The following is a 114,039-nucleotide window of genomic DNA, read 5'->3' as shown; positions in this document are numbered from 1 at the left end:
GCAGGCCGGTGAAGGTGTCGAAACCGTGCACCCGGCCGTCGCCGCGGTGCTCGGCGATGGTGCGCAGGGTGCCGCCGCGGTACACGCCGAACTCCAGCGCCGTCCCGCCGGTCGGGGCGGCCCGGAGCGCGTGCTCCAGGGTGGCCTGCGGGTTCGGCAGCGGCACCGCGTCGGCGAGGTGCTCCCGGGCGAACCGGGCGCTGCTCGCGACGGCCTCCCGCTCCCCCGCCGCGATCGTGTCCCGGCGGTCCCGGATCTCGACCGCGCGCAGCTCGGCGACGACCCGGTCGACCTCGGTGCGGACCCGGCCGTCCAGCTCCTCGCGCAGCAACGCCAGCTCGGACCGCAGGGTCGCCGTCTGGTTCGCGGTGTGCCGGGCCAGCGCGTCGTCGAGCACCCGCCCGGCGCGCCGGCGGGCCCGCCGGACGAGCGCGCGCGGCCCGGGGAGCCCGATCAGAGCTCCCGGGACGCCCGCAGCCGACCGAGGGCCTCCTCGAGGATGGCCTCACCGTCGGCGTCGCTGCGCCGTTCCTTCACGTACGCGAGGTGCGTCTTGTACGGCTCGGTGCGCGGGGCGGCCGGCGGGTTCGCCGAGTCCCGGCCGCCGGGCAGCCCGCAGCGGGGGCAGTCCCAGGTCTCGGGGACCTCGGCCTCCGCGGCGAACCAGGTGTTGTTGACGTGGCCGTTCACACAGTAGAAGGGGATCCGCTCGCGGGCGGCACTCTCGCCCCGCTCGGACTCGCCCATCGGACCGGCCCCCACCCGGGTGCCGCGGATCGCGTTGCCGCCAGCCATCTCCCTCGTCCCCTCTCCCTCGCCGCGACGGTCAGACGTTCGCCAGCATCAGGCCGTTGCCGACGACGGCGATCGCCCAGATCATTCCGACGAAGATGGTGTAACGAGCCATGTTGCGGTCGGCGGCCGCGGAGCCGGACAGGCTCGACTGCACGCCGCCGCCGAAGAGGCTGGTCAGACCCCCACCCTTGCTGCGCTGCAGCAGGATCAGCGCGATCAGCAGAAGGCTGGTCACGATGAGGATGATCTGCAGTGTCAGGATCACGCGCTTCCCAATCCTGGTCGCTCGCCGGAGTGGCCGAGGATACTCCGCCCGCTGCGGGGGCCCGCCGGCCGGGGTGGCCGGGAACGCGTGGAGCCGTGGCCCCGCACCCGGCGGCCACGGCTCCACGGCTGTGCGGGCGGACCTGCCTAGGGCAGCGGGCCGCCGGCCGCGATCGCGGACAGCTTCGCGAACTCCTCGGCGTCCAGGCTGGCGCCGCCGACGAGGGCGCCGTCCACGTCGGCCTGGCCGACGATCTCCGCCACGTTCGACGACTTCACCGAGCCGCCGTAGAGGATCCGCACGGCGCGGGAGACCTCCGGCCCGTACAGCTCGGTCAGTGTCTCGCGCAGCGCCGCGCAGACCTCCTGGGCGTCCGACGCGCCGGCCACCCGGCCGGTGCCGATCGCCCAGACCGGCTCGTAGGCGAGCACCAGGGTGGCCGCCTGCTCGGCGGTGACCCCCTTGAGCGCGCCGCGCAGCTGGTCGGTGCAGTGCTGCACGTGCTCGCCGGCCTCGCGGACGTCCAGGCCCTCGCCGACGCACAGGATCGGGGTGATCCCGTGCCGCAGCGCGGCCAGCACCTTCGAGTTGACGACGGCGTCGTCCTCGCCGTGGACCTCCCGGCGCTCGGAGTGCCCGACCACCACGTAGCGGCAGCCCAGCTTCGCCAGCATCGCGCCGGACACGTCGCCGGTGTAGGCGCCCGAGTCGTGTGGGGACAGGTCCTGCGCCCCGTGCACCACGCTCAGCTTGTCGCCGTCGATCAGCGTCTGCACGCTGCGGATGTCGGTGAACGGCGGCAGCACCGCCACCTCGACCCGGTCGAAGTACTTCTCGGGCAGCGCGAAGGCGAGCTTCTGGACCACCGCGATCGCCTCGAGGTGGTTGAGGTTCATCTTCCAGTTGCCGGCGATGAACGGGCGCCGTGCAGCGCCAGCGGAACGGCCATCGATACTGCGAGTCATGCGTCCCCCTCCAGTACCGCGACGCCGGGGAGGGTGACGCCCTCGAGGAACTCGAGCGAGGCACCCCCTCCGGTGGAGATGTGCGAGAAGCGGTCCTCGGGGATGCCCAGCGCGCGCACCGCGGCCGCGGAGTCACCGCCGCCGACGACGCTGAACGCGCCGCCCGCCGTGGCGTCCGCGATCGCCTGCGCCACACCGCGGGTGCCGTCGGCGAACGGGGCCAGCTCGAAGACGCCCATCGGTCCGTTCCAGAAGATCGTCCGCGCCGCGCCGATCCGGTCGGCGAACGCGGCGACCGACTCCGGGCCGATGTCCAGGCCCAGCCAGCCGTCCTCGATGCCGGTGACCGGCACCGTGCGGGTGGTGGCGTCGGCGGAGAACGCGTCGGCGACCACCACGTCGGACGGCAGGACGATCTTGCCGGACTCCAGCAGCGTCCGGCAGGTCCCGACCTGGTCGGCCTCCAGCAGCGACGACCCGACGCCGTGCCCCTGGGCGGCCAGGAAGGTGAAGCACATCCCGCCGCCGACCAGCAGGGTGTCCACACCGGGCAGCAGCGCCTCGATCACGGCCAGCTTGTCGGAGACCTTCGAGCCGCCGAGCACTACCGCGTACGGCCGCTCCGGATCCCCGGTCAGGGTCCGCAGGACCTCGACCTCGGACAGCACCAGGCCGCCCGCGTAGGGATCGAGCCGCTGCGCGACGTCGTACACCGAGGCCTGCTTGCGGTGCACCACGCCGAAGCCGTCCGAGACGAACGCGGCGTCGTCGCCCACCAGGGCGACCAGCTCGTCGGCGAACGCGGCGCGCTCGGCGTCGTCCTTGGCGGTCTCCCGGGCGTCGAACCGGATGTTCTCCAGCAGCACGACGTCGCCCGCGGCCATGCTCGGCAGCGGCTTCCCCAGCTCCACCAGCCGGACCGGCGCACCCAGCAGCTCACCGAGCCGGTCGGCGACCGGGGCCAGCGAGAGCTTCTCGTCCGGGCCGTTCTTCGGCCGGCCCAGGTGCGCGGTCACCACGACCAGCGCCCCGGCCCCGGACAGCGCCGAGATCGTCGGCACCGAGGCGCGGATGCGGCCGTCGTCGGTGATGGTCCGGTCGTCGTCGAGGGGAACGTTGAGATCGGACCGCACCAGCACGGTCCGGCCCTGCACGCCCTCCCCCTCGTTCAGGAGGTCGTCGAGGGTCCTCACAGCTTCGACGCCACCAGCCCGGCGATGTCGACGAGGCGGTTCGAGTAGCCCCACTCGTTGTCGTACCAGCCGACCACCTTGACCTGGTTCCCGATGACCTTGGTCAGGCCCGAGTCGAAGATCGTCGAGTGCGGGTCGGTGACGATGTCGGAGGAGACGATCGGGTCCTCGGTGTACTTCAGGATGCCCTTCAGCGGGCCCTCGGCGGCCGCCTTGAACGCCGCGTTGATCTCCTCGGCGCTCGCCTCCTTGCGGACCTCGACGGTCAGGTCGGTGGCCGAGCCGGTGGGGATCGGCACCCGCAGCGCGTAGCCGTCCAGCTTGCCCTTGAGGTGCGGCAGGACCAGCGAGATCGCCTTCGCCGCACCGGTCGAGGTGGGGACGATGTTCAGCGCGGCGGCGCGGGCCCGGCGCAGGTCCTTGTGCGGGCCGTCCTGCAGGTTCTGGTCCGCGGTGTAGGCGTGGATCGTGGTCATCAGACCCTTCTCGATCCCGAGCAGGTCGTCGAGGACCTTCGCCAGCGGCGCCAGGCAGTTCGTGGTGCAGGACGCGTTCGAGACGATGTTCTGCGAGCCGTCGTAGTCGCCGTCGTTGACGCCCTTGACGATGGTGAGGTCCTCACCGGTCGCCGGGGCCGAGATGACGACCTTCTTCGCGCCGGCGTCGAGGTGCTTGGCCGCGGCGTCGCGCTTGGTGAACAGACCGGTCGACTCGACGACGACGTCGACGCCCAGGTCCTTCCAGGGCAGCTCGCCGGGGTCGCGCACGGCGAGCCCCTTGAAACCCTTGCCGTCGACGACGATCTCGTCGCCCGAGGTGCCGACCTCGTAGGGCAGTCTGCCGAGGATCGAGTCGTACTTCAGCAGGTGCGCGAGCGTCGCATTGTCGGTGATGTCGTTCACCGCGACGATCTCGATGTCCGTGGTGCCGGCGGCGCGCTGGGCGTCCACCGCCCGCCAGAAGTTCCGGCCGATGCGGCCGAAGCCGTTGACTCCTACGCGGACCGTCACAGTGCCTCCATGGGCTCGTCGTGCGCTGTCGTCTGGGTGTCCCAGTCCCCGGCGCGCCGGGTCCCGGCGGCGGGGCGGCAGGTCGGTCACGGCGCTCTCCCCCGTCGGGGAGCACCGCCTCCCGTGCTCGGCGACCACCCTATCGGCGGACCGCCCGCCCCGAACCCCGCGTACCCGGTGACCTGCGCCGCGATCCGTACCCGGACCCGATCGGGTACGGATCGCGGACGAGGTCAGGCGATGCGCAGGAACTTCTTCCAGCCGGGACGGGTGTCGGGCGCATCGGCGGCGGCGCGCTCGTCGTCGGTGAAGCCCTCGACGGGCTCGCGCGGGGCGGCGGCCCTGGCCCGGGTCACGAACGAGGCCGCGGCGGTCAGCGCGGCGGTGATCCCCTCCCGGCCGGGGCCCGCGGTGATCGTCGCGGTCGCCGGGATCCCGAACCGGGCGGCCGCGGCGGGCCCACCGGCGCGCTGCTTGACGGCGACGGCGGAGCCCTCCCCCGCGGCGGCGTCCGGCTCCTCCGTCGGGCCGGCCGGCACGCCGGCCGCGGTGACGTCCACCAGCACGAACTCCCAGGCGTAGGCGGCCTGCTGGTGGGCGATGCGCTCGCGGACCGCGGCGGTGTCGCCGACCGCGGCCTCCCCGACGAGCAGGACGACGACCCGCCCGGGCCGGTCGCCCTCGGGGCGGGCGGCGAGCTCGTCGCCGACGGCGTCGAGCAGCCGGTGGGCACCGGTGCGCAGGTCGGGCCCGTCGAGCGCGCGCAGCTTCGCGGGCAGCGCCGCGAGCGCCTCCTGCGCGGGCACCGGGACGGCCGGCGGGTGCGAGCCGTCGGCGAGGGAACGGGTCAGGTCGTTCCCGGTCGACAGCACGACCTCCGGCTCGTCCGGCCCGGCCTGGGCACGGATCAGGTCGGCGAGTCCGGCGCGGAGTGCGGGGAGCAGCGGCCGCAGCATGCTGGATCGATCGAGATGAACGGCGAGGAGAGTGGAACCCGGGTTCGTCACGGCGGCATCATGCCCGACCCCCCGCAGCCCTCCCGTGACGGGGTGTGATCACCGTGGTGGTGCGCGGGACCGCGATCCGCGTGGCCGGACGCACCGGGACAGTGATCATGCACGCCGATCATGCACGAGGATCATGAGCCCCGATCGCGAACCTCTCCCACGCGTTCCCCCGTCCCCGGGCCGCGGACGACCGATCCTCCCGCCGTGGACCTCGACGATCTCCTCCGCCGGCAGTCCGGGCTCGTGTCGCGGGCGCAGGCCCGGGCGTGCGGGCTGTCCACCGACGCGCTCTGGCGCCGGGTCCGGGAGCACGGCTGGTCGCGGGTCCATCCCTCGGTCTTCCTCGCCGCCGGGCACCCGCTGACCCCGGCCGGACGGGTCCGTGCGGCGGCACTGCACGCGGGGCCGGCCGCCGTCGTCAGCGGAGCGGCCGCCGCCTGGTGGCACGGCGACGTCGATCGCCCCACCCCGGTCGTGGAGGTCACCGTCCCCCGCAGCTCCGGGGTACGCCCACGGACCGGGGTTCGGGTACGGCGCCGCGACGTCGCGGCGCAGGACCGGGAGATCGTGCGCGGGGTGGCGGTGACCTCCCGCGCGTCGACCATGCTGGAGCTCGCGGCCCGGCGGGCCGACCCTGCACGACCGGGCGCTGCAGCGTTCCCTCTCCCCCGAGGCGCTGTACGCCGCCTACTGCCGGATGGTCGGGCGGCCCGGGGTGCGGCGGGCGACGGCGCTGCTCACCGCTGCCTCGGACGGCGCGGCCTCGGCGGCCGAGCGGTTGCTGGTCGCGGCCCTGCGGGACGCACGGATCGGCGGATGGATCCTCGGGGTGCCGTGCGGGCCGTGGACGATCGATCTCGGCTTCCCCGCGGCGCGGCTCGCGGTCGAGGTCGACGGCTGGGCCTTCCACTCCGGCGCCGAACGGTTCAGGCGGGACCGGCACAAGCAGAACGCGCTCGTCGCGGCCGGCTGGACGGTGCTGCGCTTCACCTGGCACGACCTCGACCGCACCCCGGACCGCGTGGTCCGGGAGATCAGAGCGGTGCTCGGACCATGATCGCCGTCGTGGTGCGTCCGGCCACGCAGATCGCGGCCCTGCGCACCGGCACGGCGATCAGCCGTTCTCCTCCTCCAGCATCTCCGCGGTGACCGCCGACTCGGTGTCCGGGATCCCCAGCTCCGCGGCCTTCTTGTCGGCGGTCTGCAGCAGCCGCCGGATCCGGCCGGCCACCGCGTCCTTGGTCATCGGCGGGTCCGCGAGCTGGCCCAGCTCCTCCAACGACGCCTGGGTGTGCTCGGCGCGCAACCGCCCGGCCGCCCGCAGGTGGTCGGGCACCTCGTCGCCGAGGATCTCCAGGGCGCGCGACACCCGGGCCGCGGCGGCGACCGCCGCCCGCGCGGACCGGCGCAGGTTGGCGTCGTCGAAGTTCGCGAGCCGGTTCGCGGTCGCCCGGACCTCGCGGCGCATCCGCCGCTCCTCCCAGGAGAGCACGCTCTGGTGGGCACCCATCCTGGTCAGCAGCGCACCGATCGCGTCCCCGTCGCGGACCACGACCCGGTCCGCGCCGCGCACCTCGCGGGCCTTCGCCGCGACCCCCAGCCGCCGCGCCGCGCCGACCAGCGCCAGCGCCGCCTCCGGCCCCGGGCAGGTCACCTCCAGCGCGGAGCTGCGGCCCGGCTCGGTCAGCGAGCCGTGCGCCAGGAAGGCGCCCCGCCAGGCCGCCTCGGCGTCGGACAGGTCCCCGGAGACGACCGGCGGCGGGAGCCCGCGCACCGGGCGGCCGCGGTTGTCCAGCAGCCCGGTCTGGCGGGCCAGGCCCTCGCCGTCGCGGATCACCCGGATCACGTACCGCGCGCCGCGGCGCAGGCCGCCCGCGGTGATCACGTGCGCGTCCGCGGTGTGCCCGTAGAGCTCGTGGATCTCGCGCCGCAGCCGCCGGGCGACCGAGCCGGTGTCGACCTCGGCCTCGATCACCACGCGGCCGCCCACGATGTGCAGCCCGCCGGCGAACCGCAGCAACGAAGCCACCTCGGCACGCCGTGACGACTGCTTGGTGACGGTGAGCCGGCTCAGCTCGTCCTTCACCGTGGCGGTCATGGCCATTGCGGGCTCCTTCCGCGCTGCGGGCTGTGCTGTTGTGTCCCGTCCCCGCCGCCGGTCCCGGCCGCCGGTACGGCGGCGCGGAACACGTCGAGCAGGGCGCCCGCGAGGGCGTCCGGATCGTGCCGCGGGGTGGCCGCGCGGACGTCGGCGACGTCCGCGAGCCAGACCCGCCCGCCCGGGACCAGCAGGTCGGATGCGGCCGCGTGCAGCCGCTCCGGAAGGCTCACCGACCCGATGTCCGCCAGGACGGCGTGCGCCCGCAACTCGGGCGCGTGACCGGACAGTACTTCAAGGTGCTGCTCCGGCGAGAAACCGGCGGTCTCCCCCGGTTCGGGACTGAGGTTGAGCAGCACGATCCGGGCCGCGGCGGTCCGCAGCAGCGCGTCGCGCAGGCCGGGGACCAGCAGGTGCGGCAGCACGCTGGTGAACCACGATCCGGGGCCGAGCAGCACGGCGTCGGCGGCGAGCACCGCGCGGACGGCCTCGTCGCAGGCCGGCGGGTCCTCCGGCAGCAACCAGACCCGGCGCACCCGGCCGGGCGTCGACGCGACCGCGACCTGGCCGCGGATCAGGTGCGGGCCGTCGACGCCGTCCAGCTCGACCTCGGCCTCGATGTCCAGCGGCACCCGGGCCATCGGCAGCACCCGCCCGGCGCAGCCGAGCAGCCCGCCGAGCGCGTCCAGCGCGCGCACCGGATCGCCGTCGCGTTCCAGCAGCGCCGCCAGCAGCAGGTTACCGACGGCGTGCCCGGCCAGCGCACCGGTCCCGCCGAAACGGTGCTGGACCAGCCCGGACCAGAACCGGCCGTCGGCGTCGTCGGCGGCCAGCGCGGCGAGCGCCATCCGCAGGTCGCCCGGCGGCAGCAGACCGAGCTCGCGGCGCAGCCTGCCGGACGACCCGCCGTCGTCGGCGACGGTGACCACCGCCGTGACGTCGGCGACGTCGGGGCACCGGCGCAGCGCGCTGAGCGTGGCGTGCAGGCCGTGCCCGCCGCCGAGCGCGACGACCCGCAGACCCTCCTGCGCTCCGCTCACTCGCGCCCCATGTCGCGGTGCTCGACATTGACCTGGACGCCGTCCCGGCCGGCCAGCCGGCGGCCGATCTCCTCCGAGATCGCCACCGAGCGGTGCTTGCCGCCGGTGCAGCCGACGGCGACCGTCAGGTAGCGCTTGCCCTCCCGCCGGTACCCGGCGCCGACCAGGTCCAGCAGGTCCAGGTAGCGCTCGACGAACTCCTCGGCGCCCTCCTGGGACAGCACGTAGTCGCTGACCTCGCGGTGCCTGCCGGTGTGCTCGCGCAGCTCCGGGATCCAGTGCGGGTTGGGTAGGAACCGCACGTCGACGACGAGATCGGAGTCCAGCGGCAGGCCGTACTTGTAGCCGAACGACAGCACGGTGATCCGGGTCGCGGAGTGCGTGCCCTCGGCGGCGAACGAGCCCTCGATCCGGGCCCGCAGGTCGTGCACCGACAGGGTGGAGGTGTCGACGACGAGATCGGCGTCCTCCCGCAGCGGGCGCAGCACCTCGCGCTCGGCGTTCAGGCCGTCGGTGATCCGGCCGGCGCCCTGCAGCGGGTGCGAGCGGCGGTTCTGCTCGAACCGGCGGACCAGCACCGCGTCGGACGCCTCCAGGAACAGCAGCTTCGGGCGGTAGCCCCGGCTGTCCAGATCCTTGATCACCGCACCGAGGTCGTCGGTGAAGGCGCGCGAGCGCACGTCCATCACGACCGCGATCCGGGTCACGTCGCCGCGGGCCCGCGAGCCCAGGTCGACCATCGTCGCGATGAGCTCCGGCGGCAGGTTGTCCACGACGAACCAGCCGAGATCCTCCAGCACCTTCGCCGCGGTGCTGCGGCCGGCGCCGGACAGTCCGCTGACCACCGCCACCTCGATGCCCGGACCACCGTCCGGTGCCTGATCCACCACGTCGGCCGCCCCCGTCATCGCTGTTCCTCCCCCTCGGCCGTCGGGCCGGGCCCGTTACCGCCGTGCAGCGCCGACACCACGGTCTCCGCGGTACGCCGCCCGAAACCGGGCAGCCCGGCGATCTCCTCGATCCCGGCCGCGCGCAGTTTGCGCACCGACCCGAAGTGCTTCATCAGCGCCTGCTTGCGGGCCGGCCCGAGGCCGGGCACCCCGTCCAGCTCGGACGCGGTCATGCCCTGGGAACGACGCTGCCGGTGATAGGTGATGGCAAATCGGTGCGCCTCGTCACGGACCCGCTGGAGGAGGTACAGACCTTCACTCGTCCGGGACAGGATGACCGGGTCGTCCTCGTCCGGCAGCCAGACCTCCTCGAGCCGCTTGGCCAGCCCGCAGACCGCGACGTCGGTGACGCCCAGCGCGGTGAGCTCGGCGGCGGCCGCGTCGACCTGCGGCTTCCCGCCGTCGACGACGAGCAGGTTCGGCGGGTAGGCGAACTTCCGCGGCCGCCCGGTCTCCGGGTCGATCCCGGTCCGGACGGTGTCCTCCGGCGGCACCTCGCCGGACCCGGCGGGGGCGGTGTCCCCCGCGGTCTCGGCCAGGTAGCGGCGGAACCGGCGGCGCACCACCTCGGCGATCGCCGCGACGTCGCTGTGCCCGGCGGCGGCCCCGTCCCGGATCTCGAAGCGGCGGTACTCGGACTTGCGGGCCAGGCCGTCCTCGAAGACGACCAGCGAGGCGACGACGTTCGTGCCCTGCACGTGGCTCACGTCCACGCACTCGATCCGCAGCGGCGCCTGGTCGAGGCCGAGGTTCTCCTGGAGTTCCTGCAGCGCCGCCGAGCGGGCGGTCAGGTCCCCGGCCCGGCGCAGCCGGTGCTGGGTGAACGCCTCCTTCGCGTTCCGGGCGACGGTCTCGGCGAGCGCCTTCTTGTCGCCCCGCTGCGGCACCCGCAGCTGCACCCGGGAGCCGCGCAGGCCGGTCAGCCACCGCTCCAGCGCGCCGGCCTCGGCCGGCAGCACCGGCACCAGGATCTCCCGCGGGACCGGCTGGGCGGCGTCGTCGGCGGCCCCGGCGAGCGCGTGCTGCTCGCCGTAGAACTGCGAGACGAACCGCTCGACGAGCTGCTCGGTGTCGGTCGGCTCGACCTTGTCGATCACCCAGCCGCGCTGGCCGCGGACCCGGCCACCGCGCACGTGGAAGACCTGGACGGCGGCCTCCAGCTCGTCCTCGGCGAAGGCGACGACATCGGCGTCGGTGCCGTCGCCGAGCACCACGGCCTGCTTCTCCAGGGCGCGGCGCAGCGCGCCGAGATCGTCGCGCAGCCGGGCGGCGCGCTCGAACTCCAGATTCTCCGAGGCCTCGGCCATCTCGCGTTCGAGCCGGCGCACCATCCGGTCGGTCCGGCCGGAGAGGAAGTCGGAGAAGCCCTCGACGATCTCGCGGTGCTCGTCCGCGCTGACCTTCCCGACGCACGGGGCGGAGCACTTGTCGATGTAGCCGAGCAGGCAGGGCCTGCCGATCTGGCCGTGCCGCTTGAACACCCCGGCCGAGCAGGTCCGGGCCGGGAAGACCCGCAGCAGCAGGTCGAGCGTCTCCCGGATCGCCCAGGCGTGCGCGTACGGGCCGAAGTAGCGCACGCCGCGGCGGCGCGGGCCGCGGTAGACGTGCAGCCGCGGGTACTCCTCGTTCATCGTGACGGCGAGCACCGGGTAGGTCTTGTCGTCGCGGTAGCGGACGTTGAACCGCGGGTCGTACTCCTTGATCCAGTTGTACTCGAGCTGGAGCGCCTCGACCTCGGTGCCGACGACCGTCCACTCCACCTTCGCGGCGGTCGTCACCATCTGCCGGGTGCGCGGGTGCAGCCCGGCCAGATCGGCGAAGTAGGAGTTCAGCCGCTGCCGCAGGCTCTTGGCCTTGCCGACGTAGATCACCCGGCCACGCGGGTCCGAGAAGCGGTAGACCCCCGGCGACTCCGGGATCGTCCCGGACGCCGGACGGTAGCTGCTCGGGTCGGCCATGGTGCCGTCCAGGATAGTTGCGACCCCCGACACCGCGGGCCGCACCCGGCCCCCGCGGACCCCCCGGACGGGGTGTAGTGACGTGTCGGTGGCCGGAAACCGTCGGTCCCCTGCGGTAGACCTCGTGTCGAACACGAGTTCGACGTCCTGCCCCGAGGAGGAGCACCGTGAGCACCACGCACGACACCCCCGGCGGTCCCGCGCTGCAGGAGGCCCGGCTGGACCGGATCCGCAAGCTGCTGGCGAAGGCGGAGCGGGCCGGCACGGCGGCCGAGGCGCAGATCTACACCGACAAGGCCGTCGAGCTGATGGCCCGGCACGGGGTCGACGAAGCGGTCCTGGCCGCCACTGGGCCACCGGGCCACGATCCGATCGGCGGCGTCCGGATCGCGGTCGACGACCCGTACAGCGCGGCGAAGGCCCGGCTGCTGGGGTGGACGGCGGCGGCGCTGCGCTGCCGCTGGGTGCTGCACGACTCCCGCGGCGGCAAGGTCGCCGCGGTCACCGTGTTCGGCTTCGCGTCCGACCGGGAGCGGGTGGAGCTGCTCTACACCTCGCTGCTGCTGCAGGCGTCCACCCAGGTGAACCGGATCCGGCCGCCCGATCCGGGCGAGTCGGTCGCCGCCTACCGGCGCTCCTGGATCTACGGCTTCGCCGCCCGGGTGCACGAGCGCCTGTGCGAGGCGGAGCGGGCCGCCGTCGGCGAGAGCGACGCCGCGGGCGAGAGTGCCATCTCGGCCGCGCTGGTGCTGGCCGACCGGGGCGACCGGGTGGCGCGCGCCTACTCCGAGGAGTACTCCGGCCTGCGCCGCGCCCGGCCCCCGCAGGTGTCCGGATCGGGCTACCGCAGCGGCGCCGAGGCCGCGGACCGGGCCGACCTGGGCGGCACCCGGCTCGGCCGGCGGGGCCGGGCCCGGGCGATCGGCGGCTGAGCCGGCCGGGCGCCGGAGCCGGTCCGGTCCCGGTCAGCCCCGGCGGACCGCGTCTCGGTGCAGGTCGCGCAGCGTGCGGACGTTGCGCACGGCGAGCCCGCGATCGACGGCCTGGACGGCGAGGACCGGGTGGTACTCGTCGTCGGGCAGCTCCAGCCGGGCCGAGGAGGCGCCGTCCGGGAACGAGATGCCGTGCACCTCCGGCCACGGGAACCAGCGGGTCAGCACCACGTTGCGGATCTCGATGCCGTGCCCGTCGGCGCGCACCCGGGGCCGCGCCATCAGCAGCAGACCGCCCGCGACGAACGCGCCGATCACCATCATCGACGCCTGGTCCACCGGGCGGAAGATCACGCCGGTGTCCTCGGACGGCATCAGGTACGCGACCACGGCGAAGAAAGCCATCACCGCGACCGCGCAGACCCACGCGGTGATCAGGATCGCCCGCGGGCGGAGGGTGACGGCGTCCGGGCCGGGTCCGGCCGGCGCCGGGGCCGCGGCCCGCGGCTGCTCGGGGTTCTCGCCGGTCCCGCTGTCCGGGGGCGGCTGCTCGGTCACGGAAGGTCCTTCCCGCCCGGCCCGGTCGGGGCCGGCGCTCATGTCTGCACCCCGGCGCCGGCCCGCAGCTCGCGCAGCACCAGCGCCGATTCCAGGGCCGCGGTGCAGGCCTCGGCCCCCTTGTCCTCCGGCGCGCCGGGCGCACCGGACCGGTCCACCGCCTGCTCGACCGTGTCGGTGGTGAGCACGCCGTTCCCGACCGGGGTGGACTCGTCCAGCGCGACCCGGGTGAGCCCCGCGGTGACCGCGTCGCACACGTACTCGAAGTGCGGGGTGCCGCCACGGACCACGACGCCCAGCGCCACCACCACGTCGTGCGAGCGAGCCAGCTGTTGGGCGACCACCGGGAGCTCGATGGTGCCCGGCACCCGCACCACGGTCGGCTCGGCGCCGGCGTCCCTGGCCGTGGCGACCGCGCGCTCCAGCAGGGTGTCGACGATCTCGGCGTGCCACCGGGCGGCGACCACACCCACCCGCAGTCCGGTCGCGTCCAGCTGTGCGGCCCCGGCGGGCCTGCCCTCACCGCTCATGGGTCGATTCTCGCCTCCCGGTCCGATCGACGCCGGACCGGGTCCTCCGCCGGGACGGCCGCCGTTCAGCCGGACACCAGCGGCGCGATCAGCCGGGTCGGCTGCCGGGACGGCACGACCCCCAGCTCCCGCTGCACGAGGCTGCGGAAGCGCTGGTAGTGGCGGACCGCGCAGGCCGGGTTGCCCTCGTCGATCAGCACCTGGACGACCAGCCGGTGCGCGCTCCTCCCGCATCGGCTCGACGGCCACCGCGGTCATCGTGGCCTCCAGCGCGGCCAGGTGCCGGGTCCGGTCGGCGGACGCGCAGCGGGTCCGCACGTTCGGCGAGACGGTGCTGGCCGAGGTGTCGGCGGCAGGTGACGGACGCCCGGGGCGCGGGCCGGTCTCGCGCCCCGGGCCGCCACATCGGCGGATCAGCGGATCAGCGCCCGGGATCGGCCAGGCCGCCCAGGTCGGGCAGGTCGTGCCCCATCCGGTCGCGCTTGGTCCGCAGGTAGCGCAGGTTCTGCGGAGTCGGGCGGACCGGCATCGCCTCGCGGCCGACGACGCGCAGGCCGTAGCCCTCCAGCCCGGCCCGCTTGTCCGGGTTGTTGGTGAGCAGCCGCATCGACACGACGCCCAGGTCGGCCAGGATCTGGGCGCCGATGCCGTAGTCGCGGGCGTCGGCGGGCAGCCCCATCGCCAGGTTCGCGTCGACCGTGTCGGCGCCGGCCTCCTGCAGCTGGTAGGCCTGCAGCTTGTGCAACAGGCCGATCCCGCGGCCCTCGTGCCCGCGCATGTAGAGCACGACACCGCGGCCCTCCCGGGCCACCGCCTCCAGCGCGGCGTCGAGCTGCGGGCCGCAGTCGCAGCGCAGCGAGCCGAGCACGTCCCCGGTCAGGCACTCGGAGTGCACCCGGACGAGCACGTCCTCGCCGTCGTCGGCGGGGGTGCCGACGTCGCCCATCACCATCGCGATGTGCTCGACGCCGTCGAGCAGCGAGTCGTAGCCGTAGGCCAGGAAGTCGCCGTGCCCGGTCGGGATCCGGGCGGTCGCGACCCGCTCGATGTGCTTCTCGAAGCGGCGCCGGTAGGCGATCAGGTCGGCGATCGTGATCAGCGTGAGGTCGTGGTCGGCGGCGAAGACGCCGAGCTCCTCGCCGCGGGCCATGTCGCCCTCGTTCTTCTCCGAGACGATCTCGCAGAGCGCACCGGCCGGGGGCAGCCCGGCCATCCGGGCCAGGTCGACCGCGGCCTCGGTGTGACCGGGCCTGCGCAGCACGCCGCCCTCGCGGGCCTGCAGCGGCAGCACGTGCCCGGGCCGCACCAGCTCGGCGGCCTCGGTCGCCGGGTCGGCCAGCAGCCGGATGGTGTGCGCCCGGTCCTGCGCCGAGATGCCGGTGGTCACGCCCTCCTTGGCGTCCACGGTGACCGTGTACGCGGTGCGGAAGGAATCCCGGTTGGTGTGGTGCATCGGCGGCAGGTCGAGCCGGTCACAGGTCTCCTCGGTGATCGCCACGCAGACGTAGCCCGAGGTGTAGCGGACGGTGAAGGCCAGCAGCTCGGGGGTGGCCCGGGCCGCGGCGAAGATCAGGTCGCCCTCGTTCTCGCGGTCCTCGTCGTCCATCACGACGACGGCCTTGCCCTCCGCGATGTCGGCGATCGCCTTCTCGATCAGCGCGAACCGCTCGGCCCGCTCGGCCGGCGTCATCGCGGTGTGCGGGTTCTCCGGCAGCTTGCCCGAGAGGTTCCCGCCCGGGGTGTTCGACGGCTCGCTCACCGGGCGGCCCCTTCCGTTCCGGACCCGGGGCCCTGCAGGTACCCCGCGGTCATCCGTTCCACGTACTTCGCGATCACGTCGACCTCCAGGTTGACCGGGTCGCCCGGGGTGCGCGCGCCGAGGGTGGTGTCGGCCAGCGTCGTCGGGATCAGCGCCACACCGAAACCGTCCGGGTACACCGCGGCGACGGTCAGCGACACGCCGTCGACGGCGATCGAGCCCTTCTCCACGACGTAGCGGGACAGCTCGGCGGGCAGCGAGAAGCGCAGCGCGTCGCTGCGCTCCCCCGGGTCGCGGGAGACCAGCGTCCCGACGCCGTCGACGTGCCCCTGCACGATGTGCCCGTCCAGCCGGCCGCCGGCCGGGACGGCCCGCTCCAGGTTGACCCCGGATCCGGGGGCGACCGCGCCGAGCGAGGTGCGCTTGAGCGTCTCGGGGACCAGCTCCAGGGTGAGCGTCGGCCCCGGGCCGGTCCCCTCCGGTACGACGGCCGTGAGGCAGCAGCCGTTCACCGCGACCGACTCGCCGTGCCCGACCTCGGCAGCCAGTGCGGCACGCACGGTCAGCACGACGACGTCGTCGTCCGTCCGGACGTCGACGACCTCGCCGACCTCCTCCACGATGCCGGTGAACATCCTCGTTGCCTCCTGCTACCCGACCTGCCCGGAGGCCGGTCGTGCGTCGATGACCACGTCGCCGCCGGCGCGGCGGACCTCGTCCACCTGCAACCGCACGATGTCCGCGATCGTTCCCACACCCGCGGCGCCGAGCGCCTGGGGTCCCTCGCCGAGCAGTGCCGGGGCCAGGTGCACCAGCACCCGGTCCACGACGCCTGCGGCGACGAAGGCACCCGCCAGTATCGGCCCACCCTCCAGCAGGACGTCGACGACGTCCCGCATCGCGGGATCGGCCAGCACCTCGGCCGGGTCGCGGGTCCGCAGGTGCAGGGTCGGGGCCGCACCGTCGGTGCGGAGCCGCGCCCCGGGTGGGATGTCCCGGTGCCCGACGACCACCCGCAGCGGCTGGTCGGCGAACAGGGTGCCGTCCGGGTGGCGGGCGGTCAGTGCCGGGTCGTCGGCGAGGACGGTACCGGTACCGGCGACGATGGCGTCCATCCTGCGCCGCAGGTCGTGCACCTCGCCGCGGGCCTGCGGGCCGGTGATCCAGCGGCTGGTCCCGTCGGCGGCGGCGACCCGGCCGTCCAGGGTGGTGGCGACCTTCCAGGTCACGTGCGGTCGCCCGGTCCGCTGCCGGTGCAGCCAGCCGCGCAGCGGACCGCGGGCGACCTCGTCGGCGAGTGTGCCGAGCGTCACGTCCACGCCGGCGGCGCGGAGCCGGTCCAGGCCGCCGGCGGCGATCGGGTTCGGGTCGGTGAGCGCGGCGTGCACCCGGACGATCCCGGCGTCGAGCAGCGCGTCGACGCACGGCGGGGTGCGGCCGTGGTGGTTGCACGGTTCGAGGGTGACGACGGCGGTGCCGCCGGCGGCGCGGTCGCCCGCCTCGGCGAGCGCGGTGCGCTCGGCGTGCGGGCCGCCGGGCGGGGCGGTGGCGCCGGTGCCGGCCACGGCGCCGGTCCGGTCCAGCACCACGCAGCCGACCGCCGGGTTCGGGCTGGTGCGGCCGTGCACCAGGTCGGACGCGGCCAGCGCGCGGCGCATGGCGTCCGTGACGGCGACGGACGTCTGGTGCGGCGCGGTGCTCACCGGATCGGTCCGGTTCAGCCGGCCCAGCGGTGCGGGTTGGCCGTGCGCACGCGCTCGCGCAGGGCCGCGACGGCGCGCCCCGGGTCGTCCGCGCCGTAGACCGCGGAGCCCGCGACGAAGCAGTCGACGCCCGCCGCGGCGGCCTGCTCGATCGTGTCGGCGTTGATCCCGCCGTCGATCTCGACGAGCAGCCGCAGGTGCCCGGTGTCGACGAGCCGGCGGGCGACCCGGACCTTCTCCAGCACCTCGGGGATGAAGCTCTGCCCGCCGAAGCCGGGCTCGACGCTCATCACCAGCAGCGTGTCGTAGTGCCGCAGCACGTCGACCCAGGGCTCCAGCGGGGTGTCCGGCTTGATCGACAGCCCGGCCAGCGACCCGGCCGCGCGCAGGTTCTTCGCCAGCATCACCGGATCCCGGGCGGCCTCGACGTGCACCGTCACGTTCCGGGCTCCCGCCTCGGCGTAGCCGGGGGCCCAGCGGTCCGGGTCCTCGATCATGAGGTGGCAGTCCAGCGGGATGCCGGTGGCCGACTCCAGGCTCTGCACCACCGGCAGGCCGAGCGTCAGGTTCGGCACGAAGTGCGCGTCCATCACGTCGACGTGCAGCCAGTCGGCCCCCGGTTCGTCCCCGCGGGGACCGACGGCGGCGGCCTCGTCGGCGAGCCGCGCGAAGTCCGCAGACAGGATGCTGGGTGCGATCATCGGGTGCACGCCCGCAGGCTATCCCTGCCCGGCACGGCCTCCGGCACCCCCGTGCGAGGGAGGGATCACATCCGGCACGGGGGAACCGGGCCCGCGGCGCCGACCCGGCCCGGTGCTGCTCCGGTGCCGCTCAGCCGGCGGGGCGGCGCAGCAGCGCGAGGAACATCGCGTCCGTCCCGTGCCGGTGCGGCCACAGCTGCACCGACGGCCCGTCGCCCAGTCCCGGCATGCCGTCCGGCAGGACGGCCCGGGCGTCCAGCTGCTCGACCGGACCGGCCGGGCCGGGGCGCCCCTCCCGGCCGACGATCCGCCCGACCACACCCACGGTCTCCGACACGTGCGGCGAGCAGGTCACGTAGCCGACGACGCCACCGGGCCGGACCAGGCGCAGCGCCGCGACGAGCAGCTCGCGCTGCAGCCGGGTGAGTGCGGCGGTGTCCTCGGGGCGGCGCCGCCAGCGCGCCTCCGGGCGGCGGCGCAGGGCGCCGAGCCCGGTGCACGGGGCGTCGACCAGCACCCGGTCGAAGGTGCCGTCGGGCAGGCCGGACTCCCGGCCGTCGGCCACGTGCACGGTGACCGGCAGCTCGGCGGTCGCCTTCCGGACCAGGTCGGCGCGACGCTCGGCGGACTCGACCGCGTCGAGGGTGCCGCCGAGCGCGGCGACCAGGCCGCCGAGCAGCGCGGCCTTGCCGCCGGGGCCGGCGCACAGGTCGAGCCAGCGGCCGGTGTCCTCGCCGACCAGCTCGGCCCTGGCGAGCGCGGCCGCGACGAGCTGGCTGCCCTCGTCCTGCACCACGGCCAGTCCCTCGGCGACGGCGTCGAGCTCACCGATCTCGCCGCTGCCCGGCTCCAGGTGCACCCCGTAGGGCGACCACGGCGCCTCCTCCCCGCCGGTCGCCAGCGCCAGCTCCTCCGCGGAGATCTCACCCGGCCGGGCCAGCAGGTGCACCCGGGGCCGGGCGTCGTCGGCGGCCAGCGCGGCGGTCAGCTCGTCGCCGGTGTCGCCGAGCGCGTCGGCGAACGCCTGCGCGATCCAGCGCGGATGGGCGTGCCGCAGCGCGGCGGCGCCGACCGGGTCCTGCGCCGGGTCCGGGGCGAGCCGGTCCAGCCAGGTCGGCTCGTCGTGCTCGCCGATCCGGCGCAGCACCGCGTTGACGAACCCGGCCGACTGCGCGCCGTGCTCACCGCGCACCAGGTCGACGCAGGTGGACACGGCGGCGTGCGACGGCACCCGGGTCCGCAGCAGCTGGTAGGCGCCGAGGCGCAGCACGTCGAGCAGCGCGTGCTCGATCTTGGCGAGCGGCCGGTCGGTGCACTCGTCGATGATCGCGTCGAGCAGGCCCTGGGCGCGCAGGGTGCCGTAGCCCAGCTCGGTGGCGAGCGCGGCGTCACGGTCCCGCAGCCCGTGCCGGCGCAGGATGCCGGGCAGCGCCAGGTTGGCGTAGGCGTCGCGCTCGCGCACCGCGGTGAGCAGGTCGTAGGCGGCCTGGCGGGCCGGGTCGCCCGCCGGGGGGCGGCCGGAGCCGGTGCGGCCACGCGGCGGGCCTGCGTTGCGCGGGCCCGCGGTGCGCTCGCGGCGGCCGCCCGCGGTGCGGTCCCGGCGCGGGTCGCGGCGCGGGGCGGAACCGGAGTCCCGGTCCCGGCGCGGACCGGCTCCCGGGCCACCGTCCCGGTCCCGGCGCGGACCGCCACCCCGGCCGCCGCCGGTCCCCCGGCCGCCGTCCCGGGCGGCGCGGTCCGGGCGCTGCCCGCCGCCGGACCAGCCCGAGCCGGACCGGTCGTCCCGGCGGGGCCGGTCACCCCGGTCGGCACGGTCACCCCGGTCGGCACGGTCACCCCGGTCGGCACGGTTGCCCCGGTCGGCAGGGCCGCCCCGATCGGCACGGCCGCCCCGGTCACGACGCTCACCGCGGTCGCGCGGGCCGTCACGGTCGGGCCGGGCGGGCCTGTCGGGCCGGTCGTCGCCCGGTCGGGTTCCGGGGTCCTGCTCGCTCACGTCGTCTCCTCGGCGGTCGTCCCGCCTCGGCCGGATGGTTCCGGCCGTCCTCGCTCGTCGTCGGTGCCCGCCGCCGGGATCGTCCGGCGTCGCGGCGGGTCAGCTCAGGTGTTCGCCCGGCTCGATCCGGGCGCCCCGGGCCCAGTCCGGCGCCGCCATCAGGCGCTTGCCCTTCGGCTTCACCTCGCCCAGCTCGACCGGGACGGTGGCGGTGCCGGCCAGCACCCGGCGGCGCTCCACCCGCAGCTCGCCGGGGGCGAGCTCCAGCTCGCCGGTGCGCAGCGGGCGGACCGGGCCGACGCCGAGCCGCTCGCCGCGGAACTCGTACCAGGCGCCCGGCTCCGGGGTCACCGACCGGATCAGCCGGTCGACCGCGGTGGCGGGTGCCCCGACCGGCACCCGGGCGTCGGCGGTGGTGACCTTCGGGGCGAACGTCACCCCGTCCGCCGGCTGCGGCACAGCGGTCACGGTGCCGTCCTCGATGCCGTCGAGGGTGGCGGCGAGCAGCTTGGCGCCGGACTCGGCGAGCCTGCCCAGCAGCGTACCCGCGGTGTCGGTGGGGCCGACGGTCTCGGTGACGACGCCGAACGTCGGCCCGGTGTCCATGCCCTCCTCGAGCCGGAAGGTCGTGGCGCCGGTCACGTCGTCGCCGTGCCGGATCGCCGCCTGCACCGGGGCCGCGCCGCGCCAGGCGGGCAGCAGCGAGAAGTGCAGGTTCACCCAGCCGTGGGCGGGCACGTCGAGCACGGGCCGCGGAAGCAGCGCCCCGTAGGCGACGACCGGTGCGCAGTCCGGTGCCAGCTCGCGGAGCGCGGCGAGGAACTCCGGCTCGGACGGCCGGGCCGGGGTGAGCACCGGCAGGCCCGCGGCGTCGGCGAGCTCCCCCACCGGTGACCGGGTCAGCCTGCGGCCGCGGCCGGACGGCGCGTCCGGCCGGGTCAGCACGGCGACCACCTCGTGCCGCGGCGAGTCCAGCAGCGCCCGCAGCGCCGGGACGGCCGGTGCCGGCGTGCCGGCGAAGAGCAGCCTCATCGAGCCTTGCCGAACAGCGGGTGCGGGCTGACCTGCACCGTCGGTGCCGGTTGGCCGAACCACTCGGCCTCCCGGATCGCCCGCATGGCCTCCTTGCGGGTCTCGGCGTCGAGCCGGTCGATGAACAGCACGCCGTCGAGATGGTCGGTCTCGTGCTGGATGCACCGGGCCAGCAGCTCCGACCCCTCGACGACCAGCGGCTCGCCGTGCATGTCCCAGCCGCGGGCGACCACGGTCAGCTTGCGCCGGCAGTCCCAGCCGAAGCCGGGGATGGACAGGCAGCCCTCCATGCCGATCTGGTCCTCGTCGCCGACCGCCTCCCAGGTGGGGTTCACCAGGTGCCCGGTGAAGCCGTCGCAGTCGTAGACGAACACCCGCTTGCCGACGCCGATCTGCGGCGCGGCCAGGCCGGCGCCGCCCTCGTCGTGCATCGTGTCGGTGAGATCGGTGACCAGCTTGCGCAGCTCCGCGTCGAAGTCCGTGACCTCGGTGGCACGGGTGCGGAGCACGGGGTCTCCGAACAGCCGGACGGGCTGGATGGGCACGGTTCTCCTCGCGGACGGTGGGTGGTGGGTGGGGTACCAATTGTGCCATTGGGGCCGGGCGGGGTTACTCGATCTCCCCCGGATCCATCCGCACCCGCACCGCGTCGGCCGCCTTGCGGGCCGTGCGCAGCGCCTGGGCGTCGTGCAGGGCGGCCGCCAGCCGCCGCCCGGCGTCGCGTGGCACCCGCAGCAGCGCGCGCTCCCGGATCTCGTCGCGGCCGGCGCCGCGCCCCGGACGCTCCGGCGGCTCGATCTCCACCGGCCCCAGCAGCTCGACCCCGCGCGGCGGGTCCCGGTCCGGATCGAGCACCGCGTCGCAGATCTCGGCGACGGCGGCCGGCGGGCCCTCGACCGCGGCCATCCGGACGGCGGGCGGGAACCCGACGTCGGCGCGCTCGGCCAGCTCGGCCTCGGCGTGCCCGGCCGGGTCCCAGCGGACCAGTGCCTGGACGGTGGGGATACCGGAGTCGGCGACGACCACCACCCGGCCGCCGTCGGTGTGCGGGACCACCCCGGCGGCCGCGGCGAACCAGCGGCGCAGCGTCTCCTCGGCGACCCGCAGGTCCGGCCGGGCCAGCATCGCCCAGCCGTCCAGCAGCAGCGCCGCGCCGTAGCCGCCCTCGGCGACCGGCTCCGCCCCCGGGGTCGCGACCACCAGCGACGGCCCGGCCGGGACGTCGTCGACGATCGGGGCGCCGCCGCCGGAGGTGCGCACGGTGGTCCCGGGGAACGCCCGGCCCAGCTCCTCCGCGGTGCGGCCGGCGCCGACCACCCCGGCCCGCAGCCGGCGCGACGCGCAGTTGCCGCAGCGGAAGCCGGGCTCGATCCGGCCGCACCACCGGCAGGCCGGCAGCCCGGCGGCCGCGTCGGTCCCGCCGGAACCGGGTCGGGGCAGCCCGAGCGGCCCGGCGCAGTGCCGGCAGCGGGCGGCCTCCCGGCAGGAGGCGCACGCCAGGAACGGCAGGTAGCCCGAGCGCGGCACCTGCACCAGCACCGGGCGCCCGGCGGCCAGCGCCGCGCGGGCCGCCTCGAACGCGACCCCCGGGACCCGGGCGGCCCGGGCCGCCGGATCGCGCACCAGCTGAGTGTCGGTCTCGCCGATCGCGGTGACCCGCGGTGCGCGGGCCCGCACCGTCGCCCGGTCGGCGAGCACCGCCAGCGCCCAGCCGGACTGCACCAGCAGCTGGGCCTCCGCGGTGCGGGCGAAGCCGGCCACCAGCACGGCGGCGCCCTCCCGGTGCGCGCGCAGCACCAGCACGTCGCGGACCCGCGGGTACGGGGCACGCGGCTCGGAGTGCGAGTCGTCGCCGTCGTCCCACACAGCGAGCAGGCCCAGCTCACCGAGCGGGGCGAACGCGGCGGAGCGGGTCCCGACGACCACCCGGACGCTCCCCCGCCGCACCGCCAGCCACCGCCGGTAGCGCTCGGCCGGGCCGAGCTCGGCGGTGAGCGCGACGACCGCGTCCTCGCCGAGCAGCGCGGCGCAGGCCGCGCGCAGCCGGTCGACATCGCGCTGGTCGGGCACGACGAGCAGCGCGGACCGGCCTGCGGTGCGGGTCGCGGCCGCGGCCTCGGCGAGCCGAACCGCCCAGTCCTCGCCGGGCAGCGGTTGCCAGACGGCGTGCGCGGCGCGGCCCCCGGCGAGCGCGTCGAGCAGCGCGCCGCCGCGCGGGTAGGCCGACCAGCCCGCCGGGTCGGGCGGCTCCGGATCGGCGGTGGCCCGGGTCCGCGGGGTCTCCGACTCGACGCGGGCGTGCCGGGCGGGCACGGCGAGCCGGAGCACGTCGGCGAGCACCCCGGCACACCGGTCGGCGACGGCGCGGGCGAGCCCGGCGACCTCGGGGGTCAGGACCGGCTCGGCGGAGACCACCTTGTCCACCCAGGCGAGCCTGCCGTCGTGCCCGGAGGACCCGGCGCGCTCCAGCAGGTAGCCGTCGACCATCCGGCCGGCGAACCGGACCCGGACCCGGACACCGGGGACGGCGACGTCGTCGAGGTGGGTCGGCACCCGGTAGTCGAAGGGCCGGTCCAGGTGCGGCAGCGGGACGTCGACGACGATCCGGGCCACCGGCAGCGCCGCCGCCTCCTGCCACTCGCCGCGGTTGCGCGCGGGACGCCGGGGGCGCGCCGCCCCGGCGGGACGTGCGGTCGCGGGAGAGCTCACGGCCAGGGTCTACCAGACGCCTCCGACGCACCGGTCGGACGGACACCCGGCCGGGCGGCGGGGCCCGGGCGGCCGGTGACGTGCGCGTGGCCGGGTCCGCGCGGTGCGGACCCGGCCACGGGCGTGGTGCGGGCGGTCAGGCCCCGACGGCCGACTTGAGCGCGTCGGCGCGGGAGGTGTCCTCCCACGGGAGCTCGACGTCGGTGCGGCCGAAGTGGCCGTACGCGGCGGTCGGGGTGTAGATCGGGCGCAGCAGCTTCAGGTCGCGGATGATCGCGGCCGGGCGCAGGTCGAAGACCTCCTCGATGGCGGCCTGGATCTTCGCCGGGTCGACGTTCTCGGTGCCGAAGGTCTCCACGAACAGGCCGACCGGGGCCGCCTTGCCGATCGCGTACGCGACCTGCACCTCGATCCGCCCGGCGAGCCCGGCGGCGACGGCGTTCTTGGCGACCCAGCGCATCGCGTAGGCGGCGGAGCGGTCTACCTTCGACGGGTCCTTGCCGGAGAAGGCACCGCCGCCGTGGCGGGCCATGCCGCCGTAGGTATCGACGATGATCTTGCGGCCGGTCAGGCCCGCGTCGCCCATCGGCCCGCCCAGCACGAAGCGGCCGGTCGGGTTGATCAGCAGCCGCGGCTCGGACGGGTCCCAGCCGAGCGCCTCGACCTCGGGGGTCACGACGTGCTTGAGGATGTCGGGGGCGAGCATGCCGTCGAGGTCGACGTCCGCGGCGTGCTGGGAGGACAGCACGACGGTGTCCAGCCGGGCCGGCTTGTCGCCCTCGTAGTCGATGGTGACCTGGGTCTTGCCGTCGGCACGCAGGTAGGGCAGCGTGCCGTTCTTCCGGACCTCGGTCAGCCTGCGGGCGAGCCGGTGGGCCAGCGCGATCGGGAGCGGCATGAGCTCCGGGGTGTCCTCGCAGGCGTAGCCGAACATCAGGCCCTGGTCGCCCGCGCCCTGCTTGGCGATCTCGTCCTCGGCGGACTCGACGCGCCTCTCGTAGGCGGTGTCGACACCCTGCGCGATGTCCGGCGACTGCGCGCCGATCGCGATGTTCACGCCGCAGGAGGTGCCGTCGAAGCCCTTCGCGGACGAGTCGTACCCGATCTCCAGGATGCGGTCCCGGACCAGCTGCGGGATCTCGACGTAGGCGTTGGTCGTGACCTCACCGGCGACGTGCACCTGCCCGGTGGTCACCATGGTCTCGACGGCCACCCGGCTGCTCGGGTCTTGCGCGAGCATCGCGTCGAGGATCGTGTCGCTGATCGCGTCACAGATCTTGTCGGGGTGGCCCTCGGTGACCGATTCGCTCGTGAACAGACGGCGGCTCGTGTTCGACACGCGCAGTTTCTCCATCCCGTTGTGGTGCTGTTGTGGTGCTGTCGTGGTGCTGCCTTCACTCCGGCGCGACGCGCCTCGGGCGGCCGCGCTCGTCCGGACGCTTCCGCGATCGGGGCGTCCGCCGGGGACCGACCCTAGTCCAGATCGGGCGACGGTACGGAGATCACCGGACGCAACTGTGCACGCACCGTGAAGTATCGCTGAAAATCAGCTACACAGGGTCGCCGGATGGGGTGATTGACGCTCCGCTCGCGAATCGCGAGCCGCCCCACTCGTTGGTCGGAACAGTACCGCCGCGAACCGCGCGGACGGGCCCACCGATCAGACGAAACGCGACTCCACGGCGGTGCTCCACCGTCGTCGCCACGGAGGATGTCCCACGATGAAGCCGAACTCCCGACGGATCGCCGCCGCCGTCGCCGCGCTGGCAGTGGCAGGCGTCACCGCCACCGGTGTGATCGCAGGCACTGCGGCCGCTGCCGGCACCGGAACCTGCACCTCGAGCGTGAACGTGCGCTCGGAGCCCGCCACCGACGCGCCGATCGTCGGGGTGTGCGAGCGCGGCGACACCACGTCGGTGGGTGACACCCGCAACGGCTTCGTCGAGCTTCCGGAGTACGGCGGCTGGGCGGCCGCCGAGTACGTGTCCACGACCAGCAGCTCGTCGCCGCGGACCGGCTCGCCGACCACCCCGGCCGACTCCGAGGACGCCACCCCGCGCACCTCCGAGCGGTCCACCGCGCCGCGCGCCGAGGACCGCTCGCCGTCGTCCGGCAGCCCGGCCACCAGCAGCCCCTCGTCGAGCACGCCCCGGTCGCCGTCCGGCAGCCCGGACGGCGCCACCGAGCGCCGTGCCGACAGCACGTCCACCGAGCCGTCGACGACCGGCAGCACCGACCCGTCCGGCACCGGCAGCAGCGACGACAGCACCGGCAGCGACGAGGGCACCGGCAGCACCGACCCGTCGGGCACCGCCACCGCGGACCCGTTCTTCGCCGACGACTGATCCCGCAGCCCACGGCGGGGCCCGCACCCCATCCCGGGTGCGGGCCCCGCCGTACACCCGGTAGCCGTACCGCACACCCGTTGCAGCGGGTGTGCGGCGCGGCTGCCGGGTGTGCGGCTCAGCTCAGGCGCGGGGTGACGGCGTCCCAGATCCGGGAGGCCAGCAGGGCCTTGGAGCCCATCGGCAGCTCCTCCTCGCCGCCGTCGCGGGCGAGCAGCCAGCCGGCGTTGTCGAGGGTCTCGAACGCCTTGCCGTCGCCGACGGCGTTGACGACGAGCAGGTCGCAGCCCTTGCGGGCGAGCTTGGCGCGGCCGTGGTGCAGCACGTCGCCCTCGGCGTCGCCGGTCTCCGCGGCGAACCCGACGACGACCTGGCCGGGCCGCGGGCTGTCGTGCACCAGCCCGGCGAGGATGTCCGCGTTCTGCGCCATCCGCAGCGGGGCGGGCTCGTCGCTGCCCCGCTTGATCTTGTCGGTGGCGGTGGACAGCGGCCGGAAGTCGGCGACCGCGGCGGCCATCACGACGGCGTCGGCATCCGCGGCGGCGGTCCGGACGGCGGTCTCCATCGCGGCCGCGGTGCCGGCGTGCACCACGTCGACCGCGGCCGGGACGGCGAGATCGGCGGTGTGCCCGGCGACCAGGGTGACCCGGGCGCCGCGCTGGGCGGCGACCCTGGCGAGCGCCCAGCCCTGCCGGCCGGACGAGCGATTGCCCAGGTAGCGGACCGGATCGAGGGCCTCCCGGGTGCCGCCGGCGCTCACCACGACGTGCCGGCCCTCCAGGTCGCGGGGCAGCGCTTCCGGGCGATCCAGGAGCAGCGTGGCCAGGTCGGCGATCTCGGCAGGATCGGGCAGCCTGCCCTTGCCGGTGTCCGCGCCGGTGAGCCGGCCCGCGGCGGGCTCCAGCACGACGGTGCCGCGGGACCGCAGCAGTGCGACGTTGTCCCGGGTGGCCGGGTGCTCCCACATCTCGGTGTGCATCGCGGGGGCGAGCACCACCGGACATCGCGCGGTGAGCAGCGCGGCGGTGAGCAGGTCGTCGGCGCGGCCGTGCGCGACGCGGGCCATCAGGTCGGCGGTGGCCGGTGCGACGACGACGAGATCGGCCCGCTGCCCGAGGGCGACGTGCGGGACCTCGTGGACGTCGCTGAACACGTCGGTCGCGACCGGCCGCCCGGACAGCGCCTCGAAGGTGGCGGCGCCGACGAACCGCAGTGCGGCGGCGGTGGGGATCACCCGCACCGCGTGACCGGACTCGGTCAGCCGGCGCAGCAGCTCGGCGCTCTTGTAGGCGGCGATCCCGCCCGAGACGCCGAGCAGGACCTCAGGTGCCGTGCCGGGCATCGGTGCGTGCTACTCGCCCTCGGTGTGCTCGAGCATGCCGGACTGGATCTCGCGCATGGCGATCGACAGCGGCTTCTCGCGCGGGCCCGGCTCGACCAGCGGGCCGACGTACTCCAGCAGGCCCTCGCCGAGCTGCGAGTAGTAGTCGTTGATCTGCCGGGCGCGCTTGGCCGCGTAGATGACCAGCGCGTACTTCGAGCTGACCTGGCCGAGCAGGTCGTCGATCGGCGGGTAGGTGATGCCCTCGGGGGCGGTGGTGCCGGTAGGCGTGCTCACGTACTCACTCCTGAAGCGAAAGGGGGACCGGGGGCCTCAGACGGCGTCCCGGCCGACCGCCAATGCTACCAACCGGCCGATCACGGTCTGCAGGTCGTCGTTGACGACGACCTCGTCGAACTCGTCGCGGGCCGCCATCTCCTCGATCGCGGTCCGCAATCGGCGCTCACGCTGCTCCGGGGTGTCGGTGCCGCGGTCGGTCAGCCTGCGGGCCAGCTCCTCCATCGAGGGCGGCGCGACGAACACCGTGAGCGCCTCCGGGACCAGTGCCTTCACCGCCCGGGCGCCCTGCAGGTCGACCTCGACGAGGACCGGCCGGCCGGCGCCCAACGCCTGCTCGACGGGCTCCCGCGGCGTGCCGGAGCGCTGCAGCCCGCCGTGCACCTCGGCCCACTCGAGCAGGTCGCCGCGCTCGATCAGCGCGTCGAACCGCTCGCGGGTGACGAAGTGGTAGTCACGGCCGTCCACCTCGCCCGGCCGCGGGGGCCGGGTGGTGGCGGACACACTGAACAGCAGCTCCGGCAGCGCCTCGCGCAGTCCCGCGACCACGTGGCTCTTCCCCACGCCGGACGGACCGGCCAGCACGAGCAGCCGCCCGCGGGCCGGTCGCCCGGGCTGCTCGGAGCGCACGGCGGAGGAGGTTCCGGTCACGGGATGCGCCGATCAGCTCGGGTAGCGGTCGAGCAGGGCCTTGCGCTGGCGGTCGCCGAGGCCTCGCAGCCGGCGGCTGGTCGCGATCTCCAGCTCCTCCATGATCTGCTGCGCACGGACCTTGCCGACGTTCGGCAGGGCCTCGAGCAGCGCCGAGACCTTCATCTTGCCGAGCACCTCGTCGGTCTCGGCCTGCTTCAGCACCTCCTCGAGGGTGGTGCCGCCGCGCTTGAGACGGTCCTTCAGCTCCGCTCGGGCCCGGCGCGCGGCCGCAGCCTTCTCCAGCGCGGCGGCGCGCTGTTCCTCGGTCAGCTGGGGAAGGGCCACGGTGTTGCCTCCGTACTCTCCGTGTCGAACACGTCGTTCTCGTCACCGCCGCAGCGGCGGCCGGGTGGTGGGTCGCACCGACCCGTCCGGGGGACGTCCCCGGAGCCGCGATCGAACGTACCCACGACGTCCAGTAGGGCGTCAATGGGGGTCCCACCACCGGTTTCGCCGTCCTCATGGTGATCAACGGCACGCCGTCCGGCGGTCCGACGTCCGCCGCCGGGCTCGCCCGGACGGCGGGTCGGCGCACCGGTCACCCCCGGCGTGCGGTCCGGCGCGGACACGGACGCGCCCAGTCGCCGCCCGGTTGCGCCGACGGTCACCGGGCGTGCCGGACGAGCCGGTCGGCGTACGCCGACCGGCCGTCCACCGACCGGGGCGGCACATCCGGCCCGGTCCCGCTGTGCGACGGGTCAGGGTGTCGCGCAGCAGGTCCGGCCGGCGGTGTGCCGGGGCGGAACGGGCCCGCCCCGGGGGTCTCAGTGCGATCCGGCGCGGGCCGAGGCGAGCTCCTCCCCCAGCGCCAGCGCGGCGCTGCGCAGGGCGGCCGGGGCGGGCCCCGCGGCGAGCACCGACCGGGCCGCGGCGGGCAACACCGGACCGGCCGTCCCGGCGAACCGGGAGACGACGTCGGCCGGGCCGGCCCCCTGCGCGCCGAGCCCGGGCACCAGCACCGGCCCGTTCAGCGCGGCCAGGTCGAGGCCGTGCTCACGGGTCCCCCCGACGACGACCCCGACGTCCCCGGCGCCGGCCGACGCACCGGCGTTGCGGGCCGCTGCGGCGTCGACGACCGCCTGGGCGACGCTGCGCCCGTCCAGCGCGGCCAGCTGCACCGTCGCGCCCTCCGGGTTCGACGTCCTGGCCAGCACGAACAGCCCGCGCCCGGCCTCGGCGGCGGCCACCAGAGCCGGTTCCAGCGAGTCGAAGCCCAGGTAGGGCGACACGGTGAGCGCGTCGGCGCCGAGCGGGGCTCCGATCCGCAGGTAGGCGTCGGCGTAGCCGTCCATCGTGGACCCGATGTCGCCGCGCTTGGCGTCCAGCAGGGTCAGCGTGGGGGTCTGCGCGAACCCGGCCAGCAGCCGCTCCAGGACGGCGACGCCCGCCGCGCCGTGCCGCTCGAAGAACGCCGACTGCGGCTTCACGACGGCGACCGCACCGGCGAACCCGTCCAGGCAGGCGTCGGCGAACCGGGCCAACCCGTCGGCGTCGTCGGTGAGGCCCCACTGCGCGAGCAGCGCCGGATGCGGGTCGATCCCGGCGCACAGCGGGCCGTGCGCGGCGACCGCGCCGGCCAGCCGCGCACCGAACCCGGTCACGAGCCGGACCGCAGCGCCGCGTGCGCCTGCTGCAGCGACCGGACGCCCAGCCCGCCGGAGGCGAGCGCCTCGATGCCCTGCACGGCGGCCGCCGCCCCCTGCACCGTGGTGATGCACGGGACGCCGCGGGACACCGCGGCGGCCCGGATCTCGTAGCCGTCCACCCGGGGGCCCGGGTTCCCGACCGGCGTGTTGACGATCAGGTCGACCTCTCCGGCCAGGATCGTGTCCACGATGGTCGGGTTCTCCGGCGACGAACCGGACGAGTGCTTGCGCACCACGGTGACGGTGATCCCGTTGCGGCGCAGCATCTCCGCCGTCCCCTCGGTGGCCAGCAGCTGGAACCCGATGTCGGCCAGGCGGCGCACCGGGAACACCATCGCCCGCTTGTCCCGGTCGGCGATGGACACGAACACGGTGCCCGACACGGGCAGCGAGCCGTAGGCCGCGGCCTGCGACTTCGCGAACGCCGGGCCGAACGCGGAGTCGAAACCCATGACCTCACCGGTGGACTTCATCTCCGGGCCGAGCAGCGGATCGACGCCCTGGCCCGCGGTGTTGCGGAACCGGTTGAACGGCAGCACCGCCTCCTTCACCGCGACCGGCGAGTCGGCGGGCAGCGCGCCGCCGTCGCCCTCGGCCGGGAGCAGGCCCTCCGCCCGCAGCTCGGCGATGGTGGCGCCGAGCATGATCCGGGCGGCCGCCTTGGCCAGCGGGACCGAGGTGGCCTTGGAGACGAACGGCACCGTCCGGGACGCCCGCGGGTTGGCCTCCAGCACGTAGAGCACGTCGCCGTGCAGCGCGTACTGCACGTTGAGCAGGCCGCGGACGCCGACGCCGTGCGCGATCCCGGCGGTCGCCTCGCGCACCTTGGCCAGCACCGAGCTGCCCAGGGTGATCGGCGGCAGCGTGCACGACGAGTCCCCGGAGTGCACCCCGGCCTCCTCGATGTGCTCCATCACGCCGCCGAGGTAGACCTCGTCGCCGTCGCAGAGGGCGTCGACGTCGATCTCGATGGCGTCGTCGAGGAAGCGGTCGACGAGCACCGGGCGGTCCGGCGAGATAGTGGTGGCGCGGGCGATGTAGCCGGCCAGCGTCGCCTCGTCGTAGACGATCTCCATGCCGCGCCCGCCGAGCACGTACGACGGCCGCACCAGCACCGGGTAGCCGATCCGGGCGGCGATCTCCCGGGCCCCCTCGAAGCTGGTCGCCATGCCGAACTCGGGGGCCGGCAGGCCCGCCTTGCGCAGCACCTCGCCGAACGCGCCGCGGTCCTCCGCGAGGTCGATCGCCGCCGCGGAGGTCCCGACGACCGGCACCCCGGCCTCGGTGAGCCGCTGCGCCAGGCCCAGCGGCGTCTGCCCGCCGAGCTGCACGATGACGCCCGCGACGGTGCCGGAGGCCTGCTCGGCGTGCACGACCTCCAGCACGTCCTCGAAGGTGAGCGGCTCGAAGTACAGGCGGTCGGCGGTGTCGTAGTCGGTGGACACCGTCTCCGGGTTGCAGTTGACCATGACGGTCTCGTAGCCGGCGGCCCGCAGCGCCATCACGGCGTGCACGCAGGAGTAGTCGAACTCGATGCCCTGCCCGATCCGGTTCGGCCCGGAGCCGAGGATCAGGACCTTCGCCTTCGACGTCTGCGGGGCGATCTCGGACTCGGCGGACGGGTCGGTCTCGTAGGCCGAGTAGTGGTACGGCGTCCTCGCGGCGAACTCGGCGGCGCAGGTGTCGACGGTCTTGTAGACCGGCCGGATCCCGAGCCGGTGCCGCAGCGAGCGGACGCCGTCCTCGCCGGCGAACTCCGGCCGCACGGCGGCGAGCTGGCGGTCGGACAGGCCGTGCCGCTTGGCCCGGCGCAGCAGCGCGGCGTCGAGCACCGGGGCGGCCTCGATCTCCGCGCGCAGCTCGCCGAGCAGCGCGATCTGGTCGACGAACCACGGATCGACGCCGGAGTTCTTGGCGACGTCGGTCACACTCTGGCCGGTCCGCAGCGCCCGCTCCAGCTCGTAGATGCGGCCGTCCACCGGGACGGTGTACTCGGGCTCGCCGTCCGGGTCCGGCGCGGTCCAGAAACCGGCCCGGGCGCGCTCCATCGAGCGCATCGCCTTGCCCAGCGCCTCCGCGAACGACCGGCCCAGCGCCATCGCTTCGCCGACCGACTTCATGGTCGTGGTCAGCTCCGGATCGGCGCCCGGGAACTTCTCGAACGCGAACCGCGGGATCTTGACCGCGACGTAGTCGAGCGTCGGCTCGAACGCGGCGATCGTCTCGCCGGTGATGTCGTTGCGGATCTCGTCGAGGGTGTAGCCGACCGCGAGCCGGGCGGCGATCTTGGCGATCGGGAAGCCGGTGGCCTTGGAGGCGAGCGCGCTGGACCGGGAGACCCGCGGGTTCATCTCGATCACGACGAGCCGGCCGGTCTCGGGGTGCACCGCGAACTGGATGTTGCAGCCGCCGGTGTCGACGCCGACCGCGCGCAGCACGGCGATCCCGACGTCGCGCATGTGCTGGTACTCGCGGTCGGTCAGGGTCATTGCCGGCGCGACGGTGATCGAGTCGCCGGTGTGCACGCCCATCGGGTCGAGGTTCTCGATCGAGCAGACGACGACCACGTTGTCGCGGTGGTCGCGCATCAGCTCGAGCTCGTACTCCTTCCAGCCGAGCACGGACTCCTCGATCAGCACCTCGGTGACCGGGGACGCGGCGAGCCCGGCGCCGGCCAGCCGCTCCAGCTCCTCGGCCGAGTGCGCCAGGCCGGAGCCGAGCCCGCCCATCGTGAACGACGGCCGGATGACCACCGGCAGGCCGAGCTCGGCGGCGGCCTCGCGGACCTCCTCCATCGAGTGGCAGACCCGCGAGCGCGGGACGTCGCCGCCGATCGAGGTGACGATGTCCTTGAACTTGAGCCGGTCCTCGCCGCGCTGGATCGCCTCGACGTCGGCGCCGATCAGCTCGACGCCGTAGCGCTCCAGCACGCCGTTCTCGTGCAGCGCGATCGCGGTGTTCAGCGCGGTCTGCCCGCCGAGGGTGGCGAGGATCGCGTCCGGCCGCTCCGTGGCGATCACCTTCTCGACGAACTCCGGGGTGATCGGCTCGACGTAGGTGGCGTCGGCGAACTCCGGGTCGGTCATGATCGTCGCCGGATTGGAGTTGACCAGCGAGACGCGGATGCCCTCGGCCTGCAGCACCCGGCACGCCTGGGTCCCGGAGTAGTCGAACTCGCAGGCCTGGCCGATGACGATCGGCCCGGAGCCGATCACCATCACGTGGTCGATGTCGTCGCGGCGGGGCATCAGTTCTCCTCCTGCCGGGCCTGCTCGGCGTCGGCGCTTCCGGCCGGGGGTGGTGGCCAGGGTCGGTCGTCGACCGGGCCGGACCGTCCGGTCACCGGATCGGCGTCGCGCTCGGGGGTGTGCGGCGCGGCCGGGCCGTCGGGTGCACCGCCCTCGCGGCGCAGCGCGTTCTCGATGTCGGAGAACGGCGCGGTCAGCGGGTCCGGCGTGCCGGGGCCCGGCACGGTGGGCAGCCTGCTGGTCGGCGGCTCGTCGGCCGGGCCGGGCACGGGGGCGCCACCGGCCCGGCCGGCCGCCGGGGCGCCGCCGGGCGGGGTGACCGGCAGCCGGGTGGTCGGTGCGGGATCACCGGCCGGGCCGGCCTGACCGACACCGGCCGGGCCGGCCTGATCGACACCGGCCGGGCCGGCCGGGCCGGCGGCGCGGTCCGGGTTCAGGTCGACCGAGGGGCCCGCCGTCGCCGACGGCGGCGCCACCGGGGACGGTTGCGCGGTCTGCGCCGGTGCCTGCCGGACGGGCCGGGGGACGGCGCCGCCGGCCGCACCGGGATCGCCGGTGGCGGGACCGGACACGGCGCCGGTGGCCGGATCGGGATCCGGCGCGGGGCCGCCGGCCGCCGGGTCCGGCAGGGCGTCCCGGTCCGCAAGGTCGTGCTGATCCGGGCGGTCGTGCTGATCCGGGCGGTCGTCCGGGGCCGGGTACGGCACCGGCCCGGCGCCGTCCGGGCGGCGCGCGGCGACACCGGCGTAGCCGACCGGGTTGTCGGTCATGAGCTGGGCGAACCGGTCGAACAGGTCGGTCGCGTCGTGCGGGCCGGCCGCCGCCTCCGGGTGGTACTGCACCGAGAACGCCGGGAAGTCGATCCCGGCCATGCCCTCCACGCAGCCGTCGTTCGGGCAGGTGTGGGTGATCGCGGCGCGGCCGTAGGGGGTGTCGAACTCCTCGCCCGCCTCGCCGGCGACGGCGAAGCCGTGGTTCTGCGAGGTGATTGCGACCCTGCCGGTGGCGTGCTCGATCACCGGGATGTTGATGCCGCGGTGCCCATAGCGCAGCTTGTAGGTGTCCCGGCCGAGCGCGCGGCCCAGGATCTGGTTGCCGAAGCAGATGCCGAACAGCGGGATCCGCCGCTGGAGCACCTGCCGGGTGAGCGCGACCGGCCCGTCGGCGGTCGCCGGGTCCCCGGGGCCGTTCGCGACGAAGAACCCGTCCGGGCGCAGCGACTCGATCTCCTCGATCGTGCTGGACGCGGGCAGCACGTGCACCTCGATGCCGCGGGCGGCCATCATCCGCGGGGTGTTGTACTTGATCCCGACGTCCAGCGCGGCGACGACGAACCGGCGCTCCCCCACCGCGGGCACCACGTAGGGCTCGGCGGTGGTGACGGCGCCGTAGAGGTCGGCGCCCTCCATCTGCGGGCTCTGCCGGACCCGGTCGACGAGCTCGTCGTCGTCGGCCAGCGCGTCGCCGGAGAAGACCCCGGCGCGCATCGCGCCCCGCTCGCGCAGGTGCCGAACCGCGGCCCGGGTGTCGATCCCGGCGATCCCGACGACGCCCTGGGCGCGCAGCGCGTCCTCCAGCGACCCGGTCGCCCGCCAGTTCGACGGCCGCCGGGACGGGTCGCGGACCACGTAGCCCGCGACCTGGATGCGGGCCGACTCGTCGTCCTCGTCGTTCCAGCCGGTGTTGCCGATCTGCGGTGCGGTCTGCAGCACGATCTGCCGGTGGTACGACGGGTCGGTCAGGGTCTCCTGGTAGCCGGTCATCCCGGTGGTGAACACGGCCTCGCCGAGGCTCTGGCCGGTCGCACCGTAGGACTCGCCGCGGAAGATCCGGCCGTCCTCGAGGACCAGCAGGGCGCTACCGTCCCCGCCGCCACCGTCCCGCGTGCTCCGTGCGCTGCCCGTGCTCGTCATGCCTGAACCTTCCCGTCCCGCGCGGTGATCCGGCCACGCAGGACCGTCGCGACCACCGCACCGGGCAGCCGCATTCCCTCGTACGGCGTGTTCGCCGCCTTGCTCGCCAGGTTCGCGCCGCGCACCGTCCAGACCGCGTCCGGGTCGACGAGCGCGAACGTCGCCGGCTCGCCCTCGGCGATCGGCCTGCCCTGGTCGGCCAGCCTGGCGATCTCGGCCGGGCGCTCGGAGAGCACCCGCGCCACGCCGTGCCAGTCCAGCAGGCCCGGCTCGACCATCGTCTCGATCAGCACCGACAGCGCCGTCTGCAGGCCCAGCATGCCCGGTTTGGCGGCCTGCCATTCGGTGTCCTTGTACTGCGCGGCGTGCGGCGCGTGGTCGGTGGCGACGACGTCGATCACGCCCTCGGCCAGCGCCTCGCGCATCGCGCGGGTGTCCTCCGCGGTGCGCAGCGGCGGGTTCACCTTGTTCACCGGGTCGTAGCCGGTCAGCCGGCCGTCGGTGAGCAGCAGGTGGTGCGGGGTCACCTCGGCCGACACCTGCACGCCCTGCGCCTTCGCCGCGCGCAGCACGTCGATCGTGCGGGCGGTCGAGATGTGGCAGACGTGCAGCCGGGCGCGGGCCTCGCGGGCCAGCGCGCAGTCCCGGGCGACGATGGTCTCCTCGGCCGTCGCGGGCCAGCCCGTCAGGCCGAGCCGGGCCGCGACCGCGCCCTCGTGCGCCTGCGCGCCGACGGTGAGCCGGTGGTCCTCGGCGTGCTGGGCGACGACCGCGTCCAGCGCCGAGGCGTACTCCAGCGCGCGGCGCATGATCAGCGGGTCGTTCACGCAGCGGCCGTCGTCGGAGAACATCCGGACGGCGGCCCGGGAGTTCGCCATCGTGCCCAGCTCGGCGAGGCGCTCGCCGCCGAGCCCGACGGTGACCGCGCCGACCGGGTGCACGTCGACCAGGCCGATCTCGGCGCCGCGCCGCCACACGTGCTCGACGACGACGTCGGAGTCGGCGACCGGGTCGGTGTTCGGCATCGCGAACACGGCGGTGAACCCGCCCAGCGCCGCGGCGTGGCTGCCGGTCTCGATCGTCTCCGACTCCTCCCCGCCGGGCTCGCGCAGGTGCACGTGCAGGTCGACGAAGCCGGGCAGCAGGACCGCGCCGCCGGCATCGAGCACCTCGACGCCCTCGGGGGCGTCCAGGCCGGTGCCGATGGCGGTGACGACGCCGTCGGTGACCAGCAGGTCGGTCGGGTCGCCGCCGTAGGGCCGGGCGTCGGTGATCAGGAGGTCGGTCATGCTGTTCACTCCGGTGCTCCGGCGAGAAGGTGGTAGAGGACGGCCATCCGCACGTGCACACCGGTGCGCACCTGCTGCAGGACGGCGGAGTTCGGCGCGTCGGCGACCGCGGGGGCGATCTCCATGCCGCGCACCATCGGGCCCGGGTGCAGCACCACGGCGTGCCCGGCGAGCAGCGCGGCCCGGTCCGCGGAGAGGCCGTAGCCGATCGCGTACTCGCGGGCGGACGGGAAGAAACCGCCGTGCATCCGCTCGGCCTGCACCCGCAGCATCATCACCGCGTCGGCCGCCGGCAGCTCGGCGTCCAGGCCGTGCGCGATCCGGCACGGCCACTGCTCGACCCCGGCGGGCAGCAGCGTCGGCGGCGCCACCAGCACCACCTCGGCGCCCAGCGTGGCCAGCAGCAGCACGTTGGACCGGGCCACCCGCGAGTGCAGGACGTCGCCGACGATCACGATCCGCCGCCCGGCGATCCCGCCGAGCCGGTCCCGCAGCGTCGCCGCGTCGAGCAGCGCCTGGGTGGGGTGCTCGTGCGTGCCGTCCCCGGCGTTCACGATCGCGGTCGGGGTGCCGGTCGCCTCCCGGGACGCGTCCACCCACTGCGCCAGCCGGTGCGCCGCACCGGAGGCCGGGTGCCGGACGACCACGCAGTCGGCGCCCATCGAGGACAGCGTCAGCGCGGTGTCGCGCAGCGACTCGCCCTTCGACACCGACGAGCCGGACGCGGCGACGTTCACCGTGTCCGCGCTCATCCACTTGCCGGCGATCTCGAACGACACCCGGGTGCGGGTGGAGTTCTCGTAGAACATCGTGATGACCGTCCGGCCGCGCAGCGTCGGCAGCTTGCGGACCTCGCGGCCGAGCAGCGCCTGGCGCAGCCGGTCGGCGGTGTCCAGCAGCGCCGTCGCCTCGCTGGCGTCGAGATCGGCGACCGAGAGCAGATGCCTCACGAGGGCACCTCCTGGGTGATCCAGACGCCGTCCCGGGCGTCGATCTCGGTGAGCGAGAGCAGGATCTGCTCCGAGCGCGAGGTCGGCACGTTCTTGCCGACGTAGTCGGCGCGGATCGGCAGCTCACGGTGCCCGCGGTCGACCAGGACGGCGAGCTGGACGATCCGCGGGCGGCCCTCGTCGCGCAGCGCGTCCAGTGCGGCGCGGGTGGTGCGCCCGGACATCAGCACGTCGTCGACGAGCACGACGAGCTTGTCGTCCACCCCGCCATCGGGGACGGCGGTGGACTCCAGCGCGCGGGCCGGGCCGCGGCGCAGGTCGTCGCGGTAGAGGGTGGCGTCCACCGACCCGACCGCGGGGGCGACGCCGGTGAACTCGGCGATCGCCGCGGCCAGCCGGTGCGCCAGGTGGACACCCCGGGTCGGGACGCCGAGCAGGACGAGATCGTCCGGGCTGTCCGGGCCGAAGGCGGTCTTCTCGATGATCTGGTGCGCGATGCGCGCGATGGTGCGGGTGACGTCGGCGGCGCTGAGCAGTTCCCGGCCGGGATCCTGCGCACCGACGTCCCCGCGGCGGTTCTGCGCCACGAGGTGTGCTCCTTCCCCGCCTCACCGGACGGGTCTTAAAGGACGGTGTTGCCGCACCAACCTAGCAACCGGCGCTGGGGCACCGCGGCCCGGCCGCAGCGCGTCACAGGGCGAGCCGGGCCACACCCCCACCACCCGATCGAGGTCACGGTCCGGTGACGATCCGCAGTGGCCGTGGTCGTCCGCGGCGGTCGTCATGCGATACCCGATTCTGCCCATGCGGGGGCCCCGGGAGGTGTGGTCCACCCCGTGCCCCGGCACCCACCGCTACCGCTGACGAGGGACACGGACTGCCCCGTTCGTGTGGGAAACCGCTCGTCAACCCCCCGAGCAGGGGGTCGAACTTGACCGCGCCGGACCCGACCCGGAAGATTACTCTCCGTATCAAACAGGGAACGTGCAGCAGTGTCGCAGGGCGCGCGACGGACACCGGATCCGGACGCGCCACGCGGCACCGGGCTCACCGCCGGAGACCGGGGACCACCCACAGGGGCTACGGCGGGGCGGGGTCCGGCGCACCGCCGGTGACCGACCCGTCCGCCGCCGGCACGCCACCGTCAGGAACGAGGGGATCGATGGGCGACTACGCCAAGGCGCTCGGGGGGAAGCTCCGGGCGATCAGGCAGCAGCAGGGGCTGTCGCTGCACGGCGTCGAGCAGAAGTCCGGCGGACGCTGGAAGGCGGTCGTCGTGGGCTCCTACGAGCGCGGCGACCGTGCGGTCACCGTGCAGAAGCTGGCCGAGCTGGCCGACTTCTACGGGGTGCCGGTGGCCGAACTGCTCCCCGAGGGACGCATCCCGTCCGGCAGCGAGCCGGCCACCAAGATCGTGATCAACCTGGAGCGGCTGCAGCAGCTGCCCGCGGACAAGGTGGGCCCGCTGGCCCGCTACGCGGCGGCCATCCAGAGCCAGCGCGGCGACTACAACGGCAAGGTCCTCTCGATCCGCGCCGAGGACCTCCGCTCGCTGGCGATCATCTACGACATGTCCCCGGGTGAGCTGACCGACCAGCTCATCGAGTGGGGTGTGCTACCTCCCGAGGCACGCCCGGGCGGCCAGGTGGGATGATCGGGTCCGCACCGGTCGCGCCCCAGGGGAAGGGCGGCGCGTCCGGTGTACGGCCCGGCGGTGGCGGCCGGGGGTCTCAGCACAGTCCCCCCGGCCGCCACCGACCGGTACCTCGGATGACGACGGCCCGCACCCCCTCGCGGAGAGGGGATGCGGGCCGTCGTCGTGCGCGGGCCCTACAGCGTGGCGCGCAGGTGCTCGGCGATGTCGGAGATCTGGCCGAGCACGCCGTTGACGTAGCGCGGCGAGTCGTCGGTGGACAGCGTGCGGGCCAGCTCGACGGCCTCGGTGATCGCCACCGGGTCGTCGACGTCGTCCACCCACAGCAGCTCGTAGACGCCGATCCGGAGCAGCCCGCGGTCGACGGCGGGCATCCGGTCGACGCTCCAGCCCTCGGCGTGCTCGGCGATCAGCTGGTCGATCCGCTCCAGGTGGGTGGCGACGCCCTCCACCAGCTTCCCGGCGTACTCCTGCACCGGGGGCGCGTCGTCGGACTCCCGGCGGGCGGCGAGCACCTCCAGCGGCGCCTCGGCGCGCGCCTCGGCCTCGAACAGGATGTCCAGGGCCCGTTTGCGGGCCTTGGTGCGTGCGCGCACCTCAGCTCACGCGGCCGAGGTAGCGGCCGTCCCGGGTGTCGACCTTGACCCGGGTGCCGCTCTCCAGGAACAGCGGCACCTGGATCTCGGCGCCGGTCTCCAGGGTCGCCGGCTTGGTGCCGCCGGTCGAGCGGTCGCCCTGCAGGCCCGGGTCGGTGTGCGAGATGACGAGTTCCACCGAGGTGGGCAGCTCGACGAACAGCGGCTCGCCCTCGTGCAGCGACACCTGGGCGGAGGCGTTCTCCAGCAGGTACCGCGCGGCGTCGCCGACGGCCTTCTCCGAGATCGGGATCTGGTCGAAGGTGTCGCTGTCCATGAACACGAAGTCGGCGCCGTCGCGGTACAGGTAGGTCATGTCGCGGCGGTCCACGGTCGCGGTGTCGACCTTGGTGCCTGCGTTGAACGTCTTGTCGACGACCTTGCCGGACATCACGTTCTTCAGCGTGGTGCGCACGAACGCACCGCCCTTGCCGGGCTTGACGTGCTGGAACGCCGTCACGGTCCACAGCTGGCCCTCGAGGTTCAGCACCAGGCCGTTCTTCAGGTCGTTCGTGGTCGCCACGTGCGCGCTCTCCTGATCGGGTGTCGGGGTCTGGCTGTCGGCACCGGGCGGCGAGTCACGCCGGACGAGCGGTGCGCCGGGCGCACCCACCCACGCGGGCGGTGCGCACCTGACGGACGAGGATACCGGCCGGGGCCACCTGCGAGGATGCCGGGTGGAGCTCGCGGGTGCGCGGGCGGTGCGCGGACGGACGGGGGTGCGGATGACGGTCCGGGTGGTGGTGGCCGACGACCAGGCGGTGGTCCGGGCCGGGCTGCGGACGGTGCTGGCGGCGGCGCCGGACATCGACGTCGTCGGGGAGGCGACCGACGGCGCCGCGGCGGCCGAGCTGGCCGAGTCGCTGCGCCCGGACGTCGTGCTGATGGACGTCCGGATGCCGGGGACCGACGGGATCGAGGGCACCCGGCGGATCCGGGCGCTGCGCGACCCGGCGATCCGGGTGCTGGTGGTCACCACATTCGACCTGGACCGGCACGTCTACGACGCGCTGCGGGCCGGCGCGTCCGGGTTCGTGCTGAAGGACGTCGAGCCGGAGGACCTGCAGGTCGCGGTGCGCACCGTGCACGCAGGCCACGAGCTGTTCGCCCCGTCGGTGACGCGCCGGCTGGTCGGCTCGTTCGTACCGGCCCCGGCGGAGCCGGACACCGGACCCGCCGGGACGCTCACCGAGCGGGAGCGCGAGGTGCTCGCCCTGGTCGCGGCCGGCCTGTCCAACGCCGAGATCGCCGACCGGCTGGTGCTCGGCGGGACGACGGTGAAGACGCACGTGTCGAACCTGCTCGGCAAGCTGGGCCTGCGGGACCGGGTGCAGCTGGTGGTGTTCGCCTACGAGCACGGCCTGATCGGGAACGGCCCCGGGGACACCGGCGGTGGCGCGGGACGTGCGGGTGACCCGGGCAACCGCTGATCCGGAGCCGGTGCCCGGGACCCGGGCCGGCGACCTCGCGCTGGCGGCGCTGGTGCTGCTGCTCGGCGCGCAGGAACTCGTCTCGCTGTTCTCCGGGGATCCGCTGGTCCGCGGGGTGCTGGCCGATCCGGCGGTCGCGGTCGTCGTCGGATCGGTGCTCGCCGCGGCACAGGCTGCGACGATGCTGCTGCGCCGGCAGCGGCCGCGGGGCACCTACCTGCTGATGGCCGCCCTGATGGCCGCGCAGCTCACCCTGGTCGGCGCGTTCGGCGTGTTCGGGTGGGGGTTCCTCGCGTTCGCCGTCGCGCGCTCGCCCGGCCGGGCCGCCGGCTGGCTGGTCCTTCCGCTGCCGGTCGCCCTCGCGATCCCCGCACTCGTCCGTTCCCGGGGGCTGCCGACCTCGCAGGAGATCGGCGAGCAGGTCGGGGCGGTCGTCGGGATGGGACTCAACGCGACGGTGCTGGTGCTGATCGGGGCGGTCACCGGGCGGTGGACGCGGGCCGCGGCCCGGCGGGCCGCCGAGCAGCGCCGGGAGACCGGGCGGCACCGGCGGGCGGCGGCGCTGGACGCCGAGCGGGCCCGGATCGCCGAGGAGATCGGCAGCGGGGTGCTGGCCGGGCTGCACCGGCTGGTCGACCGGGCGGCCCGGTTCGGCGACGCCATGCCCGGGCGGGCCGCGGTGACCGAGACGGAGCTGCGGGAGCTGCGCGGGCAGGCGCGGGCGGTGCTCGCCGCGATGCGCCGGGTGCTGGGGGTACTGCGCTCCCCCGGCGACCCCGGCGACCCCGGCGACCCCGGCGGCCCCGGGGACCCCGGCGGCCCCGGGGACCCCGGGGACTCCGGCGCGACCGGTGGGCTCCGTGGCCGGGTCCCTCCGCTGCCGGACCGGGCCGGGCTGCTCACCCTGGGCGCGTTCCTCGCCGTCGCGGCGTTGCTCGCGACGGTGCCGGCGACGCTGCCCGCCGGGCTGACCGGCGACGACCAGGTCGACCTGTTCCTGGGCCTGCTGCGGCTGCCCCTCACCGATCCGGCCACCGCGCTCGTCGTCGCCGTGCAGTTCGCCGCGATCGCCTGGTGGCGGACCGCCCCGGTGCCCGCCCTGCTGGTGTCGGGTGCCGGATCGTTCGCGGCGGGCGGCCTGGGCGGGGCCAACATGTTCGCCGAGATGGGCTGGAGCCTGCTCGTGTGGGGCGCCGCGACCCGGGCACCGGTGCTCCGCTCCGGGACCGCCACCGTCGTCTCGTCCGCGCTGGTCGCGATCGGCGGGGCGCTGTTCGGCACCTGGGAGCGGCTGGGCTCCGGCACGGCGACGGCGCTGTCGTTCCTCGCCGTCGTCCCGTTGTGGCTGGCCGGGGTGCTGGTCGGCAGGCACCGGCGGGCGACCGAGCAGCTGCGCCGGGAACGCGCCGACGCCGAGGACCGCGACGTCGTCGGCCGGGAACGGCTGCGGATGGCCCGCGAGCTGCACGACGTCGTCGCGCACCACGTGTCCGCGATCGCCGTGCAGGCCGGGGCGGCCCGGATGGCGGCCGACCCGGCGGTGCGGGCCGAGGCGCTCGCGCACATCGCCGAGTCCGGCGGGCGGATCGCCGAGGTGCTGCCGGAACTGGCCGGTTCCACCCCGGACCCGCACGGGCTGGTCCTCGACCCGGACGGCGTCGACCGGCTGCTGGCCCCGTCCCGGGAGGCCGGGCTGCCGGTGCGCGCCGAGGTCACCGGCAGCCCGGCCGAGCCGCCGGGTGACGCCGAGCTGTTCGCCCAGCGGATCGTCACCGAGGCGCTCACCAACGTGCTCCGGCACGCCGGCCGCTCGGCCACCGCGGTGCGGATCGGGCACGGTCCCGCGGAGGTGACCGTCGAGGTCGCCGACGGCGGCCCGGTGCCCGGGCACCGGCCCGAGGACGCCGGTTCCGGCCTGGGGCTGGTCGGCATGCGGGAGCGGGTGGCGCTGCTCGGCGGCGAGCTGTCCGCCGGGCCGGACGGCCCGGGCTGGACGGTCCGGGCCACGCTCCCCCGCGGCCGGCTCGTCCCCGGGGACGAGACCGGCGGGCCGGTGATCTCGTCCCCGGTGCCGACGCGGGCGGACGGCGCCGGGCCCTAGCGTCGGAGGCCACCGACAGCGGTGTGCGAGGGGGGCCACGATGACCGACGACGGGACGACCACGGCGGAGCCGTCCGCCACGGACCAGCCGGCAGGACAGCCGGCGGAGCAGCCGGGTGCCGCCGGCCCGCGGATCGGCGCCGGCCCGCCCGGCCGCCCGGCGCTGGGCTGGACCGAGCTGCTCACCGGCGCCGTGCTGTACCTGGTGTTGAGCATCGCCGGCGGCGCGGCCCTGTTCGTGGGCGGCGGCGGGGTACCCGGGGCGGTGCCGCTGCTGGCGGTCACCGGCGCCGCGACGCTGGTCGCGGCGCTGGCCGTGCTCGCGATGCGGGTCCGGTGGCTGCCCGCGATCGGGTTGCGCCGCACCACCGTCGGCTGGCTGCTGGTGGCCGCCGCGGCCGGGCTGGTCGCGCGCGTGCTGGCCGGCCTGCTCGGCTACGGCTACCAGCAGGTCACCGGGGACATGTCGAACCCGCAGGAGTTCCTCGGTGACGCGCTCGGCGGTGGCGGTCCGCTGGTGTTCGCCGGGGTGCTGCTGACCGGGGCGCTGCTCGTCCCGTTCGCCGAGGAGCTGCTGTTCCGCGGGATCGGGTACGGCGCGCTGCGCCGCTACGGGGTGTGGGTCGCGGTGCCCGCCAGCTCGGCGGTGTTCGCGCTCGCGCACGGGATCAACGTGGTGCTGGTGGTCGCGCTGCTGCTCGGCGTGGTCTGCGCGCTGCTCTACGAGCGGTCCCGCTCGGTGTGGCCCGCGGTCGTCGCGCACGTCGTGTTCAACACCTCCGGGTTCGTCATCGCCGGGCTGTTCCTGGGCGGGGCCGGATCGTGACCCTCGAGATCGACGCGCTGCACAAGCGCTACGGCCGGACCGTCGCGCTCGACGGGGTCTCCTTCGACGTGCGCCCGGGCGAGATCCTCGGCTTCGTCGGCTCCAACGGGGCCGGCAAGACGACGACCATGCGGATCGTGCTCGGCGTGCTCGCCGCCGACGCCGGACAGGTCCGGCTCGCCGGCCGCCCGGTCGACCTGCAGGTGCGCCGGACGATCGGGTACATGCCCGAGGAGCGCGGGCTGTACCCGAAGATGACGGTCGGCGAGCAGCTCGCCTACCTGGCCGAGCTGCACGGCGTCGACCGGCCCGGCGCCCGGCGCGCCGCGGCGCACTGGGTGGACCGCCTCGGCATCGCCGACCGGCTGGGCAGCACGGTGGACGCGCTCAGCCTGGGCAACCAGCAGCGCGTCCAGCTGGCGGCCGCGCTGGTGCACGATCCGGCGGTGCTGGTGCTCGACGAGCCGTTCTCCGGGCTCGATCCGGTCGCCGTCGACGTGATGAGCGAGGTGCTGCGGGAGAAGGCCCGCACCGGCGTGCCGGTGCTCTTCTCCAGCCACCAGCTCGACCTGGTGCAACGGCTCTGCGACCGGGTCGGGATCATCGCGGCCGGCCGGATGCGCACCGTCGGGTCGGTCGGCGAGGTGCGCCGCAGCGGCGGGATCCGGCTGGAGGTGCACGCCCCGGCCGCGCCGCCCGGCTGGGCCGACCGGGTGCCCGGGGTGCGGGTCGAGCACGCCACCGGCGGGCGGACCACGCTGGTCCTCGACGAGCGCGCCGACGACCAGCAGGTGCTCGCCGCGGCGCTCGCCACCGGCCCGGTGCACGGCTTCACCGTGCACGTCCCGTCGCTGAGCGACCTCTACCGCGAGGTGGTGGCCTGATGGACGCCCCGCCCCCGTCCGCCCGCCGCGCGGTGCGGCTGGTCGCGCGCCGCGAGTTCCGCGCCCAGGTGGTCAAGCGCAGCTTCGTCGTCAGCAACCTGATCGTGCTGCTGGTGATCGCCGGCGGGATCATCGCGTTCTCGGTGTTCTCCGGCTCCGGCGAACCGGACCGGTCCACGGTCGGTGTCGTCGGCGACGCACCGCTCGGTGCCGACGTCGCCACCGCCGCCGACCGGGCCGGCGTCCCGGTCGAGATCCGTCCGCTCGGCTCCGCCGACGAGGGCCGGGCCGCCGTCCAGGCCGGCGATCTGGACGTCGCGCTGGTCCCCGGCGACGGCGGCGCCGTCGCCGTCGTCGACTCCGAGCTCCCGTCCGGGCTCGGCGCCGTGCTGGACGCCGCGCTCGCCGGGCAGGCCCGGGACGCCGCCCTGGCCGGGCTGGGCGTCGGCCCGGAGACCCTGGCGCAGCGGACCGGGCCGGCCGTGCTCACCGTCGACGCCCTGGACCCGCCCGATCCGGAGGCGGGCCAGCGGACCGCGCTGAGCGTCGCCGCGCTGTTCCTGATGTTCGGCCAGATCCTCGGCTTCGGCACCTACGTGGCGATGGGCGTCGTCGAGGAGAAGTCCAGCCGGGTCGTGGAGCTGCTGCTGTCCACCATCCGGCCGCTGCACCTGCTCTGGGGCAAGATCATCGGGATCGGCGCGGTGGGGCTGCTGCAGCTCGCGGCCTACGGCGTCGTCGGGCTGGCGGCCGGGCTCGGGACCGGGCTGCTGACGCTGACCGCGACCGCCGTCGGGGTGTTCGCGAGCGTGCTGGGCTGGTTCGTGCTCGGGTTCGCATTCTACGCGGTGCTGTACGCGGCGGCCGGCTCGATGGTGTCCCGGCAGGAGGACATCAACTCCACGACCACACCGCTGATGCTGAGCCTGTTCCTGATGTACGGCGCCGCCTTCTACCACCTGGGCTCACCGGACTCGCCGTTGACGACGGTGCTGGCGTGGATCCCGCCGTTCCCGGCGATCCTGATGCCGCTGCGGATCGCCGACGGATCGGCGACCACCGTCCAGATCGTGACGACGGTGCTGCTGATGCTGGCCTCGACCGCGGCGCTCGGGTGGCTCGCGGCGCGGGTGTTCCACCGCTCGGTGCTGCGGACCGGATCGAGGGTGCCGTGGCGGGAGGCACTCGGGCGGGCCGCGGACTGACCCGCCCGGGTGCCCGGCTCAGCCGCAGATCAGCTCGTCGGCGGTGGGGGCCTCCTCGACCACCCCGTACTGCGTCATGAAGCCCATCTGCTCGTCGATCGCCGCCCGGTCCAGCTCGGAGGTGAACACCGGCAGCCGCATCCGCTCGGCGAGCTCGGCCGGGATCTGGGTGAAGGTCGGGATGGTGGCGCGGACGGCGTCCGGGTTGTCCCGGGCGTGGTCGAGCGAGCGCTCCATCGCCCGGGTGAACCGCTCGACGGTGTCCGGCTCACCCTGCACGAACTGGCGGCTCGCCGCGTAGGCGCCGTTCGGGTACTCCGGTGCCAGCGCCGACTGCGGTGCGAACACCACCTCGCCGCCCTGGTCGAGCACGGTCGTCACGAACGGCTCCGCGGTGTACGCCGCCGCGACCCGGCCGCCGGCGATCGCCGCGGGCACCTCGGGGAACGGCACCTCGATGAACTCGACGGACGCCGGATCGACGCCCTCCCGGTCGAGTGCGGCGCGGATCAGCACCTCGGCGACGCCGCCGAGCGCATTGATCCCGACCGGGCTCCCGACGAGGTCCTGCGGGGAGGAGATGGTGTTGCCGGGCCCGGCGACCATGACCTGCCAGTCGTCCTCGGCCGTGGTGCCGGTGGCGTCGCTCGCGGTGAGCACGCACACCGGGACGTTGCGACCGGCCGCGACGCCGGCCGAGATGTAGCCGACGAAGCCGACGTCGTAGTCGCCGGAGACCAGCCCGGTCACGATCTCGTTGCCGCCCTGCAGCACCGTCGGCTCGATCTGCAGGCCCTCCTCGGCGAAGAAGCCCTGCTCCATCCCGAGGTACATCCCGGCCGCGTTGGCGATGGGCAGGGTGCCGACCCGGACGGTCGTCGGGCCCTCCCCGTCCCCGTCGGCACTTCCGCCGCAGCCGGTCGCGACGAGCGCGACCACTGCGGCGAGTGCGGCGACCGCGCGGACGCGGGCGCCTCTCCGGCGTGGCTCTCCCATGATCACTCTCTTCCGGTCAGGCGGACGTCGGTTCGGGGCTGGTGGGGCGTTTGATCGAGCGCCAGACGTGGCCGCGCAGCCGGGTGAACTCGGCCAGCTCCTTGGTGCCGACCTGGTCGCGCGGGCGGGGCAGGCCGACGTCGACGATCTCGGCGACCTCGGTCGGCGACGGGGTCAGCACGACGACCCGGTCGCTGAGGTAGACGGCCTCGTCGATGTCGTGGGTCACCAGCAGCACGGTGATGCCGTAGCGGGCCCGCAGGTCGAGGACGAGATCCTCCAGGTCGGCCCGGGTCTGCGCGTCCACCGAGGCGAACGGCTCGTCCATCAGCAGGATCTCCGGCTGATAGGCGAGCGCCCTGGCGATCGCCACCCGCTGCTGCATGCCGCCGGAGAGCTGCCACGGGTACTTCGGGCCCGCACCGGCCAGACCGACCGAGCCGAGCGTGTCGGCGACCAGGTCGGCGAGCGCGTCGGCGGCGAGCCTGCGGTGCCTGAGCGGGAACGCGACGTTCTGCTCGACCGTCATCCACGGGTAGAGCGAGCGCGAGTAGTCCTGGAAGACCAGCGCCATCTTCTCCGGCGGGCCGTCCACCGGCTCGCCGTCCAGGGTGATCGTGCCGCCGGTCTGCGGCAGCAGCCCGGCGACGCACTTGAGCAGGGTGGTCTTGCCCGCGCCGGACGGGCCGACGATCGTCACGAGCTCCTGCTCGGTCACCGCGAAGGACACGTCGCCGACCGCCTCGAACGCCGATCGGGTGCCCTCGCCGTAGACCATCCGCAGGTGTTCGACGTGCAGCATGGAGATGCCTCCCGGGAGGTCAGGCCGAGCCGGCCCGCGCGCCGCGGTGCCACCGCAGCGCGCGCCGCTCGACGAGCAGGAACAGGCCGTTGAGGGCATAGCCGAGCAGGGCGAGCAGGAAGATCCCGGACCACATCTCGGTGATCGCGTAGGTGCGCTGGGACTGCAGCACGAAGTAGCCGATGCCCTCGGTGCTGGCGACCATCTCCGAGACCACCATCATGATCACGGCGATGGACAGGCTGACCCGGGCACCGGCGAAGATCTGCGGCGACGCGGAGGGCAGCACGACCCGGCGCAGGTACTCGCCGCGCGGGATCCGGTAGCTGCGCGCCGTCTCGCGCAGTGTGGGATCGACCCCGGCGACGCCGTCGACGGTGTTCAGCAGGATCGGCCAGAAGCAGACGAACGCGATCAGCGCGACCTTCATCGTGGAGCCGACGCCGAGCACCAGGATCCCGGCCGGGATCAGCACCGGCGGCGGGACCGCCCGCAGGAACTGCACGACCGGATCGCACATCCGCCGCGCGGTGTCGGACAGGCCCAGCGCCACCCCGGTCCCGACCGCCGCGACGACCGCGATCAGGTAGCCGGCGAACAGCCGGGACAGGCTGGGGACGACGTCGCTGCCGACCCGGTCGAACAGCCAGGTGTCGCCGAACGCCCGCAGGATGTCGGTCAGCGGCGGGAAGTAGAACGACTCGCTGCCCAGGGACGCCACCGCCCAGGCCACCAGCAGCAGCACCGGGACGGTCACCTCGAGCCCCAGCCCGAGCGTCCGCGTCGAACGGGTCGGCGCGCTCATCGGTTCTGCTCGCGGTGCGACGGGTGCCAGACCAGCAGCCGGGCCTCGATCCGGGCCAGCCCGGCGTTGAGCCCCCAGCCGATCAGCCCGGTCACGATGATCAGGGCGTACATGGTGTCCACGGCGGCGCTCTGCCGGGCGATGTTGATCTCCTGGCCGAGCCCGGGTGCGCCCAGCACCAGCTCGGCGGTGACGACCAGGATCAGTGCCACCGCCGAGGAGATCCGCACCCCGGTGACGACGTAGGGCAGCGCGCTGGGGAGGGTCACCCGCAGCAGCCGCTCCCGGCTGGACACCCCGAACGAGCGCGCGGTCTCGGTGGCCACCGGATCGACGTCGCGCACCCCGTAGAGGGTCTGCAGCAGGATCGGCCAGGTGGCCGCCCAGGCGGCGAGGAAGACCTTGCTCTCCAGCCCGGCGCCGAACACCAGCACGGCGAGCGGGATCAGCGCGACCGACGGGATCGGGCGGAGGAACTCCACGATCGAGCGGCTGGCCATGAACAGCAGGAACACCGAGCCGATCAGGATGCCCAGCGGGAGCGCGAGCACCAGCGCGAGCCCGAGGCCCAGCGCCCAGCCCTGCAGGGTCTGGGCGACCGGGATCCAGAGCCCGGCGCCGTCGCCGAGCAGCCCGCCCAGTGCCGCGAACATCGCCGACGCGGGCGGCAGGAACCGGTCGTCGACGAGACCGGCGCGCGGGGCGAGCTCGAAGATCCCGATCGCGACGGCGACCCCGGCGAGCGGGAGCAGCCGGCGGCCGGGCGCGGATCCGGTGGGTCGGGCGGGGGGCGGGTCGGTGTCGCTGCTCTCCGGCGCTGCGGTGGGCCGGGCCGCGGCTCGTGCCACGCTGCTCCTTCTGCGGGTCGCGGCCGCGGTCGGCGGCCTCGTCCGGTCACGGCGCCGTCCGGGCCACCCCCGCTCCGCACCGTTCGGGTCCGCCCGGCCGGGCCGCGGCGGCTGACATGATCGGACCCTACGAGCGGCGCGCGCAGACCCGCGCCGGACGGTTGACGGCACGACGGCGGCGGCCCGTCACGGCCCGGCCGGGACGGATGACGTAGATCGGCGGCGCGGCGCGGCCAGGCCGGACCCGGTGTCAGACCTCGACAAGCTCGCGCGGCAGCGAGGTCAGTGGCTCGGCCGGGCGGCCCGCGACGACGTGCAGCACGTCCTCGATCCGGACGCCGCCGCGGCCGTCCAGGTAGACCCCCGGCTCCACGGTGACCAGCGTGCCCGCCGGGACCGTCCCGAGCCCGGTCCAGGTCAGCCACGGCGGTTCGTGCACGGCCAGGCCGATGCCGTGCCCGAGGCCGTGCGGGAACTCCTCGGCATGCCCGGCGTCGGCGACGACCTCGCGGGCGGCGCCGTCGACGTCGGTGACGACGGCGCCGTCGGCCAGCGCGGCCCGCCCGGCGGTAGCGGCCGCGTCGACCAGCGCGTGCAGCTCGCGCTGCCATCCGGCGGCCGGGCCGAGGCAGAAGGTGCGGGTGGTGTCGGAGTGGTAGCCGTCCAGCGCCGCCCCGAAGTCGATCTTCACAAGGTCGCCACGGCGCAGCTCGGCGGCGGTCGGCCGGTGGTGCGGGACCGCCGAGTTCGGCCCGGCGGCGAGGATCGTCGCGAACGCCGGCCCGTCCGCCCCGAGCCGGCGCATCCGGTCCTCCAGGTCCGCCGCCACCTCCCGCTCGGTCCGGCCCGGGGCCAGCCCGCCCGCGTCGAGCAGCCCGCGCAGCGCGGCGTCGGCCAGCTCGCAGGCCCGCCGGACGGCGTCCACCTCGGCGGCGTCCTTGACCGCGCGCAGCCCGCCGACCAGGCCCGGGGCGCGGAGCAGCCGGCGGCCGGGCGCCGCGTCCCGCACGGCGGCCAGACCGTCGACGGTCAACACGGCGGAGTCGTAGCCCAGGGTCGCGCCGGCGGGCACCCGGGCGGCCGCCGCCGGAGCGCTCGGCCGGTCGATCACCAGCTCCAGGTCCGGGCTCTGCGCACCGGCCTGGGCCCGGTAGCGGCCGTCGGTGCACAGCAGGTCCCCTGCCGGATCGGCGGCGATCACGGCGGCGGCGTTCGAGCCGGTGAACCCGGTCAGGTACCGGACGTCGAGCAGGTCGGTGACCAGCAGCGCGTCCAGCCCGGCGGCGCGCAGGAGGGTGCGGAGGCGGTCGCGCCGGTCGGGGTGGCTCATGCGCCCGACCCTATGTCCTAGGGTCACGCGCATGGGCCTGTACTTCCGCCAGCTGCTCTCCGGCCAGGACTACGCCGTCGGCGACCCGGTGGCCACCCAGATGGTCAACTTCTCGTACCTGATCGGGGACCGGGAGTCCGGGGAGGCCGTCGTCGTCGATCCGGCGTACTCCCCCGACGACCTGCTCGCCACGCTCGACGCCGACGGCATGCGGCTCACCGGGGTGCTGGCCACCCACCACCATCCCGACCACGTCGGCGGATCGATGATGGGCTTCGACCTGGTCGGGCTGGCCGAGCTGCTCGGCAGGCACCCGGTTCCGGTGCACGTGCAGCGGGCCGAGGCCGACTACGTGACCCGGGTGACCGGCCTGTCCGCGACCGATCTCACCCCGCACGACCACGACGACGTGCTGGAGATCGGCGCGCTGCGGATCCGGCTGCTGCACACCCCGGGACACACCCCGGGCAGCCAGTGCTTCCTGGTGCAGAACCCGGACGGGGACCGGCTCGTCGCCGGGGACACCCTGTTCCTGCAGGGCTGCGGGCGCACCGACTTCCCGGGCGGCGACGCCGCGCAGATGTACCACTCGCTGCAGCAGCTGGCGTCGCTGAAGGGCAACCCGACCGTCTATCCCGGGCACCGCTACACCGACGCGCCCAGCGCACCGCTCGACGACGTGCAGCGCACCAACATGGTGTACCGGGCGACGTCGGCGGAGCAGTTCGTGGCGGCCTTCGGCGGCTGAGCGCCTACCGGTCCCGCCGCGTCCCGACCCCGCTGCCGGCTGGGCTGCCGCACCGCGGGAAGCCGGAACTGCGCGGACAGCGCCTCCCGCAGGTACGACGTCCAGGTGGTGCCCGCCCACAGCGCGCCGAGCGCGCCGATCCCGACCAGCGAGCCGCGCTGCTCGGCCGCCGCCGCCAGCACCGGCTCGATCGCCGCCATCAGCCCGGGCGGGAACGCCATCTCGACGGCGACCACCAGGTCCTCCGGTGACGTCGCCCGCCAGAACACCAGAACACCGACCGCGACGAACAGCACCATCGCCAGCGGGACGGCCGCGATCACCGTGTAGAACGCGACCGCGGCGGACAGGTGGTTGCCCCGCTGCAACCGGTAACGGTCGACGGCGCGGCCCGCATGCCCGATCAGCGGCGACCGCTCGGGGAGGCGGCGCAGGCGCGCGATCGGATCCCGGATGTCCGCTCGCACCGGGCCATCCTCCACGACGCACCCCGGGCACCCGGCGAACAGGGCCGTAAGTCCGTTACCGGGGGCGGCCGCCGGGCGCTAGAAGATCACCATGCCCGAGGACGCCCCGCTCCCCCGCACCGTCACCCTGCTGGTCGGGGCGGCCGCGGCCGTCGTGGCGGCCGCCGGGCTGTACGCCGCCGCCTGGCTGGTCGGGCCGGTGTTCCTGGCGCTGGTCGTGGTGATCGTGGTGCATCCGCTGCACGGCAGGCTGCGCCGCGCCGGGGTGCCCGGGTGGATCGCCACCACCATGCTGCTGCTCGCGATCTACGGGCTGCTGCTGGTGCTGTCCGCGGTGCTGGTCGTCTCGATCGCCCGGCTGGTGCCGCGCGGGCCGCCGCGTTCGGCGTGGGCACCGAGCAGCTGCAGGCGATGGCGTCCTCGCTGGACGCCCGGCGGATCACCACGCTCGCCGCCGGACTGCTGCTGCAGGTCGCCGGGCTGGCCGGGAACCTGGTCTTCCTGTTCTCGCTGCTGCTGTTCCTGGGGATCGAGTCCACGGCCGCCTCGGCGCGGCTCGACGCCGTCGCCGCCGCCCGCCCGGCGGTCGCCACCGCGCTGCGCCGCTTCGCCGGCGGGACCCGGCGGTTCCTGGTCGTCACCACGGTGGTCGGCCTGGTGACCGGTGCGATCGACGCGGTGGTGCTGGCCGCGCTCGGGGTGCCGCTGGCGGTGCTGTGGGGGCTGCTGGTGTTCATCACAAACTACATCCCCTACATCGGGTTCTGGATCGGCTTCTTCCCACCGGTGCTGCTGGCGCTGCTGGCCGGCGGGCCCGGATCGGCGCTCGCCGTGGCGGCGGTGTTCATCCTGGTCAACTTCGTGCTGACCTCGCTGGTGCAGCCCCGGTTCGTCGGCACCGCCGTGGGCCTGTCGGTGTCGGTCACGCTGGTCGCGCTGGTCTTCTGGGCCTGGCTGCTCGGGCCGCTCGGCGCGGTACTGGCGGTGCCGCTGACGCTGCTGGTGAAGCTGCTCCTGGTGGACGCGGACCCGCGGGCCCAGTGGCTGGACGCGCTGCTCGGCAGCACCCCGGCGGCGGCCGGGCCGGCGCCGGGCCCGCCCGCCGACGGGGCCGGGACGGGCGGGACTTTCGGCCCGATCGAGCCCGCTGCCGGGGAGGCACCATTCGACCAGCCGACGTCCGGCTCGACGACCGCGGACCCGCCCGTCGACGGCGGCCCGCAGGCCCCGGACGCACGACGAACCCTGGAATCCTGATCGGACGGAGAGCAAGACATGGCGGACACGGCCAACATCGAGGACGGGCCCGGCGCATCGGCACCGGTGGCTCCGACCGCGGACGGCGCGGTCTCCAAGCGGGTGCGCGCGCTCGTCGTGCTGCGGGGCGTCCTGGTACTGGCGTTCGGGCTCGCGGTGCTGTTCACGCCGGGCCTGGCGCTGCTGGCGCTGATCTTCGTGTTCGCGGCGTACGCGCTGGTCGACGGCATCGCCGCGATCGTCCTCGGCATCCGGCACAGGGCCGAGCGCCCCGGCTGGGGCTGGACGATCGCGCAGGGCGTCGTCTCGGTCATCGCCGGTGTCGTCGCGTTCACGCTGCCCGCGTCGGCGGCGCTCGCGATCCTGTTCGTGATCGCCTTCTGGGCGATCATGGCCGGTGTCATCACCGCGATCTCGGCGAACGAGGTCCGCAAGCACGGCGGGCCGTGGGGCTGGATCGCGGTCCGGGCCGCGCTGGACGTCGTGTTCGGTGTGCTGCTGCTGGTCTGGCCCGCCTCCGGGATCCTGGCGCTGCTGTGGCTGGTCGGCGCGTTCGCGGTGGCCACCGGGATCGTGCTGATCGTCCAGGCGTTCCGGTCGGAGACGCACCCGGCGATCGGCTGACCCGCGGCCGGGTGTGTGCCGGAATCCCGCGGGGTCCCGGCACACACCGCTGTTCAGGCGGCCGGGCTCCGTCAGCGCCGTCTCAGCCGCTGATCGCGGCGTACGCGGCCTCCAGCAGTGCCGGGTCCGGGCCCTCCAGGCGGGCCGGCTTCGCCAGCCCGTCGAGCACGACGAACCGTAGTGTGCCGGCGCGGGACTTCTTGTCCCCCCGCATCGTCTCGATCAGCTCGGCCAGCACACCCGGCTGGTAGGAGGTCGGCAGGCCGACCAGCTCCAGCACCTCGCGGTGCAGGTCGGCGGTGGCGTCGTCGAGGCGGCCCGCGGCGCGGGCGAGCTCCGCGGCGAAGACCAGGCCGACCGAGACGGCGTTGCCGTGCCGCCACCGGTAGCCCTCGCGCCGCTCCACGGCGTGCCCGAGGGTGTGGCCGTAGTTGAGGATCTCCCGCAGGTGCGACTCGCGCAGGTCCGCGCCGACCACGTCGGCCTTCACCCGGATCGAGCGGCGCACCAGCTCGGCGAGCACCGGACCGGCCGGGTCGAGTGCGGCGACCGGATCGGCCCGCACCCGGTCGAGGATGACCGGATCGGCGATGAACCCGGCCTTCCAGACCTCGGCGGACCCGGCGACGAGCTCCTCGCGCGGCAGTGTGCGGAGCGTGTCGAGATCGACGAGCACCGCGGACGGCTCGTGGAACGCCCCGACCAGGTTCTTCCCGGCGGCGGTGTTGATGCCGGTCTTCCCCCCGACGGCGGCGTCGACCATTGCGAGCAGCGTCGTCGGCACGTGCACGACGCGGACCCCGCGCATCCAGGTGGCGGCGACGAACCCGGCCAGGTCGGTGACCGCTCCCCCGCCGAACCCGACGACGAGGTCGGAGCGGGTCAGCGCCGCCTCGGCGCAGGCCTGCCAGCAGGCGGCGAGCGAATCGAGGGTCTTGCCGGCCTCGGCGTCGGCGACCTCGATCCGGAACGCGGCGAGCCCGCCCGACGCCAGCTCCGCCCGGGCGGTCTCCGCGCGGTCGGCCAGGGTCGGGGGGTGCACGAGCAGCACCCGCCCCGCGTCGGTCCCGGCGACGACCTCGGCCAGCCGGCCGGCGATGCCCGCCCCGACCAGCACCGGGTACGGCCGCTCGGCGTTCACCGCGATCCGGACCGATCCGTCCGGCTCGCGGTCACCGGAGGCGTCCGGCAGCTCGGGGAGGCGGAGGTCGGTCATCGGGTCTCCATCGGGTGGTCCGTGCCGGGGGCGCCGAAACCGGGCGCCGGCAGTGCCGAGTCGGCGCGCGGGGTGGGCCGGTCGTGCGGGTCCTCGGCGTCCGGTGCGGCGTCGGCCGCCTCGCCGCCGGGCAGACCGAGCCCGCCGAGCACCGCCGCGACGACCTGGTTCGGGCTGCGCCGCACCGTGCTGACCTGGACCGTCGCCACCTCGGCGTAGAGCGGGGCCCGGTCGGCGAGCAGCGCCCGGAAGGTGGCCCGCGGGTTCACCCCGGCCAGCAGCGGGCGCGCGGTGGACATGCCGGTGCGCCGCATCCCGTCGGCGAGGTCGACCTCGAGCGCGACCACCCGGTGCCCGCGCAGCAGCTCCCTGGTCCGGGCGTCGAGCACCGATCCGCCGCCGAGCGCGAGCACGCCGTGCCCGGCCCGCAGCTGCTCGGCGACGACCTCGTGCTCCAGCTTCCGGAACGCCGCCTCACCCTCCTGCACGAACATCTCTGCGATCGGCCTGCCGATCCGCTCGACGATCACCGCGTCGGTGTCGGCGAAGCCGAGCCCGAGCCGCTCCGCGAGCAGCGAGCCGATCGTCGACTTGCCCGACCCGGGCGGGCCGACGAGCACCAGGAACGGCCGCCCCTCCCGGTCCGGTCCCGGCACGGGACCCTCCGGCGCCGGGCCCGGCCCGCCCTGCGCGCCGGTCACCGGGCGTCCCCCGCCAGGTAGCCTGCGACGTTGCGGCGGGTCTCGGCCAGCGAGTCCCCGCCGAACTTCTCCAGCGCGGCCTGCGCGAGCACCAGCGCCACCATCGTCTCGACGACGACGCCGGCCCGCGGGACGGCGCAGGCGTCGGACCGCTGGTGGATGGCGGTCGCCTCCTCGCCGGTGACGGTGTCGATCGTGCGGAGCGCGCGGGGCACGGTGGAGATCGGCTTCATCGCGACCCGGACCCGGACCGGCTCGCCGTTGGTCATGCCGCCCTCGATGCCACCGGCCCGGTTGGTCAGCCGGGTGACCGGCACGGTGCCCGCCGGGCCCTCGTGCGGCCCGCCGGCGGGGACCATCTCGTCGTGCGCGACCGAGCCGCGGCGGTGCGCGGTGCGGAAGCCGTCGCCGATCTCGACGCCCTTCATCGCCTGGATGCCCATCAGCGCGGACGCGAGTCGGGCGTCCAGCCTGCGGTCGGCCTGCACATAGGTCCCGACGCCGACCGGCATCCCGTAGGCGATCACCTCGATCACCCCGCCCAGGGTGTCCCCGGCGTCGTGCGCGGCGTCGATCTCGGCGGCCATCGCGGCGCCGGATGCCTCGGTGAAGGCACGCACCGGGTTCGCGTCGATCCGCTCCAGGTCGTCCGGGCCGGGCAGCGGCTCGTCGTCGGGGGCGTCGACCGCCCCGATCGCGACGACGTGCGACACGATCCGCACCCCGAGCGCCTGCTCCAGGAACGCCTTCGCGACGGTGCCCAGCACCACCCGGGCCGCGGTCTCCCGGGCGCTGGCCCGCTCCAGCACCGGCCGGGCCTCGTCGAACCCGTACTTGGTCATCCCGGCGAGATCGGCGTGCCCGGGGCGGGGCCGGGTGAGCGGCGCGTTGCGGGCCCGGTTCGCGATCAGCTCCGGGTCCACCGGATCGGCCGCCATCACCGTCTCCCACTTGGGCCACTCGGTGTTCGCGATCCGGACGGCGACCGGACCACCCTGGGTGATCCCGTGCCGGATCCCGCCGATCACCTCGAGCTCGTCGGCCTCGAACGCCATCCGCGGGCTGCGGCCGTAGCCCAGCTTCCGGCGGGCCAGCTCGGCCTGCAGCTCCTTCGTCGTGATCCCGACTCCGGCGACCATGCCTTCCAGCACACCCACCAGGGCCGGGCCGTGGGACTCCCCGGCGGTGATCCATCGCAGCACGACGTCCATCCTCTCACCCACCGGTCACGGCCCCGGAGCAGGTCACGGTCCCGGACACGACCGGGACCACCGCGGCCGGCAGCACGGCCAGCGCCGCCCCGAGCAGCGCCGGGCCGTGCGGCAGGCCACCGGCCCACCGGGCCCGCCCGGCCACCAGGGCGAGCACCGCGACCACCCCGGACAGCAGCACCGCCAGCGCCGCCGCGACCGGCAACCCGGTCCAGCCGGGCACGGTCACCGCGGCACCGACCGGCCCGGCGAGCTTCACGTCGCCGGCGCCCATCGCGGCCGGCGAGACCAGGTGCACCGCCGCGTAGGCCCCGGCCAGCAGCACCGCCCCCGCGGCGCCGCGCAGCACCGCGCCGGCACCGGCCGGGACGGCCGCCGCCAGCACCAGCGGCAGCGCCGGCAGGGTCAGCACGTTCGGCAGCCTGCGGTGCGCCAGATCGGTGCTCGTGCCCGCCGCCGCCAGCCAGCACAGCACCGCCAGCAGCGGCACCCATCGGGCGGCCACCAGGCCGCCCGCCAGGAGCAGCCCGAGCCCCCCGCCCAGTACGGCGGCCCCGCCCACGCAGCCCGGGGCGGTCACCCGCGCCCGGCGCCGCAGCACCAGCCGGGTCAGGGCCCCCGCAGCCGCACCGGCTGCAGCACCGGCGGCGGCACCGGCGGCGGCACCGGCGGCGGCACCGAGCGGGCCGAGCAGATCGAGGTCCATGCCCCGAACCTGCCGCACCCGGCGCCGTCCGGATCCCCGGGTCGTCGACCTGTGGATGATCCGGGCACATGGGGACAAACGGGCTCCGGCACCGCTGTGCCGCGCGCGGGCCCGGCAGGATGGCGGGATGGACGCCGGTACCGAGGTCGAGCACGGGATCGCCGAGCTGGTGCAGGACCCGGACCGGCCCCGGTCGTGGACCCTGCTGCTCGACGGCACCGCCCAGTCGCACGTCGACCTCGACGATCCCGAGCACCTGGAGTTCGAGTACGTCCGGCGGATCGCGCACGTCGCCGACCTGGCCGCCCCGCCCGCGGTGCCGCTGCGCGTGCTGCACCTCGGCGGCGGCGCGTGGACGCTGGCCCGCTACCTGGCCGCGACCCGCCCGGGCTCGGCGCAGACCGTCGTCGAGCTGGACGCCGCACTGGCCGAGCTGGTCGCACACCGGCTGCCCGGCCCGGACGAGGGCGACGGGCTGCGCATCGTCACCGCGGAGGCGCGGGCCAGCCTCGACCGATTCCCGGCCGGCGCGTTCGATCTCGTCGTGCTCGACGTGTTCGCCGGCGCCCGCACCCCCGCCCAGGTGACGACCGCCCAGTTCCTGCAGGCCGTCCGCCGGGTGCTCGCGCCCACCGGCATCCACGTGGCGAACCTCGGCGACGGCGCACCCTGGCCGTTCCTGCCCGGGCAGATCGCCACCGCGGGTGCCGCGTTCGCCGAGCTCGCCCTGATCGCGGCGCCGGACGTGCTGCACGGTCGCCGGTTCGGCAACCTGGTGCTGGCCGGGTCGGACCGCGGGCTCCCGGTGCCCGGGCTGACCCGCCGGGCCGCGGCCGACCCGTTCCCGGCCCGAGTGCTCGACGACACCGACACCCGGGCACTGGCCCGCGGCGCCGCCGTCGTCACCGACGCGACGGCCGTGCCGTCACCGAAACCCCCGGCCGGTCTCTGGGGGCAGTGACCGGACCGGTCAGAACGCGCCGACCTCGCGGGCCCTGGTCACATTGGCGAGGTGCTCGTCGTAGCTCGCGGCGAAGCACGACTCGCCCACGGTGGTGCACCGCACGAAGAACAGCCACGGGCCGTCCGGCGGGTTCTCCGCGGCCTGTAGCGCGGTCACCGACACCGACGCCACCGGGGTCGGTGGCAGCCCGGTGTTCAGGTAGGTGTTGTACGGCCCCGGGGTGCCACGGGCCTCGGCGGTGGTGCGCAGCGCCTGCACGTCGAGCGGGTAGTTGACGGTGGAGTCCATCTCCAGGCGCTGGTTCACCGCGAGCCGGTTCTCGATCACCCTGGCCACCCTCGGCATGTCCGGGTCGAGGGCCTCCTTCTCGATGATCGACGCCACGATCAGCGTCCGGTAGGCGCCCTCGCCGGACAGCCCGGCGTCGGCGAGCCGCTCGGCGGAGGTGGTGAGCACCTCGCGCAGCACGTCCTGCGGTGCGCCCTGCGGGTCGATGTCGTAGGGCCCGGGTGCGACGAGGCCCTCCATCCGGCGCTCCGGTGCGGCGTTCCGGTATCCCGCGTGCGCCCACTCGGGCACACCCAGGTCGGCCGGGTCGGCGTCGGCCATCGCGGCCCGCAGCTCGTCGACGCCGGTGCAGACGGGCTCGCCGTCGGCGCCGCCGAGGCAGGTCGCCTGCGAGATCTGGGTCAGCACGCCCGGGCTGACGGTGCCGTTGGGGGCGCTGGTGTCATCGATCTGCACGCCGCCCTTGACGTCCATGAACCCGACCCGGCGCTCCGGGTCGAGCATCCCGTCGACCGCGGAGCTGCCTGACATCTGCGAGCGCAGCTCGTAGAAGCCGGGCTGGACCCGCTGGATGCCGGCCTCCCGCGCGGCGGCGTCGAGGAACGCGGCCCGGGACCGCACGACGTCCTGGGCGACCAGCCGGTCGCCGATGGCGGAGGTGGAGTCGCCGGCCTGCACCCGGACGACGACCGATCCGCTGCCGGAACCGACGTAGTCGTCGGGCCCGGTCAGGTAGACCGCCGCGGCCACCAGGACCGCGCCGGCCAGCAGCGCCGAGGCCAGCAGGGCCAGCCGTCGCCTGCGGTAGTGAACGGGCGTCGGGCGGTGGCGGACGGGCGGCGCGGTCACCGGGGCACTCACGTCCGGTCCCGTGTCCGGGACCGTCGGTTCAGGTCGTTCTCGCCGGCGCCGGTCACGGCATGGAGGGTAACGGTCCCGTGACCCGGGCGAGCAGCCGGCCGCTGATGTCGATCATGTCCAGGTGCAAGGGTTTCAGCGCCCGGCGTCCAGCCAGCCCTGCAGGATCTGCACGGCAGCGGCCTGGTCCACGACGGCGCGCTGCCGGCGGCCCTTCACCCCGCGCCCGGCCAGCTGCCGGGTGGCGACGACGGTCGTCATCCGCTCGTCGGTGAGCTCCACCGGGACGTCCAGCCCGGCCTGCAGCGCGGTCGCGAACTCGCGGGCGGCCCGGGCGGCCGGGCCGTCCTCGCCGCGCAGGTCCCGCGGCAGGCCGAGCACGACGCCGACGACGTCGTGCTCGGCCACCAGCTCCGCGATCCGGCGCACGGCCGGCTCGTCGCCGTCGTCCCGGTCGCCGCGCGGGACGGTCTCCACCGGGGTGGCGAGGATCCCGTCCGGATCGCACATCGCGACGCCGACCCGGACGGCGCCCACGTCGATGCCGAGGCGCCGCCCGCGCGTCCTGGTCATCCGCGGATCGCGGCGCGTAGCCTCTGGATCGCCGCGTCGATCCCGGACGGGTCGGTCCCGCCGCCCTGCGCCAGGTCGGGCTTGCCGCCGCCGCGGCCGCCGACGGCGGGCGCGAACTCGGGGATCAGCTTCCCGGCGGCCAGCCCGGCGTCCCGGGCCGCCTTCGTGGTGGCGACGACGAAGGACACCTTCCCGTCCGCGACCGCGAACAGCGCGACCACACCGGGCCGGTCGCCGAGCTTGCCGCGGACGTCGGCGGCGAGGGTCCGCAGGTCGTTGCCGCCGACGCCGTCCGGCGCGGCGACCGCGACGAGGGCGGTGCCGTCGAGGTCCTCGGCCTGCCCGGCGAGGCTGCCGGCGGAGGCCAGGACGGCCTCGGCACGGTGCTTCTCCAGGTCCCGCTCGGCGGTGCGCAGCCGCTCGACGAGGCCGGCGATCCGGTCCGGCAGCTCCTCTGGCCGGGCCTTGAGCTGCTCGGCGAGCTGGTTGACCAGCAGGTGCTCGGTGGTGGCGTGCTGGAACGCGTCCAGCCCGACGAGCGCCTCGACCCGGCGCACGCCGGAGCCGATGGACGCCTCGGACAGCACCCGGACCAGGCCGAGCTCGCCGGTGCGGCGCACGTGCGTGCCACCGCACAGCTCACGCGAGTAGTCGCCCATGTCGACCACCCGCACGCGGTCGCCGTACTTCTCGCCGAACAGCATCATGGCGCCCAGCTTGCGGGCCTCGTCCATGGTCGTCTCGTAGGTCTGGATCTCCCGGTCCTCCTGGAGCACCGAGTTGACCTCCTCCTCGATCTCCACCAGGGCCGCCGGGTCGACGGCGCCGGTGGGCGAGGTGAAGTCGAACCGCAGCCGGCCCGGGGCGTTCAGCGAGCCGGCCTGCGCGGCGGAGCTGCCCAGCGCCCCGCGCACCCCGGCGTGCACCAGGTGGGTCGCGGTGTGCGCGCGGGAGATCGCGGCCCGGCGCACCCGGTCGACCTCGGCGACGACCTCGGAGTCCAGGGTGACGGTGCCGGCGGTGACGACGCCGCGGTGCACCCGCAGGCCGGCCACCGGGGACTGGACGTCGTCCACCCGGATCGCGAACGAGGCGCCGGTGAGCACGCCGGTGTCGGCCTGCTGACCGCCGGCCTCGGCGTAGAACGGCGTCCGGTCCAGCAGCACCTCGACGGCGTCGCCCTCCTCGGCGGCCGGCACCGTGGCGCCGTCGCGGAGCAGCCCGACGATCCGGGCCTCGGAGCGCTGCGTCTGGTAACCGAGGAAGTCGGTGGCGCCGTGCGTGTCGAGCACCGCCCGGTACACCGAGGCGTCGACGAACCCGACCTTGCGCCCGGCCGCGTCGGCCTTGGCGCGGGACCGCTGCTCGTCCATCAGGGCGGTGAACCGCTCGCGGTCCACCGACAGCCCGGCCTCCTGCGCCATCTCCAGGGTCAGGTCGATCGGGAAACCGTAGGTGTCGTGCAGCTGGAACGCCTGGTCGCCGGGCAGCACGGTGCGCCGCTCCCGGCGGGCCTCGGAGACCGCGCCGGAGAAGATCCGCTCGCCGGCGGCGAGGGTGGCCCGGAAGGTGTCCTCCTCGGCCCGGATCACCGCGGAGATCCGCTCGAAGTCGGTCGCCAGCTCGGGGTAGGTGGGCGACATCGCGTCCCGGACGACGGCGGCGAACTCGCCGAGGCAGGGCCCGGTGACGCCGAGCAGCCGGGCGGACCGCACGATCCGGCGCAGCAGCCGGCGCAGCACGTAGCCGCGGCCCTCGTTGCCGGGGGTGACGCCGTCGCCGACGATCATCATCGAGGACCGGGCGTGGTCGGCGATGACCCGGAAGCGGACGTCGTCCTCGGCGTTCTCGCCGTAGCGCCTGCCGGAGAGCTCCTCGGCCTTGGCGATCACCGGGCGGACCAGGTCGGTCTCGTAGACGTTGTTGACGCCCTGCAGCAGGAACGCGACCCGCTCGACACCCATCCCGGTGTCGATGTTCTTGTGCGGCAGGGTGCCGATCGGCGGGTGCCCCTTCTTCGGGGACAGCTCGCCGCGCTCGTCCTGCATGAACACGAGGTTCCAGATCTCGAGGTAGCGGTCCTCGTCGGCCTCCGGGCCGCCCTCGGCGCCGAACTCCGGGCCGCGGTCGACGTAGATCTCCGAGCAGGGGCCGCCGGGACCGGGCACGCCCATGTCCCAGTAGTTGTCGTCGCCGCCGCGGCGCTGGATCCGCTCCTCGGGCAGGCCGGCGATCTCCTTCCAGAGCTCGATCGCCTCGTCGTCGTCGTGGTAGACGGTGACCCAGATGATCTCCGGATCGAAGCCGTAGCCGCCGTCGTCCTGGCTGCGGGTGATCAGCGACCAGGCGAACTCGATGGCGCCGCGCTTGAAGTAGTCGCCGAAGGAGAAGTTCCCGGCCATCTGGAAGAAGGTGGTGTGCCGGGTGGTCTTGCCGACCTCGTCGATGTCCGGGGTGCGGACGCACTTCTGGATCGACGTGGCGCGCGGGTAGGGCGCGGGCACGTCGCCGAGGAAGTACGGCTTGAACTGGACCATGCCCGCGTTCACGAACAGCAGCTGCGGATCCTCGAGGATCAGCGAGGCGCTCGGCACGGGCGTGTGCCCGGCCTGCTCGAAGTGGGCGGTGAAGCGGCGGACGATCTCGTGGGTCTGCACCGGAAGGTCTCTCGTGACGGGTACGGCGACGGGTGCGCCGGCGACGCGGGGTCGCTGCGCGGGGACACCGTACGGCGGGACGACGCGGGCGCGCCGGGAGGCTTGCCGATCGCGGGCCGGGTCAGGAGCCCGCGCCGGGCGCTCGGCCCGGGTAGGGCTCGTCGGACGCGGCGGAGGACCGCGCGCGGGAGGGCACGCGGGACGGCACTGCGCGCGCGAACCCTGCGGTGCTGGTCACGGCGGTGCTCATCACGGGGCCCTCCCCTCGGTCCGTCCGGCCCGGGAACCGTCGACCAGGCTACTCCCCGTTCCCGGGCCGGGATCCGCCGGTCACCGGCGGTCGAGCTCGTCGGCGAAGGCCGCCGTTCCGGTGCCCGGCTCCAGCCGGGACCGCAGCTCGCCGTACAGCACCACCAGCGCGGCGGTGGTGAAGACGACCAGCGGGATCGTCAGCAGGTTCATCAGCAGCGCGCCGACGACGGTGGGCGCGTCACGCGTCCGCGGCCACCGGTCCGCGGGGACGACCGGTGATCGGGCGGGCCCGCCGTCCGGCGGGCCGCTCAGACCGCGACCGGCAGGCCGGCGGGCGCGCCCGGCCGCGGCGCCCGGTCCGCCTGATCCGTCTGCTGGGGGCGCCGCGGCGCCGGGATCGCCGCCGGGGCGGCCGGCCGGGCCGTGCGCGGGCGAGGCACCGGCGGGTGCGCGGCGGCCGGGGCCGGCGACCCGTCCCGGCGGGCCGCCCGCTCCTCCAGCTCGCGGCGCAGCCGCTGCAGCGCCCGGTGCTGGGCGACCCGGACCGCGCCCGGGGTCGATCCCAGCGCGTCCGCGGTCTCCTCGGCGGTCAGGCCGACCGCGATCCGCAGGGTGAGGATCTCGACCTGGCGCCGGCCGAGGATGCCCAGCAGGTCGGTGAGCCGGTCGTTGCGCTCGGCGTCGAGCACCACCTGCTCCGGGTCCTCCTCGCGGCCGATCCGCTCGGGCAGCTCCTCGACCGCGTCGCAGCGGTTGCGCGCCATCGCCCGGAACGCGTCGGCGATCTTGTGCCGGGCGATGCCGAACACGAACGCGCGGAACGACATCCCGGACAGCCGGTAGTCCGGCAGCACGGCGAGCACCGCCATGCAGACGTCCTGGGCGACGTCGTCGGCCGAGCCGAGGGTCGTCTCCCGCCGGCCCAGCCGGGCCCGGCAGAACCGCTCGACCTGGGGCTGGACCCGGGACAGCAGCAGCGCGACCGCCTGCTGGTCGCCGGCGACCGCGGCTTGCAGGAGCTCCGGCGGGAGCAGGTCGGGTGCAGCGGTCCGGGCCTCCGGCGGGCCGGCCGGTGGGTCACCGCCGTCCACGGCCGGGCCGCCGCCAACGGCCGGTTCGGTCACCGCGAGTCCGTCATGCATCGTGCCAGCGCTCCTCCGATGCGGCCCCGCCGCATCCCGTCCCTGCGACCCCGGCGGTTCCGCCCGGTCCCGGAGGGTCGGTCGGCACGCTCGGTGTCCTCCTGCCGGGTCCCGGCGGGCCCGCAGGTCCGCTCGGCCGCACCCCGGCCTGCGATCAAACCCTGGCGACACAGCCGATCGGGGTCAATCAACATGCTCAATTTGCGGTATGTGGAGACGCGGGGTAGTGACTTTCGGCCCTCCGAGGCAACCTCTGCGCCGATCGGGCGTCCACTCTCTGTCACTCCTTCCGGGGTTGCCGCTGTGCGTGACCCGGACGGCCGCGGGCTCGTTGAGCCGGGTGCCACCCCGCCCGCTCCCCGGAGGACCTCCCCCGTGCCGTTGCGCCGCCCGCACCGCCTGTCGCTCGCCGCCCTCGCCGGCGCCGCCGTGATCGCACTCGGCGTCGCCGTGCCGGCGGCGGCGGCACCGGTGCCGCCGGTGGGCCCGTCGGCGCTCACCGAGACCGCCGCCGCGGAGCTGGTGCCCGCCGTGACGGCGGCCGCCGGCGACGCCCTCGCCGGGACCTGGTTCGAGGACGGCCGGCTGATGGTGGGCATCTGGGACCCGGCGCCGGCGGCGGTGCTGGGCGCGCTCGGCGCGACGCCGGTCCTCCGGGAGGGGCCGCGGCGCGACCCGTCGGCGGCGCTGCGGGCGCTCGGCGACCGGACCGCGGCCGGCCTGCCGGACGGGCTGGCGTCCTACGGGATCGACCCGCGGACCGCGCATCTGGTGCTCGACGTCGTCGAGGGTCCGGACGCCGGCCGGCTCGCCGGCGAGCTGACCGCGGGCCTGGACCCGGCCGTGGTGCGGGTGGAGCGGGTACCGGCGGTGCCGCGGCGGCAGGCCGCGGTGTCCGGCGGCGACACGATCAGCGACGGGAGCAGGCGCTGCACGGCCGGTTTCGCCGCGTCCGACAGCGCGGGTGACTGGGTGATCACGGCCGGGCACTGCCTGCGCGGGTCCGCCACCTGGTACGCCGCCGACCAGAGCACCATCGGCTCCGGTGGGCGCACCGCGGGCGACGGCGTCGACGTCGGCGCGATCCCGGTCGAGCAGGGCAGCGCCTCGGCGACGGTGGCCGGGACCCGGGTCCGCGGCACCTCGGTCGCGCCGGTCGGGTCGTCGGTCTGCCTGCACGGCTCCACCAGCGGCCGGTCCTGCGGGACCGTCCAGCGCACCGACGTGACGGTGAACTTCGAGGGCGAGCAGCAGTCCGGCCTCACCGCGGTCGGGGCGTGCGCCCGGGAGGGCGACTCCGGCGCCCCCTACATCACCTCGGGCGGCCAGGCCCAGGGTGTGCACACCGGCGCGGGCGGCTCGGGGAACTGCACCAGCTACTTCACGCCGGTCCGGACCGCGACCAGCGCGCTGAACCTGACGCTGACGACCGGCTGAGCTCAGTCCCCCGTGCCGCGGACGACCCGGCGCAGCTTCGGGACCCGCTCGGCGAGCGTCCGCTCGAAGCCACGGCCGGACGGCGTGTAGTAGTCGGTGCCGACCACGTCGTCCGGCGGGTACTGCTGGCGCAGGACGCCGTCCGGGTCGCTGTGCGGGTAGCGGTAGCCGACCGCGTTCCCGAGCTTCTGCGCCCCCGCGTAGTGCCCGTCTCGCAGGTGCGCCGGCACCCCGCCGACCTTCCCGGAGCGGACGTCGGCCATCGCCGCGTCGATCGCCGTGATCACCGCGTTGGACTTCGGTGCGGTCGCCAGGTGCACGGTGACCTGGGCCAGTGCGAGCCGCGCCTCCGGCATCCCGACGAGCTGGACGACCTGGGCGGCGGCCGTCGCGGCGGGCAGCGCGGTCGGGTCGGCGAGGCCGATGTCCTCGGACGCGTGCACCATCAGCCGGCGCGCGATGAACCGGGCGTCCTCCCCCGCGACGATCATGCGGGCCAGGTAGTGCAGTGCTGCGTCCGGATCGGAACCGCGGATGGACTTGATGAACGCGCTGATCACGTCGTAGTGCTGGTCGCCGGCCCGGTCGTAGCGGACGGCGACCTCGGTGACCGCCCGCTCGACGGCGGCGAGATCGACCACCGAGCCGCCCGCACCGAGCACCCCGTCGGCGGCCGCCTCCAGCGCGGTGAGCGCCCGGCGGCCGTCACCGGCAGAGAGCCGGACGAGCGCGTCCTCCCCCTCGGCGGCCAGCTCCACCGCGCCGTTCAGCCCGCGCTCGGAGGTGACGGCACGGCGCAGCAGCCGGCGGACGTCGTCCTCGCCGAGGGACTGCAGCTGCAGCACCAGCGAGCGCGACAGCAGCGGTGACACCACCGAGAACGACGGGTTCTCGGTGGTCGCCGCCACCAGCAGGACCAGCCTGTCCTCGACGGCGCCGAGCAGCGCGTCCTGCTGGGTGCGGGAGAACCGGTGCACCTCGTCGATGAACAGCACCGTGGTGGTGCCGCTGTGGTCGCGCCTGCGCCGCGCGTCCTCGATGACCGCCCGCAGCTCCTTCACCCCCGCGGAGAGCGCGGAGAGCGCGACGAAGTGCCGGGCGGGCCCGGTGCGGCCAGGACCGCCGGCCGCCCCGGCCATCAGCCGGGCCAGGGTGGTCTTGCCGGTGCCGGGCGGGCCGTAGAGCAGCACGGACGCCGCCGCGCCGCCGTCGAGCAGGCGGCGCAGCGGCGCACCGGGCTTCAGCAGGTCGGCCTGGCCCACGACCTCGTCCAGGGTCCGCGGGCGCATCCGGGCCGCCAGCGGGGCGTCGGGACGGGGGCCGTCCTCGGCGCCGTCCGATCCCGGGCCGGGGTCGATGTCGAAGAGGCCGTCGGTACTCATCGCCGTCCAGCCTGCCAGGGCCGGGCCCGCGGAGCGTCAGGCGCGGTCCATCTCGTCGGCCAGCACCGGGGTGTGCACCGGGTTGTGCTCGTGGAACCGGTTCTCCGCGTAGGTGACGACGGCGGCGGCACCGGACACCAGGCCGAGCGGGATGATCAGCACGTAGTAGAGCAGCTGGGCCAGCACGACGCTGATGAACGCGAACGGCACGGTGATCAGGCCGATCAGCACGCCGGCGACGGATATCGTGATCACCAGCAGCACCGCCCGGCCGAGCACCGGGAAGAACCGCGGGTTGACCAGCGCGAACGTCCGGCCGATGCCGGCCCGCTCGACCGCCAGCACCCCGGCCAGCGCACCGAAGAACACGGTGCCCAGGTAGATCCCGGGGAGCACCAGGGCGATCACGCCGACCACGACGAGCACACCCGCGAGGAAGTACCAGCCGACCGCCGCCAGGCCGCGCTGCTTCACGAACGCCCACACCTGCTGCGGGTCGTACGGGCGCCCGGCGGCGTCCCGGATGATGACGAACACCGTCGCCAGCATCCCGAAGGCGCCCAGCACGACCGTCACCACCGAGGTGATCAGGTTCGCCAGCCCCAGCGAGACGACGCTCCCCACCGCGGGCAGCGCGCCGTCCGGCTCCACCCGCAGGCCGGTGAGCATCAGCACCGCCTCCAGCAGCGCGATCGGCACCCAGACCGCGGCCTGCACGACGAGCATCGGCTTCCAGCTGCGCTGCAGCACGCCGATGATCTTGGCGAACCAGTCGTTGAGCGAGAACGGCACCAGCGGGTCCGGAGAGGTGCCTGCGGGCGTGCCGGCCGGACCGACCGGCTGGCCGGGGTAGCCGCCGTACTGTTGGCCGGCCGGGTAGGGCTGCTGGTAGGCGCCCTGGGTGTGCCAGCCGTACTGGTCCTGGCCCCCGTACTGCTGGGCGCCGTACTGCTCGGCGCCGTACTGCTGGGCGCCGTACTGCTGGCTCCCGTACTGCGGTGCGCCGTAGTGCTGGTCCCCGTACTGCGGTGCGCCGGGCTGCGGTGCCCCGTACTGCTGCCCGCCGCCGTACTGCTGGCCCCCGTACTGCTGGCCCCCGGCCTGCTGGTCCCCGTACGGCTGCCCGGCGGTGGGCTGATCGCCGTACCCGTGCGGCTGCCCGCCCTGTGGCGCCTGCCCGGGCGGCGTGCCGTACTGCTGCTGTCCGTGGGGCGCCTGGTGTCCGGACGCCGCGGCGCCCGCGTCGTCCGGCGTCCCCGCGGCCCCCTGCTGCGGGTCGCCGCCCGATGACGGCTCGTTGCTCATGCGCGCGGACAGTAGCCCTGCTACCGGTGGTCGCACACCGGGTTCACCAGGTCGCACCCGTTTCGTGACCTGGGACGATGATCGCCGCGGACCCCGGATCGTCGCCGGAACGCAACTCCGGCGACGCGCACGGTCACCCTCCGGCAACACGCCCGCGGCACCCTCATGGGGCATGGACACGATCCTCGGATGCCCGCTCTGCACCCGGCCGCGCACGGCCGCCGACATCCACGGCCTCGAGTGGAGCAGCCACCACGGCCCCGGCGGGGTGGTGTTCGTGTGTGGCCCGTGCACCCGGGCCCGGCTCGTCGATCTCGAGTGCGGCCTGCTCGACCCGGCCCGGGCGAGCGCACCCGCACCCGATCGGGTGGCCCGCGCGGCCTGAGCCGATCCGCCGGAGTCGGGTCCGTCACCCACGGCGTGGTGGCCGGCTCGGAACGCCCGGGGCCGACGTAGGGTCGGGCGCGTGCGCGAGATCCTCGAGTTGCTCGAACGGGACGCCTCCCTGAACCACGACACCGTCGCGACCATGCTCGGTCTGCCGGTCGACGAGGTCGACGCGCGGATCACCGAGTGGGAGCGGGCCGGGGTGATCCGGCGGCACCGGGCGGTCGTGGACTGGGCCCGGTACGAGGACGGCACGACCGACGGCACGCTCGCCGGTGCCGGCCGGGCCGGTGCTCGGGTGACCGCCTTCATCGACGTCGCGGTGGAGCCCGCCCGCGGGGTCGGCTTCGACGACGTCGCCGCCCGGATCTCGCGGTTCGACGAGGTCCGCGACTGCTACCTGGTCTCCGGCGGGCACGACCTGCGCTGCACGGTCGTCGGGCCGGACATCCGGGCGATCAGCGACTTCGTGTCCCAGAAGCTGTCGACGATCGACCGGGTCCGCTCCACCGCGACGCACTTCGTGCTGGCGACGCACAAGCGCGACGGCGACTCGTTCGCCGAGCCGGAGGCCGACCACCGGCTGCCGGTGACGCCGTGAAACCGCTGAACAGCACGATCACCGCCATCCCGCCGTCCGGGATCCGGCGGTTCTTCGACATCGCCGCCGAGATGGACGACGTCATCTCGCTCGGCGTCGGGGAACCCGACTTCGTCACGCCGTGGCGGATCCGCGAGGCCGGGATCTACGCCCTGGAGCGCGGCTACACCACCTACACCGGCAACGCCGGCCTCCCCCGGCTGCGCGAGCTGATCTGCGCCGACCTGGCGTCCCGGTACGACGCGCACTACGACCCGGCGACCGAGTGCCTGGTCACCACCGGCGTGTCCGAGGGACTGGACCTGGCCCTGCGGGTGCTGCTGGACCCGGGCGAGGAGGTGATCGTCCCCGAGCCCTGCTACGTCGCCTACCCGCCGTGCGTCTCGTTCGCCGGTGGCACGCCGGTCGGCGTCCCGACCCGGGCCGAGGACGGGTTCGCGATCGACGTCGCCGCCGTCGAGGCCGCGGTCACCCCGCGGACCAAGGCGATCCTGATCGGCTCACCGGCCAACCCGACCGGTGCGGTGCAGCCGCCGGAGGTGCTGCGCGCACTCGTCGCGCTCGCCGAGCGGCACGACCTCTATCTCCTGTCGGACGAGATCTATGACCGGCTCACCTACGAGGGCGTGCACAGCTGCCTCGGTGCGGTGCCCGGCGCCCGGGACCGGACCGTGGTGCTCGGCGGGTTCTCCAAGGCCCAGGCGATGACCGGCTGGCGGGTCGGCTGGCTCGCCGCGCCCCGGCCGATCGCCGAGCTGTGCCTGCGGGTGCACCAGTACACGATGCTGTGCGCGCCGCACGTGTCCCAGATGGCCGCGATCGAGGCGCTGAGCAACGCCGAGCGGGACGTCGCGGAGATGGTCGCCGACTACGACCGCCGCCGGCGGGTGTTCGTGAAGGGCCTGCGCGAGGCCGGCCTGGACTGCCCGGAGCCGGCCGGGGCGTTCTACGCGTTCCCGAGCATCCGGTCCTCCGGGCTCGACGCGGAGACGTTCGCGGAGCGGTTGCTGCGCGAGGAGTCGGTCGCGGTGGTGCCGGGCACGGTGTTCGGTCCGTCCGGCGCGGGGCACGTCCGGTGCTCCTACGCGACGGCTCTGCCGCAGCTGGAACAGGCCGTCGAGCGGATCGGGAACTTCCTGCGCCGGCTCTGAACGACGGCGGGTGCCGGTCGGTGACCGGCACCCGCCTGCTCGTCGTACGCCGGATCAGGGTGCGATCAGGTCGTCGAACTCGCCGTCGTGCACGCCCTGCAGGAACGCGGTGATCTCGGCCCGCGTGTAGGTCACGTACGCACCGTCCGGCCGGGTCGAGTTGCGCACCGCGGCACCGCCACCCGGAAGTGGGGCGACCTCCACGCAGGCCCCGTTCGGGTTGCTGCGCATGCTCTTCCGCCACTGAAGGCCGTCCGGCAGATCGATCTCGCTCATCGGTATCCCTCCCGACGTTCTGGACTGATGCAATTGCAACCGTAGCAGTCGTCCGCTCCCCCGTTCGCCGTGTTCGACACGTCCGGGTGGCGGCTCGAATGCACGGCGCAACCGCTACCATCGGCGCGACCGGGCACCGTCGTGCACGATCGGGGCCGGGCCCGTCGGAACGGTCGAGCAAGGGAGCGTCGCAGGAATGGATCGAGCGCGATCGGTCACGCCGTCCGAGGTCGACGTCAGCACACCGAGCGTCGCTCGGATGTACGACTTCTACCTCGGGGGCAAGGACAACTACGAGGTGGACCGGCAGGCCTGCGCCGCGCTCTCCGCGGTCGCCCCGGGAACCGCAGCCCTCGCGATCAACAACCGGCGCTTCCTCATCCGGGCCGTCCGGTACCTGGCGGAGGAGCACGGGATCCGCCAGTTCCTCGACCACGGCTCGGGCCTGCCCACCCAGGACAACGTGCACCAGGTCGCGCAGGCGGTCGATCCGGCGTCGCGCACCGTCTACATCGACAACGACCCGATCGTGCTCGCCCACGGCCGCGCCCTGCTGGAGCAGGACGACACGTCGACCGTCATCCAGGCCGACGTCCGGGACTTCGCCACCATCTACAGCGACCCTGAGGTCACCCGGCTGCTGGACTTCTCCCGGCCGACCGCGGCGCTGTTCCTGTCCTTCCTCCACTGCATCCCGGACGGTGACGACCCGGCCGGCCTGGTCGCCGGTGTGCTGGACCGGCTGCCGAAGGGCAGCGCCGTCGTCATCTCGCACCTGGCGAGCACCGACGCGGACGTGCGGCGCAACCTCACCGACATGATGCTGACCAACACCGGGGGCAACTGGGGCCGGGTGCGCACGCCGGACGAGGTCGAGGCGCTGTTCGGCGGGCTGTCGGTGATGGAGCCGGGCATCGTCGAGGTCTCCACCTGGCACCCGGACGACGTGGCGCCGGAGGTGCAGGCCACCAAGGAGTGGATCGAGTACGGCGGGGTGGCGTTCAAGGACTGACCGCGGGCCGCTCCGGCCACCCGGGCCGACGGGTGACCGGAGCGGCGTCCGGTCAGAACATGCCGCGCAGCGACGAGATCATCGCCTGCGAGCGGCGCGGGGTGAGCGCGGCCGCGGCGAGCCGGTCGATGAGCACCAGGTAGGTCTCGACGTCGGTGCGCTTGTCCAGGTAGAGCGCGCTGGTCAGCTGCTCCAGGTAGACGATGTCGGGCAGGTCGGCGTCGGCGAACCGCAGCAGGATGAACGGCCCGCCGGTGGCGGCGGCACCGCTCTGGTTGAACGGGAGCACCTGCAACGTCACGTTCGGCAGCTCGGACACCTTCAGCAGGTGCTCCAGCTGGTCGCGCATGGCCTGATCGCTGCCCATCGGGCGGCGCAGCGCCGCCTCGTCGATCACCGCCCAGAACTCGGGGGCCGACGAGCCCTCCAGGATCTGCTGGCGCTCCATCCGCAGGGTGACCCGGCGCTCGACCTCCGCGGGCGGCGCGGGGCGGCCCAGCTCGATCACGGCGCGGGCGTAGCCCTCGGTCTGCAGCAGGCCCGGCACGAACTGCGGCTCGTAGGTGCGCATCGTGGCGGCGGCCTGCTCGAGCCCCACGTAGGTGGTGAACCAGTCGGGCATGGAGTCGCTGAACGGCTGCCACCAGCCCGGCTCGCTGGCCCGCTGCGCGAGGACCAGCAGCTCCGAGCGCTCGGTCTCACCGATGTTGCCGTAGAGCGTCAGCAGGTCGGCGACGTCGCGCTGCTTGAACCCGACCCGGCCGGACTCCATCCGGCTGATCTTCGCCTCGGAGCCGCGGATGAGATCGGCGGCGACGGCCCGGCTGACGCCGGCGGCCTCCCGGAAACGCTTCAGGTGCGTCCCGACGAGGATGCGCAACGCCACCGGCCCGGCTGCGGTCTCGGCTGCTGCCGAACCGCTCGGACGAGACTCGCCGGAACCCATCAACCACCCCGGAACGTGGACGGACGCGTACGGAGAGTGTGACATGCCGCGCCCACGGCACCGCCCAGGCTCCCCCGGGTGACGATCATCTCACGATCGTCGCAGCCGAGAGAGTCTGCACGTACCCGCGTCACGCTGACGCCCGTGCCGCCCGGGGCCGGGTGCGCCACGGGCACCGACCGGCCGAGATCGGCGGGGTCAGCGGTCGGCGGTGCGGAACGCCGGGAAGACGGGCAGCTCGGAAGGCGCGTCCGGGAAGCGGGCGTCGAGCGCGGTGACGACGGCGGCGGCCAGCTCGGCCGTCGCGGCCCGGTCGGTGGCCGCGGCGGCGGCGCCGAGCCCCTGCCAGTAGTGCCGCAGCGCGGTGCTGATCCGCGGCGACCGCCCGGCGTCGCGTCCGATCGGGCGGTCCCGGTGTAGCACCCGCGGCAGCAGCAGCCAGGTCGACCACCACACCCAGAGCAGGTGCGCGTCGGTCAGCCTGGACTCCAGCAGCTCGGTGTCGTCGAGCTCCGGCCAGACCGGTGCGACCTCGGCCCGCCACGCGTCGAGCATCTGCTCGCGTACCGGTGACGGCAGGGCGTAGCTGGCCGCGCAGCCGGGGAACGGGACCCGGACGTAGGCGGCGTCCAGCACGACGTCCCGGAAACATCCCCACTCGAAGTCGACGAACCGGACGCCGCGGCTGGTGACGAGATTGTTGTCGGGACAGGTGTCGGACGGGCTGAACGCCCGGAACCCGGTCCCCCCGAGCAGCCGGACCCCGCCCCGGGCCTCCAGCACCGCCATCTCCGGGACCTCCACGCCGACGGCGTCGGCGAGCAGCCCGGGCAGCCCGGCGAGTGCGGCGCGGGCCTGGTCGGCGATCGGGTCCCGGCGGACCTTCTCCCCCAGCCGTCGCAGCAGCGCCCCGAAGTCACCCTCCCGGCCCGCGGTGGCCGCCTGCATCCGGCCGAGCCCCCTGGCCCAGCCGAGCAGGCAGATCCGGGCCGCCTCACGGTCCGGGCCGAACAGCTTGTCCGCGAGCGTCATGCTGCGGCCCAGGTCCTCGAGCACGAGCAGCCGCTGCTCCGGGTCGTGGGCGATGATCACCGGGCTGGGCCGGACGTCGCTGGGCAGCGCGGTGAACAGCTGGCAGGACGCGACCTCGTAGCGGTACGGGTCGGACGTGATCGGGTCGTCGTCCGGGCCCGGCGGCGCGTACTGCTTGATCACGACGCTGCGCCGGTCGGAGAACGGGTTCTGCGCCATCCTCGCCCGGGCGACGACCGAGCGGCCGCTGCCGCCGAGGTCCTCCGGCTCGGAGAGCTCGACCTCCGAGCCCGCCCGCCGGGAGAGCAGCCGCGCGGCACCGGCCATCGCTGCGACCGCGCCGGGAGTCGCCTGCGGATCGGTCATCGCCTGCGGACCCTACCCCTCGTGTCGGACGTGCCCCTCCGGACGGGACCCGGACGCCTCCACCCTGCCGGTGTCCCGCCGGGGCCGGTAGTGCCGCCGCGGGACGTGCCCGGCGCCCGTCGTGCTCGGTGGCGACGGGCCCGTGGTGGGCCGGTGCTGGTGGGCGGGTGCTGGTGCACCACCGCCGATCGGACGAGCCGCCGGACGTCCGCGTGCGGCGAGTGGTGTGGTGCTGCGCGGCCGGCCGTGCCGGGTTCCTGGACGGATGGCGGCCCGCCGGCGCGGGGCGGGCGGACTCCCCGGAACCCTCGACGGCAGTGCCCGATCGGACCCGCCGCGGTGGCCGGCCGGTCGGCCGGCCACCGGTCGGGGCGGGGGCGGTCAGGCGGCCGGGCCGGGCTTCTCCGGCGCACCGCCGCCGGTCTCCGCGGGCCGCCCGGGGGCCGAGCCGCCGGGCGCCGGGCCGGCCGGGCGCGCGTCCACCCCGGCCTCCTTGCGCTGGCCTGCGGTGATCGGCGCGGGCGCCTGGGTGAGCGGGTCGAACCCGCCGCCGGTCTTCGGGAACGCGATGACCTCGCGGATCGAGTCGCTGCCGACCAGCAGCGCGGTGATCCGGTCCCAGCCGAACGCGATCCCGCCGTGCGGCGGCGGCCCGTAGGTGAACGCGTCGAGCAGGAAGCCGAACTTCTCCTTGGCCTCGGCCTCGGACAGCCCCATGATCTCGAAAACCCGCTTCTGGACGTCCGCGTCGTGAATACGGATCGAGCCGCCGCCGATCTCGTTGCCGTTGCAGACGATGTCGTAGGCGTAGGCCAGCGCGCTGCCCGGGTCCTGCTCGAAGGTGTCGATCCACTCCGGGGTGGGCGAGGTGAACGCGTGGTGCAGCGCCGTCCAGGCCCCGCCACCGACGGCGACGTCGTCGCTGTCGGCGGTCGACTCGAACAGCGGCGCGTCGACGATCCAGACGAACGACCAGGCGGAGGAGTCGATCGCGCCGATCCGGCGGGCGATCTCGCCGCGGGCGGCGCCGAGCAGCGCGCGGGCCTCGTTCGGCTTGCCTGCGGCGAAGAAGATGCAGTCGCCCGGCTGGGCGCCGGTGGCCTCGGCCAGCCCGGCCCGCTCGGTCTCGGAGAGGTTCTTGACGACCGGGCCGCGTTCGTCGACCGTGCCGTCCTCACTGATCAGGACGTAGGCGAGGCCGCGGGCGCCGCGCTGCTTGGCCCACTCCTGCCAGCCGTCGAGCACCTTGCGGGCCTGCGACGCCCCGCCCGGCATCACGACGGCGCCCACGTAGGGGTTCTGGAAGACCCGGAACCCGGTGCCGGCGAAGTACCCGGTCAGCTCGGTCAGCTCGATGCCGAACCGCAGGTCCGGCTTGTCCGAGCCGTACCGGGACATCGCCTCGGCGTAGCTCATCCGCGGGATCGGGGTCGTGATCTCGTGGCCGACCAGCTTCCAGAGCGCGACCAGGACGCGCTCGGCGAGTGCGATCACGTCGTCCTGCTCGACGAAGCTCATCTCGATGTCGAGCTGGGTGAACTCGGGCTGCCGGTCGGCGCGGAAGTCCTCGTCCCGGTAGCAGCGCGCGATCTGGTAGTAGCGCTCCAGTCCGCCGACCATCAGCAGCTGCTTGAACAGCTGCGGGCTCTGCGGCAGCGCGTACCAGGACCCGGGGCGCAGCCGGGCGGGCACCAGGAAGTCGCGGGCGCCCTCCGGGGTGGAGCGGGTCAGCGTCGGCGTCTCGACCTCGATGAAGTCCTCGGCGGCCAGCACGTCGCGGGCCGCCTTGTTGACGTCGCTGCGCAGCTTCATCGCCGCGGCCGGGCCGGGGCGGCGCAGGTCGAGGTAGCGGTGCGTCAGCCGGATCTCCTCGCCGACGCCGCTGTGCTCGTCGATCGGGAACGGCAGCGGCGCCGACTCGGACAGCACGGTCAGCTCGGTGACGGTGACCTCGATGTCGCCGGTCGGCAGCTCCGGGTTCTCGTTGCCGGCCGGGCGCGCGACGACGGTGCCGACGACCTGCACGCAGAACTCGGAGCGCAGCCGGTGGGCGCGCTCGGCCATCTCGCCCTCGCGGAACACGACCTGGGCGGATCCGGACCGGTCACGCAGGTCGATGAAGATCACGCCGCCGTGATCCCGGCGGCGGGCCACCCATCCGGCGAGGGTCACGGTCTGGCCGGCGTTCTCGGCACGCAGGGTGCCGACGGGGTGGGTTCGCATCACGGCGGACAAGGCTATCCGCCCGCCCCGCCGGGCCCGCCACCAGGTTTGCGGTCCGGTGGGCCCGGCTCCGGTGGGACCCGCCCGGCGTCACATCAGGCTCAGCTGGCCGGCCCGCGGATCGGGCGACGCCGGCGGCCCGGACTCCTGCCGTGTCCAGCCCGGGTCCCGCGGGTTCGGCTCCGGCCGGTCCAGCCCGTGCCGGGCCAGCAGCGGCGCCACCCGCCGGGACAGCGCCTGCCGGTAGTCGCGCCCCGCGTACGCGCCGCGCCGGTAGAGCCGCTCGTAGCGCGGCAGCAGCGCCGGGTACTCCCGGCCCAGCCACCCGAGGAACCACTCGCGGGTCCCCGGCCGCAGGTGCAGCGCGAGCACCGTCGCGCCGCTCGCCCCGGCGGCCGCGATGTCGGCGAGCAGCGCGTCGAGTGCCTCGGCGGAGTCGGTCAGCCACGGCAGCACCGGCGCGACCATCACCCCGCAGGGCAGGCCGGCGTCGGTGATCCGCCGGACCAGGTCGAGCCGTGCCCGCGGGCTCGGTGTGCCGGGTTCGAGCCGGGACTGCAGCTCGCGGTCGAGCAGCGCGACCGACACCCCCACCCCGACGCGGACGTCGGTGTTCGCGGCGGCCAGGTCCGGCAGGTCGCGGGTCAGCACGGTGCCCTTGGTGAGGACGGAGAACGGCGTCCCGGACCGGGCGAGCGCGCCGATCACCCCCGGCATCAGCCGGTAGCGGCCCTCGGCCCGCTGGTACGGGTCGGTGTTGGTGCCCATCGCGACGTGCTCGCGCCGCCAGCCCGGGCGGGCGAGCTCCCGTTCCAGGACCCGGGCGACGTTGACCTTGACCACGATCTGCGAGTCGAAGTCCGTGCCCGCATCCAGGTCCAGGTAGGTGTGCGTGTTCCGGGCGAAGCAGTTGTGGCTGACCACGCCTGCGGCGACGAAGTCGCCGGTGCCGGTCGTGATGTCGAACATCGGCACGATGTCGCCGATGTCCTGCACGTCGACCACCCGGGGCGCGCCGTCCCGCGGTTCCTCGACGAGCGCCCCCGCCACGTCCCGGACCCGGGCGAGGGCCGGATCGGCCACCGCGACGAGACGCAGCTGCTCCGCGGCCCCGCCGAGCACCCGCAGCGACCGTCCGCCCGGCCGGCCGGACGGCTCGGAGGCGACCCGGAACCCGAGCCTGCGCAACGCGTCCACGGTCGCCCGGGTCAGCTGCTCGTCGCCCGGGGTGATCCGCAGGACACCCGCGGACACCTCGCCGCTCGCGTCGAGCACTCCCCCGAGGAAGCCGGCGGACCAGCCCGGCCCCGGCCGCTCCGGCCACACCGTCGCCGAGGGTGCGGCGCGGTGCGGCGCCCGGGCGTCGGAGGCGTGCCCCGCCGCTGCCGCCTGCCGCACGCCCGCCGGACCGGCGCCCGCCGGGACGCGGGCCACGCCGGCCGCGCCGGGACGGTTCGCCGCGCCCGGGCCGGTGGCATCCGCGCCGCCCGGGCCGCCCCGGCCGCCCGAGGTGAGCAGGTGGTGCGCACGGGCCAGCGCCTCCAGCTCGACCCAGTCGGACGGGAACGGCTCCGCGGACCGCCTGCTGCGGACCGCGTCGGCCCGGACCAGCCCGCACAGGTACCCCTCGGCCCAGCCGGCCGGGTGGCCCTCCGCGGGCATCGCCGCCGCACCGGGCCCGACCAGCGCCGATCCGGCGGTCAGGTGCGGCCGGTCCGCCGACGAGCGGCAGCGCCCCGGCCGGACGTGCGCCCAGCCCTCCCGGGTCAGGAACCGGTGCTCGGCCGACGTCACGAGGACCGTCCCGTCGTCCAGGGACACCCGCTGTGCGCGGCGCCGGGTCGACCAGTGGGCCAGCACCGGGGTGCGCACGAACCGGCGCCTGCCGTGCCCGTCGGTCACGGTGCCGATCACCTCGTCGCCGGGGCGGAGATCGGCGATCGGCCGGGACCGGCCACCGGCGGTCAGCACCGGGGTGTCCCCCCGCAGGCAGTACGTGCAGGCGTGGGCGCATCCCCGGTACGGGTTCACCGTCCACCCGAAGGGCACCGGCGACGACGGCCCCACCCGGTTCAGCGCCGAACGCGCCTCCACCTCGTGGAACACCGCGCCGGCGAACTCGGGGGTCCGCACCGAGCGCAGCAACCCGGCCATGCCCGGCAGCACCGCATCCGCCCCGACCCCGTCGGTCCCCACCTGCTGTCCGCTCCACCGCACGAGCATAAGTCGAACACAAGTTCGAACGATGGGCAACCGGTCGTCGCCCGGCGGTGCCCTCCGGGCGAGCACCGCTCCGGCGCCGGGTGATCACTTGCGAGGATGCCGGGGTGCACCCCGACGATCCCGACCGGTCCGCCGGTGACGTGCGTCCGGACCGGGAACCCGGCGGGCGTCGGCGGGCGGACGGGACGGGCAGGCACCAGCGGCCGGAGTCGCCGCCGCGGTCCGCCGGCGCACCGGACGAGCCGCCCCCGGCCGGGGGCCGTCCGGCCGGCCGGACGCCCGTACCGCGCTCCGGCGGCACCGGTGGGGGTACCGGCGCCCGGCCGTACGACGCGGACGGCCCGCAGCGCGGCGCCCGTCGTGGCGCACCGGGCCCGTACGAGCGCGACCCGGCGCCGGGCGGGCCCCGGCCGTGGGCGGCCGGACCCGGTGCCACGGCGGGCCGTCCGCCGGGCACCGCGCCGCAGCCCCGCCGCAGCGGTCCGGCCGGGCACGGGCGCGCGGACCGCGATGCGGGGGCCCGTCGCCGGGGCGGCCGGGACGACACCGGCGGGACGTACGGCCACGGCGCTCACGACGAGGAGACGCCCACGTACCGCCGCAGCCGGGCGGAGACCGGCGAGTACCCGGCCGCGGCGCCGGAGGCCACCGGGGCACGGATCCGCGACGCCGCGCACGGTCCCCCGGCGGACCGGACCCGCGGCACCGGCCTGCCGGACGGCGGCGGGCGTCGCGTCCGCGGGTCGGCATCGGCTGCAGAGGACGCCGGTCCCGACGACGACCCCGGGATCGCCGGGACCGGCCCGGTCACCGCGGGATCCGCCGCTGCCGCCGGGCACCGGTCGGCCCCTCCGACCGGCCACGGCCACGGCCACGGGCACGGCCACGGCAGCCCCAGCCCGGCCGGACGGCGGGTGCGGAACCTGCTGGTCGCCCTGCTTGTCCCGTGCGCGCTCGCCACGCTGGCCGGTGTCGCGCTGCTGTGGCCCGGAGACGTCCCGACGCCGGAGTTCCCGCCGACCGAGCAGGTGCGCGGGGACGTCACGGCGGTCGCCGTCGCGGACTGCTCCCCCGGCTCCGCGGACGGCGCCTGCACCGGCGTCACGATCGCGATGACCGACGGCCCCCGGGCCGGACGCGACCTGGTGCAGCTGGTGCCGAACGAGCCGTCCAGCCCGCGGTTCGCCGTCGGCGACCCGGTGACCCTCGCCTGGTCCGGCGGCGATCCCGACTCCGCCGGGTCGTACCAGCTCAACGACTTCCAGCGGACGCCCGCGCTGATCTGGCTGGCGGCCGCGTTCGCGCTGGCCGTCGTGCTGCTCGGGCGGCTGCGCGGGTTCGCCGCACTGATCAGCCTGGGGCTGACGTTCGGCATCCTGCTGTGGTTCGTGCTGCCCGCGATCCTGTCCGGCGGTTCACCGCTCGCAGTGGCGGTGACCGGGGCGTGCCTGATCATGTTCGTGGTGCTGTACCTGACCCACGGGTTCAGCGCCCGGACGTCGTGTGCGGTGCTCGGCACGCTGGTGTCGCTGGCGCTGATCGGGGTGATCGGCTACGGCTTCACCGCCGCCGCGCGGCTGACCGGGCTGGACGACACCACAGCCAACCTGATCGGCACCCTCGGCGGGATCCCGATCGACCCGCGCGGCCTGGTGCTCGCCGGGCTGGTGATCGGCGCGCTCGGCGCGCTCGACGACGTGACGGTCACCCAGGCGTCGGCCGTCTGGGAGCTCGGCGCGGCGAACCCGGAGCTGGGTGCCCGGGCGCTGTTCTCCGCCGGGATGCGGATCGGGCGGGACCACGTCGCGTCGGCGGTGAACACCCTGGTGCTCGCCTACGCCGGTGCGGCACTGCCGCTGATGCTGCTGTTCTCGGTCGCCGCCGGGGGCGTGTCGGACGTGCTGACCGGCCAGGACGTCGCCACCGAGATCGTCAGGACGCTGGCCGGGAGCATCGGTCTGGTCGCCGCGGTCCCGGTGACCACCGGCCTGGCGGCCCTCGTCGCCGCGCATCGCTGACCCGCAGGCCCCCCGGTCCTCGCAACCCTGGGCCGTCGGCGCACCGGGCCCGCGGCTGCGACCGCCGCCCGGACCGCTCAGCGCATCACGGCCGGCGGGCCAGCAGGTGCGCCTCGCCGTCGGCCTCGTGGTGGGCGAGCACGTCGAACCCGGCGAACGCGGCGACGAGCTCGCCGGGCGCCGCGCGGAACCGGCCGCCGCTGTCGCCGACCTCGGACAGCACGGTGATCGCGAGCAGCCCGCCGGGGGCCACCGCCGCGGCCAGCGCCGGGTACAGGGCGGGCACCCGGAACCGCTGGCGGACCACGACGTCGTAGACGCCGTCGTCGGTGGGGAAGCCGTCGTCGAGATCGGCCTCGACCCAGCGGATCCGGCCGGGCGGGGCGAGGGCGGTGGCCAGCTCGGCGCCCGCGGCGAGCCCGGCCGGGGACACGTCGACCGCGACCACGTCGAGCCCGCGCCCGGCCAGCCACACCGCGACCGCGCCGCGGCCGCAGGCGAGATCGAGCGCCCGGCCGGTCTCCGGGACGAGCTCGAGCCGGCCGCGCAGCGCGTCCGGGGGCAGCGCGGCACCGGCACCGGCACCCGCACCGACGGCACGGTGCCTGCGGTCCCAGTCCTCCCGGTCCGACGCGGCCATCGCGGCGCTCAGCCGACCTCGGCGGCGACCGCAGTCACCACGGCGTCGACCACCCCGTCCAGCGGGACGTCCTGCTGGTCGCCGGAGACCAGGTCCTTCAACCCGATCGTGCCGTTCTCCAGGTCGCGGCCGCCGAGCACGAGCGCGAACCGGGCCCCGGAGCGGTCGGCGGACTTCATCGCGCCCTTCAGGCCGCGGTTGCCGTAGGACAGGTCGACCCGCACCCCCTGGGCGCGCAGCCGGGCCGCGATCACGACCAGCCGGCGGCGGGCGTCCTCGCCGAGCGGCACGCCGAACACCTCGGCCCGGGCGCCCGACCACGGCTGCACGCCCTCGACGGTGCAGGCCAGCAGCGTGCGGTCGACGCCGATGCCGAACCCGACGCCGGACAGGTCCGGACCGCCGAGGGTGCCCATCAGGCCGTCGTAGCGGCCGCCGCCGCCGATCCCGGACTGGGCGCCGAGGCCGTCGTGCACGAACTCGAACGTGGTCTTGGTGTAGTAGTCGAGGCCGCGGACCATCCGCGGGTTCGGGGTGTAGGCGACGCCGAGGTCGTCGAGATGCGCCAGCACGGCGGCGTGGTGCTCGGCGGCCTCGGCGGACAGGTGGTCCATCAGCAGCGGCGCGTCGGCCATCGCGGCCCGCACCTCGGGGCGCTTGTCGTCGAGCACCCGCAGCGGGTTGATCGCGGCCCGCTCGCGGGTCGGCTCGTCCAGGTCCAGCCCGGCGAGGAACTCCTGGAGCAGCTCGCGGTACCGCGGCCGGCAGGCGGTGTCGCCGAGCGAGGTGAGCTCCAGCCGGTAGCCGGTGAGGCCGAGCGCCCGGAAGCCCTCGTCGGCGATCGCGATGACCTCGGCGTCGAGCGCGGGATCGTCGACGCCGATCGCCTCGACGCCGACCTGCTGCAGCTGCCGGTAGCGGCCGGCCTGCGGGCGCTCGTACCGGAAGAACGGCCCGGCGTAGCGCAGCTTGACCGGCAGGCCCTGCTTGTCCAGGTTGTGCTCGATCACCGACCGGACGACGCCGGCGGTGCCCTCCGGCCGCAGCGTCACCGAGCGACCGCCGCGGTCGGCGAAGGTGTACATCTCCTTGGAGACGACGTCGGTGGACTCCCCCACCCCGCGCGCGAACAGCCCGGTGTCCTCGAAGACCGGCAGCTCGATGTGGCCGTACCCGGCGCGCGCGGCGGCCCCGGCCAGGGTGTCCCGGACATGGGTGAACCCGGCCGAGTCCGGCGGCAGGTACTCCGGGATGCCCTTCGGCGCGGCGAACGGTTCGGGCTTGCGCGCCCGGCCCTCCGCCTGCTGCTCGGTGGCGGTCACTGCAGGTCCACGTCCTCTCGTGCCGGTGCGCAAGGCTCCCCCAGCCTAGAACCGGTGTCTCCCCGATCCGCCCCCAGGTGCCCCCGATACCCTCCGGTGACCGGTGATCGACTAGGGAGCAGCAGAGCGTGGCGACGAACGAGCAGCGCCGGGAGGCGGCCAAGCGGAAGCTGGCCGCCCAGCAGGCGCACCGGGTGGAACGGGCCCGGAAGCAGAAGCGGAACACGACGATCGCCGTCGTGGCGACGGTGCTGGTGGTCGCGGTGGCCGCCGGCGGCGTCTACGCCCTGACCGCGGCCTGGGGCGGCGGCGACACCGAGCCCGCCGACCCGGCCGCGCAGGCCCAGCAGGACACCGGACCGGACACCTCCGGGCTCCCGATCGTCCCGCTGCCGACCCGCCCGACTGCGCTCCCCGGGTCGGTGAACTGCGCCTACCCGACCGAGGCGCCCGCGTCGAAGCCGGTGGACCCGCCCGCCGACGGCGAGGTGTCCGCCGAGGGCACCGTGCCGGCGTCGTTCAGCACCAGCGCCGGCACGATCGACCTCACCCTGGACCGCGCGCTGGCGCCGTGCACGGTGCACAGCTTCGAGAGCCTGATCCAGCAGGGCTACTACAACGGGACGTCCTGCCACCGGCTGACCACCAGCCCCGGCCTGCAGGTGCTGCAGTGCGGCGACCCGACCGGGCAGGGCGCCGGCGGTCCCGGCTACACCATCCCGGACGAGGTGTTCGACGGCCTGAGCTACGGCCGCGGCATGCTCGCGATGGCGAAGACGGCCGCGCCGAACTCGGGTGGCAGCCAGTTCTTCATGATCTACGGCGACGCCCAGCTGCCGCCGGAGTACACGGTCTTCGGCTCGATCGGCGAGGAGGGCCTGCGCACGCTGGACGCGGTCGCCCGGGCGGGCGAGTCCGTCGGTAGCGGCGACGGCACCCCGAACATGCCGGTCGACATCGAGACCGCGACGGTCGGCTGACCGGCCCCGGGGGGCGGGCTCCCCGCCCCCCGGGTCGTTCAGGCCGCCGAGGTGACCCGGTAGACGTCGTAGACGCCCTCGATGTTGCGGACCGCCTGCAGCAGGTGCCCGAGGTGCTTGGGGTCGCCCATCTCGAACGAGAACCGGGACACCGCGACCCGGTCCCGGGAGGTCGTCGTCGACGCGGACAGGATGTTGACCTTCTCGTCGGCCAGCACCTTCGTCACGTCGGACAGCAGCCGGTGCCGGTCGAGCGCCTCCACCTGGATGGCCACCAGGAACACCGACTCCGGCGACACCGACCAGGCCACCTCCACCAGCCGCTCCTCGCGGGCGGTGAGATCGCCGGCGTTGGTGCAGTCGGTGCGGTGCACGCTGATCCCGCCGCCGCGGGTGACGAAGCCGAGGATCTCGTCGCCGGGCACCGGGGTGCAGCAGCGGGCCAGCTTGACGTAGAGGTCGCCCATCGCGTTGCCGTCGCCGTCCTGCACGACGACGCCGGCGTTCCCGGACGGCCTGCGGTGCCGGACGGTGGACGGCGTCGCCCGCTCGGCGAGCTCCTCCTCGGCCTCCTCCTCGCCGCCGAACCAGGCGACCAGCCGCTGCACGACGTGCTGGGCGCTGGTCTGGTGCTCGCCGACCGCGGCGTAGAGCGCGGACACGTCGGAGTAGTGCAGCTCGCGGGCGATCGCGGACATGGCGTCGCCGGAGATGAGCCGCTGCAGCGGCATCCCGGTGCGGCGCGCCTCCCGGGTGATCGCCTCCTTGCCCTCCTCGACGGCCTCCTCGCGGCGCTCCTTCGCGAACCACTGCTTGATCTTCGCCTTGGCCCGCGGCGACTTCGCGATGGCCAGCCAGTCCCGGCTGGGCCCGGCGTCCTCCGCCTTGGAGGTGAAGATCTCGACGACGTCGCCGGAGGACAGCTGCCGCTCCAGCGCGACCAGCTTGCCGTTCACCCGGGACCCGATGCAGCGGTGCCCGACCTCGGTGTGCACGGCGTAGGCCAGGTCGATCGGGGTGGAGCCGGTGGGCAGGGTGACGACGTCGCCCTTGGGGGTGAAGACGAAGATCTCCCGGGCGGCGAGATCGAACCGCAGCGAGTCGAGGAACTCGCCGGGATCGGCGGCCTCGCGCTGCCAGTCGAGCAGCTGGCGCATCCACGCCATCTCCTCGACCTCGACCTCCTTGCCCTGACCGCCCTTGACCTCCTTGTAGCGCCAGTGCGCAGCGATGCCGTACTCGGCGGTGCGGTGCATCGCGTGCGTGCGGATCTGCACCTCGAGCGGCTTGCCGTCCGGGCCGATCACGGTGGTGTGCAGCGACTGGTAGACGCCGAACCGGGGCTGGGCGATGTAGTCCTTGAACCGGCCGGGCATCGGCTGCCACAGGGCGTGCACCATGCCGATCGCGGCGTAGCAGTCGCGCACCTCGTCGACCAGCACCCGGACGCCGACCAGATCGTGGATGTCGTCGAAGTCCCGGCCCTTGACGATCATCTTGCGGTAGATCGAGTAGTAGTGCTTGGGCCGGCCCTCGACCTTCGCCGGGATCCGCGCCGAGTCCAGCTGGGAGGCGACCTCGTCGATCACCTGGCGCAGGTAGGTGTCCCGGGACGGCGCCCGGTCGGCGACCAGCCGCACGATCTCCTGGTACTTCTTCGGCTGCAGGATCGCGAAGGACAGGTCCTCCAGCTCCAGCTTCACCGTCGCCATGCCGAGCCGGTGGGCGAGCGGTGCGAACACCTCGAGGGTCTCGTTCGCCTTCTTGACCTGCTTCTCCGGCCGCAGGAAGCGCATCGTGCGCATGTTGTGCAGCCGGTCGGACAGCTTGATGACGAGCACCCGCGGGTCGCGCGCCATCGCCACGACCATCTTGCGGATCGTCTCGGCCTCCGCCGCCGTGCCGAACTCGACCTTGTCCAGCTTGGTGACGCCGTCGACCAGGTGCGCGACCTCGTCGCCGAACTCGGCGCGCAGCCGTTCGAGGGAGTAGTCGGTGTCCTCGACGGTGTCGTGCAGCAGCGCCGCGACCAGCGTCGTGGTGTCCATGCCGAGCTCGGCGAGGATCGTCGCGACGGCCAGCGGGTGCGTGATGTACGGGTCGCCGGACTTGCGGGTCTGCCCCTCGTGCTTGGACTCGGCGACGTCGTAGGCGCGCTGCAGCAGGACCAGATCGGCCTTGGGGTGCAGCGACCGGTGCACCGCGGCGAGCGGTTCCAGGACCGGCGTCACGATCGCGACCCGCTGGGGCGTCATCCGGCGCGCGATCCGGGCCCGCACGCGCCGCGTCGCGGACGGGCGGGGCGGTTCGTCGTCGGGCGTGAGCGGGCGTGTGGCGGGATGTGCGTCCGCCGTGGTGCTCGTCCGGTCGACCTCGGTCACCGCACCTCCTGCTCGTGCCCGGTAGCGGGTGGTCCGTCGCTGAGGATAGTCCGCGGACCGTCCCCCGGCGGAACCGCGCCGGATCAGGCGCTCAGCAGCGCATCCACCCGCAGGTCGCCGAGCCGTCCCCGGCCGTTCAGCGCGGTCAGCTCGAGCAGCGTGCCGAACCCGACGATCTCGGCACCGACGTCGGTGAGCAGCGCGCAGGCCGCGGCCGCGGTGCCGCCGGTGGCCAGCACGTCGTCGACGACGTAGACCCGGGTCCCGGGCTCGACGACGTCCGCCGGGAGCTCCAGGGTGGCGCTGCCGTACTCCAGCTCGTAGCTGCGCGACGCGGCCACCGCGGGCAGCTTGCCCGCCTTGCGTACCGGGACCGTCCCGACGCCGGCGACGAGCGCGACGGCGGCACCGAGCAGGAACCCGCGGGCCTCGACGCCCACCACCAGCTCGGCCTCGCCGGTGTGCGCGGCCAGCTCGGTGGCGACCGTCGCGAACGCGCCGCCGTGCGCGAGCACCGGCGTGATGTCGCGGAACAGCACCCCGGGCTCCGGGTGGTCGGGCACCGAGCGGATCAGGTCGGCGATCCGCAGCAGGTCCTCCGCGGAGTCGCCGTCGACGCCGGGGCCGGGCCGGATGTCGTCGACGGCGGTCACCGGCGGGCCCGCCCGGTCTTGCCGGTGGGCCGGGACGCCGTGCTGGGGCGGGAGCTGCTCACGACCGCGAGGGTATCCGCCGCGGCCGCGCCGCCCTCCGGGGTGGTGCGTGCCCGGCGCGCGGCGACCCGCAGTGCCTGGTCGCGGAACCGCTTGTCGCGCAGCTTGATGTCGACCAGCAGCGGGGTCGCCAGCAGCAGCGACGAGATCACGCCGGTGATCATCCCGACGAGCTGGACCAGCGCGAGATCGGCGAGCGTGCCGACGCCGAGCAGCCCGACGCCGATCACCAGCAGGCCGAGCACCGGCAGGATCGCGATCAGCGAGGTGTTCAGCGAGCGCATCAGGGTCTGGTTCAGCGCGAGATTCGCCGCCTCGGCGTAGGTCCGGCGGGTCCGCTTCAGCAGGCCGCGCGCGTTCTCCCGGACCTTGTCGAAGACGACGACGGTGTCGTAGAGCGAGAACCCGAGGATGGTGAGCAGGCCGATCACCGTCGCCGGGGTCACCTCCAGGCCGATGATCGAGTACACCCCGGCGGTGACGACGATGTCATTGACCAGCGCGACCAGCGCGGCCGCCGCCATCGCGCGTTCGAAGTAGACCGCCAGGAAGATCGTCACCAGCACGATGAACACGGCCAGTGCGATCAGGGCCTGGCTGGTCACCTCGCCGCCCCAGGTGCCGGACACCTGGGAGTCGCTGATCGCCGCGGCGCTCGGCACCCCGTCCGGGCCGAGCGGCTGCAGCTGGGTGAACAGCCCGTCCCGCAGCGGGATCAGCTGCTCCGGGGTCAGCGGCTCGGACTGCAGCACGATCGACGCCGCCTCGCCCGTCCCGACCGCCTGGGTCACCTCCGGCGCGGTGCCGATCACCCCCTGGTAGACCTGCTCGACCTGCTGGGTGCTGATCGCCCCGTTCGCTCCGGTGGCGGGCAGCTGGATCTGCGAGCCACCGGTGAAGTCGATGCCGAGGTTGAACCCGCGCAGCACCAGCGACAGCAGGCAGATCCCGATCAGCGCCGCGAACCCGAGGTACCAGATCCGGCGGCGGCCGACGATGTCGACGTTCGCGGTGCCCGTGGTGAGCCGGGTCCAGCCCGACAGCCGCTCGGGCGCGGTCATGCCCGTCCTCCCTGCGCTGCGACGCGGCGGCCCGCCGCGGGGGCGGTGCGGCGGTGCCGCGCACCGATCCGGTCGACGGCGGCCAGCCCGGACAGCCCGGGCCGACCCAGTGTCCGGGACCGGGATATCAGCACGACCAGCGGGAACGTCACCAGGAACACCACGACCAGGTCGAGCACGGTGGACATGCCGAGGGTGAAGGCGAACCCGCGGACCTCGCCGACGGCCAGGATGTAGAGCACCGCGGCGGCCAGGAAGCTGACCGCGTCGGCGGTGAGGATCGTCCGCCGGGCCCGTTCCCAGGAACGCGGGACGGCGGAGCGGAACGTGCGGCCCTCGCGCATCTCGTCCTTGAGCCGTTCGAAGAAGATGACGAACGAGTCCGCCGTGATGCCGATCGCGATGATGAACCCGGCGACACCGGCGAGGTCCAGGGTGAACCCGATCCAGCGGCCGAGCAGGATCAGCACGGCGTAGACGACCAGCCCGGACAGCACCAGCGACAGCATCGTGAGCAGCCCGAGCAGCCGGTAGTAGGCCAGGCAGTAGACGAGCACCAGTGCCAGGCCGACCGCACCGGCGATCAGCCCGGCCTCCAGCGAGGCCAGGCCGAGGGTGGCGGACACGGTCTGCGCGGTGCCGGAGTCGAAGGCCAGCGGCAGCGAGCCGTAGCGCAGCACCTGGGCGAGTTCCTGGGCCCGCTCCTGGTTGAACTGGCCGGAGATCTCGGTCGCGCCGCCGAGGATCGGGACGGTGATCTCCGGGGCGGACACCACGTCGCCGTCGAGCACGAACGCGACACGCTGGCCGATGTTCTGCGTCGTGTACTCGCCCCACGCCTGCGCGCCCTGCGACTTGAAGGTGAGGCTGACGACGTAGCCGGCGCCCTGCGGGTTCGGCTGGGCCTGCGCGGACGCGATCTGGGTGCCCTCGATGAAGGTGGGCCCGAGGACGTACTTGGCCGAGCCGTCCTCGCTGCAGGTGACCAGCGGCCGGGCCGGGTCGTCGTAGCCCTGCAGCGGATCGGTGCCGGTGCAGTCCAGTGCGAGCAGCGCCTGCGCCTGGACCGCCGGATCGTCGCTCTGCCGGGTCTGCCTGGCCTGCGACACCTCAGCGGCGATCCGCGGGTCGTCCGGCGCCGGGGGTTCCGGGGCGGGCGGCGGGTCCTGCTGCGGGCCGGCGTACGCCACCGGTGCGACGGCGGCGGACCGCTCCGGCGGACCGCCCATGCCCTGCGGGACGGTCGCGTCCCCCGCGGCGGGTGGGGTGCCGGCCGGCGGCGGGGTCGCGGCCGGCGGCACCGCGGCCGGGGCGGCCGGGACCTCCTGGACCACCTCGCGGAACCGCAGCTGCGCGGTCTGGCCGAGCGAGCGGGCCTGCTCGCCCTCGTCACCGGGGACGGTGATGACGATGTTGCTGCCGTCGAGCTGGACCTCGGCGCCGCTGACCCCGAGGCCGTTGACCCGCTGCTCGATGATCTCCTGCGCCTGCACCAGCTGGTCGCGCGGCGGCGGCAGGCCGTCCGTCGTGCGCGCGGTGAGCGAGACGCGGGTGCCGCCCTGCAGGTCGATGCCCAGCTTCGGCGTGAGGTTCCCGCCCCCGGTGAACAGCACCAGGGTGTAGAGGATCACGACGATGCCGAGGAAGGCCGTCAGGTAGCGCCAGGGGCGGACATGCTGCTGCCCCGACGACGGTGCCACGTTGGTGTTCTCCTGCTCCGACTCGTGCGACGGCCACGGCCGGCCTCACGGTCGGTCGCCCGGACCCGGCCGGCCCCGGCCGGACCCTCAGGGGGTCCGGTGCCGGGCCGGTCCGCGGGACCGGGGCAGCCGGAGCGGGACGTGACCCGCTCGGCGGCCGCTCAGTGGATCGTCGGCTTGTTCTCCGACTTCTGCTGCGAGGCGTCCGTGTCGCCGGCGGACTCGGTGGAGTCACCGGAACCGGACTCGTCCTCCGACGCCGCGTCGGGGTTGACCTTCTCCCGGATCGCCGCACGCAGCCAGGTCGTGACCACGCCGTCGGCGATCTCGAGGTCGATCGTGTCCTCGTAGGAGGCGTCGGTGACGGTTCCCCGCAGCCCGGACGTGGTGACGACGACGTCGCCGTCCTCCAGCGCCTGCTGCATCGCCTGGGTCTCCGCCATCTGCCTGCGCTGCTTGCGGCCGTTCAGGAACAGCGGCACGAACAGCAGCAGGATGATGAGGAAGGGCAGCAGCGACAGCAGACCGGAACCACCGGCCTCCTGCGCAAGAATCAGATCCATCGTGCGGGGTCTCCGTCTCGTTTCGCCACGTATCAGTGTGCCAGTCGCCGGGAAATCACCGAGCAACCCCCGACCATTCAGGCCGCTCGTCGCAGAATCGCGAGACGAACGGTGGTGCTGCGCCTGCTACACCACTCAACGGCTCTGATGTTCGGATTGTCCCACACTGCCCGATCCGGACCTGCATGTCCGTGCAGGGCGGTCCGCGCGGTCCCGCCGGGGCCCGCCCGGGACCGCCGGGACCGCCCGGGACCCGGCCGTCACCGGCGCCGCCGCGGCGGCGGTACCGCCATGCGGGCATCCCGCGCCGGACCGTGCCGCGGCCGGTCCGACGGGATTGCGTCCGAATTGTCGCCGACGGTCCGGATTGCGCCGGATAGCGGCGTTGCGAACCTTTTCCGGAACGGGCCCGGCGACCGACGGTGCAATTCCCCCGGCGGTGCCGGGAATCAGAAGAGCGGTTCGATCCGGTGCCCGGCGGGCGCGTCGGCGGGCGCAGTGAGGCCCAGGTGCGACCACGCCAGCGGGGTGGCGACCCGGCCGCGCGGCGTGCGGGCGAGCATCCCGGCCCGCACCAGGTAGGGCTCGCAGACCTCCTCGACGGTGCCCTGGTCCTCCCCCACCGCGACGGCGAGGGTGGAGATCCCGACCGGGCCGCCGTGGAACGAGCGGACGAGCGCGCCGAGCACGGCCCGGTCCAGCCGGTCCAGGCCGAGCTCGTCGACGTCGTACACGGCGAGCGCGGCGCGGGCGATGTCGCGGCGGATCACGCCGTCCGCGCGGACCTCGGCGAAGTCGCGCACCCGGCGCAGCAGCCGGTTCGCCACCCGCGGGGTGCCGCGGCAGCGGCCGGCGATCTCCTCGGCGCCGTCCGGGCGCAGGTCGATGCCGAGGATCCCGGCGGCCCGGCGGAGCACCTGCTGCAGCTCGCCGTCGTCGTAGAACTCCATGTGCGCGGTGAAGCCGAACCGGTCGCGCAGCGGCCCGGTCAGCGATCCGGCGCGGGTGGTGGCGCCGACCAGGGTGAAGGGTGCGACGTCGAGCGGGATCGAGGTCGCACCAGGACCCTTGCCGACGACGACGTCGACCCGGAAGTCCTCCATCGCCAGGTACAGCATCTCCTCGGCGGGCCGGGCGGTGCGGTGGATCTCGTCGATGAACAGCACGTCGCCGGGGACGAGATTGGACAGCATCGCGGCCAGGTCGCCGGCCCGCTCCAGGGCGGGCCCGGAGGTCAGCCGGATCGCGGCGCCCATCTCCTGGGCGACGATCATCGCGAGGCTGGTCTTGCCGAGCCCGGGCGGGCCGGAGAGCAGGATGTGGTCGGGCGGGTCGCCGCGCCGCCGCGCGCCCTCCAGCACCAGCTCCAGCTGCTCGCGGACCCGGGGCTGGCCGATGAACTCGTCCAGCGAGCGCGGCCGCAGGGAGGCCTCGACGTCGAGGTCGTCGGGATGGACGACCGCGTCGACGTCGCGGAACTCGGCGTCGTCCCCGGCGGTGGTCACCGGGACCGGCCCAGCGAGGACAGCGCGGTGCGCAGCAGGGTGCTGGCCCCCGCGTCCGGCGACCCGGCCAGCACCGCGTCGACCGCCTGCTCGGCGGGCTTCTGGGTGAAGCCGAGACCGAGCAGTGCCTCCACCACCTGGTCGCGGGTGGAGGTGACGGCGGACGGTGCGGCGGCCGCCGGGGTGGCGGCGGTCGCGGTCACCTTGTCGCGGAGCTCGACGACCAGCCGCTCGGCGCTCTTGCGCCCGACACCCGGGATCCGGGTGAGCACGGCCAGGTCGCCGTCGGCCAGCGCGCGGCGCAGAGTGTCCGGTTCCAGCACGGCGAGGGTCGCCAGGGCGAGCCGGGGCCCGATCCCGGAGACCGTCTGCAGGAGCAGGAACAGCTCGCGCTCCTCGGTGTCGACGAAGCCGAACAGGGTCAGCGACTCCTCGCGCACCACCAGCGTGGTCGCGAGCCGGGCCTGCTCACCGCGCCGCAACCCGCCGAGCGTCGCCGGTGTGGCGTACACGGCGAGGCCGACCCCGCCGACCTCGACGACGGCGTGATCGAGCCCGATCTCCAGCACCGGGCCGCGCACCGAGTGGATCACCGACGGGTCCCCTTCCCGCGAACGGTCGTTCGAGATCCGACGCTACCGGGCGCCCCCGACACCCCCGGCGACCAGGTGCCGGCCGACCGCTCGGCGGCGGCGCGGGCGGCCGCCCACTGAGCGGCGGCGGTCGGTGCGGCGTCGCCCTGCTGGGCCTGGGCCCGGGCGAGCCGGGCCCGGTGCACCGCGGCCAGCTCCTCGGCGCGGGCCCTGGCCTGCGCCATCCGGTCCTGCATCGGCGAGCGCCAGCAGTGGCAGATCGCCAGCGCCAGCGCGTCCGCCGCGTCGGCCGGCTTCGGCGGCGCGTCCAGCCCGAGCACCTTCGCGACCATCGTCGCGACCTGGGCCTTCCCGGCCCGGCCCTCGCCGGTCACCGCCGCCTTGACCTCGCTGGGCGTGTGGAAGGCGACCGGCAGCCCGGCCCGCGCGGCGACCAGCGCGACGACGCCGCTGGCCTGCGCGGTGCCCATCACGGTGCGCACGTTGTGCTGACTGAAGACCCGCTCGACGGCGATCACGTCCGGCCGGTGCCGGGCCACCCAGCGCTCGACCTCGTCGGCGACCGTGAGCAACCGGCGCTCCAGCGGGACGTCGGTCCCGCTGCGGACCACACCGACGTCGACGAACCCGACCGCCCGGCCGGCGCCGGTCTCGACGACGCCGATCCCGCACCGGGTCAGTCCCGGGTCGACCCCGAGCACCCGCACCGGCGTCACCCCTCCCGCACGTGCGTTCGAGATCCGCACGCTACCGGCCGGTCAGCGCGGCGACGCCGGGGGCGCGCCGGGCGGGGCCGCCTCGATCGGGCCGGGGCCGTCGATGGCAGGGTGCGCGGGTGACGTCGTTCCTCCGCGCGCTCGCCCTGCTCTGGGCGGCCGTGCTGCTGTTCGTGCTGGTGGGTGCCTTCCGGCCGGAGACACCGGTGGCCGGCTTCGCCGGGTCGTTCGTCACCGGCCAGTACCCGCTGCACATGGCGCTGGCCGCGGTGCTCGGGATCCTGTCCGGCCTGGCGGCCCGCTCGGCGGGCGCCCGGTTCAGCGGGTACGCGGCGGCGACGCTGTCGCTGGCCGCGGTGGTCGGGATGGTGACGGTGCTCGCCGCTCAGGGCCGGGCGGCCGCCGCCGAGGGCGTCCGGCTGGACTGGACGGCCGCCCTCACCGAGATCGGCCAGCCCGCCGGGGACCCGGACCGCTCCGTCGAGTTCACCGAGGGCCGCGCGCTGGACCTGTACCTGCCGTCCGGCCCCGGCCCGCATCCGGTGCTGGTGTGGGTGCACGGCGGCAGCTGGGTGCGCGGCGACCGGGAGGACCGGACGGCGCTCAACCGCTGGCTGGCCGACCGCGGATGGGCGGTCGCCGCCGTCGGCTACCGGCTCCCGCCGCCCGAGCCGGTCGGCCGCGACCAGCAGCGCGACGTCGCCTGCGCGGTCGACTGGATCCGGGCGAACGCCGGTGGCGAGCTCGATCCCGGCCGGCTGGTGCTCGCCGGCCAGTCCGCCGGGGCGACGCTCGCGCTCAGCACGACGTCCGGGCTGCTCGACGGCACGCTCGCCTGCTCCGACGCGCCCGCCTCGGCCGGCGGCACCGGCCCGGCCGACGCACCGCTGCCGGCGCCGGGGCCGCCACCGGCCGGCGTCGTCGCGTACTACCCGCCGGTCGACCTGGCGCTGATCGACCCGGATCTGCAGCAGACCCTGTTCGGCGGGCCCGCCGCCGACGCGCCCGGACTGATGCGGCTGCTCTCGCCGTCCGAGCAGGTCCGCGCGGACCTGCCGCCCACCCTGCTGCTGCTCGGCTCGGCCGACCACTACGTGTACCCGGACCGGGTCGCCGCCTACGACCGGGAGCTGCGCGACGCGGGTGTCCCCGGCCGGCTGGTCACGGTGCCCTACGCCGATCACGTCTTCGACCGGCCGTTCGGCAGCCCCGGCGCGCAGCTGACCCGGGAGGTGGTCATCCGGTTCCTGACCGGGGTGGGCTGAGCGGGACCGGCCGAACGCGGTGGGCCCGCCGCCGCTCCCGTTGGCCCGTACCGGCGCCCCGACCGTCCGGCGCCACCGGCGGACCGTCCGGCCGCACCGGGCGACCGCCCGGCCCGGACCGCTAACGGCTGGTCGGGGACCTGCGAGTCCGTCGGCACCGAACCGCGCGGAGGTGACGCCGATGTCCCCCGTTCCGTACCCACAGACATCCACCGACCCGGCCCGGCGGACCGTGCTGCGGCGGGACCTGCCCGGCGACCGGGTCGTCTGGGCCGCCCGGTCGGCCCGGATCAGCGGGCTGCTGCTCGCGCTCGCCGAGATCGAGGCCACCGGGGTGGAGCTGCCGGCCCCGGTCGCCGAGCGCCGGGCGCTGCGCGCGTGGACCCGGTCCGCGGGCCCCGCGGTGCGGGTCGCCGGGCTGCGCGGGGCGAGCTTCACCGTCGATCTCGACGACGTCGACGCGCTGGCCGACGCGGGCCGGGCACTGGCGCTGGTGCTGTGCCGCGCCCGGCACCGGATCCCGCGGCCCGGGGACCCGGGCACCGCGGCGGTCGCGCAGGTGCTGCACCGGGTCGCCCGGGACCGCGACATCGCCGCCGAGCAGCTGGTCGCCGAGCTGGGCCGGGCGGCCCGGCTGCTCGCTCCTGCGCATCTGCGGTCCTCGCCGGCCCCGGCGCCGGAGGCAGCCCCGGCACCATCGACCGGACGCCCGCCGGCCGACCGGGACCCGGTCGGGGCGGTCGGCGGCTGAGACCCGGGCCCGGACCGGCCCTCGGTGGCAGGAACCGGGAGGGGCCGTCGGCGAGGGGCCGGGCCGGGCTCAGTGCGCCGCGGCGTCCCAGCTGCGGCCGTAGCCGACCGAGACCTCGAGCGGCACCGACAGCTGCGCGGCGGCACCCATCTGCTCGCGGACCAGCTTCTCCAGCGCCTCCCGCTCACCGTCGGCGACCTCGAGCACCAGCTCGTCGTGCACCTGCAGCAGCATCCGGCTGCGCAGGCCCTGCTGCTCCAGTGCCCGGTACACGCCGAGCATCGCGACCTTGATGATGTCCGCGGCGCTGCCCTGGATCGGCGCGTTCAGCGCCATCCGCTCGGCCATCTCGCGGCGCTGCCGGTTGTCGGAGGTCAGGTCCGGCAGGTAGCGGCGGCGGCCCAGGATGGTCGCGGTGTAGCCGTCCTTGCGGGCCTGGTCGACGACGCCCGCCAGGTAGTCGCGCACCCCGCCGAACCCGGCGAAGTAGTCGTCCATCAGGCCCTTGGCCTCCTCGGTGGAGATCCGCAGCTGGCCGGAGAGCCCGTAGGCCGACAGCCCGTAGGCCAGGCCGTAGTTCATCGCCTTGATCTTGGCCCGCTGCTCGACCGACACCTCGGTCGCCTCGACGCCGAACACCCGCGCGGCGGTCTCGGCGTGGAAGTCGTGCCGCGACCGGAACGCCTCGATCAGCGCAGCGTCCTCGGACAGGTGCGCCATGATCCGCATCTCGATCTGGCTGTAGTCGGCGGTCATCAGCTCCGCGTACCGCTCGCCGCCCGGGCCGGTGCCGACCACGAACGCGTCCCGGATGCGGCGCCCGGCCGCGGTGCGGATCGGCACGTTCTGCAGGTTGGGATCGGTCGAGGAGAGCCGGCCGGTGGCCGCGATGGTCTGCGAGTAGGTGGTGTGGATCCGGCCGTCGTCGGCGACCGTCTTGATCAGCCCGTCGACGGTGACCTTGAGCCGGGTCGCGTCCCGGTGCTGCAGCAGGAACTGCAGGAAGGGGTGCTCGGTCTGCTCGTAGAGGCTCTGCAGCGCGTCGGCGTCGGTGGTGTATCCGGTCTTGGTGCGCTTGGTCTTCGGCATGTTCAGCTCGTCGAACAGCACCACCTGCAGCTGCTTGGGCGAGCCGAGGTTGATCTCCTTGCCGATCACCTCGTAGGCGCTGGCCGCGGCCTCGCGGACCTGGGTACCGAAGTCGGACTCCAGGTCGGACAGCGTCTCCGAGTCGACCGCGATCCCGGCCGCCTCGCAGCCGGCCAGCACGAACGCCAGCGGCAGCTCCAGATCGGCGAGCAGCTCGGTGCCGCCGAGCCGGGCCAGCTCGGCGTCGAGCGCGTCGGCCAGCTCGGCGACGGCCGAGGCGGCCAGCATCTCCTGCTCCGCGGCCTGCGCGTCGGCCTCCTCCTCGCCGCCGAGCAGGGACAGCTGCCCGTCCACGGGCTGCTCGGTGCGCAGCTCGCGGCGCAGGTAGCGCAGCGCCAGATCGGCCAGGTCGAAGGTGCGCTGGCCGGGCCGGGCCAGGTAGGCGGCGAGCGCGGTGTCGCTGGTCAGCCCGGCCACCGACCAGCCGCGGGCGCGCAGCGCGTGCAGCACCGGCTTGATGTCGTGCGCGGCCTTCGGGACGGCCGGGTCGGCCAGCCAGTCGCCGAGTGCGGCCTCGTCGTCCGGGGTGAGCCCGGTGAGCGCCAGGTGGCCGGCCTTCGGCACCCCGGCCGCGGCACCGGCGGCCCGCTGCTCGACGGTCGGCTCGCCGACGGCCAGCGCGACGCCGGTGAGATCCCGACCGGCCACCGGACCGGCCACGCCGGCGAAGCTCAGCCCGACCCGGCGGCCGTCCCGGGCGTGGGTGTCCAGCCAGGCCCGCACGCCGCCGGGGGCGATCACCTCGCCGGAGATCTCGAAGCCGTCCTCCGCCTCCGGCTCGGCCGAGGAGAGGGTGGCGAACAGCCGCTCGCGCAGCACCCGGAACTCCAGCTCGTCGAACAGCCGGTGCACCGCGTCCCGGTCCCAGGCGCGGACCTCCAGCTGCTCCGGGCCCGCGCCCAGGTCGACGTCGCGGACCAGCTCGGTCAGCTGCCGGTTGAGCAGCACGTTCGCCAGGTTCGCGCGCAGCGCGTCCCCGGCCTTGCCCTTCACCTCGTCGACCCGGTCGGTGAGCTCGGCCAGCGAGCCGAACTCGCGGACCCACTTGGCGGCCGTCTTCTCCCCCACCCCGGGGATGGAGGGCAGGTTGTCCGAGGGGTCGCCGCGCAGCGCCGCGAAGTCCGGGTACTGGGCCGGGGTGAGCCCGTAGCGCCGGTCGACCTCGGCCGGGTCGATCCGGCCGAGATCGGACACCCCGCGCTTCGGGTAGAGCACCGTGACGTCGTCGGTCACCAGCTGGAACGCATCGCGGTCGCCGGTGGTGATGAGCACCTGGAAGCCCTGCTGCTCGGCCTGGGTGGCGAGGGTGGCGATCAGGTCGTCGGCCTCGTAGCCGTCGACCGCGAACACCGGGATGCTCAGCGCGCCGAGCACCTCCTTGATGAGGTCGATCTGGCCGCGGAAGTCGTCCGGCGTGGTGGAGCGGTTCGCCTTGTACTCGGCGTAGCGCTCGGAGCGGAAGGTGGTGCGGGAGACGTCGAACGCGACGGCCAGGTGGGTCGGCTCCTCGTCGCGCAGCAGGTTGATGAGCATCGAGGTGAAGCCGTAGACCGCGTTCGTGGTCTGGCCGGTGCCGGTGCGGAAGTTCTCCGCGGGCAGCGCGAAGAACGCGCGGTAGGCGAGCGAGTGCCCGTCGAGCAGGAGCAGCCGCGGCCGGTCCGGGGCCGTGCGCCCTGCGGCGGCCTTCGCGGTACCGGCCTTCGCGGTACCGGCCTTGGCGGCAGCGGCCTTCGATGCGGCGGCTGTCGATGCTGTGCCCTGCGTCGCGGTGCTCATCGGCGGCGAGTCTAGAACCGACCCCCGACAGGTTCGGCCCGGCCCGGCCGGCGGTCCCGTCCGACGGACGGACCGGCCGGCCGGGCCGGCGCCGGTCAGCCGACCTCGGCCATGACCTCGTCGGACACGTCGAAGTTGGCGTAGACGTTCTGCACCTCGTCGGAGTCCTCCAGCGCCTCGATCAGCCGGAAGACCTTCCGCGCACCCTCGGCGTCCAGCTCGACCTGCATCGATGGGACGAAGATCGCCTCGGCCGAGTCGTAGTCGATGCCGGCCTCCTGCAGCGCGGTGCGCACGGCGACGACGTCGGTCGCCTCGGAGACGACCTCCCAGCTCTCGCCGAGGTCGTTGACCTCCTCGGCGCCCGCGTCGAGCACGGCCAGCAGCACGTCGTCCTCGGCGAGGTCGCCCTTCGGGAGCACGACGACACCCTTGCGGGAGAACAGGTAGGCCACCGACCCGGGATCGGCCATCGTGCCGCCGTTGCGGGTCATCGCGGTCCGGACCTCGGTGGCGGCCCGGTTCCGGTTGTCGGTGAGGCACTCGACCAGCACGGCGACGCCGTTCGGGCCGTACCCCTCGTAGGTGATCGACTGGTAGTCGGCACCACCGGCGTCGGCGCCGGAGCCGCGCTTGACCGCGCGGTCGATGTTGTCGTTCGGGACCGAGCTCTTCTTCGCCTTCTGGATCGCGTCGTAGAGCGTCGGGTTGCCCTCGGGGTCTCCACCGCCGGTGCGGGCCGCGACCTCGATGTTCTTGATCAGCTTGGCGAACATCTTGCCGCGGCGGGCGTCGATCACGGCCTTCTTGTGCTTGGTCGTCGCCCACTTGGAGTGGCCACTCATCGGCTCGTCTGCCCACCTCTCGTGCTCGGGCCGGGCGCATGCGTCGTGCACGGCCGGGGCAGGCCTCGGCGCGCGGCAGCGTGCGCTGCGGGCCGGGTGGACCTGCGGGAACTCCTCGATGTTACCGGCGCCGCACGCACCCGGCCGGTCCGGGCCGCCGGACCGGCGGCACCACCCCGCCGGGCGATCACGCCCCGCCCGGGCCTCGACGGTCGTGTCCCGGGGCTACTCTGGACCTCCCGGCCGGGATCGGTTCGCCCGTCCCGTTCGCCGGGGTCGCAGGCGGAAGGAGCGGGCGCGTGTTCGGAGCAGTGCTGGGTAAGGCCGCAGGTCTGGTGGTCACGGGTCTGGCCGGGGCCGTGACCTACGACGGCGTGAAGCGGGTCGCCCGCTCCGGCGCCGTCCGGGAGGCGGCCGTGACCGCGACGGCGTGGGGGCTGCGCGGCGCCCGTGCCGCCGAGACCGGCGCGGAGCGGGCGCGGCTGGCGACCGCCGACATCGTCAGCGAGGCACGCGGCCGGATCGGCGAGGAGGCACCCGCCCCCGGCAGCGGCCACGGGCACACCCACGAGCACTGAGTCACGGGCACCGAGACACGGGCGCCGAGACAACAGCGCCGGTTCACGAGCACTGACTCACGGGCGCCGATACACGGGCGCCGGGACACGAGCACTGAGTTCCGATCGGGGCGAGCATCCTGAACACCGACACCGATGACCCGCAGGTCACCGTCCTGAGCGACGCGGCGGGCCGGGTCCGCTACGCGGTGCCCACGCTGCGCGGCCGGGTGGCGCTGGCCGTCGCCGTCGAGGACCAGGTCGACCACGTCGCCGGCGTCCGTCAGGTGCACGCCTACCCGCGCACCGGCAGCGTCGTGGTCTGGGTGCGCTCCGGCTGCGACCGGGTCGAGCTGACCGAGGCGATCGGCAAGGGCCTCGGCGCCGATCCCGGCGCGACGGCGGCCCGCACCCCCCGCTCGGCGGACACCCATCACGGTGAACTCGCCCGGCTCGTCGTCGGCGGGATCGCGCTGGCCGCGCTCGGCCTGCGCCGCTACGGCCTGCGCCGCCCGCCGGTGCTCGGGCCGACCAGCCGCACCGTCGCCACCGGCGTCACGATCTTCACCGGCTACCCGTTCCTGCGCGGCGCGCTCCGGTCGCTGACCGGCGGCCGCGGCGCAGGCACCGACGCACTGGTGTCCGCGGCGACCGTCGCCAGCCTGGTGCTGCGGGAGAACGTCGTCGCGCTGACCGTGCTCTGGCTGCTCAACATCGGCGAGTACCTGCAGGACCTGACGCTGCGCCGGTCCCGCCGGGCGATCTCGGAGCTGCTCACCGGCGCCACCACGAAGACCTGGACCCGCCTCGCCGACGGCACCGAGATCGAGGTCGACATCGCCGACCTGGTGATCGGCGACGAGATCGTGGTGCACGAGCGCATCGTGCTGCCGGTCGACGGCGAGATCATCGAGGGCGAGGGCGTCGTCGACCAGGCCGCGATCACCGGCGAGCAGCTACCCGTCGCGGTCGGCGCCGGCACGCCGCTGCACGCCGGTTCGGTGCTGCTGCGCGGCCGGCTCGTCGTGCGGGCCACCGCGGTCGGCCAGGACACCGCGATCGGCCGGATCATCGACCGGGTCGAGCAGGCGCAGGGCGACCGGGCGCCGATCCAGACCGTCGGGGAGAACTTCTCCCGGCGGTTCGTGCCGGCCTCGTTCCTGCTGGCCGGGCTGACCCTGCTGGCCACCCGGGACGTCCGGCGGGCGATGACGATGCTGCTCATCGCCTGCCCGTGCGCGGTCGGGCTGTCCACCCCGACGGCGATCAGCGCGGCGATCGGCAACGGCGCCCGGCGCGGCATCCTGATCAAGGGCGGCGCGCACCTGGAGGCGGCCGCACGGGTCGACGCGATCGTGTTCGACAAGACCGGCACGCTCACCCTGGGCCGCCCGGTGGTCACCAACGTCATCTCCTTCCACGACGACTGGTCGCCCGAGCAGGTGCTGGCCTACTCGGCGTCGTCGGAGATCCACTCCCGGCACCCGCTGGCGCAGGCGGTGATCCGGTCCACCGAGGAGCGCCGGATCGAGATCCCGCCGCACGAGGAGTGCGAGGTGCTGGTCGGTCAGGGCATGCGCGTGCAGGCCGACGGCCGGGTGCTGCTGATCGGGTCCCGCGAGCTGCTGCGCGCCCAGGGGGTGCGGGTCAGCCGCAAGGCCGCCGACTGGGTCCGCCGGCTGCAGCGGGCCACCGAGACGCCACTGCTGCTGGCTGTCAACGGCGAGCTGGTCGGCCTGGTGTCGCTGCGCGACACCGTGCGCCCGGAGTCCCGCGCGGTGCTGGACCGGCTGCGGGCCGACGGCGTGCGGCGAATCGTGATGCTCACCGGCGACCATCCCCGCACGGCCCAGGCGGTCGCCGGGGAGCTGGGCATCGACGAGTACCGGGCACAGGTCATGCCCGAGGAGAAGCAGGACGTCGTGCGCGCCCTCCAGGAGGCGGGGCACACCGTCGCGATGGTCGGCGACGGCACCAACGACGCGCCGGCGCTCGCGCTCGCCGACATCGGGATCGCGATGGGCGTGGCCGGGACCGACGTCGCGGTGGAGACCGCCGACGTCGCACTGGCCGCCGACGACCTGGACGCGCTGCTCGAGCTGCGCGATCTCGGCCGCCGCTCGATCACCCTGATCCGGCAGAACTACGGGATGTCGATCGCGGTCAACGCGGCCGGTCTGCTGGTGTCCGCGGGCGGGGCGATGTCACCGGTGGTCGCGGCGATCCTGCACAACGCGTCCAGCGTCACCGTCGTCGGGAACAGTTCGCGGCTGATCCGCTACCGGCTGACCGGCTGAGCACCCGCCGGCCGGTGCACCACGTCAGCCCACCCGCTGGGGCACCGGCGCCGCGCCGCGCTCGGCCCGCTCCCGGATGCCGCACAGCATCCGGGAGCTCATGACCGCGCTCACCGGCACCACGAACTCGATCATCAGCCGGGCCGCTACCGACCGCGGCCGGTAGCGCTCCCGGACCAGCAGCCGGGTGCGCGGCACCCCGTCCGGTCCGGGTTCGCCGTGGCGCAGCACGAACGCCCAGGAGAACCGGAACGGCATGACGTCCGGCTCCCCCGCTCCGGGCGCCCCGAGCAGGACGAGATGCCCGCCGGGCCGCAGCGCGGCGACCCGCAGCGCCACGTCGCGGGCCAGGTGCACCGGATCTCCGACGGCCAGGTCCTGCCAGCGCGGGTCGATCCGGTCGGCGCTGTGGATGTCCAGGCCGGCGAGGTTCTCCAGCGCGTCGTATGAGTAGAAGCCGCCGCGGCCCTGCCCCAGCTGCACCAGCCACGGCCACACCTGCTCCGGCGAGGCGGCGATCGAGACGGCCCGGGTGATCGACACGGTGGCGTCCGGCACCAGGACGTCCCCGGGCAGCGGGACGAGTGCCTCGGCGCGGGTGCTCCCGCCGGTGCGGGCCGCGCACAGGGCCAGCCCGATCCCGAGCCCGGCTGCCGTCAGCACCGTCCGCGGCTGTACCTTTCGCGGCTGTGCCGTTCGCGGCTGTGCCGTCCGTGACACCGTCCGCGTCGTCGTCCTCATGGGTCCATCGTGCGCGGTGCGGCGGCGGGGTGGCAGGGGCGCCGGGCCCGGGACGGTCGGGCCGACCGGCCCGACCGTCGGCCCGCCCGGTCCGGGCGGAAGAACCCGTTCGACGCGGGATGGAACAGCAGCGCGCTCGCCGCCAGCACCTCGGCGAGCTGCAACGTCCGCAGCCCGGCGGCGAGCAGCTCCGGGCCGGACGCCGCGGCCACGAACCCGCCGACGGTCGCACCGCCGAGCAACGCGTCCACCGGCTCGCCGAGCAGCGCCCACGTCCCGACCGCCCCGAGCGCCGCGACCACCGCCCAGCGGATCGTCTCGCGCCCGGTGCGCAGCTGGACCACGAGCACCGCCAGCACCAGGAAGATCGAGGACCGGGCGGCCAGCTCGCCGAGGGTGGGCGGGACCGGGCCGGCCAGCCGGACGATCGACTCGGCGACGCCGGCCAGGATCGCGCCCAGCCACAGCACCACGCTCGCACCGACGACGGGTGGCGGCGCCGGGCCGGCCGCGGGCCGCGCGACGGCGAGCGTGCTCATCGAACCTCCGGGAGGTGGGTGGTCACCTCACTCTCGCCCGGAGACGGCGCCGGACACAGACGGCGCTCCCCCGCCCGCAGGTCGGGTCTGCACCAGTGTCAGGCGGTGCGCACCATGCGCACGAACAGCTCGTGCACCCGCCGGTCACCGGTCAGCTCCGGATGGAACGACGTCGCCAGCACCGGCCCCTGCCGCACCGCGACCGCGCGGCCGACCGCCTCCCCGGCACCGGCCACCGGCGGGACCGACGCCAGCACCTCGACGTCACCGCCGGTCTTCTCCACCCACGGCGCCCGGATGAACACCGCGTGCACCGGGTCGCCGGTCAGGCCGTCGAGCTCCAGGTCGGTCTCGAACGAGTCCACCTGGCGGCCGAAGGCGTTGCGCCGCACGACGACGTCCAGGCCGCCGAGCTGGTGCTGGTCGGGCCGGCCGTCGATGATCTCGTCGGCGAGCAGGATCATCCCGGCGCACGAGCCGTAGGCGGGCAGACCGCCGCGCAGCCGGGCGCGCAGCGGCTCGAGCAGCTCGAACGCGTCGAGCAGCTTCGACATCGTGGTCGACTCGCCGCCCGGCAGGACGATCCCGTCGACGGCGTCCAGCTCAGCGGCCCGGCGCACCGGCACCGCGGTCGCCCCGGCGGCGGTCAGCGCAGCCAGGTGCTCGCGGACGTTGCCCTGCAGGGCGAGGACACCGACGGTCGGGGAGGACATGACGACCAGGATAACGCCGTCCGACCTGCGGGAACGCCGACGGCCCCGGTGAGCCGGCGCACCCTCCCCGCGCGGCGTGGCACCGGAACGGCGCACCCCTGCCCGGACGTCGCACCCCCTGCCCGCGCTCGTCGCACCCCTGCCTGCGCCGCGCACCTGCTCCAGCGGGTGCGGAGTGCAGCCGGGGGTGCGACGACGGGGACGGAGTGCGCGGTGGCTCAGCTCACCTCGACCTCGCCCCGCTTCGCCTGCTTCCCGGCGACCGCGCGCAGCGCATCGGCGACGGCCGGCGCGACGCTCTGGTCGAACACGCTCGGCACGATGAACGACGGGTTCGGCTCGGCCACCACGTTCGCGATGGCCGCGGCGGCGGCCAGCATCATCTCGTCGGTGATGTCGTGCGCCTGGGCGTCGAGCAGGCCGCGGAACACGCCGGGGAAGGCCAGCACGTTGTTGATCTGGTTCGGGTAGTCCGAGCGGCCGGTCGCGACCACGGCGGCGTGCTGCATCGCGACCGTCGGGTCGACCTCCGGGTCCGGATTGGCCAGCGCGAACACGATCGAGTCGGAGTTCATCGTCGCCAGCTCCTCGGCCCCGAACAGGTTCGGCGCGCTGACCCCGACGAATACGTCCGCACCGACCAGCGCATCGGCCAGGGTGCCCTGCTTACCCTCCTTGTTGGTCTGCTCCGCGATCGAGCGGAGGTTGTCGTCCATGTCCGGGCGGTCCGGGTGCACGATGCCGTCCACGTCGACCGCGACCACGTCCGCGGTCTCCTCGGAGCCGAGCAGCCGGATGATCGCCGAGCCGGCCGCGCCGACCCCGCAGACGACCACCCGCACGTCGGAGAACTTCTTGCCGACCACCCGCAGCGCGTTGCGCAGCGCGCCGAGCACGACGACGGCGGTGCCGTGCTGGTCGTCGTGGAATACCGGGATGTCGAGCAGCTCGCGCAGCCGCGCCTCGATCTCGAAGCAGCGCGGGGCGGCGATGTCCTCCAGGTTGATCCCGCCGTAGCCGGGGGCGATCACCTGGACCGTGCGGATGATCTCCTCGGTGTCCTGCGTGTCCAGGCAGACCGGCCAGGCGTCGACGCCGGCGAACTGCTTGAACAGCGCGGCCTTGCCCTCCATCACCGGCATCGCGGCGGCGGCACCGATGTTGCCGAGCCCGAGCACCGCGGACCCGTCGGTGACCACCGCGACGGTGTTCCGCTTGATGGTCAGCCGGCGGACGTCCTCCGGGTTGTCCGCGATCGCCATCGACACCCGCGCGACGCCCGGGGTGTAAGCACGGGACAGGTCGTCACGGGTGCGCAGGTTGACCTTGGACCGCACCTCGATCTTGCCGCCGAGGTGCAGCAGGAAGGTGCGGTCGGAGACCTTGCGGACCGAGAAGCCGTCGAGCCCGTCGATCGCGGCCTTGATCTCCTCGACGTGCTCGGTGTTGCGGGCGTTGACCGAGATGTCGACGACCAGCGAGTCGGTCCGGGCCTCGACGACGTCGAATGCGGTGACCACGCCACCGACCAGGCCGACCGCGGCGGCGAGATCGCCGGCGGACGTGGGGCGGGCAGGGGCGTCGACGCGAGCGGTGATGGCGTAACCGGGACCGGGAATGGACACGGCCCGGAACAGTACCGCCGAGCGTGTGGTTACCGGCCGGTCGGCGCTGTGACGCCCGTCCGCCGTTCCGGGGTTGTGTTGATCGCGCCGCCGGGTGTGTGATCCAGGACACCCTCGGGAGGTGGTCGTGATGGCGGTCAGAGCGGATCGCGCACGCACCGGGACGTCCGCCGTCGCAGCGGTCACCGATCCGGCGCTGGTGCGCAACGTGGCGCTGGTGGGCCCGTCCGGCGCGGGAAAGACCACCCTGGCGGAGGCGCTGCTGGTGCACGCCGGTGCGATCGGGCGGGCCGGATCGGTGACCGAGGGCACCACCGTCTGCGACCACGATCCGGCGGCGGTCCGCAGGCACCGGTCGGTGGGCCTCGCGCTCGCGCCGCTGCGCTGGGACGGCGTCACGGTCAACCTGCTCGACACCCCGGGCTACGGGGACTTCCGCTGCGGCATGCTGGCCGGGCTGCGGGCCGCCGAGGCGGCGCTGTTCGTGCTCCCGGCGTCCGAGGGCCGCGACGGCGCCCTCGAACCGGGGACGGTGGCGCTCTGGGAGGAGTGCGCGGGGATCCCGCGGGCGGTCGTGCTGACCCGCTGCGACGACGCACGCGCCGACGTCGGGGCGACCCTGGCCGCCTGCCGGGCGGCGTTCGGCGCCGGTGTCGTCGCACTGCACCTGCCGGTCCGCGACGACGCCGGGACCACCACCGGCCTGCGCGACCTGCGCACCGCCGGGGACGACGCCGGGGCGGCGCTGATCGAGCAGGTCATCGAGCAGTCCGAGGACGAGGAGCTGCTGGAGAGCTACCTCGGTGGCGGCACCGTCGGGCCGGACGCGCTGCGCGGCGCGATGCGCACGGCGCTGCTCCGGGCGTCGTTCCATCCGGTCGTCGGGGTCTGCACGACCGGCGGGACCGGCCCCGGGCAGCTGCTGGACCTCCTCACCTCCGTCTTCCCGGCCCCGGTCGACCGGCCGCCGCCGGTCCCGTCCGATCCGGGCCGCGGGCCGCTGCGCGCCGACCCGGACGGCCCGCTGGTCGCCGAGGTCGTGCACACCGGCGCCGATCCGCACGTCGGGCGGATCTGCCTGGTCCGGGTGTTCTCCGGGACGCTGCGCCCGGACGGGCCGGTGCACCTCGGCGGCGCCGTCCCCGCCCCGCGGGAGAGCCCGGAGAACGCCCCCCGGGAGAGCACCCGCGAGTTCGACGGCCGGATCGGGCGCGTGCACTCACCGCTCGGCGCCCTGCTGCGCGAGACCACCGGCTGTGTCGCGGGCGACCTGTGCGCGGTCCCCCGGCTGGAGGCCGCCGTCGGCGACGTCCTGTCCGATCCGGCCGATCCGGTGCACCTGGTCGGCTGGCCGCGGCCCGAGCCGCTGTTCCCGGTCGCCGTCGAGGCGCGTGACCGCAGCGAGGAGGACGCCGTCGCCCGCGGCCTCACCCGGCTGGTCGCCACCGATCCGGGGCTGCGCCTGGAGCGCGACCCGGAGACCCGCCAGACCGTGCTGTGGTGCGCCGGCGAGGCGCACGCCGACGTGGCGCTCGGGCGGCTGCACGACGCCGGCGTCCGGGTCGACGTCGTCGACGTGCAGGTCCCGCTGCGCGCCACCCCGGCCCGGCCCGGGCGGGTCACCGGGCGGCACGTGAAGCAGTCCGGCGGGCACGGCCAGTTCGCGGTCTGTCACGTCGAGTTCGCCCCCGGCGAGCGGGGCTCCGGACTGGTGTTCGGCTCGGCCGTGGTCGGCGGCGCCGTCCCGGGCCAGTACGTGCCGAGCGTCGAGAAGGGCATCCGGGCCCAGCTCGACCGCGGCCTGCCGGTCGTCGAGGGCGGCGACCCGCATCCGGTGGTCGACGTCGTCGCGCGGCTGGTGGACGGCCGCGCGCACAGCGTCGACTCCTCCGACGCCGCGTTCCAGACGGCCGGTGCGCTGGCCGTGCGCGCGATGGCCGACGAGTGCGGGCTGGTCCTGCTCGAACCGGTCGACGAGGTCGCCGTCCGGGTCCGCGACGAGCACCTCGGCGCCGTCCTCGGCGACCTCTCGGCCCGCCGCGGACGGGTGCTGGCGACCGAGCCGGACGGGGCGGGGCACACCGACGTGCGGGCCGAGGTGCCGCGCGCGGAGCTGCTGCGGCACGCCGTCGACCTGCGCTCGCTGACCGCGGGCACCGCCGTCGCCACCCGGCGGTTCGCCCGCTGGTCCGAGCGGCCCTGAACCACCGGCCGGGGCCGCGGGTCAGGGCTCGTCGTCGGTGACCCGCGGGATCTGCCCGGTCGGGGCGTCGGCGACGGCGGTCTTGGCCGCCGAGTCGGTCGGCGCGGACGCCCCGAGCTCGGCCAGCGCGGCCTCGTTGCCGACGTCGTACCCGGCCCGTTCGGACAGCAGCCAGCGGACCTCGAGCAGGTCGCAGTAGGCCTGCACGTCCGAGCCGGCCCGGCCGAGCGCCTCGTGCGCGGCGCGGGTGCCGGGGATCAGGCAGGTGTCCAGCCAGCTGCGCGCCGCGACCCGGTCGGGCACCTCGGACCCGGTGCGCCGGCACATCCACTCCTGGTGCGCGCGCAGGTCGCCGAGCAGCACCTGGGCCTGCCCCTCCCCCACGTCCAGCCCGGTCAGCTTGCGCAGCTGGTCGCTGTGGAAGTTCCGGTCCCCAACGGCGATCTGCAGCCGGGCGCGGTCCCCGCCGACCGGCTGCAGGGACACCTCGTCGACGACGAACCCGAGCTCGTTCAGCTCGCGGATCGTGCCCTCGATCCGGTACCGGTCGCCGAACGCGAAGACCGGCGTGGCGTGCAGCACGTCCCAGAGCGCGCGATAGCGGTCCGGGAGCGCGTTCGCCTCGTCGATCAGCTGCGGGATGATCTCCGGCGGGCGTTCCAGCCGGGTCGCGAGGTCGATCATCCCGGCGGCGACGTTCTCCACGAGGATCATGAGGTCGTGTTCGCGCTGGCCGTCCGACAGCTCGGCATGGATCTCGCTGGTCTCGGCGTCGACCAGGTAGGCCTGCAGGGTCTGGCCGTCCCGCATGAACAGCGTGTTCGCCAGCGAGCAGTCGCCCCAGAACACGCCGTTGCGGTGCAGGTCGACCAGCAGCGAGATCATCCCGTCGAACAGCCGGGCCCGCTGCCGGGGCTGGTTCGGCGGCAGCCGCATGATCAGCCGCCGGTACTGCCAGGAGCCCTGCAGGTAGCGGGTGACCAGCACGGCGGTGTCGTGCTCGGGCTGCAGCACCAGCCCGGCCGGGCGGACCGCGGGCAGGCACTCCTCCTCCAGGTACCGCAGAACCCCGTACTCGCGGCGGGCGATCCGCTCGGGCATGTCCTTGAGCGCCCACAGCTCGCCGTCGGCCTCGACGAAGCGGACCAGGTGCCGGCTCGGGCCGACGGCGATGTCGCGCAACGGCACCTCGGTGGCCTGCCACTCGGCCAGCGGGCGGTCCCAGGGCAGCGCGAGCAGCCCCGGGCAGGGTGCCCGCAGGACCAGCTCCGGCAGCGCCGCCATCAGGACGCTCCCCGCTCGGGCGGGCGGCCGCTGGTGCCGCGGATGACCAGCCGGGTCGGCACCGTCACGATCGGGTCCACCGGCCGGCCCGCGAGCCCGGCCAGCACCGCGCGGGCGGCCAGCTCGCCCTGTTCGGCGGCCGGCTGGGCGACCGTCGAGAGATCGGTGATCGCGGCCAGCGGATGGTCGTCGATCCCGATCACCGACACGTCCCCGGGAACCCGGTAGCCGGCCCGGCGCAGCGTCCGCAGCGCGCCGAGCGCGATCTCGTCGGAGTGCGCGTAGACCGCGGTCGGCGGGCGGGCCAGCCCGAGCAGCCCGCTCATCGCACGGGCGCCGCACTCCGGGCTCCAGGTGACGGTGGCGGTCAGGTCCGGGTCCGGGTCGATCCCGGCGTCGGCGAGCGCCGCACGGTAGGCGGCCGACCGGCCTGCGGGCTGGGCGAGGTCGAGGTCCGGATCGGCGGCGACGATCATCCCGATCCGGCGGTGCCCCAGGTGCAGCAGGTGGTCCATCGCCTGCCGGCCCGCGGCGTACTCGTCGATCGACACCGACGGGTGCGACCCGACCCGGGTGCCCGCGGCGACGATCCCGACGCCGATCCGGTCCAGCCGCTCCCGTTCCCGCTCGTCGACGCCGAACCCGAGCAGCACGACGGCGTCCGCCCGGCGGCGGGCCGGCAGCTCGTCGAAGAATGCCTGCCGGGCCGCGGGATCGCCGAGCCGGTAGAGCAGCAGGTCCAGCCCGGCCGCGCGGAGCGCCCCGGACAGGCCCTCCAGCGCCGCGCCGAACCACCACCGGGCCAGGTGCGGCACGACGACGGCGACCCGGCCGGTGGTGCCGCGGGCCAGGCCGGTCGCGTCCGGCGAGGCGACGTACTCCAGGTCCCGCGCGGCCTGCCAGACGCGCTCCCGGGTCGCGGCCGCGACGTGCGGGTGGTCGCTCAGCGCGCGCGACGCGGTGGCCGACGAGACACCGGCCCGCCGGGCCACGTCCGCCAGGTTCACCGGTCCGGCCACGACCCCATGTATGGCGAATGCTGGAAGCGATTGCAACACGGTTCAGGCTCAGAATCGATTCCGAAGATCAGCTAATGACCGGGAATGACACGTGGTGGTAACCGTTCGGCTGTGAAGCTTGACACGATCGTGACAAGCCTCGAAAGTCTCTGACCGCAAACGCTTCCAGGGCGGGTCGGCCCCGACCCGCCCTGGCCACGCCGAGCACTGGGGGTCGAGGTTGACCATGCGTCGCGCACGGTGGAGGAGGGGACTGGCCGCCGGTGTAGCCGCCGCCGCCCTCGCGGGACTGGCCGGGTGCGGCGGCGCATCCGACGGCCCGCCGGTGCTCAACTGGTACATCAACCCGGACGACGGCGGGCAGGCCGAGATCGCGGCCGCCTGCACCGCCGACTCCGGCGGCGCCTACCGGCTCGCGGTGTCGGTGCTCCCCCGCCAGTCCGGCGAGCAGCGCCAGCAGCTCGTCCGGCGGCTCGCGGCGAACGACGCCTCGATCGACATCATGAGCATCGACCCGCCCTACATCCCGGAGTTCGCCGAGGCCGGGTTCCTCGCCCCGGTGCCCGAGGACGTCGGCGCGCGCACCACCGAGGGCGTGGTGAACTCGGCGGTCGAGGGCGCCAGCTGGAACGGCGAGCTGGTCACCGTCCCGTTCTGGGCGAACACCCAGCTGCTCTGGTACCGCACGTCCCAGGTCGAGGCCACCGGGCTCGACATGGACGCCCCGGTCACCTGGGACCAGATCATCGAGGCCGCCCAGCAGGGCGACAAGCAGATCGCCGCCCAGGGAGCGCGCGCCGAGTCGATGACGGTGTGGCTGAACGCGCTGGTCGAGTCGGGCGGCGGGGAGATCATCACCAACCCGTCGCCGGGTGACCCGGAGGGCATCGAGCTGGGGCTCGACTCCCCCGCCGCGACCAAGGCCGCCGAGATCATGCGGCAGGTCGCCCAGGTCGCCGGGCCGGGCTTCTCCACCGCGGACGAGGACCAGAACTCCAACGCCTTCCAGGGCGACGCGGCGATGTTCCAGGTGAACTGGCCGTTCGTCTGGGGCAAGGTCAACAGCGCCGTCTCCGACGGCAGCGTGGAACAGTCGGTCGCCGACGACTTCGGCTGGGCGCTGTACCCGCAGACCGAGGCGGGCAGGCCGTCGGCGCCGCCGTACGGCGGGATCAACCTCGGGGTGGGCGCCTTCAGCCCGCACGTCGACCTGGCCTACCGGGCCGCCGAGTGCATCGTCTCCGAGGAGAACCAGAAGCAGTACATGCTGACCAACGGCAACCCGGCGGCCAAGGAGTCGGTGTTCACCGATCCCGAGGTGCTGGAGCAGTTCCCGATGGCTCCGCTGATCGAGCAGTCGCTGCAGCAGGCCAAGCCGCGGCCGCAGACCGCCTACTACAGCGAGGTCTCCGAGTCGATCCAGCGCAACTACCACCCGTCGGCCGGCATCGACCCGGCCACCGTCGGCCCCGCGACCGCCGAGCTGATCCGCGCGGTCCTGGCGAAGGAGCAGCTGCTGTGACGACGACGACGACGACGGAGCGGACCGGCACCGGGGGCGCCGTCCCCGCGTCACCGGCCGGCCCGGGCACCAGCGACAAGGCCCGTTCCGAGCAGCGGCTGGGGTGGATGCTCGCCGGCCCGGCGTTCGTGATCATGCTGCTGGTCACGGCGTACCCGATCGCCCAGGCCGTCTACTACTCGCTGTTCAACTACCGGCTGACCGACCCGGACAACATCTCGTTCATCGGGCTGAACAACTACGCGGTCATCCTCACCGACGAGATCTGGTGGATCTCGTTCGGCGTGACCGTGTTCATCACGGTGGTGACGGTCGCGGTCGAGCTGGTGCTCGGCTTCGCGCTGGCGCTGGTGATGATGAATGCGCTCAAGGCGATCCGGCCGGTCCTGCGGGCCGCGATCCTGATCCCGTACGCGGTGATCACGGTCGTGTCGGCGTTCGCCTGGCAGTACGCGTTCTCGCTGGACTCCGGCTTCGTGAACTCCTGGTTCTCCTGGCTGCCCGGGGTGGCCGCTGACACCGACTGGTTCGGCGGCACCTGGTCGTCGCTGTTCGTGATCTGCCTGGCCGAGATCTGGAAGACGACGCCGTTCATCTCGCTGCTGCTGCTCGCCGGCCTCGCCCAGGTGCCGGACGTGCTGCAGGAGGCCGCCCGGGTGGACGGCGCCTCCTGGTGGCAGCGGATGTGGAAGGTGACCATCCCGAACATGAAGGCCGCCATCATGGTGGCCCTGCTGTTCCGGACGCTGGACGCCTTCCGGGTGTTCGACACCGTCTTCGTGATGACCGGCGGCGCGAACAACACCGAGACGGTGTCGTTCCTGGCCTACCGGCAGACGATCGCCCGGCTGGAGATCGGGCTCGGCTCCGCGGTGTCGGTGCTGCTGTTCCTGTCCGTCGTGGTGATCTGCGTCGGGTTCATCAAGGGCTTCAAGGTCGACCTGTCCCAGGCCCGAGGGGAGAAGTGATGTCCACCCGCGAGAGGGTCCTGTGGATCGTCGCCGGCATCGCGATCGTGATCTACGCGCTGTTCCCGGTCGGCTGGATCGTGTCGCTGTCGCTGAAGTCGTCGGCCGACATCGCCAACGGCCGGTTCCTGCCGACCGCCGTGTCCTGGGAGAACTACTCCCAGATCCTGGTCGGTGACGCGGCCGAGCTGTTCCTGCCCGCGCTGCGGAACTCCTTCGGCATCGTGCTGATCTCCACGTTCATCGCCTGCGTGCTGTCGATGTTCGCGGCGTACGCGATCGCCCGGCTGGACTTCCGGGGCAAGAAGCTGATCCTGTCCACCGCGCTGGCGGTGGCGATCTTCCCGGTCATCTCGATCGTCACGCCGCTGTACAACCTGTGGCGCCAGATCGGGCTCTACGACACCTGGCCCGGCCTGATCATCCCGTACCTGTCGCTGACGCTGCCGCTGTCGATCTGGACGATGTCGGCGTTCTTCCGGGAGATCCCGTGGGAGATGGAGCAGGCCGCGCAGGTCGACGGCGCGACCAGCTGGCAGGCGTTCCGCAAGGTGATCGTGCCGCTCGCGACGCCGGGCGTGTTCACCACGGCCATCCTGGCATTCTTCATCGCCTGGAACGACTTCGCCTACGGCATCTCGCTCACCTCGACCGGGGCGGCCCGGCCGGTCCCGGCGGCGCTGGGACTGTTCTCCGGGGCGTCCCAGTTCGAGTCGCCGAACGGCCCGATCGCCGCGGCGGCGGTGATCGTGACCATCCCGGTCGTCGTGCTCGTGCTGATCTTCCAGCGGCGCATCGTCGCCGGTCTCACCAACGGCGCCGTCAAGGGCTGACCCGTACTTCTGCGAGAGAGAGGACCCGATCGGACATGGCGTCGATCGAGATGAAGAACATCGTCAAGAAGTACGGTGACGGCTACCCGGCGGTCAACGACGTGAGCATGGACATCGCCGACGGCGAGTTCATGATCCTCGTCGGCCCGTCCGGCTGCGGGAAGTCGACCCTGCTGCGGATGATCGTCGGCCTGGAGGACATCACCTCCGGCGACATGGTCATCGGCGGCACCCGGGTCAACGAGAAGGCCCCGCGGGACCGGAACCTGTCGATGGTGTTCCAGAACTACGCGCTCTACCCGCACCTGTCGGTCTTCGAGAACATCGCCTTCCCGCTGCGCCTGGCCAAGACGCCCGAGGAGGAGGTCCAGAAGAAGGTCAACGACGCCGCGGCCGTGCTGGAGCTGAACGAGCACCTGCAGCGCAAGCCGGCCAACCTCTCCGGCGGGCAGCGGCAGCGGGTGGCGATGGGCCGCGCGATCGTCCGCGACGCCGACGCGTTCCTGTTCGACGAGCCGTTGTCCAACCTCGACGCCAAGCTGCGCGGCCAGATGCGCACCGAGATCGCCCGGCTGCAGCGGCGGCTGGGCATCACCACCGTCTACGTCACGCACGACCAGACCGAGGCGATGACCCTCGGCGACCGGGTCTGCGTGCTGCGCAAGGGCGTCATCCAGCAGGTCGCCTCGCCGCGCGAGCTCTACGAGCAGCCGGTCAACCTGTTCGTCGCCGGGTTCATCGGCTCGCCGCCGATGAACTTCCTGCCCGCCACGGTGTCGGAGTCCGCGCTCGACACCCCGTTCGGGAAGATCGAGCTGGACGCGGACCGTGCCGCGAAGGTGGCGGGCAAGGACCTGGTGCTCGTCGGGATCCGGCCCGAGTACTTCGAGGACGCGTCCCTGGTCGACGAGGCGAAGAAGCCGCTCGGCTCGACCTTCACCGCGCGGGTCGACGTGACCGAGTGGCTGGGCGACTCGCAGTTCGCCTACATCCCGTACGAGGCGCCCGCCGAGGTGGAGGCCAAGCTCAAGGAGCTGTCCCGCGAACTCGACTCGGACCAGCTGCGCACCCAGGCGATCGTGTCGATCGACTCGACCAGCCGGATCCGGGAGGGCCGCGAGGCGGAGTTCTGGCTGGACGCGCGCAAGATCCACGTCTTCGATCCGGAGTCCGGCGAGAACCTCACCCGCGATCCCGAGGCCGGCGCCGAGCTGACCCGGATCGCTGCCGAGGACCGCGCCGAGCAGGTCGCGAACGCCCGGGAGGCGGCCCAGGCCTGACGGCTCACACCCCGTGGCCCCGGCTCACACCCGTCGCAGCAGGTGTGAGCCGGGGC

The 114,039-nt window shown here is 74.7% G+C and carries 102 protein-coding genes and 4 pseudogenes (1 of these 106 only partly in view); 30 read left to right on the top strand and 76 right to left on the bottom strand.

What is annotated here, in order from left to right; genetic code table 11:
• From ABZ881_RS16865 to ABZ881_RS16835, 7 genes are all read right to left on the bottom strand, one after another.
• Positions 1-397: the start of a class I SAM-dependent methyltransferase gene (locus tag ABZ881_RS16865; protein ID WP_358485459.1), read on the bottom strand. Its footprint begins 398 nt before the window's first position; 397 of the gene's 795 nt are visible here — the first part of the coding sequence; the start codon lies at positions 395-397; its stop codon lies beyond the left edge, outside the window.
• A 56-nt stretch (positions 398-453) separates the two neighbouring features.
• The gene (locus tag ABZ881_RS16860) at positions 454-795 is read right to left on the bottom strand and encodes an RNA polymerase-binding protein RbpA (protein ID WP_344028412.1); all 342 of its coding nucleotides are present in this window, start codon (positions 793-795) and stop codon (positions 454-456) included.
• A 31-nt stretch (positions 796-826) separates the two neighbouring features.
• Positions 827-1,060: a preprotein translocase subunit SecG gene (gene secG, locus ABZ881_RS16855; protein ID WP_344028409.1), complete on the bottom strand. Its 234-nt coding sequence runs from the start codon at positions 1,058-1,060 to the stop codon at positions 827-829.
• Between the two features lie 146 nt (positions 1,061-1,206).
• Positions 1,207-2,025 (bottom strand): triose-phosphate isomerase, encoded by an 819-nt coding sequence (gene tpiA, locus ABZ881_RS16850; protein ID WP_358485456.1) that lies wholly within the window; start codon positions 2,023-2,025, stop codon positions 1,207-1,209.
• Positions 2,022-3,218, bottom strand: coding sequence for a phosphoglycerate kinase (locus tag ABZ881_RS16845; RefSeq protein ID WP_358485454.1), 1,197 nt, complete (start codon positions 3,216-3,218; stop codon positions 2,022-2,024). The genes tpiA and ABZ881_RS16845 overlap by 4 nt, the downstream gene beginning before the upstream one ends.
• A complete protein-coding gene (gap, locus tag ABZ881_RS16840; RefSeq protein ID WP_358485452.1) occupies positions 3,215-4,228 on the bottom strand; it encodes a type I glyceraldehyde-3-phosphate dehydrogenase in 1,014 nt (337 codons plus the stop codon). The genes ABZ881_RS16845 and gap overlap by 4 nt, the downstream gene beginning before the upstream one ends.
• Positions 4,229-4,461: 233 nt before the next feature.
• Entirely contained in the window at positions 4,462-5,235 is a 774-nt protein-coding gene (locus tag ABZ881_RS16835) for a hypothetical protein (protein WP_358485451.1), read from the bottom strand.
• 120 nt (positions 5,236-5,355) lie between these two features.
• On the opposite strand from ABZ881_RS16835, the pseudogene ABZ881_RS16830 reads away from it, so the two are divergent.
• Together ABZ881_RS16830 and ABZ881_RS16825 are read left to right on the top strand one after the other, a co-directional pair.
• Positions 5,356-5,568, top strand: a pseudogene (locus ABZ881_RS16830) (type IV toxin-antitoxin system AbiEi family antitoxin domain-containing protein); the annotation flags it as partial.
• 364 nt (positions 5,569-5,932) lie between these two features.
• Positions 5,933-6,292 (top strand): DUF559 domain-containing protein, encoded by a 360-nt coding sequence (locus tag ABZ881_RS16825; protein ID WP_358485450.1) that lies wholly within the window; start codon positions 5,933-5,935, stop codon positions 6,290-6,292.
• A 57-nt stretch (positions 6,293-6,349) separates the two neighbouring features.
• On the opposite strand, the gene whiA is transcribed toward ABZ881_RS16825, so the two are convergent.
• From whiA to uvrC, 4 genes are read right to left on the bottom strand one after another with little or no spacing between them, the layout of a single operon-like run.
• On the bottom strand, positions 6,350-7,339 hold the full coding sequence (whiA, locus tag ABZ881_RS16820; protein ID WP_085913887.1) for a DNA-binding protein WhiA: 990 nt from the start codon (positions 7,337-7,339) through the stop codon (positions 6,350-6,352).
• The gene (gene yvcK / locus ABZ881_RS16815) at positions 7,330-8,352 is read right to left on the bottom strand and encodes a uridine diphosphate-N-acetylglucosamine-binding protein YvcK (protein WP_344028441.1); all 1,023 of its coding nucleotides are present in this window, start codon (positions 8,350-8,352) and stop codon (positions 7,330-7,332) included. Before yvcK ends, whiA begins: the two co-directional genes overlap by 10 nt.
• Before the next feature lie 17 nt (positions 8,353-8,369).
• On the bottom strand, positions 8,370-9,281 hold the full coding sequence (gene rapZ / locus ABZ881_RS16810) for an RNase adapter RapZ (RefSeq protein ID WP_358485449.1): 912 nt from the start codon (positions 9,279-9,281) through the stop codon (positions 8,370-8,372).
• Positions 9,278-11,281 (bottom strand): excinuclease ABC subunit UvrC, encoded by a 2,004-nt coding sequence (gene uvrC / locus ABZ881_RS16805; RefSeq protein ID WP_358485448.1) that lies wholly within the window; start codon positions 11,279-11,281, stop codon positions 9,278-9,280. Before uvrC ends, rapZ begins: the two co-directional genes overlap by 4 nt.
• A gap of 167 nt (positions 11,282-11,448) precedes the next feature.
• On the opposite strand from uvrC, the gene ABZ881_RS16800 reads away from it, so the two are divergent.
• Complete coding sequence (locus tag ABZ881_RS16800; protein WP_358485446.1) at positions 11,449-12,213, top strand: DUF2786 domain-containing protein; 765 nt, start codon at positions 11,449-11,451, stop codon at positions 12,211-12,213.
• 33 nt (positions 12,214-12,246) lie between these two features.
• Here ABZ881_RS16800 and ABZ881_RS16795 read toward each other — a convergent pair whose 3' ends face one another.
• The 12 genes and pseudogenes from ABZ881_RS16795 to metK all read right to left on the bottom strand — a co-directional run bounded on the left by ABZ881_RS16795 (position 12,247) and on the right by metK (position 24,555).
• Positions 12,247-12,654 (bottom strand): PH domain-containing protein, encoded by a 408-nt coding sequence (locus tag ABZ881_RS16795; protein WP_358485552.1) that lies wholly within the window; start codon positions 12,652-12,654, stop codon positions 12,247-12,249.
• A 155-nt stretch (positions 12,655-12,809) separates the two neighbouring features.
• On the bottom strand, positions 12,810-13,301 hold the full coding sequence (ribH, locus tag ABZ881_RS16790) for a 6,7-dimethyl-8-ribityllumazine synthase (RefSeq protein WP_344028380.1): 492 nt from the start codon (positions 13,299-13,301) through the stop codon (positions 12,810-12,812).
• Positions 13,302-13,366: 65 nt separating this feature from the next.
• Complete coding sequence (locus ABZ881_RS16785; RefSeq protein WP_358485551.1) at positions 13,367-13,513, bottom strand: bacterial transcriptional activator domain-containing protein; 147 nt, start codon at positions 13,511-13,513, stop codon at positions 13,367-13,369.
• Positions 13,514-13,722: 209 nt separating this feature from the next.
• A complete protein-coding gene (locus ABZ881_RS16780; RefSeq protein ID WP_344028438.1) occupies positions 13,723-14,991 on the bottom strand; it encodes a bifunctional 3,4-dihydroxy-2-butanone-4-phosphate synthase/GTP cyclohydrolase II in 1,269 nt (422 codons plus the stop codon).
• Positions 14,992-15,056: 65 nt separating this feature from the next.
• Positions 15,057-15,695, bottom strand: coding sequence for a riboflavin synthase (locus ABZ881_RS16775; protein WP_344028372.1), 639 nt, complete (start codon positions 15,693-15,695; stop codon positions 15,057-15,059).
• A 15-nt stretch (positions 15,696-15,710) separates the two neighbouring features.
• Positions 15,711-16,718, bottom strand: coding sequence for a bifunctional diaminohydroxyphosphoribosylaminopyrimidine deaminase/5-amino-6-(5-phosphoribosylamino)uracil reductase RibD (ribD, locus tag ABZ881_RS16770; RefSeq protein ID WP_358485548.1), 1,008 nt, complete (start codon positions 16,716-16,718; stop codon positions 15,711-15,713).
• A 59-nt stretch (positions 16,719-16,777) separates the two neighbouring features.
• The gene (rpe, locus tag ABZ881_RS16765; protein ID WP_358485546.1) at positions 16,778-17,464 is read right to left on the bottom strand and encodes a ribulose-phosphate 3-epimerase; all 687 of its coding nucleotides are present in this window, start codon (positions 17,462-17,464) and stop codon (positions 16,778-16,780) included.
• Positions 17,465-17,594: 130 nt separating this feature from the next.
• Positions 17,595-18,980, bottom strand: a pseudogene (locus ABZ881_RS16760) (transcription antitermination factor NusB); the annotation flags it as partial.
• 579 nt (positions 18,981-19,559) lie between these two features.
• On the bottom strand, positions 19,560-20,492 hold the full coding sequence (gene fmt, locus ABZ881_RS16755) for a methionyl-tRNA formyltransferase (protein ID WP_358485444.1): 933 nt from the start codon (positions 20,490-20,492) through the stop codon (positions 19,560-19,562).
• On the bottom strand, positions 20,489-21,037 hold the full coding sequence (gene def, locus ABZ881_RS16750) for a peptide deformylase (RefSeq protein ID WP_358485442.1): 549 nt from the start codon (positions 21,035-21,037) through the stop codon (positions 20,489-20,491). The genes fmt and def overlap by 4 nt, the downstream gene beginning before the upstream one ends.
• Positions 21,038-21,101: 64 nt before the next feature.
• Positions 21,102-23,201 carry a primosomal protein N' gene (locus ABZ881_RS16745; RefSeq protein WP_358485441.1) on the bottom strand — a complete coding sequence of 700 codons (2,100 nt, stop codon included), beginning with the start codon at positions 23,199-23,201 and terminating at the stop codon, positions 21,102-21,104.
• Positions 23,202-23,337: 136 nt separating this feature from the next.
• Positions 23,338-24,555, bottom strand: coding sequence for a methionine adenosyltransferase (gene metK, locus ABZ881_RS16740; protein WP_358485439.1), 1,218 nt, complete (start codon positions 24,553-24,555; stop codon positions 23,338-23,340).
• A 367-nt stretch (positions 24,556-24,922) separates the two neighbouring features.
• Between metK and ABZ881_RS16735 the strand changes: the two genes are divergently transcribed.
• Positions 24,923-25,546, top strand: a complete 624-nt coding sequence (locus tag ABZ881_RS16735; RefSeq protein ID WP_358485437.1) for an SH3 domain-containing protein — start codon at positions 24,923-24,925, stop codon at positions 25,544-25,546.
• Positions 25,547-25,664: 118 nt separating this feature from the next.
• On the opposite strand, the gene coaBC is transcribed toward ABZ881_RS16735, so the two are convergent.
• The 10 genes and pseudogenes from coaBC to pyrR form a co-directional block, all read right to left on the bottom strand.
• Positions 25,665-26,888 carry a bifunctional phosphopantothenoylcysteine decarboxylase/phosphopantothenate--cysteine ligase CoaBC gene (gene coaBC / locus ABZ881_RS16730; RefSeq protein WP_358485435.1) on the bottom strand — a complete coding sequence of 408 codons (1,224 nt, stop codon included), beginning with the start codon at positions 26,886-26,888 and terminating at the stop codon, positions 25,665-25,667.
• Positions 26,889-26,897: 9 nt separating this feature from the next.
• Positions 26,898-27,164: a DNA-directed RNA polymerase subunit omega gene (gene rpoZ / locus ABZ881_RS16725; protein ID WP_344028351.1), complete on the bottom strand. Its 267-nt coding sequence runs from the start codon at positions 27,162-27,164 to the stop codon at positions 26,898-26,900.
• A gap of 36 nt (positions 27,165-27,200) precedes the next feature.
• Entirely contained in the window at positions 27,201-27,815 is a 615-nt protein-coding gene (gmk, locus tag ABZ881_RS16720) for a guanylate kinase (protein ID WP_344028348.1), read from the bottom strand.
• A 12-nt stretch (positions 27,816-27,827) separates the two neighbouring features.
• Positions 27,828-28,142, bottom strand: a complete 315-nt coding sequence (gene mihF / locus ABZ881_RS16715) for an integration host factor, actinobacterial type (protein WP_158092208.1) — start codon at positions 28,140-28,142, stop codon at positions 27,828-27,830.
• A 479-nt stretch (positions 28,143-28,621) separates the two neighbouring features.
• A complete protein-coding gene (gene pyrF / locus ABZ881_RS16710; protein ID WP_358485433.1) occupies positions 28,622-29,458 on the bottom strand; it encodes an orotidine-5'-phosphate decarboxylase in 837 nt (278 codons plus the stop codon).
• The gene (gene carB / locus ABZ881_RS16705) at positions 29,455-32,751 is read right to left on the bottom strand and encodes a carbamoyl-phosphate synthase large subunit (RefSeq protein ID WP_358485431.1); all 3,297 of its coding nucleotides are present in this window, start codon (positions 32,749-32,751) and stop codon (positions 29,455-29,457) included. Before carB ends, pyrF begins: the two co-directional genes overlap by 4 nt.
• A 767-nt stretch (positions 32,752-33,518) precedes the next feature.
• Positions 33,519-34,664: pseudogene (carA, locus tag ABZ881_RS16700) on the bottom strand (glutamine-hydrolyzing carbamoyl-phosphate synthase small subunit); the annotation flags it as partial.
• On the bottom strand, positions 34,661-35,953 hold the full coding sequence (locus ABZ881_RS16695; RefSeq protein WP_358485429.1) for a dihydroorotase: 1,293 nt from the start codon (positions 35,951-35,953) through the stop codon (positions 34,661-34,663). The gene ABZ881_RS16695 and the pseudogene carA, both read right to left, overlap by 4 nt.
• Before the next feature lie 5 nt (positions 35,954-35,958).
• Entirely contained in the window at positions 35,959-36,903 is a 945-nt protein-coding gene (locus ABZ881_RS16690) for an aspartate carbamoyltransferase catalytic subunit (RefSeq protein ID WP_358485428.1), read from the bottom strand.
• Positions 36,900-37,490, bottom strand: coding sequence for a bifunctional pyr operon transcriptional regulator/uracil phosphoribosyltransferase PyrR (gene pyrR / locus ABZ881_RS16685; protein ID WP_358485426.1), 591 nt, complete (start codon positions 37,488-37,490; stop codon positions 36,900-36,902). Before pyrR ends, ABZ881_RS16690 begins: the two co-directional genes overlap by 4 nt.
• A 575-nt stretch (positions 37,491-38,065) precedes the next feature.
• On the opposite strand from pyrR, the gene ABZ881_RS16680 reads away from it, so the two are divergent.
• Complete coding sequence (locus ABZ881_RS16680; RefSeq protein WP_344028325.1) at positions 38,066-38,557, top strand: transcriptional regulator; 492 nt, start codon at positions 38,066-38,068, stop codon at positions 38,555-38,557.
• A 176-nt stretch (positions 38,558-38,733) separates the two neighbouring features.
• On the opposite strand, the gene nusB is transcribed toward ABZ881_RS16680, so the two are convergent.
• Positions 38,734-39,153, bottom strand: coding sequence for a transcription antitermination factor NusB (gene nusB, locus ABZ881_RS16675; protein WP_358485424.1), 420 nt, complete (start codon positions 39,151-39,153; stop codon positions 38,734-38,736).
• A gap of 1 nt (position 39,154) precedes the next feature.
• Entirely contained in the window at positions 39,155-39,715 is a 561-nt protein-coding gene (efp, locus tag ABZ881_RS16670) for an elongation factor P (RefSeq protein ID WP_344028320.1), read from the bottom strand.
• 202 nt (positions 39,716-39,917) lie between these two features.
• Here efp and ABZ881_RS16665 point away from each other — a divergent pair, with 202 nt between their 5' ends.
• Genes ABZ881_RS16665 through ABZ881_RS16645 form a run of 5 tightly spaced genes read left to right on the top strand, consistent with a single transcriptional unit; the run spans position 39,918 to position 45,638 of the window.
• The gene (locus ABZ881_RS16665) at positions 39,918-40,622 is read left to right on the top strand and encodes a response regulator transcription factor (RefSeq protein ID WP_358485544.1); all 705 of its coding nucleotides are present in this window, start codon (positions 39,918-39,920) and stop codon (positions 40,620-40,622) included.
• Positions 40,603-42,723 (top strand): histidine kinase, encoded by a 2,121-nt coding sequence (locus ABZ881_RS16660; protein ID WP_358485422.1) that lies wholly within the window; start codon positions 40,603-40,605, stop codon positions 42,721-42,723. Before ABZ881_RS16665 ends, ABZ881_RS16660 begins: the two co-directional genes overlap by 20 nt.
• 40 nt (positions 42,724-42,763) lie before the next feature.
• Positions 42,764-43,549: a type II CAAX endopeptidase family protein gene (locus ABZ881_RS16655; protein WP_358485420.1), complete on the top strand. Its 786-nt coding sequence runs from the start codon at positions 42,764-42,766 to the stop codon at positions 43,547-43,549.
• Positions 43,543-44,433 (top strand): ATP-binding cassette domain-containing protein, encoded by an 891-nt coding sequence (locus tag ABZ881_RS16650; protein ID WP_358485542.1) that lies wholly within the window; start codon positions 43,543-43,545, stop codon positions 44,431-44,433. The genes ABZ881_RS16655 and ABZ881_RS16650 overlap by 7 nt, the downstream gene beginning before the upstream one ends.
• The gene (locus ABZ881_RS16645) at positions 44,433-45,638 is read left to right on the top strand and encodes an ABC transporter permease (RefSeq protein ID WP_358485418.1); all 1,206 of its coding nucleotides are present in this window, start codon (positions 44,433-44,435) and stop codon (positions 45,636-45,638) included. The genes ABZ881_RS16650 and ABZ881_RS16645 overlap by 1 nt, the downstream gene beginning before the upstream one ends.
• Before the next feature lie 18 nt (positions 45,639-45,656).
• Here ABZ881_RS16645 and ABZ881_RS16640 read toward each other — a convergent pair whose 3' ends face one another.
• The 5 genes from ABZ881_RS16640 to ABZ881_RS16620 form a co-directional block, all read right to left on the bottom strand.
• Positions 45,657-46,634 carry an ABC transporter substrate-binding protein gene (locus ABZ881_RS16640; RefSeq protein ID WP_358485417.1) on the bottom strand — a complete coding sequence of 326 codons (978 nt, stop codon included), beginning with the start codon at positions 46,632-46,634 and terminating at the stop codon, positions 45,657-45,659.
• A gap of 16 nt (positions 46,635-46,650) precedes the next feature.
• Positions 46,651-47,436: an ABC transporter ATP-binding protein gene (locus ABZ881_RS16635; RefSeq protein WP_344028308.1), complete on the bottom strand. Its 786-nt coding sequence runs from the start codon at positions 47,434-47,436 to the stop codon at positions 46,651-46,653.
• 19 nt (positions 47,437-47,455) lie between these two features.
• Positions 47,456-48,241 carry an ABC transporter permease gene (locus ABZ881_RS16630; protein WP_344028305.1) on the bottom strand — a complete coding sequence of 262 codons (786 nt, stop codon included), beginning with the start codon at positions 48,239-48,241 and terminating at the stop codon, positions 47,456-47,458.
• Complete coding sequence (locus ABZ881_RS16625; RefSeq protein ID WP_358485414.1) at positions 48,238-49,089, bottom strand: ABC transporter permease; 852 nt, start codon at positions 49,087-49,089, stop codon at positions 48,238-48,240. Before ABZ881_RS16625 ends, ABZ881_RS16630 begins: the two co-directional genes overlap by 4 nt.
• Positions 49,090-49,339: 250 nt before the next feature.
• Positions 49,340-50,419, bottom strand: a complete 1,080-nt coding sequence (locus ABZ881_RS16620) for an aminopeptidase P family protein (protein WP_358485412.1) — start codon at positions 50,417-50,419, stop codon at positions 49,340-49,342.
• A 31-nt stretch (positions 50,420-50,450) separates the two neighbouring features.
• On the opposite strand from ABZ881_RS16620, the gene ABZ881_RS16615 reads away from it, so the two are divergent.
• Positions 50,451-51,167, top strand: coding sequence for an MBL fold metallo-hydrolase (locus ABZ881_RS16615; RefSeq protein WP_358485410.1), 717 nt, complete (start codon positions 50,451-50,453; stop codon positions 51,165-51,167).
• Here the strand turns inward: ABZ881_RS16615 and ABZ881_RS16610 are convergent.
• A complete protein-coding gene (locus ABZ881_RS16610; protein WP_358485409.1) occupies positions 51,065-51,634 on the bottom strand; it encodes a YhjD/YihY/BrkB family envelope integrity protein in 570 nt (189 codons plus the stop codon). The genes ABZ881_RS16615 and ABZ881_RS16610 overlap by 103 nt on opposite strands.
• A 78-nt stretch (positions 51,635-51,712) precedes the next feature.
• A complete protein-coding gene (locus ABZ881_RS16605; RefSeq protein WP_358485407.1) occupies positions 51,713-51,919 on the bottom strand; it encodes a hypothetical protein in 207 nt (68 codons plus the stop codon).
• A gap of 102 nt (positions 51,920-52,021) precedes the next feature.
• Here ABZ881_RS16605 and ABZ881_RS16600 point away from each other — a divergent pair, with 102 nt between their 5' ends.
• On the top strand, positions 52,022-52,891 hold the full coding sequence (locus tag ABZ881_RS16600) for an AI-2E family transporter (RefSeq protein WP_358485405.1): 870 nt from the start codon (positions 52,022-52,024) through the stop codon (positions 52,889-52,891).
• Between the two features lie 18 nt (positions 52,892-52,909).
• The gene (locus ABZ881_RS16595; protein WP_344028289.1) at positions 52,910-53,515 is read left to right on the top strand and encodes an HdeD family acid-resistance protein; all 606 of its coding nucleotides are present in this window, start codon (positions 52,910-52,912) and stop codon (positions 53,513-53,515) included.
• 82 nt (positions 53,516-53,597) lie between these two features.
• Here ABZ881_RS16595 and aroB read toward each other — a convergent pair whose 3' ends face one another.
• From aroB to ABZ881_RS16575, 4 genes are read right to left on the bottom strand one after another with little or no spacing between them, the layout of a single operon-like run.
• Complete coding sequence (gene aroB / locus ABZ881_RS16590) at positions 53,598-54,731, bottom strand: 3-dehydroquinate synthase (RefSeq protein WP_358485403.1); 1,134 nt, start codon at positions 54,729-54,731, stop codon at positions 53,598-53,600.
• Entirely contained in the window at positions 54,728-55,387 is a 660-nt protein-coding gene (locus ABZ881_RS16585; protein ID WP_358485401.1) for a shikimate kinase, read from the bottom strand. The genes aroB and ABZ881_RS16585 overlap by 4 nt, the downstream gene beginning before the upstream one ends.
• A gap of 41 nt (positions 55,388-55,428) precedes the next feature.
• Complete coding sequence (gene aroC / locus ABZ881_RS16580; RefSeq protein ID WP_358485400.1) at positions 55,429-56,634, bottom strand: chorismate synthase; 1,206 nt, start codon at positions 56,632-56,634, stop codon at positions 55,429-55,431.
• Between the two features lie 13 nt (positions 56,635-56,647).
• The gene (locus ABZ881_RS16575) at positions 56,648-57,349 is read right to left on the bottom strand and encodes an A24 family peptidase (RefSeq protein ID WP_358485398.1); all 702 of its coding nucleotides are present in this window, start codon (positions 57,347-57,349) and stop codon (positions 56,648-56,650) included.
• 127 nt (positions 57,350-57,476) lie between these two features.
• Between ABZ881_RS16575 and ABZ881_RS16570 the strand changes: the two genes are divergently transcribed.
• Positions 57,477-58,310 carry a fused MFS/spermidine synthase gene (locus ABZ881_RS16570; protein ID WP_358485396.1) on the top strand — a complete coding sequence of 278 codons (834 nt, stop codon included), beginning with the start codon at positions 57,477-57,479 and terminating at the stop codon, positions 58,308-58,310.
• A 9-nt stretch (positions 58,311-58,319) separates the two neighbouring features.
• Here ABZ881_RS16570 and ABZ881_RS16565 read toward each other — a convergent pair whose 3' ends face one another.
• From ABZ881_RS16565 to shbA, 5 genes are all read right to left on the bottom strand, one after another.
• Positions 58,320-59,462, bottom strand: a complete 1,143-nt coding sequence (locus ABZ881_RS16565; protein WP_358485394.1) for an endolytic transglycosylase MltG — start codon at positions 59,460-59,462, stop codon at positions 58,320-58,322.
• Positions 59,463-59,594: 132 nt separating this feature from the next.
• The gene (gene ruvX / locus ABZ881_RS16560) at positions 59,595-60,032 is read right to left on the bottom strand and encodes a Holliday junction resolvase RuvX (RefSeq protein WP_358485392.1); all 438 of its coding nucleotides are present in this window, start codon (positions 60,030-60,032) and stop codon (positions 59,595-59,597) included.
• Positions 60,029-62,689: an alanine--tRNA ligase gene (gene alaS / locus ABZ881_RS16555; protein ID WP_358485390.1), complete on the bottom strand. Its 2,661-nt coding sequence runs from the start codon at positions 62,687-62,689 to the stop codon at positions 60,029-60,031. The genes ruvX and alaS overlap by 4 nt, the downstream gene beginning before the upstream one ends.
• 330 nt (positions 62,690-63,019) lie before the next feature.
• Positions 63,020-63,151, bottom strand: a complete 132-nt coding sequence (locus ABZ881_RS16550) for a hypothetical protein (RefSeq protein ID WP_358485389.1) — start codon at positions 63,149-63,151, stop codon at positions 63,020-63,022.
• A 98-nt stretch (positions 63,152-63,249) separates the two neighbouring features.
• Positions 63,250-64,083, bottom strand: a complete 834-nt coding sequence (gene shbA / locus ABZ881_RS16545; protein ID WP_358485387.1) for an RNA polymerase sigma factor ShbA — start codon at positions 64,081-64,083, stop codon at positions 63,250-63,252.
• A 375-nt stretch (positions 64,084-64,458) separates the two neighbouring features.
• Here shbA and ABZ881_RS16540 point away from each other — a divergent pair, with 375 nt between their 5' ends.
• Positions 64,459-65,520 (top strand): S1 family peptidase, encoded by a 1,062-nt coding sequence (locus ABZ881_RS16540; protein WP_358485385.1) that lies wholly within the window; start codon positions 64,459-64,461, stop codon positions 65,518-65,520.
• A gap of 2 nt (positions 65,521-65,522) precedes the next feature.
• On the opposite strand, the gene ABZ881_RS16535 is transcribed toward ABZ881_RS16540, so the two are convergent.
• Together ABZ881_RS16535 and ABZ881_RS16530 are read right to left on the bottom strand one after the other, a co-directional pair.
• Positions 65,523-66,902 carry a replication-associated recombination protein A gene (locus ABZ881_RS16535; RefSeq protein ID WP_358485384.1) on the bottom strand — a complete coding sequence of 460 codons (1,380 nt, stop codon included), beginning with the start codon at positions 66,900-66,902 and terminating at the stop codon, positions 65,523-65,525.
• Between the two features lie 36 nt (positions 66,903-66,938).
• A complete protein-coding gene (locus ABZ881_RS16530; protein ID WP_358485383.1) occupies positions 66,939-68,207 on the bottom strand; it encodes a hypothetical protein in 1,269 nt (422 codons plus the stop codon).
• 172 nt (positions 68,208-68,379) lie between these two features.
• Here ABZ881_RS16530 and ABZ881_RS16525 point away from each other — a divergent pair, with 172 nt between their 5' ends.
• The 3 genes from ABZ881_RS16525 to ABZ881_RS16515 all read left to right on the top strand — a co-directional run bounded on the left by ABZ881_RS16525 (position 68,380) and on the right by ABZ881_RS16515 (position 70,346).
• Positions 68,380-68,592 (top strand): hypothetical protein, encoded by a 213-nt coding sequence (locus tag ABZ881_RS16525; protein ID WP_358485382.1) that lies wholly within the window; start codon positions 68,380-68,382, stop codon positions 68,590-68,592.
• A gap of 81 nt (positions 68,593-68,673) precedes the next feature.
• Entirely contained in the window at positions 68,674-69,195 is a 522-nt protein-coding gene (locus tag ABZ881_RS16520) for an Lrp/AsnC family transcriptional regulator (RefSeq protein ID WP_358485381.1), read from the top strand.
• Entirely contained in the window at positions 69,192-70,346 is a 1,155-nt protein-coding gene (locus ABZ881_RS16515; protein WP_358485380.1) for an aminotransferase class I/II-fold pyridoxal phosphate-dependent enzyme, read from the top strand. Before ABZ881_RS16520 ends, ABZ881_RS16515 begins: the two co-directional genes overlap by 4 nt.
• Positions 70,347-70,400: 54 nt before the next feature.
• On the opposite strand, the gene ABZ881_RS16510 is transcribed toward ABZ881_RS16515, so the two are convergent.
• Positions 70,401-70,622, bottom strand: a complete 222-nt coding sequence (locus ABZ881_RS16510; RefSeq protein ID WP_344029973.1) for a DUF397 domain-containing protein — start codon at positions 70,620-70,622, stop codon at positions 70,401-70,403.
• 196 nt (positions 70,623-70,818) lie between these two features.
• Between ABZ881_RS16510 and ABZ881_RS16505 the strand changes: the two genes are divergently transcribed.
• Positions 70,819-71,634, top strand: coding sequence for an SAM-dependent methyltransferase (locus ABZ881_RS16505; protein WP_358485379.1), 816 nt, complete (start codon positions 70,819-70,821; stop codon positions 71,632-71,634).
• Between the two features lie 52 nt (positions 71,635-71,686).
• Here ABZ881_RS16505 and ABZ881_RS16500 read toward each other — a convergent pair whose 3' ends face one another.
• The 4 genes from ABZ881_RS16500 to ABZ881_RS16485 all read right to left on the bottom strand — a co-directional run bounded on the left by ABZ881_RS16500 (position 71,687) and on the right by ABZ881_RS16485 (position 78,424).
• A complete protein-coding gene (locus ABZ881_RS16500) occupies positions 71,687-72,520 on the bottom strand; it encodes a helix-turn-helix transcriptional regulator (protein ID WP_358485378.1) in 834 nt (277 codons plus the stop codon).
• Positions 72,521-72,778: 258 nt separating this feature from the next.
• Positions 72,779-73,978 carry a hypothetical protein gene (locus ABZ881_RS16495; protein ID WP_358485377.1) on the bottom strand — a complete coding sequence of 400 codons (1,200 nt, stop codon included), beginning with the start codon at positions 73,976-73,978 and terminating at the stop codon, positions 72,779-72,781.
• A 381-nt stretch (positions 73,979-74,359) separates the two neighbouring features.
• The gene (aspS, locus tag ABZ881_RS16490) at positions 74,360-76,204 is read right to left on the bottom strand and encodes an aspartate--tRNA ligase (RefSeq protein WP_358485376.1); all 1,845 of its coding nucleotides are present in this window, start codon (positions 76,202-76,204) and stop codon (positions 74,360-74,362) included.
• Between the two features lie 87 nt (positions 76,205-76,291).
• On the bottom strand, positions 76,292-78,424 hold the full coding sequence (locus ABZ881_RS16485; RefSeq protein WP_358485375.1) for an intein-containing Rv2578c family radical SAM protein: 2,133 nt from the start codon (positions 78,422-78,424) through the stop codon (positions 76,292-76,294).
• 104 nt (positions 78,425-78,528) lie between these two features.
• On the opposite strand from ABZ881_RS16485, the gene ABZ881_RS16480 reads away from it, so the two are divergent.
• Positions 78,529-80,442 carry a YibE/F family protein gene (locus tag ABZ881_RS16480; protein ID WP_358485374.1) on the top strand — a complete coding sequence of 638 codons (1,914 nt, stop codon included), beginning with the start codon at positions 78,529-78,531 and terminating at the stop codon, positions 80,440-80,442.
• An 85-nt stretch (positions 80,443-80,527) separates the two neighbouring features.
• On the opposite strand, the gene ABZ881_RS16475 is transcribed toward ABZ881_RS16480, so the two are convergent.
• Together ABZ881_RS16475 and hisS are read right to left on the bottom strand one after the other, a co-directional pair.
• Positions 80,528-81,082: a class I SAM-dependent methyltransferase gene (locus tag ABZ881_RS16475; protein WP_358485373.1), complete on the bottom strand. Its 555-nt coding sequence runs from the start codon at positions 81,080-81,082 to the stop codon at positions 80,528-80,530.
• An 8-nt stretch (positions 81,083-81,090) separates the two neighbouring features.
• A complete protein-coding gene (hisS, locus tag ABZ881_RS16470; protein WP_358485372.1) occupies positions 81,091-82,404 on the bottom strand; it encodes a histidine--tRNA ligase in 1,314 nt (437 codons plus the stop codon).
• Between the two features lie 128 nt (positions 82,405-82,532).
• Between hisS and ABZ881_RS16465 the strand changes: the two genes are divergently transcribed.
• Complete coding sequence (locus ABZ881_RS16465; RefSeq protein ID WP_358485371.1) at positions 82,533-83,384, top strand: peptidylprolyl isomerase; 852 nt, start codon at positions 82,533-82,535, stop codon at positions 83,382-83,384.
• Between the two features lie 38 nt (positions 83,385-83,422).
• On the opposite strand, the gene ABZ881_RS16460 is transcribed toward ABZ881_RS16465, so the two are convergent.
• The 8 genes and pseudogenes from ABZ881_RS16460 to ruvC all read right to left on the bottom strand — a co-directional run.
• Positions 83,423-85,639, bottom strand: a complete 2,217-nt coding sequence (locus ABZ881_RS16460; RefSeq protein ID WP_358485370.1) for a bifunctional (p)ppGpp synthetase/guanosine-3',5'-bis(diphosphate) 3'-pyrophosphohydrolase — start codon at positions 85,637-85,639, stop codon at positions 83,423-83,425.
• Between the two features lie 209 nt (positions 85,640-85,848).
• Positions 85,849-86,418 (bottom strand): adenine phosphoribosyltransferase, encoded by a 570-nt coding sequence (locus tag ABZ881_RS16455; RefSeq protein WP_344029943.1) that lies wholly within the window; start codon positions 86,416-86,418, stop codon positions 85,849-85,851.
• A complete protein-coding gene (gene secF / locus ABZ881_RS16450) occupies positions 86,415-87,539 on the bottom strand; it encodes a protein translocase subunit SecF (RefSeq protein WP_358485369.1) in 1,125 nt (374 codons plus the stop codon). The genes ABZ881_RS16455 and secF overlap by 4 nt, the downstream gene beginning before the upstream one ends.
• Positions 87,536-89,239 (bottom strand): protein translocase subunit SecD, encoded by a 1,704-nt coding sequence (secD, locus tag ABZ881_RS16445; protein WP_358485368.1) that lies wholly within the window; start codon positions 89,237-89,239, stop codon positions 87,536-87,538. Before secD ends, secF begins: the two co-directional genes overlap by 4 nt.
• Positions 89,240-89,400: 161 nt before the next feature.
• Positions 89,401-89,802 carry a preprotein translocase subunit YajC gene (gene yajC / locus ABZ881_RS16440; RefSeq protein ID WP_344029934.1) on the bottom strand — a complete coding sequence of 134 codons (402 nt, stop codon included), beginning with the start codon at positions 89,800-89,802 and terminating at the stop codon, positions 89,401-89,403.
• Positions 89,803-90,251: 449 nt separating this feature from the next.
• Complete coding sequence (ruvB, locus tag ABZ881_RS16435) at positions 90,252-91,307, bottom strand: Holliday junction branch migration DNA helicase RuvB (RefSeq protein ID WP_344029931.1); 1,056 nt, start codon at positions 91,305-91,307, stop codon at positions 90,252-90,254.
• Positions 91,304-91,900, bottom strand: coding sequence for a Holliday junction branch migration protein RuvA (ruvA, locus tag ABZ881_RS16430; RefSeq protein ID WP_358485367.1), 597 nt, complete (start codon positions 91,898-91,900; stop codon positions 91,304-91,306). The genes ruvB and ruvA overlap by 4 nt, the downstream gene beginning before the upstream one ends.
• Before the next feature lie 155 nt (positions 91,901-92,055).
• Positions 92,056-92,607: pseudogene (gene ruvC / locus ABZ881_RS16425) on the bottom strand (crossover junction endodeoxyribonuclease RuvC); the annotation flags it as partial.
• A 128-nt stretch (positions 92,608-92,735) separates the two neighbouring features.
• Here ruvC and ABZ881_RS16420 point away from each other — a divergent pair.
• Both ABZ881_RS16420 and ABZ881_RS16415 read left to right on the top strand, forming a co-directional pair.
• Positions 92,736-93,881 carry an alpha/beta hydrolase gene (locus ABZ881_RS16420; protein WP_358485366.1) on the top strand — a complete coding sequence of 382 codons (1,146 nt, stop codon included), beginning with the start codon at positions 92,736-92,738 and terminating at the stop codon, positions 93,879-93,881.
• A 181-nt stretch (positions 93,882-94,062) separates the two neighbouring features.
• On the top strand, positions 94,063-94,632 hold the full coding sequence (locus ABZ881_RS16415; protein WP_358485365.1) for a hypothetical protein: 570 nt from the start codon (positions 94,063-94,065) through the stop codon (positions 94,630-94,632).
• 69 nt (positions 94,633-94,701) lie between these two features.
• Here the strand turns inward: ABZ881_RS16415 and polA are convergent, their stop codons facing one another.
• Positions 94,702-97,557, bottom strand: a complete 2,856-nt coding sequence (polA, locus tag ABZ881_RS16410; protein WP_358485363.1) for a DNA polymerase I — start codon at positions 97,555-97,557, stop codon at positions 94,702-94,704.
• A gap of 95 nt (positions 97,558-97,652) precedes the next feature.
• Positions 97,653-98,402: a YebC/PmpR family DNA-binding transcriptional regulator gene (locus ABZ881_RS16405; RefSeq protein WP_344029918.1), complete on the bottom strand. Its 750-nt coding sequence runs from the start codon at positions 98,400-98,402 to the stop codon at positions 97,653-97,655.
• A gap of 299 nt (positions 98,403-98,701) precedes the next feature.
• On the opposite strand from ABZ881_RS16405, the gene ABZ881_RS16400 reads away from it, so the two are divergent.
• Positions 98,702-98,980 (top strand): DUF1490 family protein, encoded by a 279-nt coding sequence (locus ABZ881_RS16400; RefSeq protein WP_344029915.1) that lies wholly within the window; start codon positions 98,702-98,704, stop codon positions 98,978-98,980.
• Between the two features lie 188 nt (positions 98,981-99,168).
• Entirely contained in the window at positions 99,169-101,256 is a 2,088-nt protein-coding gene (locus ABZ881_RS16395) for a cation-translocating P-type ATPase (RefSeq protein ID WP_358485362.1), read from the top strand.
• A 24-nt stretch (positions 101,257-101,280) separates the two neighbouring features.
• On the opposite strand, the gene ABZ881_RS16390 is transcribed toward ABZ881_RS16395, so the two are convergent.
• The 4 genes from ABZ881_RS16390 to ABZ881_RS16375 all read right to left on the bottom strand — a co-directional run bounded on the left by ABZ881_RS16390 (position 101,281) and on the right by ABZ881_RS16375 (position 104,874).
• Positions 101,281-101,919 carry a hypothetical protein gene (locus ABZ881_RS16390; RefSeq protein ID WP_358485360.1) on the bottom strand — a complete coding sequence of 213 codons (639 nt, stop codon included), beginning with the start codon at positions 101,917-101,919 and terminating at the stop codon, positions 101,281-101,283.
• 74 nt (positions 101,920-101,993) lie between these two features.
• Positions 101,994-102,536, bottom strand: a complete 543-nt coding sequence (locus tag ABZ881_RS16385; protein ID WP_358485358.1) for a hypothetical protein — start codon at positions 102,534-102,536, stop codon at positions 101,994-101,996.
• 98 nt (positions 102,537-102,634) lie between these two features.
• Entirely contained in the window at positions 102,635-103,249 is a 615-nt protein-coding gene (gene pdxT / locus ABZ881_RS16380) for a pyridoxal 5'-phosphate synthase glutaminase subunit PdxT (protein ID WP_358485357.1), read from the bottom strand.
• A gap of 218 nt (positions 103,250-103,467) precedes the next feature.
• Complete coding sequence (locus ABZ881_RS16375; RefSeq protein ID WP_358485355.1) at positions 103,468-104,874, bottom strand: NAD-dependent malic enzyme; 1,407 nt, start codon at positions 104,872-104,874, stop codon at positions 103,468-103,470.
• Positions 104,875-105,004: 130 nt separating this feature from the next.
• Here ABZ881_RS16375 and ABZ881_RS16370 point away from each other — a divergent pair, with 130 nt between their 5' ends.
• Positions 105,005-107,077, top strand: coding sequence for an elongation factor G (locus ABZ881_RS16370; protein ID WP_358485353.1), 2,073 nt, complete (start codon positions 105,005-105,007; stop codon positions 107,075-107,077).
• Positions 107,078-107,098: 21 nt separating this feature from the next.
• On the opposite strand, the gene ABZ881_RS16365 is transcribed toward ABZ881_RS16370, so the two are convergent.
• Together ABZ881_RS16365 and ABZ881_RS16360 are read right to left on the bottom strand one after the other, a co-directional pair.
• Positions 107,099-108,361, bottom strand: coding sequence for a DUF4032 domain-containing protein (locus ABZ881_RS16365; protein WP_344029896.1), 1,263 nt, complete (start codon positions 108,359-108,361; stop codon positions 107,099-107,101).
• Positions 108,361-109,380: a LacI family DNA-binding transcriptional regulator gene (locus ABZ881_RS16360; RefSeq protein WP_358485352.1), complete on the bottom strand. Its 1,020-nt coding sequence runs from the start codon at positions 109,378-109,380 to the stop codon at positions 108,361-108,363. The genes ABZ881_RS16365 and ABZ881_RS16360 overlap by 1 nt, the downstream gene beginning before the upstream one ends.
• 226 nt (positions 109,381-109,606) lie before the next feature.
• Between ABZ881_RS16360 and ABZ881_RS16355 the strand changes: the two genes are divergently transcribed.
• From ABZ881_RS16355 to ugpC, 4 genes are read left to right on the top strand one after another with little or no spacing between them, the layout of a single operon-like run.
• On the top strand, positions 109,607-110,902 hold the full coding sequence (locus ABZ881_RS16355) for an extracellular solute-binding protein (protein WP_358485350.1): 1,296 nt from the start codon (positions 109,607-109,609) through the stop codon (positions 110,900-110,902).
• The gene (locus ABZ881_RS16350) at positions 110,899-111,870 is read left to right on the top strand and encodes a sugar ABC transporter permease (protein WP_358485348.1); all 972 of its coding nucleotides are present in this window, start codon (positions 110,899-110,901) and stop codon (positions 111,868-111,870) included. The genes ABZ881_RS16355 and ABZ881_RS16350 overlap by 4 nt, the downstream gene beginning before the upstream one ends.
• On the top strand, positions 111,870-112,703 hold the full coding sequence (locus ABZ881_RS16345; protein ID WP_358485346.1) for a carbohydrate ABC transporter permease: 834 nt from the start codon (positions 111,870-111,872) through the stop codon (positions 112,701-112,703). The genes ABZ881_RS16350 and ABZ881_RS16345 overlap by 1 nt, the downstream gene beginning before the upstream one ends.
• A 35-nt stretch (positions 112,704-112,738) precedes the next feature.
• Positions 112,739-113,983: a sn-glycerol-3-phosphate ABC transporter ATP-binding protein UgpC gene (ugpC, locus tag ABZ881_RS16340; protein ID WP_344029884.1), complete on the top strand. Its 1,245-nt coding sequence runs from the start codon at positions 112,739-112,741 to the stop codon at positions 113,981-113,983.
• Positions 113,984-114,039: the final 56 nt, after the last annotated feature.

This window comes from Pseudonocardia sp. NPDC046786 (assembly GCF_040645415.1).
In the GTDB taxonomy this organism is placed as follows: Bacteria; Actinomycetota; Actinomycetes; order Mycobacteriales; family Pseudonocardiaceae; genus Pseudonocardia; species Pseudonocardia kongjuensis.
The sequence above is the reverse complement of the archived record's forward strand: the minus strand, read 5'-3'. Positions and strand labels throughout refer to the sequence as shown.

Excerpts from the sequence above, each read along its gene's own strand:
- aroB (WP_358485403.1), bottom strand. The coding sequence starts at position 54,731 with ATGACCGACCTCCGCCTCCCCGAGCTGCCGGACGCCTCCGGTGACCGC.
- ABZ881_RS16505 (WP_358485379.1), top strand. The coding sequence starts at position 70,819 with ATGGATCGAGCGCGATCGGTCACGCCGTCCGAGGTCGACGTCAGCACA.
- ABZ881_RS16355 (WP_358485350.1), top strand. The coding sequence starts at position 109,607 with ATGCGTCGCGCACGGTGGAGGAGGGGACTGGCCGCCGGTGTAGCCGCC.
- ribD (WP_358485548.1), bottom strand. The coding sequence starts at position 16,718 with ATGCGCCGCGCGCTGGCCGCGTCCGACCTGGTGCACGGCCGCACCAGC.
- ABZ881_RS16510 (WP_344029973.1), bottom strand. The coding sequence starts at position 70,622 with ATGAGCGAGATCGATCTGCCGGACGGCCTTCAGTGGCGGAAGAGCATG.
- rpe (WP_358485546.1), bottom strand. The coding sequence starts at position 17,464 with ATGATCGCACCCAGCATCCTGTCTGCGGACTTCGCGCGGCTCGCCGAC.
- ABZ881_RS16460 (WP_358485370.1), bottom strand. The coding sequence starts at position 85,639 with ATGACGCCCCAGCGGGTCGCGATCGTGACGCCGGTCCTGGAACCGCTC.
- ruvX (WP_358485392.1), bottom strand. The coding sequence starts at position 60,032 with ATGACCAGGACGCGCGGGCGGCGCCTCGGCATCGACGTGGGCGCCGTC.
- secF (WP_358485369.1), bottom strand. The coding sequence starts at position 87,539 with ATGACCGCGCCCGAGCGGCTGTCGGGCTGGACCCGGCTCACCACGGGC.
- ABZ881_RS16635 (WP_344028308.1), bottom strand. The coding sequence starts at position 47,436 with ATGCTGCACGTCGAACACCTGCGGATGGTCTACGGCGAGGGCACCCGA.
- ABZ881_RS16485 (WP_358485375.1), bottom strand. The coding sequence starts at position 78,424 with ATGCTCGTGCGGTGGAGCGGACAGCAGGTGGGGACCGACGGGGTCGGG.
- ABZ881_RS16695 (WP_358485429.1), bottom strand. The coding sequence starts at position 35,953 with ATGACCGACCTCCTGATCACCGACGCCCGGCCCTACGGCGGCGACCCG.
- metK (WP_358485439.1), bottom strand. The coding sequence starts at position 24,555 with ATGGAGAAACTGCGCGTGTCGAACACGAGCCGCCGTCTGTTCACGAGC.
- ABZ881_RS16370 (WP_358485353.1), top strand. The coding sequence starts at position 105,005 with ATGGCGGTCAGAGCGGATCGCGCACGCACCGGGACGTCCGCCGTCGCA.
- pdxT (WP_358485357.1), bottom strand. The coding sequence starts at position 103,249 with ATGTCCTCCCCGACCGTCGGTGTCCTCGCCCTGCAGGGCAACGTCCGC.
- ABZ881_RS16345 (WP_358485346.1), top strand. The coding sequence starts at position 111,870 with ATGTCCACCCGCGAGAGGGTCCTGTGGATCGTCGCCGGCATCGCGATC.
- ABZ881_RS16535 (WP_358485384.1), bottom strand. The coding sequence starts at position 66,902 with ATGAGTACCGACGGCCTCTTCGACATCGACCCCGGCCCGGGATCGGAC.
- ugpC (WP_344029884.1), top strand. The coding sequence starts at position 112,739 with ATGGCGTCGATCGAGATGAAGAACATCGTCAAGAAGTACGGTGACGGC.
- ABZ881_RS16575 (WP_358485398.1), bottom strand. The coding sequence starts at position 57,349 with ATGGACCTCGATCTGCTCGGCCCGCTCGGTGCCGCCGCCGGTGCCGCC.
- ABZ881_RS16405 (WP_344029918.1), bottom strand. The coding sequence starts at position 98,402 with ATGAGTGGCCACTCCAAGTGGGCGACGACCAAGCACAAGAAGGCCGTG.
- ABZ881_RS16495 (WP_358485377.1), bottom strand. The coding sequence starts at position 73,978 with ATGACCGATCCGCAGGCGACTCCCGGCGCGGTCGCAGCGATGGCCGGT.
- uvrC (WP_358485448.1), bottom strand. The coding sequence starts at position 11,281 with ATGGCCGACCCGAGCAGCTACCGTCCGGCGTCCGGGACGATCCCGGAG.
- ABZ881_RS16645 (WP_358485418.1), top strand. The coding sequence starts at position 44,433 with ATGGACGCCCCGCCCCCGTCCGCCCGCCGCGCGGTGCGGCTGGTCGCG.
- ABZ881_RS16615 (WP_358485410.1), top strand. The coding sequence starts at position 50,451 with ATGGGCCTGTACTTCCGCCAGCTGCTCTCCGGCCAGGACTACGCCGTC.
- ABZ881_RS16665 (WP_358485544.1), top strand. The coding sequence starts at position 39,918 with ATGACGGTCCGGGTGGTGGTGGCCGACGACCAGGCGGTGGTCCGGGCC.
- ABZ881_RS16775 (WP_344028372.1), bottom strand. The coding sequence starts at position 15,695 with ATGTTCACCGGCATCGTGGAGGAGGTCGGCGAGGTCGTCGACGTCCGG.
- ABZ881_RS16735 (WP_358485437.1), top strand. The coding sequence starts at position 24,923 with ATGAAGCCGAACTCCCGACGGATCGCCGCCGCCGTCGCCGCGCTGGCA.
- ABZ881_RS16630 (WP_344028305.1), bottom strand. The coding sequence starts at position 48,241 with ATGAGCGCGCCGACCCGTTCGACGCGGACGCTCGGGCTGGGGCTCGAG.
- tpiA (WP_358485456.1), bottom strand. The coding sequence starts at position 2,025 with ATGACTCGCAGTATCGATGGCCGTTCCGCTGGCGCTGCACGGCGCCCG.
- ABZ881_RS16825 (WP_358485450.1), top strand. The coding sequence starts at position 5,933 with ATGGTCGGGCGGCCCGGGGTGCGGCGGGCGACGGCGCTGCTCACCGCT.
- carB (WP_358485431.1), bottom strand. The coding sequence starts at position 32,751 with ATGCCCCGCCGCGACGACATCGACCACGTGATGGTGATCGGCTCCGGG.
- ABZ881_RS16415 (WP_358485365.1), top strand. The coding sequence starts at position 94,063 with ATGTCCCCCGTTCCGTACCCACAGACATCCACCGACCCGGCCCGGCGG.
- whiA (WP_085913887.1), bottom strand. The coding sequence starts at position 7,339 with ATGGCCATGACCGCCACGGTGAAGGACGAGCTGAGCCGGCTCACCGTC.
- ABZ881_RS16680 (WP_344028325.1), top strand. The coding sequence starts at position 38,066 with ATGGGCGACTACGCCAAGGCGCTCGGGGGGAAGCTCCGGGCGATCAGG.
- ABZ881_RS16385 (WP_358485358.1), bottom strand. The coding sequence starts at position 102,536 with ATGAGCACGCTCGCCGTCGCGCGGCCCGCGGCCGGCCCGGCGCCGCCA.
- ABZ881_RS16550 (WP_358485389.1), bottom strand. The coding sequence starts at position 63,151 with ATGAACCTGCTGACGATCCCGCTGGTCGTCTTCACCACCGCCGCGCTG.
- ABZ881_RS16655 (WP_358485420.1), top strand. The coding sequence starts at position 42,764 with ATGACCGACGACGGGACGACCACGGCGGAGCCGTCCGCCACGGACCAG.
- ABZ881_RS16365 (WP_344029896.1), bottom strand. The coding sequence starts at position 108,361 with ATGGCGGCGCTGCCGGAGCTGGTCCTGCGGGCACCCTGCCCGGGGCTG.
- ABZ881_RS16860 (WP_344028412.1), bottom strand. The coding sequence starts at position 795 with ATGGCTGGCGGCAACGCGATCCGCGGCACCCGGGTGGGGGCCGGTCCG.
- ABZ881_RS16620 (WP_358485412.1), bottom strand. The coding sequence starts at position 50,419 with ATGAGCCACCCCGACCGGCGCGACCGCCTCCGCACCCTCCTGCGCGCC.
- yajC (WP_344029934.1), bottom strand. The coding sequence starts at position 89,802 with ATGGATCTGATTCTTGCGCAGGAGGCCGGTGGTTCCGGTCTGCTGTCG.
- ABZ881_RS16640 (WP_358485417.1), bottom strand. The coding sequence starts at position 46,634 with ATGGGAGAGCCACGCCGGAGAGGCGCCCGCGTCCGCGCGGTCGCCGCA.
- ABZ881_RS16570 (WP_358485396.1), top strand. The coding sequence starts at position 57,477 with ATGGACGCCGGTACCGAGGTCGAGCACGGGATCGCCGAGCTGGTGCAG.
- shbA (WP_358485387.1), bottom strand. The coding sequence starts at position 64,083 with ATGCATGACGGACTCGCGGTGACCGAACCGGCCGTTGGCGGCGGCCCG.
- polA (WP_358485363.1), bottom strand. The coding sequence starts at position 97,557 with ATGAGCACCGCGACGCAGGGCACAGCATCGACAGCCGCCGCATCGAAG.
- coaBC (WP_358485435.1), bottom strand. The coding sequence starts at position 26,888 with ATGCCCGGCACGGCACCTGAGGTCCTGCTCGGCGTCTCGGGCGGGATC.
- ABZ881_RS16595 (WP_344028289.1), top strand. The coding sequence starts at position 52,910 with ATGGCGGACACGGCCAACATCGAGGACGGGCCCGGCGCATCGGCACCG.
- ABZ881_RS16525 (WP_358485382.1), top strand. The coding sequence starts at position 68,380 with ATGGACACGATCCTCGGATGCCCGCTCTGCACCCGGCCGCGCACGGCC.
- fmt (WP_358485444.1), bottom strand. The coding sequence starts at position 20,492 with ATGAGGCTGCTCTTCGCCGGCACGCCGGCACCGGCCGTCCCGGCGCTG.
- rapZ (WP_358485449.1), bottom strand. The coding sequence starts at position 9,281 with ATGACGGGGGCGGCCGACGTGGTGGATCAGGCACCGGACGGTGGTCCG.
- ABZ881_RS16530 (WP_358485383.1), bottom strand. The coding sequence starts at position 68,207 with ATGAGCAACGAGCCGTCATCGGGCGGCGACCCGCAGCAGGGGGCCGCG.
- ABZ881_RS16475 (WP_358485373.1), bottom strand. The coding sequence starts at position 81,082 with ATGGCCGCGTCGGACCGGGAGGACTGGGACCGCAGGCACCGTGCCGTC.
- ABZ881_RS16780 (WP_344028438.1), bottom strand. The coding sequence starts at position 14,991 with ATGACGCCGGCCGAGCGGGCCGAGCGGTTCGCGCTGATCGAGAAGGCG.
- ribH (WP_344028380.1), bottom strand. The coding sequence starts at position 13,301 with ATGAGCGGTGAGGGCAGGCCCGCCGGGGCCGCACAGCTGGACGCGACC.